At 61.7% G+C, this 112,814-nt stretch carries 105 protein-coding genes (1 of these 105 only partly in view); 57 read left to right on the top strand and 48 right to left on the bottom strand.

All coding sequences use genetic code 11. The features are described from left to right. Positions 1–11: 11 nt before the first annotated feature. Positions 12–656: an orotate phosphoribosyltransferase gene (gene pyrE, locus J3P96_RS00785; RefSeq protein ID WP_434654714.1), complete on the bottom strand. Its 645-nt coding sequence runs from the start codon at positions 654–656 to the stop codon at positions 12–14. 82 nt (positions 657–738) lie between these two features. Here pyrE and J3P96_RS00780 point away from each other — a divergent pair, with 82 nt between their 5' ends. After that, positions 739–1,518: an exodeoxyribonuclease III gene (locus tag J3P96_RS00780; protein WP_013694557.1), complete on the top strand. Its 780-nt coding sequence runs from the start codon at positions 739–741 to the stop codon at positions 1,516–1,518. A gap of 177 nt (positions 1,519–1,695) precedes the next feature. Here the strand turns inward: J3P96_RS00780 and J3P96_RS00775 are convergent, their stop codons facing one another. Both J3P96_RS00775 and rph read right to left on the bottom strand, forming a co-directional pair. After that, positions 1,696–2,064 (bottom strand): DUF4870 domain-containing protein, encoded by a 369-nt coding sequence (locus J3P96_RS00775; protein ID WP_434570906.1) that lies wholly within the window; start codon positions 2,062–2,064, stop codon positions 1,696–1,698. 30 nt (positions 2,065–2,094) lie between these two features. Then, complete coding sequence (rph, locus tag J3P96_RS00770; RefSeq protein WP_434570905.1) at positions 2,095–2,817, bottom strand: ribonuclease PH; 723 nt, start codon at positions 2,815–2,817, stop codon at positions 2,095–2,097. A gap of 264 nt (positions 2,818–3,081) precedes the next feature. Here rph and J3P96_RS00765 point away from each other — a divergent pair, with 264 nt between their 5' ends. The 6 genes from J3P96_RS00765 to J3P96_RS00740 all read left to right on the top strand — a co-directional run bounded on the left by J3P96_RS00765 (position 3,082) and on the right by J3P96_RS00740 (position 8,387). Then, a complete protein-coding gene (locus J3P96_RS00765; protein WP_434654712.1) occupies positions 3,082–3,945 on the top strand; it encodes a YicC/YloC family endoribonuclease in 864 nt (287 codons plus the stop codon). Positions 3,946–3,957: 12 nt separating this feature from the next. After that, the gene (gene gmk / locus J3P96_RS00760; protein ID WP_305497909.1) at positions 3,958–4,578 is read left to right on the top strand and encodes a guanylate kinase; all 621 of its coding nucleotides are present in this window, start codon (positions 3,958–3,960) and stop codon (positions 4,576–4,578) included. Positions 4,579–4,745: 167 nt separating this feature from the next. Further along, positions 4,746–5,009 carry a DNA-directed RNA polymerase subunit omega gene (rpoZ, locus tag J3P96_RS00755; RefSeq protein WP_003177259.1) on the top strand — a complete coding sequence of 88 codons (264 nt, stop codon included), beginning with the start codon at positions 4,746–4,748 and terminating at the stop codon, positions 5,007–5,009. 60 nt (positions 5,010–5,069) lie between these two features. Further along, positions 5,070–7,175 carry a bifunctional GTP diphosphokinase/guanosine-3',5'-bis pyrophosphate 3'-pyrophosphohydrolase gene (spoT, locus tag J3P96_RS00750; protein WP_407682909.1) on the top strand — a complete coding sequence of 702 codons (2,106 nt, stop codon included), beginning with the start codon at positions 5,070–5,072 and terminating at the stop codon, positions 7,173–7,175. A gap of 35 nt (positions 7,176–7,210) precedes the next feature. After that, complete coding sequence (locus tag J3P96_RS00745) at positions 7,211–7,591, top strand: RidA family protein (protein ID WP_030142177.1); 381 nt, start codon at positions 7,211–7,213, stop codon at positions 7,589–7,591. Positions 7,592–7,646: 55 nt separating this feature from the next. Then, on the top strand, positions 7,647–8,387 hold the full coding sequence (locus J3P96_RS00740; protein ID WP_434627090.1) for a hypothetical protein: 741 nt from the start codon (positions 7,647–7,649) through the stop codon (positions 8,385–8,387). Between the two features lie 129 nt (positions 8,388–8,516). Here J3P96_RS00740 and J3P96_RS00735 read toward each other — a convergent pair whose 3' ends face one another. Continuing rightward, entirely contained in the window at positions 8,517–9,374 is an 858-nt protein-coding gene (locus tag J3P96_RS00735; protein ID WP_434654709.1) for an SDR family oxidoreductase, read from the bottom strand. 189 nt (positions 9,375–9,563) lie between these two features. Here J3P96_RS00735 and exbB point away from each other — a divergent pair, with 189 nt between their 5' ends. The 6 genes from exbB to J3P96_RS00705 all read left to right on the top strand — a co-directional run bounded on the left by exbB (position 9,564) and on the right by J3P96_RS00705 (position 16,523). Beyond that, the gene (gene exbB, locus J3P96_RS00730) at positions 9,564–10,544 is read left to right on the top strand and encodes a tonB-system energizer ExbB (RefSeq protein ID WP_434654707.1); all 981 of its coding nucleotides are present in this window, start codon (positions 9,564–9,566) and stop codon (positions 10,542–10,544) included. 6 nt (positions 10,545–10,550) lie between these two features. After that, positions 10,551–10,979: a TonB system transport protein ExbD gene (gene exbD / locus J3P96_RS00725; protein WP_434602255.1), complete on the top strand. Its 429-nt coding sequence runs from the start codon at positions 10,551–10,553 to the stop codon at positions 10,977–10,979. Continuing rightward, positions 10,976–11,731: an energy transducer TonB family protein gene (locus J3P96_RS00720; RefSeq protein ID WP_305497900.1), complete on the top strand. Its 756-nt coding sequence runs from the start codon at positions 10,976–10,978 to the stop codon at positions 11,729–11,731. Before exbD ends, J3P96_RS00720 begins: the two co-directional genes overlap by 4 nt. Before the next feature lie 309 nt (positions 11,732–12,040). Then, the gene (locus tag J3P96_RS00715; RefSeq protein WP_030142183.1) at positions 12,041–12,961 is read left to right on the top strand and encodes a hydrogen peroxide-inducible genes activator; all 921 of its coding nucleotides are present in this window, start codon (positions 12,041–12,043) and stop codon (positions 12,959–12,961) included. Between the two features lie 9 nt (positions 12,962–12,970). Further along, entirely contained in the window at positions 12,971–15,046 is a 2,076-nt protein-coding gene (gene recG, locus J3P96_RS00710; protein WP_434654704.1) for an ATP-dependent DNA helicase RecG, read from the top strand. Between the two features lie 79 nt (positions 15,047–15,125). Next, positions 15,126–16,523, top strand: coding sequence for an HDOD domain-containing protein (locus J3P96_RS00705; protein WP_434570889.1), 1,398 nt, complete (start codon positions 15,126–15,128; stop codon positions 16,521–16,523). A gap of 167 nt (positions 16,524–16,690) precedes the next feature. Here the strand turns inward: J3P96_RS00705 and J3P96_RS00700 are convergent, their stop codons facing one another. The 13 genes from J3P96_RS00700 to tagH all read right to left on the bottom strand — a co-directional run bounded on the left by J3P96_RS00700 (position 16,691) and on the right by tagH (position 35,007). Further along, positions 16,691–17,071, bottom strand: coding sequence for a helicase (locus J3P96_RS00700; protein ID WP_434654701.1), 381 nt, complete (start codon positions 17,069–17,071; stop codon positions 16,691–16,693). Between the two features lie 636 nt (positions 17,072–17,707). Beyond that, positions 17,708–18,649 (bottom strand): type VI secretion system-associated lipoprotein TagQ, encoded by a 942-nt coding sequence (gene tagQ / locus J3P96_RS00695; protein ID WP_305497890.1) that lies wholly within the window; start codon positions 18,647–18,649, stop codon positions 17,708–17,710. Positions 18,650–18,734: 85 nt separating this feature from the next. Then, positions 18,735–20,462: a formylglycine-generating enzyme family protein gene (locus J3P96_RS00690; protein ID WP_434654700.1), complete on the bottom strand. Its 1,728-nt coding sequence runs from the start codon at positions 20,460–20,462 to the stop codon at positions 18,735–18,737. Beyond that, positions 20,455–21,651 carry an FtsX-like permease family protein gene (locus J3P96_RS00685; protein WP_434654697.1) on the bottom strand — a complete coding sequence of 399 codons (1,197 nt, stop codon included), beginning with the start codon at positions 21,649–21,651 and terminating at the stop codon, positions 20,455–20,457. The genes J3P96_RS00690 and J3P96_RS00685 overlap by 8 nt, the downstream gene beginning before the upstream one ends. After that, positions 21,651–22,367 (bottom strand): ABC transporter ATP-binding protein, encoded by a 717-nt coding sequence (locus J3P96_RS00680; protein ID WP_434654694.1) that lies wholly within the window; start codon positions 22,365–22,367, stop codon positions 21,651–21,653. Before J3P96_RS00680 ends, J3P96_RS00685 begins: the two co-directional genes overlap by 1 nt. Continuing rightward, positions 22,367–25,444 (bottom strand): protein kinase domain-containing protein, encoded by a 3,078-nt coding sequence (locus J3P96_RS00675; RefSeq protein WP_434654692.1) that lies wholly within the window; start codon positions 25,442–25,444, stop codon positions 22,367–22,369. Before J3P96_RS00675 ends, J3P96_RS00680 begins: the two co-directional genes overlap by 1 nt. Then, a complete protein-coding gene (locus J3P96_RS00670; protein WP_434570876.1) occupies positions 25,441–26,172 on the bottom strand; it encodes a PP2C family protein-serine/threonine phosphatase in 732 nt (243 codons plus the stop codon). Before J3P96_RS00670 ends, J3P96_RS00675 begins: the two co-directional genes overlap by 4 nt. Further along, a complete protein-coding gene (gene tagF / locus J3P96_RS00665; protein ID WP_434654690.1) occupies positions 26,173–26,829 on the bottom strand; it encodes a type VI secretion system-associated protein TagF in 657 nt (218 codons plus the stop codon). It abuts the gene before it with no gap. After that, positions 26,826–30,326: a type VI secretion system membrane subunit TssM gene (gene tssM, locus J3P96_RS00660; protein WP_434654687.1), complete on the bottom strand. Its 3,501-nt coding sequence runs from the start codon at positions 30,324–30,326 to the stop codon at positions 26,826–26,828. Before tssM ends, tagF begins: the two co-directional genes overlap by 4 nt. After that, entirely contained in the window at positions 30,323–31,633 is a 1,311-nt protein-coding gene (locus J3P96_RS00655) for a DotU family type VI secretion system protein (protein WP_434627072.1), read from the bottom strand. The genes tssM and J3P96_RS00655 overlap by 4 nt, the downstream gene beginning before the upstream one ends. Before the next feature lie 6 nt (positions 31,634–31,639). Beyond that, positions 31,640–32,974 carry a type VI secretion system baseplate subunit TssK gene (gene tssK, locus J3P96_RS00650; protein ID WP_434602265.1) on the bottom strand — a complete coding sequence of 445 codons (1,335 nt, stop codon included), beginning with the start codon at positions 32,972–32,974 and terminating at the stop codon, positions 31,640–31,642. Positions 32,975–32,989: 15 nt separating this feature from the next. Next, complete coding sequence (gene tssJ / locus J3P96_RS00645) at positions 32,990–33,496, bottom strand: type VI secretion system lipoprotein TssJ (protein WP_434627070.1); 507 nt, start codon at positions 33,494–33,496, stop codon at positions 32,990–32,992. Positions 33,497–33,564: 68 nt separating this feature from the next. Continuing rightward, positions 33,565–35,007, bottom strand: coding sequence for a type VI secretion system-associated FHA domain protein TagH (tagH, locus tag J3P96_RS00640; protein ID WP_434654685.1), 1,443 nt, complete (start codon positions 35,005–35,007; stop codon positions 33,565–33,567). 405 nt (positions 35,008–35,412) lie between these two features. On the opposite strand from tagH, the gene tssA reads away from it, so the two are divergent. The 11 genes from tssA (at position 35,413) to J3P96_RS00585 (ending at position 48,374) form a co-directional block, all read left to right on the top strand. Then, complete coding sequence (tssA, locus tag J3P96_RS00635) at positions 35,413–36,438, top strand: type VI secretion system protein TssA (protein WP_434654682.1); 1,026 nt, start codon at positions 35,413–35,415, stop codon at positions 36,436–36,438. A gap of 81 nt (positions 36,439–36,519) precedes the next feature. After that, a complete protein-coding gene (tssB, locus tag J3P96_RS00630; RefSeq protein ID WP_186633609.1) occupies positions 36,520–37,035 on the top strand; it encodes a type VI secretion system contractile sheath small subunit in 516 nt (171 codons plus the stop codon). Between the two features lie 12 nt (positions 37,036–37,047). Continuing rightward, positions 37,048–38,544 carry a type VI secretion system contractile sheath large subunit gene (tssC, locus tag J3P96_RS00625; RefSeq protein WP_305497874.1) on the top strand — a complete coding sequence of 499 codons (1,497 nt, stop codon included), beginning with the start codon at positions 37,048–37,050 and terminating at the stop codon, positions 38,542–38,544. A gap of 222 nt (positions 38,545–38,766) precedes the next feature. Further along, positions 38,767–39,255, top strand: a complete 489-nt coding sequence (locus J3P96_RS00620; protein WP_186615146.1) for an Hcp family type VI secretion system effector — start codon at positions 38,767–38,769, stop codon at positions 39,253–39,255. An 81-nt stretch (positions 39,256–39,336) separates the two neighbouring features. After that, positions 39,337–39,789, top strand: coding sequence for a type VI secretion system amidase effector protein Tae4 (locus J3P96_RS00615; RefSeq protein ID WP_434654680.1), 453 nt, complete (start codon positions 39,337–39,339; stop codon positions 39,787–39,789). Beyond that, positions 39,789–40,214, top strand: a complete 426-nt coding sequence (locus J3P96_RS00610; protein ID WP_434654678.1) for a hypothetical protein — start codon at positions 39,789–39,791, stop codon at positions 40,212–40,214. Before J3P96_RS00615 ends, J3P96_RS00610 begins: the two co-directional genes overlap by 1 nt. Next, positions 40,208–40,720, top strand: a complete 513-nt coding sequence (tssE, locus tag J3P96_RS00605; protein WP_305497870.1) for a type VI secretion system baseplate subunit TssE — start codon at positions 40,208–40,210, stop codon at positions 40,718–40,720. Before J3P96_RS00610 ends, tssE begins: the two co-directional genes overlap by 7 nt. Then, entirely contained in the window at positions 40,717–42,576 is a 1,860-nt protein-coding gene (gene tssF, locus J3P96_RS00600) for a type VI secretion system baseplate subunit TssF (protein ID WP_305497869.1), read from the top strand. The genes tssE and tssF overlap by 4 nt, the downstream gene beginning before the upstream one ends. Beyond that, complete coding sequence (gene tssG, locus J3P96_RS00595) at positions 42,540–43,592, top strand: type VI secretion system baseplate subunit TssG (RefSeq protein WP_434602271.1); 1,053 nt, start codon at positions 42,540–42,542, stop codon at positions 43,590–43,592. The genes tssF and tssG overlap by 37 nt, the downstream gene beginning before the upstream one ends. After that, on the top strand, positions 43,585–46,275 hold the full coding sequence (gene tssH / locus J3P96_RS00590) for a type VI secretion system ATPase TssH (RefSeq protein WP_434654675.1): 2,691 nt from the start codon (positions 43,585–43,587) through the stop codon (positions 46,273–46,275). The genes tssG and tssH overlap by 8 nt, the downstream gene beginning before the upstream one ends. A 158-nt stretch (positions 46,276–46,433) precedes the next feature. Continuing rightward, positions 46,434–48,374, top strand: a complete 1,941-nt coding sequence (locus tag J3P96_RS00585; protein ID WP_434654673.1) for a type VI secretion system tip protein VgrG — start codon at positions 46,434–46,436, stop codon at positions 48,372–48,374. A 110-nt stretch (positions 48,375–48,484) separates the two neighbouring features. On the opposite strand, the gene J3P96_RS00580 is transcribed toward J3P96_RS00585, so the two are convergent. From J3P96_RS00580 to J3P96_RS00570, 3 genes are read right to left on the bottom strand one after another with little or no spacing between them, the layout of a single operon-like run. Then, positions 48,485–48,748 carry a hypothetical protein gene (locus J3P96_RS00580; protein ID WP_434654671.1) on the bottom strand — a complete coding sequence of 88 codons (264 nt, stop codon included), beginning with the start codon at positions 48,746–48,748 and terminating at the stop codon, positions 48,485–48,487. 19 nt (positions 48,749–48,767) lie between these two features. After that, a complete protein-coding gene (locus J3P96_RS00575; RefSeq protein WP_434654668.1) occupies positions 48,768–50,033 on the bottom strand; it encodes a PAAR domain-containing protein in 1,266 nt (421 codons plus the stop codon). Positions 50,034–50,087: 54 nt separating this feature from the next. Further along, on the bottom strand, positions 50,088–50,522 hold the full coding sequence (locus J3P96_RS00570; protein WP_434654666.1) for a DUF1795 domain-containing protein: 435 nt from the start codon (positions 50,520–50,522) through the stop codon (positions 50,088–50,090). Between the two features lie 246 nt (positions 50,523–50,768). On the opposite strand from J3P96_RS00570, the gene J3P96_RS00565 reads away from it, so the two are divergent. Both J3P96_RS00565 and J3P96_RS00560 read left to right on the top strand, forming a co-directional pair. Next, complete coding sequence (locus J3P96_RS00565; RefSeq protein WP_434654663.1) at positions 50,769–52,700, top strand: type VI secretion system tip protein VgrG; 1,932 nt, start codon at positions 50,769–50,771, stop codon at positions 52,698–52,700. A 31-nt stretch (positions 52,701–52,731) separates the two neighbouring features. Continuing rightward, on the top strand, positions 52,732–53,166 hold the full coding sequence (locus J3P96_RS00560; RefSeq protein ID WP_434570841.1) for a DcrB-related protein: 435 nt from the start codon (positions 52,732–52,734) through the stop codon (positions 53,164–53,166). Positions 53,167–53,344: 178 nt separating this feature from the next. On the opposite strand, the gene J3P96_RS00555 is transcribed toward J3P96_RS00560, so the two are convergent. The 3 genes from J3P96_RS00555 to J3P96_RS00545 form a co-directional block, all read right to left on the bottom strand. Further along, a complete protein-coding gene (locus J3P96_RS00555) occupies positions 53,345–53,554 on the bottom strand; it encodes a hypothetical protein (RefSeq protein WP_305497851.1) in 210 nt (69 codons plus the stop codon). 114 nt (positions 53,555–53,668) lie between these two features. Next, the gene (locus J3P96_RS00550; protein ID WP_434654660.1) at positions 53,669–54,319 is read right to left on the bottom strand and encodes an HAD family hydrolase; all 651 of its coding nucleotides are present in this window, start codon (positions 54,317–54,319) and stop codon (positions 53,669–53,671) included. 212 nt (positions 54,320–54,531) lie between these two features. Continuing rightward, the gene (locus J3P96_RS00545; RefSeq protein ID WP_186643364.1) at positions 54,532–55,077 is read right to left on the bottom strand and encodes a gamma carbonic anhydrase family protein; all 546 of its coding nucleotides are present in this window, start codon (positions 55,075–55,077) and stop codon (positions 54,532–54,534) included. A gap of 99 nt (positions 55,078–55,176) precedes the next feature. On the opposite strand from J3P96_RS00545, the gene prlC reads away from it, so the two are divergent. The 3 genes from prlC (at position 55,177) to J3P96_RS00530 (ending at position 59,633) form a co-directional block, all read left to right on the top strand. Further along, the gene (gene prlC / locus J3P96_RS00540) at positions 55,177–57,228 is read left to right on the top strand and encodes an oligopeptidase A (protein WP_434654657.1); all 2,052 of its coding nucleotides are present in this window, start codon (positions 55,177–55,179) and stop codon (positions 57,226–57,228) included. Further along, positions 57,225–57,503, top strand: coding sequence for a YheV family putative zinc ribbon protein (locus J3P96_RS00535; RefSeq protein WP_018600854.1), 279 nt, complete (start codon positions 57,225–57,227; stop codon positions 57,501–57,503). Before prlC ends, J3P96_RS00535 begins: the two co-directional genes overlap by 4 nt. 117 nt (positions 57,504–57,620) lie before the next feature. Next, complete coding sequence (locus tag J3P96_RS00530; RefSeq protein ID WP_434654655.1) at positions 57,621–59,633, top strand: M3 family metallopeptidase; 2,013 nt, start codon at positions 57,621–57,623, stop codon at positions 59,631–59,633. Here the strand turns inward: J3P96_RS00530 and J3P96_RS00525 are convergent. Then, positions 59,609–60,289, bottom strand: a complete 681-nt coding sequence (locus J3P96_RS00525) for a phosphatase domain-containing protein (RefSeq protein WP_434654652.1) — start codon at positions 60,287–60,289, stop codon at positions 59,609–59,611. The two genes, J3P96_RS00530 and J3P96_RS00525, sit on opposite strands and share 25 nt — an antisense overlap. A gap of 183 nt (positions 60,290–60,472) precedes the next feature. Here J3P96_RS00525 and J3P96_RS00520 point away from each other — a divergent pair, with 183 nt between their 5' ends. From J3P96_RS00520 to J3P96_RS00510, 3 genes are all read left to right on the top strand, one after another. After that, on the top strand, positions 60,473–61,531 hold the full coding sequence (locus J3P96_RS00520) for a PA0069 family radical SAM protein (protein WP_434654650.1): 1,059 nt from the start codon (positions 60,473–60,475) through the stop codon (positions 61,529–61,531). A gap of 201 nt (positions 61,532–61,732) precedes the next feature. Beyond that, positions 61,733–62,464, top strand: a complete 732-nt coding sequence (locus tag J3P96_RS00515) for a carbonic anhydrase (RefSeq protein WP_305497838.1) — start codon at positions 61,733–61,735, stop codon at positions 62,462–62,464. Positions 62,465–62,554: 90 nt separating this feature from the next. Further along, positions 62,555–64,084, top strand: coding sequence for a SulP family inorganic anion transporter (locus J3P96_RS00510; RefSeq protein WP_434654647.1), 1,530 nt, complete (start codon positions 62,555–62,557; stop codon positions 64,082–64,084). 154 nt (positions 64,085–64,238) lie between these two features. Here J3P96_RS00510 and J3P96_RS00505 read toward each other — a convergent pair whose 3' ends face one another. Next, entirely contained in the window at positions 64,239–64,889 is a 651-nt protein-coding gene (locus J3P96_RS00505; protein ID WP_434570825.1) for a hypothetical protein, read from the bottom strand. A gap of 374 nt (positions 64,890–65,263) precedes the next feature. Here J3P96_RS00505 and coxB point away from each other — a divergent pair, with 374 nt between their 5' ends. From coxB to J3P96_RS00485, 4 genes are all read left to right on the top strand, one after another. Further along, positions 65,264–66,391: a cytochrome c oxidase subunit II gene (gene coxB / locus J3P96_RS00500; protein WP_434570823.1), complete on the top strand. Its 1,128-nt coding sequence runs from the start codon at positions 65,264–65,266 to the stop codon at positions 66,389–66,391. Positions 66,392–66,473: 82 nt separating this feature from the next. Further along, complete coding sequence (gene ctaD / locus J3P96_RS00495) at positions 66,474–68,066, top strand: cytochrome c oxidase subunit I (protein WP_305497829.1); 1,593 nt, start codon at positions 66,474–66,476, stop codon at positions 68,064–68,066. 114 nt (positions 68,067–68,180) lie between these two features. Further along, positions 68,181–68,732, top strand: a complete 552-nt coding sequence (locus tag J3P96_RS00490) for a cytochrome c oxidase assembly protein (RefSeq protein ID WP_434654645.1) — start codon at positions 68,181–68,183, stop codon at positions 68,730–68,732. A 24-nt stretch (positions 68,733–68,756) separates the two neighbouring features. Continuing rightward, positions 68,757–69,644 carry a cytochrome c oxidase subunit 3 gene (locus J3P96_RS00485; RefSeq protein ID WP_305497825.1) on the top strand — a complete coding sequence of 296 codons (888 nt, stop codon included), beginning with the start codon at positions 68,757–68,759 and terminating at the stop codon, positions 69,642–69,644. A 24-nt stretch (positions 69,645–69,668) separates the two neighbouring features. Here J3P96_RS00485 and J3P96_RS00480 read toward each other — a convergent pair whose 3' ends face one another. Next, the gene (locus J3P96_RS00480; RefSeq protein WP_305497823.1) at positions 69,669–69,872 is read right to left on the bottom strand and encodes a twin transmembrane helix small protein; all 204 of its coding nucleotides are present in this window, start codon (positions 69,870–69,872) and stop codon (positions 69,669–69,671) included. 70 nt (positions 69,873–69,942) lie between these two features. On the opposite strand from J3P96_RS00480, the gene J3P96_RS00475 reads away from it, so the two are divergent. The 5 genes from J3P96_RS00475 to J3P96_RS00455 are packed head-to-tail and all read left to right on the top strand — an operon-like array spanning position 69,943 to position 73,848. Then, positions 69,943–70,680 carry an SURF1 family protein gene (locus J3P96_RS00475; RefSeq protein WP_434654643.1) on the top strand — a complete coding sequence of 246 codons (738 nt, stop codon included), beginning with the start codon at positions 69,943–69,945 and terminating at the stop codon, positions 70,678–70,680. Next, positions 70,646–71,239 (top strand): hypothetical protein, encoded by a 594-nt coding sequence (locus J3P96_RS00470; protein WP_434654641.1) that lies wholly within the window; start codon positions 70,646–70,648, stop codon positions 71,237–71,239. Before J3P96_RS00475 ends, J3P96_RS00470 begins: the two co-directional genes overlap by 35 nt. A 10-nt stretch (positions 71,240–71,249) precedes the next feature. Further along, positions 71,250–72,329: a COX15/CtaA family protein gene (locus tag J3P96_RS00465; protein WP_434627022.1), complete on the top strand. Its 1,080-nt coding sequence runs from the start codon at positions 71,250–71,252 to the stop codon at positions 72,327–72,329. Further along, a complete protein-coding gene (cyoE, locus tag J3P96_RS00460; RefSeq protein ID WP_434654640.1) occupies positions 72,317–73,216 on the top strand; it encodes a heme o synthase in 900 nt (299 codons plus the stop codon). Before J3P96_RS00465 ends, cyoE begins: the two co-directional genes overlap by 13 nt. Continuing rightward, entirely contained in the window at positions 73,213–73,848 is a 636-nt protein-coding gene (locus J3P96_RS00455) for an SCO family protein (protein WP_434654637.1), read from the top strand. Before cyoE ends, J3P96_RS00455 begins: the two co-directional genes overlap by 4 nt. Positions 73,849–74,265: 417 nt before the next feature. Here the strand turns inward: J3P96_RS00455 and J3P96_RS00450 are convergent, their stop codons facing one another. Further along, on the bottom strand, positions 74,266–75,039 hold the full coding sequence (locus J3P96_RS00450; protein WP_434654635.1) for a helix-turn-helix domain-containing protein: 774 nt from the start codon (positions 75,037–75,039) through the stop codon (positions 74,266–74,268). Between the two features lie 88 nt (positions 75,040–75,127). Between J3P96_RS00450 and J3P96_RS00445 the strand changes: the two genes are divergently transcribed. Then, on the top strand, positions 75,128–76,012 hold the full coding sequence (locus J3P96_RS00445; protein ID WP_434654632.1) for an alpha/beta fold hydrolase: 885 nt from the start codon (positions 75,128–75,130) through the stop codon (positions 76,010–76,012). A 532-nt stretch (positions 76,013–76,544) separates the two neighbouring features. Here the strand turns inward: J3P96_RS00445 and J3P96_RS00440 are convergent. From J3P96_RS00440 to J3P96_RS00415, 6 genes are all read right to left on the bottom strand, one after another. After that, positions 76,545–77,357: an alpha/beta fold hydrolase gene (locus J3P96_RS00440; protein WP_434654630.1), complete on the bottom strand. Its 813-nt coding sequence runs from the start codon at positions 77,355–77,357 to the stop codon at positions 76,545–76,547. Positions 77,358–77,400: 43 nt separating this feature from the next. Beyond that, the gene (locus J3P96_RS00435) at positions 77,401–78,279 is read right to left on the bottom strand and encodes an alpha/beta fold hydrolase (protein WP_434654627.1); all 879 of its coding nucleotides are present in this window, start codon (positions 78,277–78,279) and stop codon (positions 77,401–77,403) included. A 212-nt stretch (positions 78,280–78,491) separates the two neighbouring features. Next, the gene (locus tag J3P96_RS00430; protein WP_434654624.1) at positions 78,492–79,805 is read right to left on the bottom strand and encodes an ATP-binding protein; all 1,314 of its coding nucleotides are present in this window, start codon (positions 79,803–79,805) and stop codon (positions 78,492–78,494) included. Then, positions 79,802–80,542, bottom strand: a complete 741-nt coding sequence (locus tag J3P96_RS00425) for a response regulator (RefSeq protein ID WP_186710633.1) — start codon at positions 80,540–80,542, stop codon at positions 79,802–79,804. The genes J3P96_RS00430 and J3P96_RS00425 overlap by 4 nt, the downstream gene beginning before the upstream one ends. Positions 80,543–80,883: 341 nt before the next feature. Next, positions 80,884–81,204 carry a hypothetical protein gene (locus J3P96_RS00420; RefSeq protein ID WP_434654621.1) on the bottom strand — a complete coding sequence of 107 codons (321 nt, stop codon included), beginning with the start codon at positions 81,202–81,204 and terminating at the stop codon, positions 80,884–80,886. Continuing rightward, the gene (locus J3P96_RS00415; protein WP_434654618.1) at positions 81,201–82,019 is read right to left on the bottom strand and encodes an NAD(P)H-dependent oxidoreductase; all 819 of its coding nucleotides are present in this window, start codon (positions 82,017–82,019) and stop codon (positions 81,201–81,203) included. Before J3P96_RS00415 ends, J3P96_RS00420 begins: the two co-directional genes overlap by 4 nt. Positions 82,020–82,108: 89 nt before the next feature. On the opposite strand from J3P96_RS00415, the gene J3P96_RS00410 reads away from it, so the two are divergent. Beyond that, positions 82,109–83,029, top strand: coding sequence for a LysR family transcriptional regulator (locus J3P96_RS00410; protein ID WP_434654615.1), 921 nt, complete (start codon positions 82,109–82,111; stop codon positions 83,027–83,029). Positions 83,030–83,053: 24 nt separating this feature from the next. Here the strand turns inward: J3P96_RS00410 and J3P96_RS00405 are convergent, their stop codons facing one another. Next, positions 83,054–83,317: a hypothetical protein gene (locus J3P96_RS00405; RefSeq protein ID WP_434654612.1), complete on the bottom strand. Its 264-nt coding sequence runs from the start codon at positions 83,315–83,317 to the stop codon at positions 83,054–83,056. A gap of 26 nt (positions 83,318–83,343) precedes the next feature. Beyond that, entirely contained in the window at positions 83,344–83,829 is a 486-nt protein-coding gene (locus J3P96_RS00400) for a hypothetical protein (protein ID WP_434654609.1), read from the bottom strand. A 454-nt stretch (positions 83,830–84,283) separates the two neighbouring features. Between J3P96_RS00400 and J3P96_RS00395 the strand changes: the two genes are divergently transcribed. After that, complete coding sequence (locus J3P96_RS00395; protein WP_434654607.1) at positions 84,284–84,622, top strand: DUF6124 family protein; 339 nt, start codon at positions 84,284–84,286, stop codon at positions 84,620–84,622. 124 nt (positions 84,623–84,746) lie between these two features. On the opposite strand, the gene J3P96_RS00390 is transcribed toward J3P96_RS00395, so the two are convergent. The 3 genes from J3P96_RS00390 to J3P96_RS00380 all read right to left on the bottom strand — a co-directional run bounded on the left by J3P96_RS00390 (position 84,747) and on the right by J3P96_RS00380 (position 88,023). After that, positions 84,747–85,910 carry an HNH endonuclease gene (locus tag J3P96_RS00390; protein ID WP_434654605.1) on the bottom strand — a complete coding sequence of 388 codons (1,164 nt, stop codon included), beginning with the start codon at positions 85,908–85,910 and terminating at the stop codon, positions 84,747–84,749. Between the two features lie 635 nt (positions 85,911–86,545). Further along, entirely contained in the window at positions 86,546–87,391 is an 846-nt protein-coding gene (locus J3P96_RS00385; protein WP_434654603.1) for a restriction endonuclease, read from the bottom strand. 26 nt (positions 87,392–87,417) lie between these two features. Continuing rightward, the gene (locus J3P96_RS00380) at positions 87,418–88,023 is read right to left on the bottom strand and encodes a hypothetical protein (RefSeq protein WP_434654601.1); all 606 of its coding nucleotides are present in this window, start codon (positions 88,021–88,023) and stop codon (positions 87,418–87,420) included. Between the two features lie 12 nt (positions 88,024–88,035). Between J3P96_RS00380 and J3P96_RS00375 the strand changes: the two genes are divergently transcribed. Beyond that, a complete protein-coding gene (locus J3P96_RS00375; protein WP_434654598.1) occupies positions 88,036–88,263 on the top strand; it encodes a hypothetical protein in 228 nt (75 codons plus the stop codon). Positions 88,264–88,388: 125 nt separating this feature from the next. On the opposite strand, the gene J3P96_RS00370 is transcribed toward J3P96_RS00375, so the two are convergent. The 5 genes from J3P96_RS00370 to def form a co-directional block, all read right to left on the bottom strand. After that, positions 88,389–88,700 carry a tetratricopeptide repeat protein gene (locus tag J3P96_RS00370; protein ID WP_434654597.1) on the bottom strand — a complete coding sequence of 104 codons (312 nt, stop codon included), beginning with the start codon at positions 88,698–88,700 and terminating at the stop codon, positions 88,389–88,391. Positions 88,701–88,876: 176 nt separating this feature from the next. Then, positions 88,877–90,250, bottom strand: a complete 1,374-nt coding sequence (trkA, locus tag J3P96_RS00365) for a Trk system potassium transporter TrkA (RefSeq protein ID WP_305497805.1) — start codon at positions 90,248–90,250, stop codon at positions 88,877–88,879. 23 nt (positions 90,251–90,273) lie between these two features. After that, complete coding sequence (gene rsmB / locus J3P96_RS00360) at positions 90,274–91,584, bottom strand: 16S rRNA (cytosine(967)-C(5))-methyltransferase RsmB (RefSeq protein ID WP_434626981.1); 1,311 nt, start codon at positions 91,582–91,584, stop codon at positions 90,274–90,276. Then, positions 91,581–92,540, bottom strand: a complete 960-nt coding sequence (gene fmt, locus J3P96_RS00355) for a methionyl-tRNA formyltransferase (protein WP_434654594.1) — start codon at positions 92,538–92,540, stop codon at positions 91,581–91,583. The genes rsmB and fmt overlap by 4 nt, the downstream gene beginning before the upstream one ends. 71 nt (positions 92,541–92,611) lie before the next feature. Continuing rightward, entirely contained in the window at positions 92,612–93,118 is a 507-nt protein-coding gene (def, locus tag J3P96_RS00350; RefSeq protein ID WP_305497802.1) for a peptide deformylase, read from the bottom strand. A 156-nt stretch (positions 93,119–93,274) separates the two neighbouring features. On the opposite strand from def, the gene J3P96_RS00345 reads away from it, so the two are divergent. The 3 genes from J3P96_RS00345 (at position 93,275) to J3P96_RS00335 (ending at position 96,094) form a co-directional block, all read left to right on the top strand. Then, on the top strand, positions 93,275–94,300 hold the full coding sequence (locus tag J3P96_RS00345; RefSeq protein WP_434654591.1) for a LysM peptidoglycan-binding domain-containing protein: 1,026 nt from the start codon (positions 93,275–93,277) through the stop codon (positions 94,298–94,300). An 81-nt stretch (positions 94,301–94,381) separates the two neighbouring features. Then, positions 94,382–95,476 (top strand): DNA-processing protein DprA, encoded by a 1,095-nt coding sequence (dprA, locus tag J3P96_RS00340; RefSeq protein WP_434654588.1) that lies wholly within the window; start codon positions 94,382–94,384, stop codon positions 95,474–95,476. Between the two features lie 60 nt (positions 95,477–95,536). Beyond that, positions 95,537–96,094: an L-threonylcarbamoyladenylate synthase gene (locus tag J3P96_RS00335; protein ID WP_305497800.1), complete on the top strand. Its 558-nt coding sequence runs from the start codon at positions 95,537–95,539 to the stop codon at positions 96,092–96,094. A 155-nt stretch (positions 96,095–96,249) separates the two neighbouring features. On the opposite strand, the gene J3P96_RS00330 is transcribed toward J3P96_RS00335, so the two are convergent. After that, positions 96,250–97,227, bottom strand: coding sequence for an NADPH:quinone reductase (locus J3P96_RS00330; RefSeq protein WP_434654586.1), 978 nt, complete (start codon positions 97,225–97,227; stop codon positions 96,250–96,252). Positions 97,228–97,390: 163 nt separating this feature from the next. On the opposite strand from J3P96_RS00330, the gene hemF reads away from it, so the two are divergent. Both hemF and aroE read left to right on the top strand, forming a co-directional pair. Further along, the gene (gene hemF / locus J3P96_RS00325) at positions 97,391–98,305 is read left to right on the top strand and encodes an oxygen-dependent coproporphyrinogen oxidase (protein WP_434570789.1); all 915 of its coding nucleotides are present in this window, start codon (positions 97,391–97,393) and stop codon (positions 98,303–98,305) included. Between the two features lie 14 nt (positions 98,306–98,319). After that, entirely contained in the window at positions 98,320–99,150 is an 831-nt protein-coding gene (gene aroE, locus J3P96_RS00320; protein WP_434654585.1) for a shikimate dehydrogenase, read from the top strand. Here the strand turns inward: aroE and J3P96_RS00315 are convergent. The 3 genes from J3P96_RS00315 to betC form a co-directional block, all read right to left on the bottom strand. Next, positions 99,140–100,708: a SulP family inorganic anion transporter gene (locus J3P96_RS00315; protein WP_434570785.1), complete on the bottom strand. Its 1,569-nt coding sequence runs from the start codon at positions 100,706–100,708 to the stop codon at positions 99,140–99,142. The two genes, aroE and J3P96_RS00315, sit on opposite strands and share 11 nt — an antisense overlap. Positions 100,709–100,871: 163 nt before the next feature. Next, positions 100,872–101,792, bottom strand: coding sequence for a choline ABC transporter substrate-binding protein (choX, locus tag J3P96_RS00310; RefSeq protein ID WP_434626967.1), 921 nt, complete (start codon positions 101,790–101,792; stop codon positions 100,872–100,874). A gap of 23 nt (positions 101,793–101,815) precedes the next feature. After that, a complete protein-coding gene (gene betC / locus J3P96_RS00305) occupies positions 101,816–103,324 on the bottom strand; it encodes a choline-sulfatase (RefSeq protein ID WP_434654584.1) in 1,509 nt (502 codons plus the stop codon). A gap of 114 nt (positions 103,325–103,438) precedes the next feature. Here betC and J3P96_RS00300 point away from each other — a divergent pair, with 114 nt between their 5' ends. Next, positions 103,439–104,389: a choline sulfate utilization transcriptional regulator gene (locus J3P96_RS00300; RefSeq protein ID WP_434570780.1), complete on the top strand. Its 951-nt coding sequence runs from the start codon at positions 103,439–103,441 to the stop codon at positions 104,387–104,389. 87 nt (positions 104,390–104,476) lie between these two features. On the opposite strand, the gene J3P96_RS00295 is transcribed toward J3P96_RS00300, so the two are convergent. After that, positions 104,477–105,136, bottom strand: coding sequence for an NAD(P)-dependent oxidoreductase (locus J3P96_RS00295; protein WP_434654582.1), 660 nt, complete (start codon positions 105,134–105,136; stop codon positions 104,477–104,479). A gap of 85 nt (positions 105,137–105,221) precedes the next feature. Between J3P96_RS00295 and J3P96_RS00290 the strand changes: the two genes are divergently transcribed. The 6 genes from J3P96_RS00290 to J3P96_RS00265 all read left to right on the top strand — a co-directional run. Continuing rightward, positions 105,222–105,560, top strand: a complete 339-nt coding sequence (locus tag J3P96_RS00290) for a DOPA 4,5-dioxygenase family protein (RefSeq protein WP_434654580.1) — start codon at positions 105,222–105,224, stop codon at positions 105,558–105,560. A 420-nt stretch (positions 105,561–105,980) separates the two neighbouring features. Then, complete coding sequence (locus J3P96_RS00285; RefSeq protein ID WP_305497791.1) at positions 105,981–107,288, top strand: CitMHS family transporter; 1,308 nt, start codon at positions 105,981–105,983, stop codon at positions 107,286–107,288. Between the two features lie 77 nt (positions 107,289–107,365). Next, positions 107,366–108,133, top strand: a complete 768-nt coding sequence (locus J3P96_RS00280) for a TerC family protein (RefSeq protein WP_305497790.1) — start codon at positions 107,366–107,368, stop codon at positions 108,131–108,133. Positions 108,134–108,468: 335 nt separating this feature from the next. Next, positions 108,469–110,127, top strand: coding sequence for a Na/Pi cotransporter family protein (locus tag J3P96_RS00275; protein WP_434626956.1), 1,659 nt, complete (start codon positions 108,469–108,471; stop codon positions 110,125–110,127). Between the two features lie 147 nt (positions 110,128–110,274). Further along, on the top strand, positions 110,275–111,663 hold the full coding sequence (locus J3P96_RS00270; protein ID WP_434654577.1) for a M16 family metallopeptidase: 1,389 nt from the start codon (positions 110,275–110,277) through the stop codon (positions 111,661–111,663). A 265-nt stretch (positions 111,664–111,928) separates the two neighbouring features. Further along, positions 111,929–112,814: the 5' portion of a DUF5924 family protein gene (locus J3P96_RS00265; protein ID WP_305497787.1), read on the top strand. It continues 122 nt past the right edge of the window; 886 of the gene's 1,008 nt are visible here — the first part of the coding sequence; the start codon lies at positions 111,929–111,931; the stop codon falls past the right edge of the window.

Here is a 112,814-nt window from a genome sequence, read left to right as displayed (position 1 = left end):
AGCGGGGCTTTTTAGATGCCGAACTGGGCGCGATAGGCCTCAACCGCCGGCAAATGCTGCTTGAGCTGCGGATCGTCAGCCAAGAACTCCAGCACCTGGTTCAGCGACACAATGCTGATCACCGGGATACCGAAGTCGCGCTCCACTTCCTGGATTGCCGACAGCTCACCATTGCCGCGCTCCTGGCGGTTCAGGGCGATCAGCACGCCGGCAGCCTTGGCGCCTTCCTGGGAAGCGATGATCTGCATCACCTCGCGAATGGCGGTACCGGCGGTGATGACGTCATCGATGATCAGCACTTCGCCGGTCAACGGCGCGCCGACCAGGCTTCCGCCTTCACCGTGAGCCTTGGCTTCCTTGCGGTTGAAGCACCAGGGCAGGTCACGGCCATGGTGCTCGGCCAGGGCGACGGCGGTAGTGGCGGCCAGCGGGATGCCTTTGTAGGCGGGGCCGAACAAGACGTCGAACGGAATGCCGCTTTCAACGATGGCGGCGGCATAGAACCGGCCCAACTGCGCCAGGGCGGTTCCGCTGTTGAACAGGCCGGCGTTGAAGAAGTACGGGCTGGTGCGCCCGGACTTGAGGGTGAATTCACCGAAGCGCAAAACGCCGCGATCGATGGCAAAGCGAATGAAATCGCGCTGATACGCCTGCATGAAAAAAGCCTCAAATACCGCGGATTTAGCTAAATAGGTAGACGGCGTGTATCATACACGCACGTGATTTTTGGGGCCATTTATGCGGATCATCAGTGTGAACGTCAATGGTATTCAGGCTGCAGTGGAGCGTGGTTTGCTCAGTTGGCTGCAAGCACAGAATGCCGACGTCATCTGCCTGCAGGACACCCGCGCCTCCGCCTTTGAACTGGACGATGCAGCCTTCCAACTGGACGGTTACTTCCTTTACGCCTGCGATGCCGAAGTCCCCGCCCAGGGTGGCGTGGCTTTGTACTCGCGGCTGCAACCGAAGGCTGTCATCAACGGTCTCGGTTTCGAGACGGCGGACCGCTACGGGCGCTACCTGCAAGCCGATTTCGACAAGGTCAGCATCGCGACCTTGCTGCTCCCTTCGGGGCAGAACGGCGATGAAGATTTGAATCAGAAATTCAAGTTGATGGACGACTTCGCCCGTTACCTTGATAAACAGCGGCGCAAACGTCGCGAGTACATTTATTGTGGCTCGCTGTACGTGGCGCAACAGAAGCTGGATATCAAGAACTGGCGCGACAGCCAGCAGTCGCCTGGCTTCCTGGCGCCGGAACGGGCCTGGATGGACGAGATCATCGGCAACATGGGTTATGTCGACGCCCTGCGCGAAGTCAGCCGCGAAGGCGACCAGTACAGCTGGTGGCCGGATAACGAGCAGGCCGAGATGCTCAACCTCGGCTGGCGCTTCGACTACCAGTTGCTGACGCCCGGGCTGCGCCGCTTCGTCCGCAGCGCCCGCCTGCCACGCCAGCCGCGCTTCTCGCAGCACGCGCCGCTGATCGTGGACTACGACTGGACGCTGACCATCTAGGTCCTTTTCGTACCCATAAAAAAACCGACAGCAATGTCGGTTTTTTTATGAGCGTTGAAGACCCATTGTGGGAGCGAGCTTGCTCGCGATGGCGGTGGATCATTCAACATCGATGCTGAATGAAAAATCGCTATCGCGAGCAAGCTCGCTCCCACAGGGACAGGCTTTTACTGATCGTTATTTAACCAGCCGCCAGGTAAATGGATACCGATACGGCTGCCCTTCATTGGCCTTCACGCCAGCAATGATGGTCAGCACCAGCGCACCGATCGCCACCAGGCCAAACAGGAAGAAACCAATCACCACGATCATCAGCAGCAAGCTGATCGCCGCGGCGATCGCCACAGTGATCTGGAAGTTCAGCGCTTCCTTGCCCTGGGCATCGATGAACGGGTCGGATTCACGCTTGAGCTGCCAGATGACCAGCGGCCCGATCAGCGAACCGAACGGAATGAAAATGCCCAATAGTGCAGACAGGTGACAAAACATTGCCCACTGCCGCGCTTCTCTGCTCGGCTGGGGCAACAGGACTTGCTCATCACTCATGACACTCTCCTTGTCTGAAGCGCAAAAAAATCAGTCGGCCAACGCGGCCTTTTGCAATTCGAAGATTTCGCCCATGCCTTTCTTCGCCAGCTCCAGCATAGCGGTCAATTCTTCCGGCTGGAACGGCGCGCCCTCGGCGGTGCCCTGGACTTCGATGAAACCGCCGGCGCTGGTCATGACCACGTTCAGGTCGGTCTCGGCAGCGGAGTCCTCCAGGTAATCCAGGTCCAGCACCGGCTCGCCCTGGTACATGCCCACCGACACCGCGGCGATCATTTGCTTGAGCGGATCGCCGCCCTTGAGGCCGCCACGCTTCTTGATCACTTTCAAGGCATCGGCCAGCGCAACCATGGCACCTGTGATGGAGGCGGTGCGGGTGCCGCCGTCAGCCTGGATCACGTCGCAATCAACATACAGCGTCACATCGCCGAGCTTGGACATGTCCAGCGCGGCGCGCAGCGAACGACCGATCAGACGCTGGATTTCCAGGGTCCGTCCGCCCTGCTTGCCACGACTGGCCTCGCGCTGGTTCCGCTCGCCGGTAGCCCGCGGCAGCATGCCGTATTCGGCAGTCAACCAACCCTGGCCCTGGCCCTTGAGGAAACGAGGCACGCCGTTTTCGACGCTGACGGTGCAGATGACCTTGGTATCACCGAACTCCACCAGTACAGATCCCTCGGCGTGTTTGGTGTAGTTGCGGGTAATGCGGATCGAGCGAAGCTGATCGGCAGCGCGACCACTTGGACGTTTCATAGGGAACACCTGTACAGAGGACGGAAAACTGCCGGCATTATAGAGCCGCGAATCGTCATAGGGCAGTTCTAATAAACTGACGCGACGGGTGAACGCACTCAAAGCCCCGCCCGACGGGCTGCAGCGCTTTGTAACCGCAGCTGTTTGGGCGCTTGCGTCCCACTGCGCTACAATCCTGCGCCTTTGCTGCCCTTCGGCATCCACCCACAGATCCCAGGCCCCACAATCAACGGTTGTGGCGAGCCTGCATTGCGAGGAACCCCCATGGTGCACAGCATGACCGCCTTCGCCCGCGTCGAAAAGGCCGGCGCCCAAGGCACGCTGAGCTGGGAGCTGCGCTCGGTCAACAGCCGTTACCTGGAGCCGCACCTGCGCTTGCCCGAGTCCTTCCGCGACCTCGAAGGCGGCGTGCGTGAAGCGCTGCGCCAGTGCCTGTCCCGGGGCAAACTGGAATGCACCCTGCGGTTTACCGAAGAGAGCAGCGGCAAAACCTTGCAAGTGGACCGCGAGCGCGCCGCGCAATTGGTCGCCGCCGCCGAAACCGTCGCCAGCCTGATCAACAATCCCGCCGCCCTGAACCCACTGGAAGTCCTGGCCTGGCCGGGCGTGCTGGTGGGTGACGCGAGCGACCCGCAGGCGCTGAACGCCGAGGCCCTGGCATTGTTCAATCAAGGGCTGAACGAGCTCAAGGCCGGCCGCGAGCGCGAAGGCGCGGAACTGGCCCGACTGATCAACGAGCGCCTGACCTCCATCGAAGAGGACGTCGCCACCCTGCGCGAACTCGTTCCGCAGATGCTCGCCACCCAGCGCCAGAAAGTCCTCGACCGCTTCGCCGACATGAAGGCCGAGCTGGACCCGCAGCGCCTGGAACAGGAAATGGTCATGCTCGCCCAGAAGAGCGACGTGGCCGAAGAACTGGATCGCCTGAGCACCCACATCATTGAAGTCCGCCGGGTGCTCAAGTCCGGTGGCGCGGCCGGCCGTCGCCTCGACTTCCTGATGCAGGAGCTCAACCGCGAAGCCAATACACTGGGCTCCAAAGCCTTCGACCCGCGCAGCACCCAGGCGGCGGTCAACCTCAAGGTGTTGATCGAACAAATGCGCGAACAAGTGCAGAACATTGAGTAAGGCTAACCCGACATGACCCACAGCACTGGCACCCTCTACATCATTTCCGCGCCCTCCGGCGCCGGCAAGACCAGCCTGGTCAAGGCGTTGATCGACGCCGAGCCGCAAATTCGCGTCTCGGTCTCTCACACCACCCGCGCCATGCGTCCTGGTGAAGTGAACGGCGTGAACTATCACTTCGTCGACCGCGAAGAGTTCGTGCGGATGGCCGAGCACGGCGACTTCCTGGAGCGCGCCGAAGTCTTTGGCAATCTCTACGGCACCTCGCAAAGCGTGCTTCAGCAGACCCTGGACGAAGGCCACGACCTGATCCTGGAAATCGACTGGCAAGGCGCCGAGCAGGTGCGCAAATTGATGCCCCAGGCCCGCTCGATCTTCATCCTGCCGCCGAGCCAGCAGGCCTTGCGCCAGCGCCTGACCAACCGTGGCCAGGACAGCGACGAGATCATCGAAGGGCGGATGCGTGAAGCGGTCAGCGAAATGAGCCACTACGTTGACTACGATTACCTGATCATCAACGACGATTTCTCCCACGCGCTGGACGATCTGAAGGCGATTTTCCGCGCCAGCCAGCTCCAGCAGAAACGCCAGCAGCAACGTTTCGGTAAATTACTGGCCGAACTGCTGGGCTGAACAGCCCTTCCCAAAACCGCTGCGACGGCTTTACATTGGTAGTCGCAGCGCGCCGAGGGGTTTGCTCAAAAAATCAGCGCTTCCCTAAACGCTGGTGTTTTTTTAAACTGTCGAGTCCGCTCGCCCAACCGGGCAGCGCGCATATTGCATTCGCTCCGAGGAATACCATGGCCCGCGTAACCGTTGAAGACTGCCTAGAACACGTGGAAAACCGCTTTGAGCTGGTCATGCTCTCTACCAAGCGTGCCCGTCAACTGGCCACCGGTGGCAAAGAGCCGTTGGTCCAGTGGGAAAACGACAAGCCTACCGTGGTAGCGCTGCGTGAAATCGCCGAAGGCCTGATGAGCTACGAGTTCATCGCCAACGCTGAAATCGTTGAAGACGAACCGCTGTTCGCAGCGTTCGAGGACGAGTCCAACGAGGCGGTCTAAGCCTATGCCTGGTCGACGTAGCACGGCGCGGGGTCACAGCAGACGGCAGGAGTCATCATCATGCCGAGCATAGACGCCCTCGCCGATCGCTTATCGGCCTACCTCGGCACGGACCAGGTCAACCTGGTCCGCCGAGCCTATTTCTACGCCGAACAAGCCCACGACGGCCAGCGCCGCCGCAGCGGCGAGGCGTACGTCACGCACCCGCTTGCGGTGGCGAATATTCTTGCCGACATGCACATGGACCATCAGAGCCTGATGGCGGCGATGCTGCATGACGTGATCGAAGACACCGGCATTGCCAAGGAAGCGCTGCAAGCGCAGTTCGGCGAAACCGTGGCCGAGCTGGTCGACGGGGTCAGCAAGCTGACCCAGATGAACTTCGAGACCAAGGCCGAGGCCCAGGCCGAGAACTTCCAGAAAATGGCCATGGCCATGGCGCGCGACATCCGGGTGATCCTGGTCAAGCTCGCCGACCGCTTGCACAACATGCGCACCCTGGAAGTGCTGTCCGGCGAAAAACGCCGGCGCATCGCCAAGGAAACCCTGGAAATCTATGCACCCATCGCCAACCGACTGGGTATGCACGCGATCCGCATCGAGTTCGAGGACCTGGGTTTCAAGGCCATGCACCCGATGCGTTCGGCGCGGATCAACCAGGCCGTGAAGCGCGCCAGGGGCAATCGCAAGGAAATCGTCAACAAGATCGAAGAGTCGCTGAGCCACTGCCTCGCAATCGACGGCATCGAAGGCGAAGTCAGCGGGCGGCAGAAACACCTCTACGGCATCTACAAGAAAATGCGCGGCAAGCGTCGGGCCTTCAACGAGATCATGGACGTCTATGCGTTCCGGATCATCGTCGACAAGGTCGATACCTGTTACCGCGTGCTCGGTGCTGTGCATAATCTGTACAAACCATTGCCGGGGCGCTTCAAGGACTACATCGCGATCCCCAAGGCCAACGGCTACCAGTCGCTGCATACCACGCTGTTCGGCATGCATGGCGTACCGATCGAAATCCAGATCCGCACCCGTGAAATGGAAGAGATGGCCAACAACGGCATCGCCGCCCACTGGCTGTACAAATCCAGCGGCGATGAACAGCCCAAGAGCACTCACGCCCGCGCCCGTCAGTGGGTCAAGGGCGTGCTGGAAATGCAGCAGCGCGCCGGCAATTCCCTGGAATTCATCGAGAGCGTCAAGATCGACCTGTTCCCGGACGAGGTCTACGTCTTCACGCCCAAGGGCCGGATCATGGAGCTGCCCAAAGGCTCCACCGCGGTGGATTTCGCCTACGCCGTGCACACCGACGTCGGCAACAGCTGCATCGCCTGTCGCATCAATCGCCGCCTGGCCCCGTTGTCCGAACCGCTGCAAAGCGGCTCCACCGTGGAGATCGTCAGCGCCCCCGGTGCGCGGCCGAACCCGGCGTGGCTCAATTTCGTGGTCACCGGCAAGGCCCGCACGCACATCCGTCACGCGCTCAAGCTGCAACGTCGCTCCGAATCCATCAGCCTTGGCGAGCGCCTGCTGAACAAAGTGCTGAACGGTTTCGACAGCTCGCTGGACAAGATCCCGGCCGAGCGCGTGCAGGTCATGCTCAACGAGTACCGCCTCGAATTGATCGAAGACCTGCTCGAAGACATCGGCCTGGGCAATCGCATGGCCTATGTCGTCGCCCGCCGCCTGCTCGGCGAAGGCGAACAGTTGCCAAGCCCAGAAGGCCCGCTGGCGATTCGCGGTACCGAGGGCCTGGTACTCAGCTACGCCAAGTGCTGCACGCCGATACCGGGCGACCCGATTGTCGGCCACCTGTCCGCCGGCAAGGGGATGGTGGTGCACCTGGACAACTGCCGCAACATCAGCGAAATCCGCCACAACCCGGAAAAATGCATCCAGCTTTCGTGGGCCAAGGATGTTACCGGCGAATTCAACGTCGAGCTGCGCGTCGAACTCGAACACCAGCGCGGCCTGATCGCCTTGCTGGCGAGCAGCGTCAACGCCGCCGACGGCAACATCGAGAAAATCAGCATGGACGAACGCGACGGCCGCATCAGCGTCGTCCAACTGGTGGTCAGCGTGCACGACCGTGTGCACCTGGCCCGCGTGATCAAGAAACTGCGCGCCCTGACCGGGGTCATTCGCATCACCCGCATGCGCGCATAGCGCTTTATAGCCGCCCTCATTACAAGGAGTCATGAATGACCAAGACCGTTATTTCCAGCGACAAGGCCCCGGCCGCCATCGGTACTTATTCCCAGGCGATCAAGGCGGGCAACACGGTGTACATGTCGGGCCAGATCCCGCTGGACCCGAAAACCATGGAGCTGGTCGAGGGCTTCGAAGCCCAGACCGTGCAGGTCTTCGAGAACCTGAAGGCCGTGGCCGAAGCTGCCGGCGGTTCGTTCAAGGACATCGTCAAGCTCAACATCTTCCTCACCGACCTGAGCCACTTCGCCAAGGTCAACGAGATCATGGGCAAGTATTTCGACCAGCCTTACCCTGCCCGCGCCGCCATTGGCGTGGCCGCCCTGCCGAAGGGTGCCCAGGTCGAGATGGACGCCATCCTGGTCATCGAGTAATAAACCCGGCGCAGCTTCCCCCGCTGCGCCGTTTTCGTTCTGAAAGGATTCCTCCATGCGCAACGCGCTTGCTTTCTCGCTGCTCGCCCTGATTCTCGGCGGTTGCGCCAGCGACCCTGCCGACCGTGACATCAGCGGCACCTGGATCAACCAGGCCGCCATCGACGCTGCCGCCAAGGGCGGCCCGCTGCGCGAAGCGCTGCAAGGCTACGGCCCGAACCTGGAATGGGACGTCAACACCCGGGCCGGTCAGGCGCGCTACACCAACGGTTTTGAAAACGTCGAAGGCAAGCTGCTCGGCGAAGAAGACGGTGCCTGGAAAGTCGATTTTTATGGCAGCTCGGCCAGCGAACTGAAGCGCGACGGCGACCAACTGAGCCAGGCTTCCACCGAAAACGAACCGCAGCAGGTATTCGAGCGCGCCAAGGTGCAGGTCCCGGACGGCGCGCCCATCGGCGCCAGCTTCGAGCGGGCGCTGTATGGCGCCTACCTGGGCGGCACCTGGAACATCGCCGAAGGCCCCGGCCAAGGCGCCACGGTGCAATTCCAGCCCGACGGCCAGGTCAGCGGCCTGCCGGGAGCTGATCGCTACGCCTTGTGTCTCGCCGGCGACTGCGCCTCGATGAGCGGCGGCAACGACAACATCTGGCTGCAGCAGAACGGCCAAGGCAACACCTGGATTTTCGCGCGTAATGGCAAGAAGCTGGAGATCTTCCAGACCGTGAATGCGGCGCTGGCCGATGAGATGCCTTCGTTCACGCCAGGTGACCGGCGCTGGGTACTGGAGAAACAGTAACTCAGTGTGCCATCCCTGTGGGAGCGAGCTTGCTCGCGATGAGGCCATAACGCTCGACATCGAGTTGACTGTTACGCCGCTATCGCGAGCAAGCTCGCTCCCACAGTTGCTTTTGCGGCGACAGGAAAGTCAGCAGCGCCCTTCCAGAATCGCCGCATACCCCTCGCGATAACTCGGATAACGGGGCACCCAGCCCAACGCCTTCGCCCGGGCATTGCTGCAACGCTTGCTACCCGTGCGACGCACGCTGGCGTCATCGGCCCACTCGGTCACGCCCAGATATTCGCGTAGCCAACCCACCACTTCGGCCAACGGCGCAGGTGCATCGTCGACACCGATGTAGAAATCCTCCAGCTGTACGCCCTGCCGATCCTTTTCCAACAGAAACGCCAGCAATCCAGCAGCATCGTCCGCATGAATCCGGTTGCCATAGAGCGGCGGCTCCGTCGCCACGCGATAACCCCGACGCACTTGCGTGAGCAGCCATTCGCGGCCCGGGCCATAAATGCCCGTCAGGCGAAGGACACTTGCGCGAATACCGCTCTTGAGTGCTACCTGCTCGGCCTCAAGCATCAGGCGTCCGGAATAGCCGGTAGCGACAGTCTCGGAGGTCTCATCGATCCATGCACCGTCCTGCTGGCCATACACGCTGCTGCTGGATACAAAAATCAGTCGATCGGGCACCTGTCCATAGTCACCCAACCAACTCAGCACGTTCTGCAGCCCCTGGACGTAAGCCTTCCGATAGCCATCCTCATCGTGGTCGGTGGCGGCGGCGCAATAAACCACATAATCGATAGCGCCCACCGGCCAAGTCATTGGGCAGTCTTCGTTGAACAGGTCGCCGGCAACGCCAGTCACACCCTCCGGCAACCGCGAGACATCACGGCGCAGGCCGTAAACATGCCAGCCAGCCGCCAGCAATTTCGTGGCCAGGCGACCGCCGATATCACCACAGCCGGCAATTAGAACAGAAGGCGCGGACATCAGAATCTCCTATGGCAAAGCCGCAGACTAGCTGCCAGAGAGGACGAGCGGCTAGCATTCTACGAAAAAAAGATACTGTATTACTTTTGTTAACAAGAATTACTTGCAATAATGCTCGCCACTTTTGTTCTCGGCCTCACGAGGCCTGGAAGAACATCAACCTTCTTTTTTCTCTCAGGTCCGGCCAGCATGACACGCTCTCTCTCCTCCGCTTCGCCAACCAATCGACCTCGCGCCTGGAGCGCTGTGGCAGCGTTGCTGTTCAGCCTGCTGCTGGCGCCTGCCGCCGCATTCGCCGATGCCCAGACGCCGACCAGCACGTCCACCACGGCACCCGCTGCCACCCAGGCGCCGGCCGATACGACAGCACCTGTAGCCGCTCCCGCAGCCAGCGACCCGGCCCAGGCCGTCGAAGCCAGCGCAGCCGACGCGCCTCCAGTGCTTGAAGCCGACAACACCCTGGGCATGGCCCACGACCTGTCGCCCTGGGGCATGTACAAGAACGCCGACGTGGTCGTCAAAGCCGTGATGATCGGCCTGGCCATCGCCTCGATCATCACCTGGACCATCTGGATCGCCAAAGGCTTCGAGCTGCTGGGTGCCAAGCGCCGCTTGCGTGGCGAGATCGCCGCCCTGAAAAAAGCCGCCACCCTCAAGGAAGCCAGCACCACCGCCGGCAAGGAAGGCACCCTCGCCAACCTGCTGGTGCACGATGCGCTCGAAGAGATGCGCCTGTCGGCCAACAGCCGCGAGAAGGAAGGCATCAAGGAACGCGTGAGCTTCCGTCTCGAGCGTCTGGTCGCGGCCTGCGGTCGCAACATGAGCAGCGGCACCGGCGTACTCGCCACCATCGGTTCCACCGCGCCCTTCGTCGGCCTGTTCGGCACCGTGTGGGGGATCATGAACAGCTTCATCGGCATCGCCAAGACCCAGACCACCAACCTCGCCGTCGTTGCTCCCGGCATCGCCGAAGCCTTGCTGGCGACCGCTTTGGGCCTGGTCGCAGCGATCCCGGCCGTGGTCATCTATAACGTCTTCGCCCGCTCCATCGCCGGCTACAAGGCCCAGGTCTCCGACGCTTCGGCCGAAGTCCTGCTGCTGGTCAGTCGCGACCTCGACCACCTGCCGCCCGAGCGCAGCTCGCAACCGCACATGGTGAAAGTGGGGTAATCGGCCATGGGCCTGCATTTGAAAGAAGGCGCAGACGACGATCTGGCCGAGAACCACGAAATCAACGTCACGCCATTCATTGACGTGATGCTGGTGCTGTTGATCATCTTCATGGTGGCCGCCCCGCTCGCCACCGTGGACATCAAGGTTGACCTCCCCGCATCGACGGCCAAGCCGTCGCCACGCCCGGAGAAACCGGTGTTCCTGAGCGTCAAGGCCGACCAGCGCCTGTTCCTCGGTGAAGAGGAAATCAAGGTCGACAGCCTCGGCGCGACCCTGGACGCCAGGACCCAGGGCAAGAAAGACACGACGATCTTCTTCCAGGCCGACAAAGGCGTGGACTACGGCGACCTGATGAGCGTGATGGACGCCCTTCGTGGCGCCGGCTACCTGAAGGTCGGTCTGGTCGGACTCGAGACGGCGCCGAAGAAATGATCACGACGCGCCAAAAGCTGACGCGTTACAGCGGTAGCCTGGCCGTGGTGCTGGGCGTGCATGCGCTTGCCATCGCACTGGCGCTGAACTGGACGACGCGTGCGCCCATCGAATTGCCTCCCCAGGCGATGATGGTCGAACTGGCGCCGGTTCCAGCACCGCCACCGCCTGCACCGCCAAAAGTCGTCACGCCGCCGCAACCGCCCGAGCCGGTCGAAGAGCTGCCGCTACCCAAACTGGCCGAGGCACCGAAGGCGGAAATCGCCGTGCCCAAACCGGTCAAGCCCAAGCCAAAACCACAGCCGCCCAAGCCAAAGCCAGTGGAGAAAAAGCCGGAGCCGCCGAAGGAAACGCCGTCGGAGCAAAAGCCCGCCGACACTCAGCCGACCCAAGCACCGACGGAGAAGTCCGCGCAACCGGCCCCTGGCCCATCGCCCGCGCAGATGGCCGCCAAGGCCAGTTGGCAAGGTACGTTGCTGGCGCACCTGGGCAAGTACAAGAAGTACCCGGCCAGCGCCCAGGCACGTGGCAAGGAAGGCATGAACCGCTTGCGGTTCGTGGTGGATGCCGAAGGCAACGTGGTGTCGTTCGAACTGGTGGGCAAGTCAGGCAACGCCGATCTGGACCGGGCCACCCTGGAAATGATCCGCCGCGCCCAACCGCTGCCCAAGCCACCGGCCGACCTGCTGAGCAACGGCACGGTCGAACTGACGGCACCGTTCCTGTACTCCATCGACAAGCGCCGGCGCTGACCCAAATACCCAATGACAGGGTGAACCTTGTGGCGAGGGAGCTTGCTCCCGCTGGGCCGCGCAGCGGCCCCAAACCGGTGAATGCAATACGTCAGACTGATCACCTCCACCGAACCGGGGCCTGCTGCGCAGGCCAGCGGGAGCAAGCTCCCTCGCCACCGTGAAACAAAGGCATCGAAAGATGCCTTTTTCATATCCGGCAACGGCCACACAGGCATTCGCCAGTGTCGCACCGCGCCTCCAGTCTGATAACGTGCGTCTATCGATTGCAGCCGGTATGCTTGGCTCGCAACTTCACGGACGCTCGCCATGACCCTCACAGAATTACGCTACATCGTGACCCTCGCCCAAGAGCAGCACTTCGGCCATGCGGCCGAGCGTTGCCATGTCAGCCAGCCGACGCTGTCGGTGGGCGTGAAAAAGCTTGAAGACGAACTCGGTGTGCTTATTTTCGAGCGCAGCAAAAGCGCGGTTCGCCTGACGCCGGTCGGTGAAGGCATCGTCGCCCAGGCGCAAAAAGTCCTGGAACAGGCCCAGGGCATTCGCGAGCTGGCCCAGGCCGGCAAGAACCAGCTGACCGCCCCGCTGAAAGTCGGCGCGATCTACACCGTCGGCCCGTACCTGTTCCCGCACTTGATCCCGCAGCTGCACCGGGTCGCCCCGCAGATGCCGTTGTACATCGAAGAAAACTTCACCCATGTGCTGCGCGACAAGCTGCGCAACGGTGAGCTGGACGCGATCATCATCGCCCTGCCGTTCAACGAAGCCGATGTCCTGACCCTGCCGCTCTACGACGAGCCGTTCTACGTCCTGATGCCGGCCCAACACCCGTGGACCCAGAAGAAAACCATCGACGCCGCCCTGCTCAATGACAAGAGCCTGCTGTTGCTCGGCGAAGGCCACTGCTTCCGCGACCAGGTGCTCGAAGCCTGCCCGACCCTGACCAAGGGCAGCGAAGGCGCCAAGCACACCACGGTGGAATCCAGCTCCCTGGAAACCATTCGCCACATGGTCGCCTCCGGCCTGGGCATTTCGATCCTGCCGCTGTCGGCGGTGGACAGCCATCATTATTCACCCGGCGTGATCGAAGTCCGTCCATTGACCGCGCCGGTGCCGTTCCGCACCGTTGCCATCGCCTGGCGCGCCAGCTTCCCGCGACCCAAGGCCATCGAGATCCTCGCCGATTCGATCCGCCTGTGTTCCGTGGCCAAGCCGCCCGCCGCCAAGTAAGCCGCTGCCATGACTGAGCTGTCGAAAGTGCCGGTCACGGCACTCAAGGGTGTCGGTGAAGCCATGGCCGAGAAACTCGCCAAGGTCGGCCTGGAAACCCTCCAGGACGTGCTGTTCCACCTGCCGCTGCGTTACCAGGATCGCACCCGCGTGGTGCCCATCGGCCATTTGCGACCCGGGCAGGATGCGGTGGTCGAAGGCACCGTCAGCGGCGCCGACGTGGTCATGGGCCGGCGGCGCAGCCTGGTGGTGCGCCTGCAGGACGGCACCGGTGGGCTCAGCCTGCGCTTCTACCATTTCAGCAACGCGCAAAAGGAAGGCCTCAAGCGGGGCACCCGCGTGCGCTGCTACGGCGAGGCGCGGCCCGGCGCGTCCGGGCTGGAAATCTACCACCCGGAATACCGCGCCATCACCGGCGATGAACCGCCGCCAGTGGCTGAAACCCTGACGCCGGTCTACCCCCTCACCGAAGGCCTGACCCAGCAGCGCTTGCGCCAGCTCTGCCAGCAGACCCTGACGATGCTCGGCCCCACCAGCCTGCCGGACTGGCTGCCCAAGGAACTGGCGCGGGACTATCAATTGGCGCCGTTGGCCGACGCGATTCGTTATCTGCACCACCCGCCCGCCGATGCCGACGTCGAAGAGCTCGCCCTTGGACATCACTGGGCCCAGCATCGCCTGGCGTTCGAAGAGCTCCTGACCCATCAACTGTCACAGCAACGCCTGCGCGAAAGCCTGCGCTCGCTGCGCGCCCCGGCCATGCCCAAGGCGACAGAACTGCCAGCCCGCTACCTGGCCAATCTCGGTTTCACCCCCACCGGCGCCCAGCAACGGGTCGGCAATGAAATTGCCTACGACCTGAGCCAGCCCGAGCCGATGCTGCGGTTGATCCAGGGCGACGTCGGCGCCGGCAAGACCGTGGTCGCCGCTCTCGCCGCGCTGCAAGCGCTGGAGGCGGGTTATCAGGTGGCGTTGATGGCGCCGACCGAGATTCTCGCCGAACAGCACTTCATCACTTTCCAGCGCTGGCTCGAACCGCTGGGCATCGAAGTCGCCTGGCTGGCCGGCAAGCTCAAGGGCAAGAACCGCGTCGCCGCCCTGGCGCAGATCGCCGAGGGCGCGCCGATGGTGGTCGGCACGCACGCGCTGTTCCAGAACGAAGTGCAGTTCAAGAACCTGGCCTTGGTCATCATCGACGAACAACACCGCTTCGGCGTCCAGCAGCGCCTGGCCCTGCGGCAGAAAGGTGTCGGTGGCCGAATGTGCCCGCACCAGTTGATCATGACCGCCACACCAATTCCGCGGACCCTGGCGATGAGCGCCTACGCCGACCTCGACACCTCGATCCTCGACGAACTGCCGCCGGGCCGCACGCCGGTCAACACCGTGCTGGTCACCGACACCCGGCGGGTCGAAGTGATCGAGCGCGTGCGCAGCGCCTGCGCCGAAGGCCGGCAAGCCTATTGGGTGTGCACCTTGATCGAGGAATCGGAAGAGCTGACCTGCCAGGCGGCTGAAACCACCTTCGAGGATCTCACCGCCGCCCTTGGCGAACTGAAGGTCGGGCTGATCCACGGTCGCATGAAGCCTGCCGAGAAAGCCGCGGTCATGGCCGAATTCAAGGCCGGCGCCTTGCAATTGCTGGTTGCCACCACGGTGATCGAGGTCGGCGTCGACGTGCCCAACGCCAGCCTGATGATCATCGAGAACCCCGAGCGCCTGGGCCTGGCGCAGTTGCACCAGTTGCGTGGCCGGGTCGGCCGGGGCAGCGCGGCCAGCCATTGCGTGTTGCTGTACCACCCGCCGCTGTCACAGATCGGCCGCCAGCGGCTGGGCATCATGCGTGAAACCAACGACGGTTTCGTCATCGCCGAAAAAGACCTCGAACTGCGCGGCCCGGGTGAAATGCTCGGCACGCGCCAGACCGGTCTGCTTCAATTCAAGGTAGCCGACCTGATGCGCGACGCCGACCTGCTCCCTGCGGTCCGCGACGCCGCCCAGGCGTTGCTGGAGCGCTGGCCGGACCACGTCAGCCCGCTGTTGGATCGCTGGTTGCGCCACGGGCAGCAATACGGCCAAGTGTGAGCACGCGCTCAGTTTTCTGGACGCGCCTGCCCGACAAGCTGGTTATACTGACCAACTTGTAGGAAAACGGATACAGACCATGACCGAAGCTGCCCTCGTCCCCGAAACCCCGCACGCTCCGTCTGTTATTCGGCAGTTGCTCGAGAAATTGGGCATCGCCTTTGACGAAGTCATCGAGCGACCGGGCTTGAACCCCGCTCGTAAAGTGCAGGCCGTGCTGCTGCACGACGCTGTCGGCGCGCTCATGGTCCTGTTTCCGCAAAACCAGTTGCTGGACCTCAACCGGCTGGCCGAGCTCACCGGCCGTAAGCTCACGGCTGTGCCGACCGAGCGCCTGGAACGCATGCTCGGCAAGCACAACCTGAGCCTGCTGCCCGGCCTGCCAGCGCTGACCAGCTCGCCGTGCCTGTATGAAGAAGGCCTGCTGCGCGAGCCGAAACTGCTGATCAATTCCGGCGAGCCGGGGCTGCTCCTGGAAGTCACCAGCGAAGCCTTCAAGACCATGCTCACCAAGGCCAGCGCCGCGACGTTCGGCGAGCCTTTGAGCAATATCACGCCAAACCTGGACCGCCCGGACGACGACCGCAAGGAAATCACCATGGCCGTGCAGGCCTTCACCGCGCGGCGTATCCAGCAACGCTTGGAAGAAACCATCGAGATTCCGCCGCTGGCCGAAACCGCGCAGAAGATCATCAAGTTGCGGGTCGATCCCGACGCGACCATTGATGACATCACTGGCGTGGTGGAAACCGACCCGGCCCTGGCCGCGCAAGTGGTGAGCTGGGCCGCGTCGCCGTACTACGCCTCGCCGGGCAAGATTCGCTCGGTGGAAGACGCGATTGTCCGGGTGCTGGGCTTCGACCTGGTGATCAACCTGGCATTGGGCCTGGCCCTGGGCAAGACCCTGAGCCTGCCCAAGGACCACCCGCAACACACCACGCCTTATTGGCAGCAGTCGATCTACACCGCCGCCGTCATCGAAGGCCTGACCCGCGCCATGCCGCGCGCCCAGCGCCCCGAAGGCGGCCTGACCTACCTTTCGGGGCTGCTGCACAACTTCGGTTATCTGCTACTGGCCCACGTGTTCCCGCCGCATTTCTCGCTGATCTGCCGGCACCTGGAGGTCAACCCGCACCTGTGCCACAGCTACGTGGAACAGCACCTGCTGGGCATCAGTCGCGAGCAGATTGGCGCCTGGCTGATGCGCTACTGGGACATGCCCGACGAACTGGCCACCGCCCTGCGCTTCCAGCACGACCCGCACTATGACGGCGAATACGCCGCCTACCCGAACCTGGTGTGCCTGGCCGTGCGCCTGCTGCGCTCGCGCAGCATCGGCTCGGGCCCGGACGAGGACATCCCGGACTCGCTGCTCGAACGCGTGGGGCTGACCCGGGAAAAGGCCAACGACGTGGTCAGCAAAGTGCTCGAAGCCGAAGTGTTGCTGCGGGAACTGGCTTCGCAGTTCAGCCATTGATTGCCGACGCAGGCAGCTGAGCTTTTGTGGCGAGGGAGCTTGCTCCCGCTCGGCTGCGCAGCAGTCGCAAAACCTGCCGACGCGATCCGTCAGGGGAAACGCATTAGCCTATTTGGGGCTGCTTCGCAGCCCAGCGGGAGCAAGCTCCCTCGCCACGGGGTTCTCGACTAGACTTTCTTGGCCTTCCTCGGCTTCAGATACTTCATCAACCCCTGAAACCAGATCACCAGCGCCGGGTTGCCTTTGATCTGGATCGATTTGTCCTGGATCCCGGTCATGAATGCCAACTGCTTGTTCTTCGCCTGGAGCGTGGCGAAGCCATAGGCTGCATCCTTGAAGGCGATGGCGAAGGCCGGTGTCGGGTACACACCGGAGTGGCTGGTGATGCGCTGGTTCTTCACGGTGTAATGCCTGGCGACCTTGCCGTCCAGGGTTTGCAGCTGGAACACCAGCTCCCGGTCGGCCAACTGTTGCTGGAACGCCGGATTGTTACGACTGGCCTTGCCCATCAACAACCCGAGCATCCACAGCAGCAAACGAAATTTCATGGGCACAGCCTCGTTAGAAAATGAACGGCCGGCGCAGTTTAGCGATTCTGTGCCGGAACGCCATCATCGAATCCGTTTTGCGGGAGATCGGCCTAGATTCCGGCATGATGACTGCCAAGTCACGTTTTTACATTGATGCCAACTGAAAGGACGCTTTCGCGAGCAGGCTCGCTCCCACAGCGGATTGGGTTTGTTGCGGATCTTTCAGCCACACACAAAAACTGTGGGAGCGAGCCTGCTCGCGAAAGCTATGCCTCAGTCGACATCAATGCCAACTGAACGGACGCTATCGCGAGCAAGCTCGCTCCCACAGGGATTTGGGTTTGATGCGGATCTTTCAGCCACACAAAAAACATTTGTGGGAGCGAGCCTGCTCGCGAAAGCGGTGCCTCAGTCGACATCAATGCCAACTGAACGGACGCCATCGCGAGCAAGCTCGCTCCCACAGGGGATTGGGTTTGATGCGGATCTTTCAGCCACACAAAAAACATTTGTGGGAGCGAGCCTGCTCGCGAAAGCGGTGCCTCAGTCGACATCAATGCCAACTGAACGGACGCTATCGCGAGCAAGCTCGCTCCCACGGGTTTTACGCGGTGATCACTCCCCCTGAGGGAGTGACCAACCGTCATCAATCAATCAGACATTCGGGCAAGGCACCGGTGCCCAATCGCCCAGGTCCGGGTTTTTGCACATGCTGTTGACCTGGGTGGTGCCGGCGCTGGCGACCTGCTTGCCTTCATCCTGCTTGGCCTTGGCGGTCTGCAGGGTTTTCTCGGTGGCGACCGCCTCTTTCGGCACGGTTGGCAGCTCTTTCTTCTTCGCCGGCGTCACTTTCTTTTTATTCTTGGTGCTGGTCTGTGCCGCCACAACTTGCGTGGTATCAGCAGTGGCCACGGTCACCACGTCGGTACGCTGCACACCCACTTGCTGCAGGTCTTTTTCATAGGCCTGGGTGTAGTTGTTCAGGTCTTCGGCGGCTTTGCCGTTCACGGCGACGATCAGGTCGTTGGACTCTTTCAGGCCGGCAACGATTTCCGCCAGGCGCTTGCGGCCTTCGGTGTCGTTGACGGTCTTGGCCTTGCGGTCGGCGACCAGTTTGCTGAACGCGTTCTGGTAGCACTGTTGCGAAGCCTTGGCGTACGCGGTGCTGCGGTCGATGTCCGAAGCGCTTTTGCTGACATCGGCGGCGTAGGAGGCGATGCGCATGTTGTCATCGGCGATCTGCTTCTGGCGCTCGGTGTAGTAACCGGCTGCGCCACCGGCCAGGGCGCCGCCCGCGGCACCGATGGCGGCGTTGCGGCCACGGTCTTCCTTGTCAGCGGTCAGCGCGCCCAGCAAGGCACCGCCGACGGCGCCGACGGCTGCGCCGGTGACCACGGACTTGGTCATGTTGCCTTCAGTGGAGCGCAGGTGCTGCACCGGCTCGTAGCAGTTCGGGTAGTACTCGACCTTGGTGCTCGAAGCGACCTTGGAGGTCGGCGACGTGGCGCAGCCGGTCAGCACGGTGCTGAAGCCAACAGCGACCATCAGCAAATGACGCTTGGAAACCGAAGCAAAAGGTTTACGGGAGAAAAGCATAGTTGTGTTCTCGTTTAAGTTTTGACCAGCTCAGCACAGCCCTATCGCCGCCTGAGTCCCTTCCAAGCTCGCTGACAACGAACACTCAAGACCGCTGAGCGCTCGATGCGAGCAATTCCTTCAATATCGCCGCCGGGTCGGCTCGTTTCTGCTGACGATAATCCCCGACATGACGAACGAATAACGTTGCACGCGCCACCAGGCTCTTGCCCAGTACCGGTTTGCGCTCCAGCTCTTCCTTGATGCGCTGGAACTGCGCCTGGATCACGGCATCGGTGTAGCGCGTGCCGGTTGCCAGGTTGTCGATGTAGATCGCCACCGCGCCGTCCAGCGCGCTGCGGCCGTTGTCGATGGCCGTGGCGAACAGCGTGGCACTGGCCTCGTCCTTGGCGTCCAGGGCCGCCTGCCGGCTGTTTTGCAGGTTGGTCAGGCGAATGTTGTAGTTGTTGATGGTCTCCGCCACCAAGGCCGAAGACTGGATCAGGTTGCCCGCCGCTTCCTCGCGCTGCTGGGCGATGAGCGAGACGTTGCGCTTGAGTTCTTCATTGACCAGTCCCAGCTCGGCTTGCAGGCGCGGGTCGGCGCTGGCGGCGATAATGCTGTCCAGGCGCTTGGTCGGGTCTTCAGCATCGTCGATGGCATCGGTGAGGGACGCGAGCCGGCCTTCCTTCTGCCATTGGGCGAACAATTCCTTGTAGCGCGAGCGCGGCGCCGACAACGCCCCGACGGCCACGCGAAAGCCGGTGGTTTCGTTGCTCTGTTCGGTGCCATCGGCGGCGAACAACGGGTACTCGCGGCGCATGCCGGTAAACAACGTGCCCTCGCCTTCCAGGTAGTTGCCACCCTTGACCACAAAACCGCCATAGGCGCCCTGACGGCGGCCGGCGTGCACAAGCTGGAAGGACTCCTGGACCATCTCGGCGGCGTTGCCCACCACATCGAACAACCCGATCGGGTTCGCCAGCTTGGTGCCGATGGGCATCAGTCGCGCCGCCTGGCCGGTGCCACCGACGACCTGGTTGAACACCGCCCAATCGGCCAATGGCCCGTCGCTTTCGCTGCCTTCCAGGCGGCGGGGAAACAATCGTCCTTCCAGGTCCTGGCGGCTCACGGCATGTCCACCACGGGCGGCGAATTCCCATTCGACCTCGGTGGGCAGGCGCACGAAGCCCAGCCCACCGTCTTCAGCGGAGGTACCGCGGCCGCTCACCGGCAACAGGTCCTTGTGGTATTTCATCAGCCAGGCGCTGTATACCGCCGAGAAGCGCTCGGCCTCGAACTTCGACAGCTTCACCTTGGGCAAGCGCCCGGCCATGCCTTGGGGCAACTCGGCCAGCAGCGCCTCGCAGGCCGGTGCCGGCTCGCCGCTGGCCAGCGATTGCGCCTGCGCCATGACCTGGGCGTACTGGCGGGCGGTAACCTCGTATTTGCCGATGAAGTACAGCATCGGCTTGAGCGGCGTCTTGGCGTCAGTCTTGGGCATCAACGGCGTGATGGTCTTGTTCCAGTCCTTGGGCAAATCCTTGAGGGTGAACTGGCCGTTGATGAAATCGCGCCGGTAGCCGGAAATGAACGACTGTTGATAGCCCGCCTCGCCTTCACTGAACGGGTAGCCGAGGCTGATCTCTCGGTCGTCCAGGGTGCCCTGGGCGAGGATGTAGACGTAGCGGAACACCATCTGCCCCTCGCACGGCAGCGGCAGGCTGACGTCGTCGGGCAATGGCTTGGGGTTGTCCAGTTTATCCGTGCCTTCATCAGCCCAGACCAGACCGGCCAGGCTCAGCGCCACGGCGGCGCCCAATAACTTATACATCGCGAATTCCTTCACACGCCTGGATGCGCGCCACCCGCCAGCCGCCACAGGCCGCCGCGACGGCACTGACGCCGAGCACGGCCACCAGGGCCAAGGTGTAATGGCGCACCAGCAGATGGCTGGCGTATTCGCCGGGCATCTGCGCAAATAAATGATTCAGGCCCGACTGCGCCAGGCCATACAGGCCAGCACTCAGCAGGGCGGCAAACGTGGCGCTGTAGAGCGCCTGCAAGACCACGAACAACAACAGCGCCGCCGTGGACACACCCAGCAGGCGCAACACCGACAGCTCCCGGCGCTTGCGCTCGACGGCCGCCAGGGCACCGGCAAAAATCGCCGCGAATGCACCGGCCAGCGCCAATCCGGCGATGATCCAGAACACGATCGACAGGTTGCGGCTCAACGATTGCACTTGTGCGATGGTCTGGGCCTGGGTCGACACCAGCAGGTTCTGTCCGGCGAAGTACTGACGCAGCGGCTCGACATCGCCGAGGCTGCGGGCATACAAACGAAACGCCGGATAAACCCGCTGCCCAGCGTCGCCCAGCGCATCGCCAGGCCAGCCGAACGCGGGCACGGCGCGGCCGTCGCGATAATCCTCCGCCGCCTCCAGCAATGCCAGCGGCGCGAACAAACCGTCCCGGGCGAAGGCTTCCAGCGGCAGCACCTGCAGCACCTGCACCCGTGTGCGCTGCGCCTCGCTGCGACCGGCCACCTGCCGGCCGAAACTGGCCTGCAACCAATCGCCAGCCCTGGCGCCGAGTTTTTCCGCGGCGGTCTGGCTGAGCACCACTTGCTCCAGGCCTTGCGGCACCGGCAGTTGGTCGAACAGCGGATCGCCCAGCGCCGTGGGAATCATTTCGACCGTGACCGCCGAAGCCTCGTTGCTCAGGTCCGCCGTGGCCGCGATCTGCCGGGTGCGCGGCAAGGCGAAAGCCACGTCGCTTCGCTGCCCCAGCTGTTCGACGAATCCTCCGCTGAAACGACCACCGCCCAAGGGGATGATTTCCCGGGTCGTGGGGTCACGTTCCAGGCGCTCGGTCAGACTGCTGACCAGACCGAACTTCAGGCCGAACAACACCAGCAATGGCGCCACCACCGCGACCAGCGCCAGCACCGAACAGGCCGACAGCCAGGCGTCGTTGCGATAATCCTGCCAGGCCAGGGAAGCCACCAGCGCGCCGCGCATCAGCAAGCCTTCCCAAGGGTGGCGGTGACGCCGCCGTCCGTGTCGCGACGGCAACTGATGCGCCGCACCTGCAAGCCGCTGGCGCGGGCCAGCGCCTCGTCATGGGTGGCAACGACGCAGCACACACCCTGCTCGCGGGCCTGGGTCACCAGCAACTGCATGACGCGCTCGGCGTTCAACGGGTCCAGCGCGGCGGTCGGCTCATCGGCCAATAGCAGGCGCGGGCCATGGGCCAAAGCGCGGGCGCAACTGACCCGCTGGCGCTGACCCACGGACAGGTCCGTCGGTTTCTTGTCCAGTTGATCGGCGATGTCCAGTTGTCCAGCCAGGCGCGTCACGCTGCCGTCATCCTTCAAGCCCAGCAATTTGCGCGACAACGCGATGTTGCCGCGCACGTCCAGGAAGCCCAGCAGGCCCCCGGTTTGCAGAACATAGCCCAGGTGACGGCTGCGCAGCTCGGCCAAGGTGTCCTGTTGCGACGCACGCCACAGTTTGGCGATGTCCAGCGGTGTATTGGCGGGCGTGAAATCGAATTGCCCGGCCTGATCCGGCGCCAGCACCAGGGCGAGCAAGTCCAGCAGGGTGCTCTTGCCGCAGCCGCTGGGGCCGACTACCGCCAGTTGTTCACCGCCACGCAGTTGCAGCCGTGGAATCACCAGGCTGTAGCGCTGGCCGCCGGTGCCCCGGCTTTTGTGCACGGCGTTCAGGTTCAGCATCACGGCAACGTCGACAACGGAACGCGGTACAAGGCATCGCCCGGCTCGGCATCGCCGAAACGCACCCAGTTGGCGAGATCGTTGTGGAAGGTTTCGTAGAGACGGATCTTCGACTCCAGCTCGTCGATGAAATCTTCCTGCTCGGCCACGCTCAAGGACAGCCACAGGTCCTGGGTCATGTTCAGCGATTTGCTGCGATACGGCAGCCCTTCCAGGTACTCGCCGAGGATGCCGCCGGTGGCGAGATTACCGCCCTTGCGCAGGGCCGACGGGTCGCGGCTCATGTAGGCGCTGGCACTGGCGATTTCCTGGAAGAAATCCTTGGGCGAACTTTGGGTCTTGCGGGCCGCGTCGACGATCAGCTTCAGCGATTGCTGCAGGTCGTTGAGCTGCAGCTTGGTCAGCATCACGCAGACCTGGAACGCCGGCAGGGCCGGGTTGGTCAGGTCGCGGTCGGCGGTCCAGGCGCTGACCAGTTGCGGCGCCTGGCTAGCGGTTTTGCGGCCGAGGAAATCCATGTGCATGGCGTAACCGACCGCCGCCGATTTGTCCGCCAGGCTTGGCGCGGCGCTGAGCAGCGGCACGCTTTGCGGCTTGTTGCTGCGCACTTGGTGCACGAGATCGGCAAACACCGAACCGATCTCGTCGACCCGCTCGCCGAACTTGCGCACGTCGGCGCCCGGCACCGGGATGTACAGGTCGCCGATCTGTGGATTGGCGTCGGCCGTCAGGGTGCGGTACTGGGTCTGGGCGCCGGCGTGGGTTTTCTTGCCGGCGTCGCTGAGCAGGTGCAAGGCGTAGATCTTGATCTGCTTGCCCAACGCGGCCTGGCGCACTTCGGCCTCGTTCATCTGCGTCGCGGCAAACGGGTCGTTCTTGCGCAGGGCACCGGCATCGGTCACCAGCAGGATCAGGCGCCCGCCGTAGCCGGACCAGTCCATGCCTTCCACGGCTTCCATGACCCCGGCAAACGCATCCTCGTTGAACGAATGGCTCGACACGGTAGACGCCTTGACCTGCCGCGCCATCTCCAGGAAGCGTTGCGGGTCGCGACCCTGCTCCAGCGTGATCAGAGTCTTGGCGGTGTACTCCAGGCCTGGGGTTTTCTTGATGCTGCTGCGGAAACCGACCATGCCGAAGCTGACGCTGTCCAACTCGCCACGTTCGCCGATGCGGGTCTGCAACTGATGCACCACGTCGCGGACCTGATCGATATAGGGCTGCATGGACACGGTGGTGTCCACCACCAGCACCACGGCGGTACGGAACGCGTCGGCATTGGCGGAGGTGATCGGCGTGTTGGTCGCGGCCTTTTGGGTGTTGCCGGGGTCGATGGAGGCAACGTTCAGCAACTGCACCGGCTGGCCGTTGTCGTCGAAGCTTTCACGCGAATCGAAGATCGGCAACAGGTAGAACTGGTTTTGCGGTACGGCGCTGGCGGCCGGTTCCAGGGCCAGCACTTGCTGGTTGTCCTGAGGGCTTTGCTGGGCCTTGAGCAACGCATTTTTCGCGGCCGAAGGGTTCGCCAGGAGCTTTTCCACTTCGCCGGGCTGGCGCAGGAACATTACCGGCGCACGGCCGGAGCGTTCGGTGAACTTGAGCACCAGGCTCTGTTTCCAGTCGCTGACCTGGGCGGCGGGCAACCAGCCGTCGCTGCGCCCGTCGGTGGCCGCGCCGACCCGCACCCAGGCGCTGCCCTCCACGTCTTTGCGCTGATACACATACAACACCGAGAACGCCGGCAGCGACTTGCCCGGTGCGGCACCCGGCGCGTCGGCGAGTTTCGCCCCCGGCTTGCTGAGCACACGCTGAAATAGGGTTTTCTTGCCGGCCATCAGCAATGGTCGCTGGCCGCCATCGGCCTCGGTCGCCACGGGCGGGTTTATTGGCGGCGTCACGGGTGGCTTGGCCGGTGGCGCTTCAGGTTGTTTCTGCGGAGTCTTGTTGACCGGCGGCGTGGACACCACCGGCGGCTTCGCGGCTTTGCCATCATCGCCGGACAGCCACCAATAACCTGCGCCGCCCAAGGCCAGCGCCACGGCGACCGCAACGGCGGCCAGGGCGAACACCGGCCGCTTGCGCTGCTCCGGCACCGTCGACTGAGGCGTCGGTTTTACCGGCGGCGGGATCGGCTTGGGCTGCGGTTGTGCGTAAGCCGGGCCACTGGGAATGTCGATGGAAATAGGCGTCAGGCCGGCCAAGTCATCCACCGGAGGCGGCGCGGCAGGCAGTTCAAACGACAACGGCCGGATCAGCGTCGCTTCCGACGATTCCTCTGGCAGGTTATCCAACGCGCGCAGCAACGCAGTCGCATCCGGGAAACGCTCCGCCGGATCCTTTGCCAGCAGTTTGCGCAGCACTTCCTGGTAACGACCGTGGTGCACCGGCAATTCCGGCAGCGGTTCGGTCAGGTGGGCCAGGGCCGTGGACAGCGCGTCGTTGCCGATATACGGCAGCTTGCCGACGAGGATCTCGTAGAGCACCACGCCCAGGGCGTACAGGTCGGCGCGGCCGTCGATGTCTTGCCCACGGGCTTGCTCAGGGCTCATGTAGCTGGGCGTGCCAACCGCGAAACCGGCCTGGGTGAATTGGGTGCGATCGTCCAGGGACTTGGCGATGCCGAAGTCCGACAGTACCGCCGTGCCATCGGCGCGAAACAGGATGTTGGCCGGCTTGACGTCACGGTGCACCAGGCCCAGCCCATGGGCGTAACCCAGGGCCGAAGCGATCTGGCGGATGTAGGTCAGGCCCTGCTCCGGCGTCAGGCCCGCGGCGATGCGTTCCTTGAGCGTGCCGTTGGGCAGGTATTCCATCGCCATGTAATACAGCTCACCGACATTGCCGATGTCATGGATGGTGACGGTATGCGGGTGCGACAGGCGCGCCAGGGTCTTGCCCTCGCGCAAGAAACGCTCGCAGAAAGTCGGGTCGGCCGCCAGCGCCGCGGCCATGACTTTCAACGCGACCTTGCGCTCAAGCGAACGCTGGGTCGCCAGGTACACGCTGGCCATCGCGCCTTCGCCGATCTCGCCATCGATGTCGTAGCCGGGGATGACAATATTCAGGGGCAAGCTCATGACGGCACCTTCACAACGACCACAGTGATATTGTCCGGCGCGCCGCGCATCAGACCCAGGGACACCAGGCTGCTGGCGATTTCGCCGGGCTCGTCGTGGCTCAATACTTCTCGGATTTCTTCGTCCTCGACGGTCTTGGTCAAGCCGTCGCTGCACAGCAGGTAGCTGTCGCCGGGCACCAGCAGCAGCTCGGTCATCGCCAGGTTCAATTGCGCCTCGACGCCGATGGCGCGGGTGACGATGTTGGCCCGCGGATGCACGCGGGCTTCGGCCTCGCTGAGCAGGCCGCTGTCCTGCAGATCCTGGACGTAGCTGTGGTCGCGCGAGATGCCTTCCAGCACGCCGTCGCGCAAGCGGTACAAGCGGCTGTCGCCGGCCCACAGGCACATGCCCCGCAGGTCGCGCGTGGCCAGCACCACCACGGTGCTGCCCATCATGGTCACGCCACGGTTGGCGGTTTCTTCGCGCACGGCGGCGTTGACCCGCAGCAGGTCGCTTTGCAGCGCCGCGATGTATTCGTCCAGCGAGCGGCCCACCGCAATGCTACGCAGGCTGTCGACAATCAGGCTGCTGACGTAGTCGCCCGCCGCGTGCCCGCCCATGCCGTCGGCGACTACCCACAAACCGTTTTCCGGGAGGTCCAGGCAGGCGTCCTCGTTGACCTGGCGGACCATGCCGACATGGCTTTTGCTTGCAGACTTGAAGGCTTTTCCAGCACTTGGACGCATCTACACAACACCTTCTTGGCCGAGCAAAAATTGCGCAAAATCAGCGGCGGCCGGCAGCCCCTGGCACCGCATCAAACCGGGCGCGATGCGCTCCGAACCCTGGCCCCACCACAGGCTGACGCCTTCGCAAGCCGACTCGGCGAGGGCGCTCATTCGCCGCTGCGAATCGGTGGCATCGAAGCGATGCAGGCTGGCGAAGCGACTGCTCGGGGTGCGCGGCAGGTACATCGGGCCATCCAGGGTTTCCAGCTCCGCGTTGAAAGCTTCGAAACTGGCCTCCAAGTTCAGAGTGCTCAACAGCAGGTTCTCGACCCGCTCGAACCAGTCGTCCGCGCCGCCGACCACCGAGGCCGGGTCGGCATCCGGGTCGAGCAACGCTGCAACGGTCAGCGGGAAATACCGCCCGACCCGGTCAATGCTTGGCATCACCACGCCAACCGCAGCGTCCGGCCCGCAAACGCCGGGCGCGACCATGAAGCGCCACAGCGGGCTGACCAGATAGGCATCCAGCCAGCGCTCGCCGAGGCTGGCCTGGCTGGCGAGCAAACCCGCCGCCAGCCATGAGTCCCAAGGGCCGATAAAACTCTGCGGCAAGCCACGGCTGACGAAGTCTCCACGGCTGGCCAACTTTCCATAGAAACCCGCTGTACTGCTCATAGGCGCTCCGGCAGGCTGAAGCCACTGAGTACCCGGCTCTTGAATGGGTTGAAGGCGCTGTTGGCCCGCAACTCGTAAGAGGCGCTGGCGCCATCGACCCGCAGCCGCAGGTTGAAGCGATCCGGCGAGTTGCCAGCGGTCAGGTCCGACTGCTCCAGCAATCGGAACCAGGCCCATGGCCCATCCAAGGTGATGCCGGAACGACCGCTGGACGACGGCGGCATGATCGAGATGCGCACCACACCGATGCTGCCCGGGTTCGGCCATTGCATGGCGGTCGGCCGGCTCGGGCCGTGGTCGTAGCTCAACTGCTGGCCGTCGAGGTCGAGCAGGAATTGGGTGATGGTCGAATCCATCGCCACCGGCTTGAGCTCGAAGCGCACCATCGGCTGCGTGCCGCCGGAACGGAAGAACGCATCGCGAATGGTCGCCGCGCGCTGGAAGGTTTGCAGCACACCCGGAGCGATGCCGAGCTTCTGCGCTGCGCCCGGCTGCCAACGCCAGGTCGGGGCCGAGGTATCGACGTAGGGTTGCAGGTACTTGCGGAAGTAGTTGTCCATCACCCCGCCGACGCCGAAGAACTGGCCGAAGTCATCGAGGGTCGCGTCCCGTGCGCTGCCCGGGGACATCGGATAACGCCCGGCCAGGGATTGGCGATAGATATTCACCACTTCGCTGGTCCAGGCAGCATTCAACTGATTGCGTACGCCGCCCATCATGGTGTTGGTGGTGGAGTTGACCACCGACTTGACCAGACCCTGCACCAGCGGCGGCTGGCGTTCGGCGTTGAGGCTGACGCGGGTGGCGGCGGCCGACGCCTGGTTCTTCGCTTCGCCGAGCAAGGCGTCGCCGCTGGCGCCGACCATGGCGCTGACCTGCACATACAGGGCGTTCATGTCGGACAGCAGGCCGTCGATGGCCGCCGGTTCGCCTTCGCTCTTGCTGACGATGCTGTTGAGCTCGGCGAAGTGCGCGGTGATCGGGTCATCGCTGGTTTGCGGCGCGTTTGGCGTTGCCTGCTCCTGGCCGAGCAGACTGCCGAGGCGCTCCTTGAGCTTGTCCACGCCGTCGCCCGCCGGTACGCCTTGGGCGGCGAGCAGGCGTTCGTCCTGTTGCAGGTCGGTCTCCTTCGCCACCGCCACCAGCAGCTTTTTCAGCGGCGAGGTCGGGCCGGAAAGCACCCGCAGCACATCGGCGGCCTGAGCCACGCTGGTGATCGGGACGAAGTCGATGTCGGCCAGCAAGGCGTCCCATTGGCGCATGTAGTCCTGGAAGTACAAGCGACGCACATCGGCGGCGAGGCTGGCGACGTTCTGCTGATCGGCCTGCTCAAAGCCCAGCACCCATTGCTCTTCAGCCAGGGTGCCGGTCTGGCTCAGGCTGCTGAGCAAGAAGCCCTGGCGGTAACCCTTGACCGTGAAGAAGCCACTCAACGGTTCACCCAACGGCTTGCCGCTCTTGCGGCTGAACACCAGCGCGGCGTCACGCCCGGCGGCTTCGTTGATGCGGAAGTCGGGGATGCCGTCGGGCAGCTTCTGCCGTTTGATGCGGTCGTAGACGCGCTGGGCCACCGGCAGTTGTTGCAGCTGGCGGCGCAGGTCTTCGATCAGGCGTGGGTCCAGGCGCGCGGTCGGTGGACGCCGCTCGAACAGCGCCTGCAAATGCCCGGTCAAGGCCAGGCGCTGCTCGGCCGGCAGGTCGCGCGGCAGGCTGCGGTCCCAATCGAGGGCGATCCAGGCCTTGATGAAGTCGGCGTCGTAATGCTCGTTGTCGGCGAGCATCAGGTAAGCCTTCAGCCCCTCGTAAAGGAAGTCCGAGTTGCCGCCGCCGTGCAGTTGCTCTTCGATGCGCGTCAGCAGGCGCGGTGCAAACACCGCGATCAACAGCTTGCGGTAGACGCTGCCGGACTCGGCTTCGAGCATGTCGCCCTGATACAGGCCCAGGCCTTCGGCCCAGTCCGGAGCATCGTCGGCCAGATGCTTCACGGCGTTGAGCAGCGGCAATACCGCGAGTACGTCGCGCTGGGCCGGGCTTAGGTTCTGCACGGTCTGGCCCAGCGGCGCGACTTTCTGGTCGACCTGGGCGATATAGGCCTGGTTGGCGCGGTAGCTGACCCACCACAACGTACCGACCACCAGCACCACCAGTACGGTAGACGCCAGCACGCCGCGGGCGATCCATTTGCGCCGGCGCTCGACTTTCGGGTCCACCCCCACCAGCCCACGCTCGGCGAAGGCCACGGCGCTGAAGAGTTTTTCGATGAAATAACTGCGCCCGGTACCGGTCTGGCGCGCCAGGTGCTGGCGGTCCAGGTTCATGCTTTGGGCCATGGAGCCGATCAGGCGATCGATCGGGCTGCCTTCCTGGGTGCCGCTGGTGAAATACACGCCACGCAGCAACACACGCTCTTCGAACGCATTGGGTTTGAACACCCCGTCGAGGAAACTTTGCAGGCAATCCTTCAATGCACCGAACTGCTGCGGGAAGCCGTAGATCAAATCGCGCCGCGCCGGGTCACGCTCCTGTTGCAGGCGCTCGACGAGGCGATCATTGAGGCGCTGCTCGAGCAGGGCGAATTCACTCTGCAGGTGCGCCAGCGGGCTGTCATTGCTCTTGCCATCGTCCAGGGTGAAAGTCATGCCCCAGACCTGGGCGCGCTCTTCCTTGCTCAGGTTGTCGAAGTACTCCATGAACCCCGGCACCAGGTCGAGCTTGGTGAGCATCAGGTACACCGGGAAACGCACGCCCAGCTGCGTGTACAACTCCTGGATCCGCAGGCGGATTGCCGCCGCGTGGGCGGCACGTTCGGCGTCGCTGCCCAACAGCAGGTCCGAAAGGCTGATGGCGATGAACGCGCCATCGATCGGGCGTCGTGCCCGCTGTTTTTTCAGCAGGCCGAGGAATCCAAGCCACGCGGCCTTGTCGACGGTCGCATCGCTGTCCTGGGTGGTGTAGCGACCGGCGGTGTCGAGCAACACCGCCTCGTCGGTAAACCACCAGTCGCAGTTGCGCGTGCCACCGACACCGCGCACCGCGCCGGCGCCCAATTGCGCCGCCAGCGGGAAATGCAGCCCTGAGTTGACCAGTGCGGTGGTCTTGCCCGAGCCCGGTGGGCCGATGATCACGTACCACGGCAACTCGTAGAGGTTACGGCGCTCGTCACCGCCCAGCTTGGCTTTCTTGAGCAAGGCCAGGGCCTCGTCCATGCGCTGGCGCAAGGTTTCGAGCTCTTCGGCGGTGGCAATGCTGGTCGGGTCCGGCGGAGTCTGCGCGGCCAGGCTGCGCATGACTTCGGCGGCCTGCCGGCGGGCCTGGATGATGCGGAACAGGCGATAGGCGATCCATACCGCAAACACCAGGATGATCAGCGCCCAACGGCGCCCTTCAGGCACCAGCCAATCGAGCAGCGGGCCGACGAACCAGATGATCAGGCTCAGGGCGATCAGCCCCAGCAACGGGATGACCCAACGGGTCATGAAACTGAAAAACGCCTTCACTCGACCCCCTCCGCCAATACTGTGATTTCAACCCGACGATTGCGCGCCCGCCCCTCGGTCGTGGCGTTGGACGCCAACGGCTCGGTGTCGCTGCGGCCTTCGGCGCTGAAGCGCTCGGGCTGGCCGGTCTTGGCCGAAAGAATGTCCAGCACCGACCTGGCCCGTGCTTCGGACAAGGCCCAGTTGGACGGAAACCGCAAGGTCGCGATCGGGCGATTGTCGCTGTGGCCGGTCACCAGCACCTGGCCCTTGACCTTGCGCACGGCATCGGCGATGCGCAGCATCAACGGCTGGAAATCATCCTTGATGCTGGCGCTGCCGGAGGCGAACAGTTCATCGCCACGGATGGTCACCACCGAGCGGTCGACGGCGTCTTCCACAGCAATCCGGCCGGCCCTGATTTCATCGGCGAGGAACCCGGCCAGGCGCGGACGTTCGATCACTTTCGGCTGGACCACTGGGCGGTCGATGGTCTGCACCGGGATTTCGCCGAGGAAATGAATATTCTTGAACACCGGCTCGGCATCAGCGGCCAGCTTCATGCGCAGGCCGAACAGCAACGCCAGCAACAGGGCAATGCCAATGGCCACGGCGATCCATGGCGGCATGAACTGCGCCAGGCGATCGCGGGCCACGGTGACCCCACGCCAGTGCGGCGACAGCTCGCGTTCGTAGTCGCCACGGGCGCTGCGGATGACCGCTGCGGTGCGTTCGCGCAGCGCTTCCAGTTGGCTGCGACCGTCGTTCATGACCCGGTAGCGCCCTTCGAAACCCAGGCACATGCACAGGTACAAAAGCTCCAGCAGGTACAGACGCTCGCGCGGGCTTTGCAGGCAGTGCTCCAGCAGCTGGAAGACTTTCTCGCCGCCCCAGGCTTCATTGTGCACGGTGATCAACAGGCTCTGCTTGCCCCAGTCGCTGGTACCGCCCCAAGGCGTGCTCAGCACCGCCTCATCCAGCGCGGTGCACAAGGCGTAGCGGGCCAGCAAGACATCGTTGCGCACCACGCCGGCGGCTTCGGCGCGCTCTTCGAACTGGCGCAGGTAGGCCAGCAATTGGGCGCGCAAGCTGGCCGGTGCCGGGTGGGCGATGGTGCTGCGCAAGCGCGTCAGCAGGGCCAGCAGCGGGCCGGCGGCGCTCTCCAGCGGGTTGAGGCCCTGGGCCTTGCCGGTCAACAGCGGCGCGGCCGGCATCGACAGCGGCGCCGTCGCGGGTGCCGGTTGCGGCCGCCCCGGGTCCGGGCGGAAAGGGTCCGCGCCACGGCCACCGGGGGTCGGCATGAACTGGGTACGATCGTCGTTGCTCATCGCGGTTTATCCTCGGATCGCCCAGAAAGCCAGGTTCAGCCCCGGGAACTGGCCGGCGATGTGGAACGCAAAGCCGCCGGAGTTGCTCAACTGTTGCCAGTGATCGCTGCCCCGGTCCAGCTCGTAATAGGTGGATCCGGCGTGGTACGGAAGTTGCCGTGGCGCCACCGGCAACGGCAGCAGGCCAATGCCCGGCAGTTGCAGGTTGACCAGGTCGCGAATGTGCTCCACCGAGCCGACTTTGCTCTGCTGGCCGAAGCGGCCGCGCAGTGTTTCGGCGGGAACGTCGGCGCGCACCACGAGAATGAAACTGGCGCTGTCGAGCAGGGTCTTGTCGGCCAGCATCGCCACATGGATGCCGTAGGCTTTCTCGACAATCGGAATCGGCGTGGCCTTGCTGTCGATGAGCATCGACAGCGCCTCGCGCAAGGCTTGCATCACCGGCGTGAAACTCAGCACCAGGTCATCGTGCTGGTACTGCGGATATTCCTGCGGGCGGCGGCCGGATGCGGTAAAGGTCGAGAACTCCCCGGCCAGGCTCACCAGCTCGCTGTAGAAACGCTCGGGGTGCAGCGGGCTCAGTTGGCTCAGGTGCTGGATCAGCGGCTGGGCGCGGTTGACCAGTTGCAGCAGCATGAAATCGGCAATCTCCGAGGCCCCACCCGCGCCGGAGGCCACGACCCGCCCGGCCAGGGCTTCGCCGCGCTGGTGCAGCAGGCCCAGCAGCTCACTGCGAAACGCTGCCAGTGACTTCGAAGCCGCTACGTCCAGCAGCGGCGGGATGTAATTTTCATCCAGCACCAGGGCGCGGTCGGCGCGTTTTTCCTTGATGCGCACCACGCCAATCGCGGCATAGTCGCCAATGCCATCCTGGGCGGTCAACAAACGCAGCGCCCGGGAACCCACGGCCACCGGTGCGCGGTTTTCGAACGGCGCATTGTCATCACGCACTTCGCAGACCTGGCTCACGTAGCGCGCGGCGCCCAAGGGTTCACCTTCGTCCACGGTGTCGCGGGCGCCGGCGCGCTTGAGCGGCAGGGCCAGGTACACCAGGCCGTCACGCAGGTTGTCGTCAATGTTCAGCGGCGTCGGCGCAACGTCGTCCTGAGGAATATTGAACGGCGTGCCGTCGGGCAGCAGGCCCTTGGCCGAGATGATCGCCAGCTTGCCCTGGGCCAGCAGGCCCTGATCGATCAGCAATTCGGAAAAACCCCAGGCGCCAGCCGACAGTGGACGGCTGCGGGAGTCGATAAGGTTTTCCAGGTAACGGTCATGCTGCTGGAAGTGCTGCGTTCCAATGAACATGCCTTCCGACCAGACCACGCGATTGTTCCAGGACATGGGGGCTCCGATTGCTTATTGGGCAGGGCTGGATGGGGGGACGACGACGGCGCTGCGCACGGCACGCACATCGAGGCTGATCTGGTATTCGGTGTATTGGCGCGCCGGGACATTCATCACCGTGCGCCACAGCGACTGGTCCAGCTCGCGATAGCCCACCAGGATTCCGATGTGCCGGGTGGCCGGGTCGAGATCGCGTTGCAGGCTCAGTTGCTGGTCCGGCTGGATCAGCACTTCGTCCTGGTCGATCAGGTCAGCCCCCAATGTCGCCTGCGCCCGTTCGGCCAGGGCGAAATAGTCGGCGCGGGCAAAAGTGGCGGCGTTCTTCAACTCGAAAATGCGCACCCGTACCGGCGCCGGCTGGCCGCTGGCGCCGGGGTTGAGCCCGGCGATGGCGTGGAAGTGCAACTCGACGGCGGCGGTGTCGGCTTCAGCCTCTTCGGGCTGGGGAGCGGCCGCATCCTTGGCGCACGCCGTCAGCAGAAGTGCTGTGGCGACTGCGAGTAAAAACCTGGGAATCATCCTGCGTCCTCAATGACGTTTGAGCTATCCGTTGTGTGCTTGAAAAGTGTTGTCTGGCCCGGTGCCGCTCAACGACGTCGCTGTCGCGTGCTGTGCTCTTCGTAGGCGCGGCTGAATTCCCGACCGAACAGGTCCTGGAAGTCTTCCTGGGCCTCCCGGGAAATGTTGCTGTAGAGCTCGGTGAATTGCTGCCAGTACTGGGCCTGGCGCGACCCGCTGAAAATCCCCGACAACCCGCCGGGCTTGCCCATGCGCTCTTCCAGCTGGGCCGGCTCGAAACGCGCCAGCAGATGCTTGATGGCCGCTTCCACACCGGCCATCACCGCCAGTTGATGGGCGCGCAAATCGTCAAAGCTGTCGCGCACCGCCATGTCCGGCGCCATGAAGGCCTGGTTGCCGTGGCGCAACAGCAACAGCAGGGCTTCGTCGACGTTCGGGGCAAATTTGAGCGGGTTGTTTTCCACCGGCTGGATCATTGTCTGCTGGATGCGGAATTCACCCTTGAGGCTGCTGCGGGCGCGCAGCACATCGATCAGGCCCTCGACCATCAATCGATAGCTGCGCCCGATGCTTTCCATCTGCGCCTCAGCCTGGGCTTTGTCCAGGCGCAACTGATCCAGCCCGGCGCCGCGCAGGAACGCTTGCAGCAGGTCAGGGCCAGAGGTGTCGGTTGGGGTAGCCGTCGGCTCGACGCGGCTGACCGGCGCTTCGCGCGGTGGCGCGGGCTCGATCGGCGCAACGACTTGCGGGATCGGCGGCGCGGGAACGGGCTCGATCACCGGCAATGGCGGCACGGAAACCGGCTCCGGCAGCGGCGCGACGGGAATCGGCGCAACCGGCGCAGGCGTGTCGCTGAACAGGTCCCAATCATCCGGGATAACCGGAGCAGGCGTCATCGGCAGCGGTTGGACCACTGGCAGCGGACTCGGGCGCGGAATCGGCGTGGGCGGGCGGAAATCATGTTGCTCGGCCGGAACGTGATCGGGCTGGGTGGCTGGGGGGACGCTGCTCGGAGCAAGGAAGTCGAACAGGTCCGGCAGCGTGTCCATGGACGACACACCCTGGAAATGCGCAGGCGTGGCCACGGGTATCGGCGCCGGCGTATTCGCGGCGGCACCCTGGCGCCCCATCAAGGCTTCGAAGCTGCTGGGCGCTTCGGCGAACGGATTGCTGTCGGTGACCGGCAGGCTGAAATCCACGCGCGCCTGGATCTCGTAATCACCGATGCGAATGACTTCGCCATCCTGCAGCGGCTCGCTGTTGCCTTTGCGCAGGCGAATGCCGGCCTTGACCAACTCCACGCCATTGGTGCTGTTATCGGTCAGATAATAGCGCCCGTCCTTGTATTGGATAACGCAATGTTGCCCAGAAACCAGGCGCTCCGGGTCGGGCAATACCCAGTCATTATCGGAATTACGGCCAATTGCCATCGCCCCTTGGTTCAGGGTCTTTTCAGAACACTGTCCAGGGGTAATCTTGTGATAACTAGTGATAGTCAAACACAGCGGCATCTTGCCTCCTTGCTGATTACTTCTTTTTGCCGACGGAACAATGGACCTGAGCCCCCCGGCTGCGCGCTAAAAACCTTGCAAACAACCCGGAACGGCGTTTTGCCAGCATGATTGCTGATCTTAACCGGCCTGCGTGACAAAAAAACCTGCATCGGTGCCTGCTTCGACCTACCAGTCGCGCGGGTTGTTAAGCACCTCACAACTGTCACATCGGCGAAATAGCTTACCTTGACAAGGGATAAGTACTACACCAAAAATGCACAACTTCTTGAATATACATGATGGCACTTTAAGATCATCTCGCACTTATAGCGCCATTACGGTCAAGGAACATGTGAAGTTTCATCCGAAACTTTCATGTGCACTGCCCGACTTCTTCAGCGGGTGATAGGGAGATCGATCCAAGTGGATGTGCCTTTGCTGCTCGCCGCCGTTTCCGCGAATTCGCCTTGCGGTGAAGACCTGGAATATGACGCGGATTTCTTGCGCCTGGAACGCGATTCCCGAGGCCAGCCCGAGCGCAGCATGGGCGACTCGATTCTGCCTGCAGAACCCCCTGAATGGCGCAGCATCCAGCAGCAAAGCCTGGACCTGCTCGCGCGCAGCAAAGACCTGCGCATCACCCATTTCCTGCTGCAAAGCTCCCTGGCCCTGGAAGGCATTCCCGGCCTGGCCCGTGTATTGACGCTGATCAACGAGCTGCTCAAGCAATACTGGGCCGACCTGCACCCGCGCCTGGATGCCGATGATGACAACGACCCCACCGTGCGCATCAATGCCCTTGCCGGCCTGACGTCGGACGTCACCATCCGCCTGCTGCGCGAAAGCATCCTGGCTCGCTCGCGCACGTTCGGCAACGTCAGCCTGCGCGCCGCCGCCAACGCCAGCGGCTTGCAAAGTTTCCCCGATGAAAGCCTCGGCGCCGAACAACTCGCCGGCGCCCTGCTCGACAGCGATCCCGAGCAGCTGGAAGTCATTCGTGCCGCCCTGCTGGAAGCCCGCAGCGCCGCCGAATCCATCGAACAGCAAGTCAGCGACCAGGTCGGTTCCGCCCAGGGCGTGGACCTCGGCCCGCTGAAACAACCGCTGAAGATGGCCCTGCAGATTCTCGGTCAGTTCGCCCCGCAGAGCGGCGACAGTGCCCTTGTCGATCCCGTCGAAACCGACAACGCCGCGCCGGTTGAATACGCCAGCGCACCCAGCACGCCGCGCAGTACCGTCGCCGGAGAAATCAACAACCGCGACGATGTCCTGCGCAGCCTGGACCGGATCCTGGCGTACTACACCCGTCATGAGCCCTCCAGCCCGCTGCCGGTGCTGTTGAACCGGGCGAAGAATCTGGTGCACGCCGATTTCGCGGCGATCGTACGCAACCTGATTCCCGACGGCATGAGTCAATTTGAAAACCTGCGCGGCCCGGAAAGCGAATAAAAAGCGAGCGGATCACGCAGTCACGTCATAGGTACCCCCGATGACGCCAACACCGTCGCTCAAGCGACCAGGAGCAGCAACGTGGCGAAGCAAAGTTCTCAGAAATTCATCGCGCGCAACCGCGCGCCTCGAGTGCAGATCGAGTACGACGTCGAGCTCTACGGCGCCGAGAAAAAGGTCCAGTTGCCCTTCGTCATGGGGGTAATGGCGGACCTGGCCGGCAAGCCCGCGGAGCCTCTGGCGCCGGTGGCCGATCGCAAGTTCCTCGAGATCGACGTCGACAACTTCGACTCGCGTCTCAAGGCCATGCAGCCTCGCGTGGCGTTCCATGTGCCTAACGAACTGACCGGCGAAGGCAACCTGAGCCTGGACCTGACATTCGAAAGCATGGACGACTTCAGCCCTGCGGCCGTGGCCCGCAAGATCGATTCGCTGAACAAGCTGCTCGAAGCGCGCACTCAACTGGCCAACCTGCTGACCTACATGGACGGCAAGACCGGCGCCGAGGAAATCATCATGAAGGCGATCAAGGACCCAGCGCTGCTGCAGGCCCTTGCCAGCGCGCCAAAGCCCGCCGATGCAGAGCCCAAGGCTTAAGGACAAACGATCATGAACGATTTGGTACGCGACAATCAGCCCCAGAACCTGGGCGCCACCGAAGAAACCAGCGAGTTCGCCTCGCTGCTGCTGCAAGAGTTCAAGCCCAAGACCGAACGCGCCCGCGAAGCCGTCGAGACCGCCGTGCGCACGCTGGCCGAACAGGCCCTGGCGCAGACCGACCTGGTGTCCAACGACGCCATCAAGTCGATCGAGTCGATCATCGCCGCGATCGACGCCAAGCTCACCGCCCAGGTCAATCAGGTCATCCACCACCCGGACTTCCAGCAACTGGAAAGCGCCTGGCGTGGCCTGCATTACCTGGTCAACAACACCGAGACCGATGAGCAGCTCAAGATCCGCGTGCTCAACATCTCCAAGACCGACCTGCACAAGACCCTGAAGAAATTCAAGGGCACCGCGTGGGACCAGAGCCCGCTCTTCAAGAAGATGTATGAAGAAGAATACGGCCAGTTCGGCGGCGAGCCTTACGGCTGCCTGGTCGGCGACTACTACTTCGACCAGTCGCCACCGGACGTGGAACTGCTGGGCGAGCTGTCGAAAGTCTGCGCCGCCATGCACGCGCCATTCATTGCCGCCGCCTCGCCGACGGTAATGGGCATGGGCTCGTGGCAGGAACTGTCGAACCCGCGCGACCTGACCAAGATCTTCACCACTCCGGAATACGCCGGCTGGCGTTCGCTGCGTGAATCGGAAGACTCGCGCTACATCGGCCTGACCATGCCGCGCTTCCTGGCGCGCCTGCCGTATGGCGCCAAGACCGATCCGGTGGAAGCCTTCGCCTTCGAAGAAAGCACCGACGGCGCCGATAGCTCCAAGTACACCTGGGCCAACGCCGCCTATGCGATGGCCGTGAACATCAACCGCTCGTTCAAACATTTCGGCTGGTGCTCGCGCATCCGCGGCGTGGAATCGGGCGGTGAAGTGGAAAACCTGCCGGCTCATACGTTCCCTACCGATGACGGTGGCGTGGACATGAAGTGCCCGACCGAAATCGCCATTTCGGACCGCCGTGAAGCGGAACTGGCGAAGAACGGTTTCATGCCGCTGCTGCACAAGAAAAACACCGACTTTGCCGCCTTCATCGGCGCCCAGTCGTTGCAGAAACCGGCCGAATACGACGACCCGGACGCCACCGCCAACGCCAACCTGGCCGCGCGCCTGCCGTACCTGTTCGCCACCTGCCGTTTCGCCCATTACCTGAAGTGCATCGTGCGCGACAAGATCGGCTCCTTCAAAGAGAAGGACGAGATGCAGCGCTGGTTGCAGGACTGGATCCTCAACTACGTCGATGGCGATCCGGCGCACTCCACCGAGACCACCAAGGCCCAGCATCCACTGGCTGCCGCCGAAGTGATCGTCGAAGAAGTCGAAGGCAACCCGGGGTACTACAACTCCAAGTTCTACCTGCGCCCGCACTATCAGCTCGAAGGGCTGACCGTGTCGTTGCGCCTGGTATCGAAACTGCCGTCGGCCAAGGGCGCGTAAGGATTTACTGAACAGTACAGGGCAAATGTGGGAGCGAGCTTGCTCGCGATGGCGGTGGATCAGTTGTCATGTCTGCATCTGACACTCCGCTATCGCGAGCAAGCTCGCTCCCACAAGGGATCTTCCGTGGGTTGGAGATCGCCTTCGTAGCGTTCAATAGCAGTAATTTCGCAAGGTCAGCGTCAACCAAACAATGTGGTAAAGACCACACAGGGAGAAAACATGGCTGTTGATATTTTCATCAAGATCGGCGACATCAAGGGCGAGTCCATGGACAAGGTCCACAAGGATGAGATCGACGTCCTGAACTGGAGCTGGGGCATGTCCCAGACCGGTAACATGCACGTCGGCAGTGGCGGTGGCGCGGGCAAGGTGAGCATCCAGGACCTGTCGCTGACCAAGTACGTCGACAAGGCTTCGCCGAACCTGATGATGCACTGCGCCAGCGGCAAGCACGTCGACAAGGTCAAGCTGACCGTGCGCAAGGCCGGCGGCGAAAGCCAGGTCGAGTACATGATCATCAACCTGGAAGAAGTGCTGATCACGTCCCTGAGCACCGGCGGCTCGGGCGGCGATGATCGCCTGACCGAAAACGTCACCCTGAACTTCGCCAAGGTGCTGGTGGACTACCAGCCACAGAAAGCCGACGGCACCAAGGAAGGCGGTCCGGTCAAGTTCGGCTGGAACATCCGTCAGAACGTCAAGGTGTAATCGAACACGCCCCCGGCGCCACGCGCCGGGGGTGTTTGGTGCTTGCTCGCAACCCATCCTTTCCCTTCCGGTGTCTGAGTCATGGCCAAGCCTGCGTTTATCAATTTGTGGAAAGCCTATTCCGATTTGCTGGCCACCCATCCCGACGCGAAACCTTGCGACGGCCCTTGGGCAAACCAGTGCGCGATTCGCATGAGCCTGACGCTCAATGCGGAGAAGACCATCAAGGTCAACAAATCCACCTACACCGAACCCAAGTGTGCCCATGAACACGCCAGGGGCGCCGAATCGCTGGCGAACTGGTTGTGGAAGCACCATTTGGGACGTCCGACCATCCTCAGCAATAGCGCCGCCGACCGGCAGAAATTGATGGGCAAGACCGGGTTGATTTTCTTCAAGGATTGTTTCCAACAGTCAGGAGAGACCCCGGAAGGTCGTAGCGGCGACCATATCGATCTATGGAACCGTGGCCTGACCCAAACCAGCGACCTGTTCTACCGCTCCAAGAAAGTCTGGTTCTGGGAGCTCATTTAATGAACAAGCCTCTGCTCGCCCTATGCCTGGCGACAAGCCTGATCAGCCTGAGCGCATGCGCCGAGCATGCCGATACGCTGACCACGCAAGCCGATTTTGTTGGTCAGCAGCTCAAGCTAGTCGACGAGCAAGGCCAGTGCACACTGGTAAAACCTGACCAGAGTCGCATGAAACTGGACATGGAATGGCCTTGCGGCTTTAGTCTGGATAAACAACAGAAACTGCGCGTGGAAATGTTCAACGACATCCCTATATTCGCGGTTTGGCGCAGCGAACACATGCCAGCCCCCAGCCGCGACTGCCTGAGCAAAATGCAGGCTATTCGTCAGACAGCAAAAGGTTTTGAGGCGGGAATGGTCAGCCTTTATGCGTCTTGCGGCTCCGGCGGAGACCAAAAAATGTATGTGGCACCCTTTACGTGGTAACCGAAATCGCCACCCGCGATCGTCTGCAACCGTCCCTGCTGGACCGGCTGACCGACGACGATCCGAGCAACCCGAAGGAAAGCGCCGACAAGCGCGTGCTGTCCCTTACCCAATTAAAAGCCTCGGTGCTGCGTGACCTGGCGTGGCTGCTCAACACCACGTCGTTGCTCGACGCCGATGCAACGCTGCACACCCCGGCGGGCACCTCGGTGGTGAATTTCGGGCTGCCGGCGCTGGCCGGCAACAGTGCCTCGAACATCGATGTGCCCGCGCTGGAAACCTTGATCCACCAGGCCATCGCCACCTTCGAGCCGCGTATCTTGCGCCACACCCTGCGCGTGCGCGCCCGGGCAACCGCCGAGATGAACCATAACGCCCTGAGCTTTGAGATCGAAGGCGATCTCTGGGCGCAGCCGGTGCCGCTGCGCCTGATGCTGCAAACCGACCTGGATCTGGAGACCGGCCACGTGCGCGTAGTCAACGCCGACCAGCGGAGACGCCCATGAACCCGCGCCTGCTGGAGCTGTACAACCAGGAGCTGCACCACGTGCGCGAAAGCGCGGCGGAGTTCGCCCAGGAATACCCGAAGATTGCCAGCCGGTTGTCACTGGCCGGCATGGACTGCGCCGACCCGTACGTCGAGCGCCTGCTGGAAGGCTTCGCTTATCTGACCGCACGGGTGCAGCTCAAGCTCGACGCCGAATACCCGACGTTCACCCACAACCTGTTGGAAATCGCCTATCCGCATTACCTGGCACCGACGCCGTCGATGACCGTGGTGCAGATGCAGGCCGACCCGGACGAAGGTTCACTGAGCAGCGGTTTCCCGCTGCCCCGTGACACCGTCCTGCGCGCCGCCCTGGGTCGCGAATCCCAGACCTGCTGCGAGTACCGTACCGCCCACGCGGTGACGTTGTGGCCGTTGCAGGTCAGCCAGGCCGAGTACTTCGGCAACCCGTCCGCCGTGCTCGGGCGCCTGGCCGCCAGCGAACCGAAAGCCAAGGCCGGCCTGCGCCTGACCCTGCGCACCGGCGCCGAACTACCGTTCAACAGCCTGGCCCTGGATAACCTGCCGCTGTACTTGAGCGGCGCCGACGAACAGCCCTTCCGCCTCTACGAACAACTGCTGGGCAATGCCTGCGCGGTGTTCGCCCGCCAGCCCGGCGGCAACTGGGTCGAACGGTTGCCGCAGGATGCGTTGCGCGCGCAAGGCTTCGATGACGCCGAGGCCGCGCTGCCGGTGGTGTCGCGGGCGTTCCAGGGTTATCGCCTGTTGCAGGAATATTTCGCCCTGCCGCACCGCTTCCTGTTCGTCGATTTCACCCAGCTCGGCCGCGCGGTCAAGCGCTGCGATGGCCAGGAGCTTGAGCTGATCGTGCTGTTCGACCGCCACGATCCGAGCCTGGAAGGCAGCGTCGGCGCTGCGCAGTTCCTGCCGTTCTGCACCCCGGCGATCAACCTGTTCCCCAAGCGCCTGGACCGCATCCACTTGTCGGACCGGGTCAACGAACATCATGTGATTGCCGACCGCACCCGGCCGATGGATTTCGAAGTGCATTCGCTGACCGGGCTGGCCGGCCACGGCACCGGCCCGGAGCAGCCGTTCCTGCCCTTCTACGCCGTGCGCGATCCGTCCCGCTATGGCCGCGACAAGGCCTATTACACGGTGCGCCGCGAACCGCGCGTGCTGTCCAGCGATCAACGCCGCAACGGCCCGCGCTCGACCTATATCGGCAGCGAGACCTTCGTCAGCCTGGTGGACAGCCAGCAAACGCCTTATCGCCACGACCTGCGTCAATTGGGCGTAACCGCGCTGTGCACCAACCGCGACCTGCCGCTGTTCATGAGCGTGGGCAACGGCAAGACCGACTTCACCCTGGCCGACAGCGCGCCGGTTGGCGCGGTGCGCTGCGTCGCCGGGCCGAGTCGCCCGAGGGCCAGCCATGCCCACGACGCCAAGGCCTGGCGGCTGATCAGCCAGCTGTCGCTGAACTACCTGTCCTTGAGCGAACAAGGCCAGGGCGCGGCCGCCCTGCGCGAACTGCTGCGCCTGTATGGCGACAGCAACGATGCGGCGCTGCAATTGCAGATCGAAGGCCTGCGCGAAGTCAGCAGCAAGGCCTGCACCAGGCGCCTGCCGATGCCCGGCCCGATCGTATTTGGTCGCGGCCTGGAGATCACCCTGGAATTCGATGAAAACGCGTTTCGCGGCACCGGGGTGTTCCTGCTCGGCGCGGTGTTCGAACGCTTCCTGGCACGCTACGTGTCGATCAACAGTTTTACCGAGACGGTGATCCGTACCACCGAACGCGGCGAGATCATGCGATGGAAAGCCAAGCCCGGACGTCGTCCGACCCTGTGAGTACCCTGGAAGCGATGCACCAGGAACCCTGGGAATACGACTTCTTCCAGGCGTTGCGGCGCATCGAGTGCGAATCCCCCGAACTGCCGCGCCTGGGCCATTCCCTGCGCCTGGCCGATGATCCGCTGCGCCTCGGACAACAGGCCGAATGCACCTTCGCCCCGGCGACCCTGGCCTCGGTGCAACCGGGCGTCGACGGTGCGCCGGCGCGTCTGGAGCAGTTCTTCTTCGGCCTCGGCGGCCCCAATGGCCCGATGCCGCTGCACATCACCGAATACGTGCGCGAACGCCAGCGCAACAATGGCGACAGCACCAGCAAACGCTTTCTCGACGTCTTCCATCATCGCCTGCTCAGCCTGTTCTACCGGGCCTGGGCCGAAGCACGGCCGACGGTCAGCCACGATCGCCCGGACGATGATTACTGGTCGGCGCGCCTGGCGGCACTCAGCGGCCGGGGCATGCCGAGCCTGCTCAACCAGGGGCTGATTCCCGATACGGCGAAGCTGCACTACAGCGGTCACCTGTCGGCGCAAACGCGCTACCCGGACGGTTTGAAAGCGATCCTCAGCGAGTACTTCGGCCTGCCGGTGGAAATCGAAGAATACGTCGGCCAATGGCTGGAACTGCCGGAGCGCAGCCGCGTTGGTGTCAGCGCCCATCAACTGGGCGTGGACTTCTGCCTGGGCCGCTACGTTTGGGATCGCCAGCATAAATTCCGCATTCGCCTGGGGCCGCTCAAGCTCGTCGACTACATGGGCATGCTGCCCGGCAGCCAACCGTTCAATGAGCTGGTGGCCTGGGTCGCCGAATACCTGGGGCACGAACTGGACTGGGACCTGAACCTGGTCCTGGAGCAGCCCGAAGTGCCCGCACTACAACTCAATGGCCGTTTCCGCCTGGGTTTCAACACCTGGCTGGGGCGCCCCGAAAAAGATGCCAACGATCTAATACTGGCCCGGCATTACGCCGAACAGGCCAACACCTCACAGACCTCAAGGAGCCATGAGCATGGGTGAAATCAGTCGCGCCGCGTTGTTCGGCAAACTCAACAGCGTGGCCTACAAAGCCATCGAAGCCGCCACCGTGTTCTGCAAGTTGCGCGGTAACCCTTATGTGGAACTGGCCCACTGGTTTCATCAATTGCTGCAACTGCAGGACTCGGACCTGCACCGCATCATCCGCCAGTTCAACATCGAGCCGGCGCGCCTGGCCCGCGACCTGACCGAGGCGCTGGATCGCCTGCCACGGGGATCGACCTCCATCACCGACCTGTCTTCCCACGTGGAAGAAGCCGTGGAACGCGGCTGGGTCTACGGCAGCCTGATGTTCGGTGAAAGCCAGGTGCGCACCGGTTACCTGGTGCTGGGCATCCTCAAGACCCCGAGCCTGCGTCATGCGCTGCTGGGCCTGTCGTCTGAGTTCGACAAGGTCAAGGTCGAAGCCCTGAGCGAACGGTTTGACGAATACGTCGGCGACTCGCCGGAAAACGCCCTGACCGCCAGCGACGGCTTCAACGCCGGCGCCGTGCCCGGCGAAGCCAGCGGCGCGATGGCCCCCAGCGCCATGGGCAAGCAGGAAGCGCTCAAGCGCTTCACCGTCGACCTCACCGAGCAGGCCCGCAGCGGCAAGCTCGACCCGATCGTCGGCCGTGACGAGGAGATCCGCCAACTGGTGGATATTCTCATGCGCCGTCGGCAGAACAACCCGATCCTCACCGGTGAAGCTGGCGTCGGCAAGACCGCGGTGGTCGAAGGTTTTGCCCTGCGCATCGTCGCCGGTGACGTGCCGCCTTCGCTCAAGGACGTGGAGCTGCGCAGCCTCGACGTTGGCCTGTTGCAGGCCGGCGCGAGCATGAAAGGTGAATTCGAACAGCGCCTGCGTCAGGTCATCGAAGACGTCCAGGCCTCGCCGAAACCGATCATCCTGTTCATCGACGAAGCCCATACCCTGGTGGGTGCCGGTGGCGCCGCCGGCACGGGCGACGCAGCCAACCTGCTGAAACCAGCGCTGGCGCGCGGCACCTTGCGCACCGTCGCCGCCACGACCTGGGCCGAGTACAAGAAGCACATCGAAAAGGACCCGGCGCTGACCCGGCGTTTCCAAGTGGTGCAAGTCGCTGAGCCGTCGGAAGACAAAGCTCTGCTGATGATGCGCGGCGTGGCCTCGACCATGGAAAAACACCATCAGGTGCAAATCCTCGACGAGGCCCTGGAGGCCTCGGTCAAGCTGTCCCACCGTTACATTCCCGCGCGCCAGTTGCCGGACAAGTCCGTGAGCCTGCTGGACACCGCTTGCGCCCGCGTCGCCATCAGCCTGCATGCCGTGCCGGCCGAAGTGGACGACAGCCGCCGGCGCATCGAAGCGCTGGAAACCGAGCTGCAGATCATCGCCCGTGAACATGCGATCGGCATCGCCATCGGCACCCGCCAGACCCAGACCGAAAGCCTGCTCGCCGCCGAGCGCGAGCGCCTGGCCGAACTGGAAAGCCGTTGGGCCGAAGAGAAAACCCTGGTCGACGAATTGCTGGAAACCCGCGCTACCCTGCGCGAGCGCGTCGGCGTGGTGGACAGCGAGAGCGGCAGCGAAGCTTCCGACAACGACAGCCATGCCCTGCGCGAGAAACTGGTGGACCTACAGCAACGCCTGACCGCCCTGCAAGGCGAGACCCCGCTGATCCTGCCTACCGTGGATTACCAGGCCGTGGCCTCGGTGGTCGCTGACTGGACCGGAATCCCGGTGGGCCGCATGGCCCGCAACGAACTGGAGACCGTGCTCAACCTCGACCAGCACCTGAAAAAACGCATCATCGGCCAGGACCATGCCTTGCAGATGATCGCCAAGCGCATCCAGACCTCGCGCGCCGGCCTCGACAATCCGAGCAAGCCGATCGGCGTGTTCATGCTCGCCGGCACCTCCGGCGTGGGCAAGACCGAAACCGCCCTGGCCCTGGCCGAAGCCATGTACGGCGGCGAACAGAACGTCATCACCATCAACATGAGCGAGTTCCAGGAAGCCCACACCGTGTCCACCCTCAAGGGTGCGCCACCGGGCTACATCGGTTATGGCGAAGGCGGCGTGCTGACCGAAGCCGTGCGGCGCAAACCGTACAGTGTGGTGCTGCTGGACGAGGTGGAGAAAGCCCACCCGGACGTGCACGAGATTTTCTTCCAGGTGTTCGACAAAGGCGTGATGGAGGACGGCGAAGGCCGGGTGATCGACTTCAAGAACACCTTGATCCTGCTGACCACCAACGCCGGTACCGAGCTGATCGCCCAGGTCTGCAAGGACCCGCAGAACGTGCCCGAGCCGGAAGAAATCGCCAAGGCCCTGCGCCAGCCGCTGCTGGAAATCTTCCCGCCGGCGCTGCTCGGCCGCCTGGTGACGATCCCCTACTATCCGCTCAGCGACGAGATGCTCAAGGCCATCACCCGCCTGCAACTCAACCGCATCAAGAAGCGCGTGGAGAGCACCCACAAAGTGGCCTTCGATTACGACGACGCGGTGATCGACCTGATCGTCTCGCGCTGCACCGAAACCGAAAGCGGCGGGCGCATGATCGACACCATCCTGACCAACAGCCTGCTGCCGGACATGAGCCGCGAGTTCCTGACTCGCATGCTCGAAGGCAAGGCCATGGCCGGCGTGCGGATCAGCGCCGTGGATAACGAACTGAAGTACGATTTCAGCGACGCGGCCTGACTTCAGGAAACACCGCACAACCCCTGTGGGAGCGAGCTTGCTCGCGATAGCGCAGTCACATTCAACATCCACGTTGACTGACATACCGCTATCGCGAGCAAGCTCGCTCCCACAGTTGATTGCGTTACTCCAATTACACAACTTGCACGAGACATCCGATGCTATTCAACCAAGCCTCCCGCCTGGCGAAAATCACCAGCCCCCTCGGGCCCGAGGTGCTGCTGCTCAAGGACATGGGCGGCGGTGAAGAGTTGGGGCGGCTGTTCAACTATGAGTTGCAGCTGCACTCGCTGGACAACGCCATCGACCTCAATCAGGTGCTTGGCAAACCCATGTGCGTGAGCGTTCAGCTGGATGGCGGTGGCGAGCGGCACTTCCACGGCATCGTCGCGCGCTTCAGCCAGAACATCGACCAAGGCCAGTTTGCCAGTTACCAGGCCACGCTAAGGCCCTGGCTGTGGCTGCTGACGCGCACGTCAGACTGCCGGATTTTCCAGAACCTGACGGTTCCGCAGATCATCAAGCAAGTGTTCCGCGACCTGGGTTTCTCCGACTTCGAAGACGCCCTCAGCCGCCCTTATCGCGAGTGGGAGTACTGCGTCCAGTACCGTGAGACCAGCTTCGATTTCGTCAGCCGGCTGATGGAACAGGAAGGCATCTACTACTACTTCCGCCATGAACAGGGTCGCCACGTGCTGGTGCTGGCCGACGCCTACGGCGCCCATACCCAAGCGCCCGGCTACGCCTCGGTGCCGTACTATCCGAAGAACGAGCAGCAGCGTGAACGCGATCATATCCATGATTGGCACTTGGCTCAGGAAGTCCAGCCGGGTTCGCTTGAGCTCAACGACTACGACTTCCAGCGCCCGAGTGCACACATTGACGTGCGCGCAGCCATGCCGCGCCCGCACACCGCTGGCGACTATCCGCTGTATGACTATCCCGGCACCTACGTGCAAAGCGAAGACGGCGAGCACTACGCCCGCACCCGCATCGAAGCCTTGCAGACCCTGCACGAGCAGGTCGAGCTGGCCGGCAATGCCCGAGGCTTGGGCTCGGGGCATTTGTTCAGCCTGACCGGCTTCAGCCGCCAGGACCAGAACCGCGAATACCTGATCGTCGGCGCGCGTTATTACCTTTCCCAGGAAAGTGGCGAGAGCGGCGTCGGCGCGCCCTCGGCGCAGTTCGAAAGCAGCCTGACCTGCATCGACGCCCAGCAAAGCTTTCGTCCGATGGCGATTACCCACCGTCCGATCGTCAAAGGGCCGCAGACCGCATTGGTGGTCGGGCCCAAGGGCGAGGAAATCTGGACCGACCAGTTCGGCCGGGTGAAGGTGCACTTCTATTGGGATCGCCACGATCAATCCAACGAAAACAGTTCGTGCTGGATTCGCGTGTCGCAGGCTTGGGCCGGAAAGAATTGGGGCTCGGTGCAGATCCCGCGCATCGGCCAGGAAGTCATCGTCAGTTTCCTTGAAGGGGATCCTGACAGGCCCATCGTCACCGGTCGTGTGTATAACGCCGAACAGACCGTCCCCTATGCGTTGCCCGCCAATGCCACCCAGAGCGGTACCAAGAGTCGTTCGAGCAAGGGCGGCACGCCGACGAATTTCAACGAAATCCGCATGGAAGATAAAAAGGGCGCCGAGCAACTTTACATCCACGCCGAGCGCAACCAGGACATCGCCGTGGAAGTGGATGAAAGCCACTGGGTGGGTCGCGATCGTCGCAAGAATATCGACCGCAACGAAACCGTACGCATTGGCGAAGACCGGCTGCGGGCCGTACAGCGCAACGACACGTTGCTCGTCGGCGGGGCCAAGAGCGACAGTATCGCGACCCAATACCTCATCGAGGCGGGTTCGCAGATACGGCTGGTGTGTGGCAAAAGCGTGCTGGAGTTCAACGCCAGTGGCGAGATCAATATCTCCGGCACCGCGTTCAACCTCTACGCCAGTGGCAATGGCAACATCGACACCGGCGGCCGCCTTGACCTCAACTCCGGTGGCGCCAGCGCCGTGGACCCCAAGGGCAAGGGCATCAAGGGCGTGATCGAGGCGGCGGTGAAAGCTTTGTTTCCGGCGAAGGCCAAGCAGTGAGGTTCACCGCAGAACAACCCCAGCCTGACTCACTCAAGAAACCGCTGATCCCTCGCCACGGGGTAGCTACGGACCTAGTGAAAACTGCGACCCACCGGCCCTTTCGGCGGTCAGATGGCTGTGCCGCGCTTCGTTCCCGGTTGAATGATCAACAGCTCGTCCAACTCACGTTTTCTACAACGCGACACAAAAGGAAGCGCGGCTTCCGGGTCACGCTTGAACAGCTCAAAGGTCGCCTGATTAATTTCGTAATATTCCTCGTAGTCAGCCATGCCATTGCTGACCGGGATGGAGACATAAAACCGACCCGAATCCTGTTCTATGCCCACGGAAAACATGTGTTCGCGACTGACTAGGACATCTTGAAACTTCATGGTTTGACTACCTCTACGGTCATAATGCCGTCCAACTGAAATCTTTGGGTGAGATGCCCCCGGCGTCGATGACCGCCTCGCTGGCACCGGTCGGCAGCTTGCCGCCTGGAATCCAGAATTCGTTAGCGCCGGCCTCATTGCCCGACGGAACCCGCAGGTTCATGTCTTTAGGTGCAGGAATATCGACCCGGACAAGGGTACTACTTTCCAAGGTATTTTCTGGAAGCCCAAGCGCCTTCTCCAATGCCCTCTTATCGCCCTTGGCATTGGCAACCAATTGATCGGCTTCAGCTTTGGGCATGAGGAACGTCGTGCCGTCGCGCTGGGCGATGCCGTACTTGTCCAGGTTGTTCTTCGTGGTGAAGCGCGAGGCACCGTTCTCGAACTGGGCCAGATGTTCTTTCACATACTGCGGTGACAAATACTTGTGGGCTTCGGGTCGAGACCCCTTCGGCATGGCCAGGATATCGGCCTCGGTCACGCCAGGCTTGTACTTGGGCGGCGGCAGTTCGACAGGCTTGGCCGCCTTCGCCATTTTCGGGCTCAGTCCCAGCATCGCCATTCCGGCGACGCCTTGCAGCAGGTCACGATAGCCTGGCCCCAGACGGTCGCCTAAATCGCCGAGAAGCTCCATGCTCCCCACGATCAGACCGCCCACCACGACGAATTCGACGAGAACGGCGATACCCGCCATTGCGGCCATCACCAATGCGGCGCCCGCAGCCAGCAACCCCAACACTTCCAGCCCGGAATGCATCCAGCCTTCGAGGTCGAGCACAAACGCCACCGACACCGTCGGTCCGCCGATGAAGGTGTTCGGGCTGCCGCTCTTGATGTGAGCACCGCAGACCATTTTGCTGTGCAGGCGCGCCGCTGGTTTGCCGTTGATGAACACCGTGGCGCTGCCTTCGGCGATCAGCACCGGGAAGGGCCAGATCGGATGGTTCATCGGCAGCCCGGTGCAGGAGGAGGCGATGTCTTCGCCCGCCCGCATGGCATTGCGGTCGTTGATATAGACGTTGAAGCTGCCCATGATCAACGCCCCCGTCGTGGGCTCGGGCAGGTTGAATATGGTGGACAGGCCCTTGACGATCTGGAACATCGACAAGCCGCCAGCCGCGATCGAGCCGGCCATGATCGCCAGCGCCACGCCGCCCGTGGCGACCGTTGCGGCGACGACCGCAGCGCCGATCAAGGCCCCGGCCACGGCGCCGGCGACCATCGCGGCCAACCCGAACCCGTGGGCTATTTCGTCACCCAGACGGGCTGCTGCCTGTGCATCCATTGCGGGAATCTACCTTACTGTTTGGTCTGACTGCGCAGTGGCACGTATCGAATCTCAGGCAATCGGAGGCTGTGGCTTGAGCGAATGCATCGCCAGCTTCCAGGCCGGCTCGTGATAGGCGAAGTCGTTGGGTGTGGTGGTCAAGGTGGTGATCAGCACGGACGGCTTACGCTCGATGAACACCTGGCGCAGCATCAGGTCGCGTCCTTCGCGCTGCCAGGTGTAATCCAGCAAGGTGGTGGTGTGTCCATGCAGCACCGTATCCCAACGCTGAACCAGCTTGAAGCCCGGCAATTGCTGCTCCGCGCTTTTGAGTTGGCGGTCCACGTACTCGGCAAAGGGAGCCTCACCCTGGGTGGCATCGCGGCTGATGACGAAACTGGCCTCTTTGGCGGGTCCCACTGCAGGCAGCTTGAAAATGTTGATGCTCTGGTCCTGCCAGGTATCGGGGATTTCGAGATCGGCTTCTTGAATGCGGTATGAGGTCACGGTAATCGCTTTCCATGGACATGAGGTGACGCGTGGAAGGAGCAGATATTCGGGTAATGCCTGGCAACAATCAAGAACCGGGTTCCTCTCCTCCAGGTAACCCTCTACATTATGCGATCAGCGTCACCACTCTGGCGATTCACGCCTCTGCAGAAGCCGTCGAAGGGCATATTCTGTTGATTTTTTGAATCAGACGATTGCAGTATTCGCCAGCATAAGGGACTGCGGCAGCGATAAGGACAACCGATGCTATTCAACCAAGCCTCCCGCCTGGCGAAAATCACCAGCCCCCTCGGGCCCGAGGTGCTGCTGCTCAAGGACATGGGCGGCGGCGAAGAGTTGGGGCGGCTGTTCAACTATGAGTTGCAGCTGCACTCGCTGGACAACGCCATCGACCTCAACCAGGTGCTGAGTAAACCCATGTGCGTGAGCGTTCAGCTGGATGGCGGTGGCGAGCGGCACTTCCACGGCATCGTCGCGCGCTTCAGCCAGAACATCGACCAGGGCCAGTTTGCCAGCTACCAGGCCACCTTGCGGCCCTGGCTGTGGCTGCTGACCCGCACCTCCGATTGCCGGATTTTCCAGAACCTGACGGTTCCGCAGATCATCAAGCAAGTGTTCCGCGACCTGGGTTTCTCCGACTTCGAAGACGCCCTCAGCCGGCCGTACCGCGAGTGGGAATATTGCGTCCAGTACCGTGAGACCAGCTTCGATTTCGTCAGCCGGCTGATGGAGCAGGAAGGCATCTACTACTTCTTCCGCCATGAACAGGGTCGCCATGTGCTGGTGCTGGCCGACGCCTACGGCGCCCATACCCAAGCGCCAGGCTACGCCTCGGTGCCGTACTATCCGAAGAACGAGCAGCAGCGTGAACGCGATCATATTCATGATTGGCACCTGGCCCAGGAAGTCCAACCGGGTTCGCTGGAGCTCAACGACTACGACTTCCAGCGTCCCAGCGCGCGCATCGATGTACGTTCGGCCATGCCGCGCCCGCACACCGCTGGCGACTATCCGCTCTATGACTACCCCGGCACCTACGTGCAAAGCGAAGACGGCGAGCACTACGCCCGCACCCGCATCGAAGCCTTGCAGACCCTGCACGAGCAGGTCGAGCTGGCCGGCAATGCCCGAGGCATGGGCTCGGGCCACCTGTTCAGCCTGACCGGCTTCAGCCGCCAGGACCAGAACCGCGAATACCTGATCGTCGGCGCGCGTTATTACCTCTCTCAGGAAAGCGGCGAGAGCGGCGTCGGCGCGCCTTCGGCACAGTTCGAAAGCAGCCTGACCTGCATCGACGCCCAGCAAAGCTTCCGCCCGATGGCAATCACCCACCGCCCCATCGTCAAGGGGCCGCAGACAGCTTTGGTGGTCGGACCCAAGGGCGAGGAAATCTGGACCGACCAGTTCGGTCGGGTGAAGGTGCATTTTTATTGGGACCGTCACGATCAATCCAACGAAAACAGCTCGTGCTGGATTCGCGTGTCGCAAAGCTGGGCCGGGAAAAACTGGGGCTCGATGCAGATTCCGCGTATCGGCCAGGAAGTCATCGTCAGCTTCCTTGAAGGCGACCCGGATCGACCGATCATCACCGGACGTGTCTACAACGCCGAGCAGACCGTGCCTTACGACCTGCCTGAGAATGCCACCCAGAGCGGCATGAAAAGCCGTTCGAGCAAGGGTGGCACGCCGGCAAATTTCAATGAAATCCGCATGGAAGACAAAAAAGGCGCCGAGCAGCTTTACATCCATGCCGAGCGCAACCAGGACGTCGTGGTCGAGGTGGATGAGAGCCATTCGGTCGGCCACGACCGCACCAAGAGCATCGGCCACGACGAAACGGTGATCATCGGCAACAACCGCCTGCGCATCGTCAAGCAGGAAGACATCCTGTCGGTGGGCCAGCGCAAGACCGACAGCATCAGCCAGAGCTACGTCATTGAAGTGGGCGAGAACCTGCGCCTGGTATGCGGCGAGAGCATCCTGGAGCTCAACGCCAGCGGTCAGATCAACCTGACCGGCGTGCAGATCAGCTTCTACGCCAGCGGCGATGCCGAGTTCAACACCGGCGGTGTGCTGCACCTGAACAACGGCGGCGGCCCCGGTGCCACGCCGGACGGCCAGGGCGTCAAGGCCAGCATCGATGCCAACGTCGCTGCCGCCTTTCCCAAAGGCTAACCCAAAGGCTAACTTCGAGACCTGATGCGCCATGACTTACCGTTTGAATGAATTTCAGCTCCAGCTGCCGCCCAGCGAGTTGCTCGACGCTTCGATCAACATCCTCAAGTTCCCCGAACTAGGCACGTCCCTGATCGTCAGCCGCAGCCTGCTCGCCGAAGGAGAAACCCTGCAAAGCAACCTCGACGACCAGCTCAAGCGCCTGGAAAAGCAGGTCCAGGACCTGCGCTGCCAACCCGGCGCCACGTTGCGCGTGGGGGCTCGGCAGGAAGTCGAAGCCATCGAGTTACGCAGCCAGTTCAACAAAGGCAACGAAAAGGTCTTTCAGTATCAGCTCGCCCTGGTACTGCCGGGCACGCGCAAGATGCTTGCCCTGAGCTACGTCAAGGCCGAGAAGCTGGGCGACGCCGAAGCGGCGCATTGGGCGACGATCAAGGGATCGCTGGTGTTTGACGCGCCGGCGTGAACAACGCCGGGCTCGCGTGGCGAGGGAGCTTGCTCCCGCTGGGTTGCGAAGCGGCCCCAAAACCTGCCAAACGCGGAGCATCAGACACACCGCACCCGCTGGTTTTACGACTGCTTCGCAGCCGAGCGGGAGCAAGCTCCCTCGCCACAGGGGTCCACCATGTCCCGGATTTATTTTTTCATTTTATCGTTGCGTCCCTGACCGGCAGAGTCCTTTGTGCCACCGGGCGACGCTCGCGGCGCTCCACCAGCATTTCATCGGCGACTTCGGCCGCGCTCTCCGCAATCAACTCGGGACGGCGGCCCGGTAACTGCTGCATCACCTGCGGCAAGGCGCTGACAAAATACATATCCCAGATCACCTGCTCCGTTTGCGACAGCTGAATCATGCTGTTCTCCTTGCTCGATGGATAAACTGTCTGCAGAGAACCTATGCCCGGTGGCAGGTGGTGAAAATCAGACAATTCCTTAGAGCATGTCGGACGTTTCCGATAGTTGTGTCTTCAGCCCCGCAAAAATGCCTGGTGCAACTCCTCCAGCGTCTGGAAATGATGTACCGGGTTCTGCGCACTCAACTCCTCGAAACTGCCGAATCCGTACCCCACCGCCGCCGCGTCCAGACCATTGCTGCGCGCGCCGATCAAGTCATGTTCGCGGTCGCCGATCATCAGGGTGCTGGCCGGGTCGAGGCTTTCTTCGGCCATCAGGTGGGCGATGAGCTCGACCTTGTTGGTACGGGTACCGTCCAGTTCGCTGCCGTAGATCACCTTGAAGTGCCGGGCGAAATCGAAATGACGGGCGATTTCCCGGGCGAAAACCCAGGGCTTGGACGTGGCGATGTAAAGCTGTCGGCCTTGGCCACCGAGCGTTTCCAGCAGCGGCACGACACCGTCGAAGACACGGTTTTCGTAGAGGCCGGTGACCTTGAAGCGCTCGCGATAGAAATTCACCGCGTCCCAGGCTTTCGCTTCGTCGAAGGCATAGAACTGCATGAAGGCTTGCAATAGCGGTGGGCCGATGAAATGTTCGAGACGGGTCAGGTCGGGTTCGTCGATGCCCAGTTTGCCCAGGGCGAACTGGATCGAACGGGTGATGCCCTCGCGCGGGTCGGTAAGCGTGCCGTCGAGGTCAAAAAGTATGGTCTGGTAGTGCATGGCTGGTCCTGGGTGGTCATGCAGCTCACTCAAAAGGCTTGAATGAAACTGTGGCGAGGGGATTTATCCCCGCTGGGCTGCGCAGCAGCCCCAAAAAGACTGAATGTAACAAACCTGGCACACTTCGGTGGCAGGCTTCGGGGCTGCTGTGCAGCCCAGCGGGGATAAATCCCCTCACCACATTGGTTTATTCAACATCTCAGGTGGGCGATTCAAGGCTGGTCGTAGCCTTCAGCCAGATGCAAATCCTTGAGCTTCACGTAATTCGCCGCGCTGTAGGTGAAAAACGCCCGCTCCTTGTCGGTCAGCGGCCGGACCTGCTTCACCGGGCTGCCCACATACAAAAAGCCGCTCTCCAGGCGCTTGCCCGGCGGTACGAGGCTACCGGCGCCGATGATCACGTCGTCCTCGACCACCGCGCCATCCATGACAATGCTGCCCATGCCGATCAGGATCCGACTGCCCACCGAGCAGCCATGGAGCATCACTTTATGGGCGATGGTCACGTCGTCGCCGATCAGCAACGGGAAGCCATCGGGGTTGAACGGCCCGGCGTGGGTGATGTGCAGCACGCAGCCGTCCTGGACGCTGGTACGGGCGCCGATGCGGATGCGGTGCATGTCGCCGCGAATGACTGTCAGCGGCCAGACGGAGCTGTCCTCGCCGATTTCGACGTCGCCGATCACCACCGCGGTGCTGTCGACAAAAGCGCCCCGGGCAAGCCGCGGGCTGTGGTTCTGGTACGTTCGAAGGGTCACGATAGGCTCTCTCTTGTCCGATGATAGGCGCTGCTAGCTGCGGTGAACGTCGATTGTAATTAAGATGGGCCCATGTTTCTTCCAGCCAAGGTGCCAACCGTGAGCGTGAACAACCCTCTTTTGCAGCCCTACGACCTGCCGCCATTCTCGGCGATCCGTGCCGAGCACGTGCAACCGGCCATCGAGCAGATCCTGGCTGACAACCGCGCCGCCATCGCCGAGATCCTCAAGACGCAAGTCGAACAGCCCACCTGGGCCGGCCTGGTATTGGCGATGGACGAGCTCAATGATCGCCTGGGCGCAGCCTGGAGCCCGGTCAGCCATCTGAACGCGGTGCGCAACAGCCCCGAGCTGCGCGAAGCCTACGAGGCTTGCCTGCCGGCGCTGAGTGCCTATTCCACCGAACTGGGCCAGAACCGCGAACTGTTCCAGGCGTTCGAAGCCCTGGCGAACAGCCCCGAGGCCGCCGGTTTCGACGTGGCGCAGAAAACCATCCTGGAACATTCGCTGCGCGATTTCCGCCTGTCGGGCATCGACTTGCCGCCCGAGCAGCAAAAGCGCTACGCCGAAGTGCAAAGCAAGCTGTCCGAACTGGGCAGCCGCTTTTCCAACCAGTTGCTCGACGCGACCCAGGCCTGGACCAAGCATGTCACCTCTGAGGCCGCCCTCGCCGGCCTGACCGACTCGGCCAAGGCGCAGATGGCCGCCGCGGCCCAGGCCAAAGGCCTCGACGGTTGGCTGATCAACCTGGAGTTTCCGAGCTACTACGCGGTGATGACCTACGCCGAAGACCGCGCCCTGCGCGAAGAAGTCTACGCCGCCTACTGCACCCGCGCCTCGGACCAAGGCCCGAACGCCGGTCAGAACGATAACGGCCCGGTGATGGAGCAGATCCTCGACCTGCGCCAGGAACTGGCCCAGTTGCTGGGTTTCGCCAACTTCGCCGAATTGAGCCTGGCAACCAAGATGGCTGAATCCAGCGATCAGGTGCTCAGCTTCCTGCGCGACCTGGCCAAGCGCAGCAAACCGTTCGCCGCCCAGGACCTGGAACAATTGAAAGCCTTCGCCGCCGAACAGGGCTGCCCCGACCTGCAAAGCTGGGACAGCGGCTTTTATGGCGAAAAACTCCGCCAGCAACGTTACAGCGTCGCCCAGGAAGCCCTGCGCGCCTACTTCCCGATCGACAAGGTATTGAGCGGCCTGTTCGCCATCGTGCAACGCCTCTATGGCATCGAGATCGCTGAACTGAAGGGTTTCGACGCCTGGCATCCGGACGTGCGCCTGTTCGAGATCAAGGAACACGGCCAGCACGTCGGGCGCTTCTTCTTCGATCTGTACGCCCGCCCCAACAAGCGTGGCGGCGCCTGGATGGATGGCGCCCGCGATCGTCGCCGCACCCTTGATGGCGCGCTGCAAAGCCCGGTCGCCAACCTGGTGTGCAACTTCACCCCGGCCGACAGTGGCAAGCCAGCGCTGCTGACCCACGATGAAGTGACCACGCTGTTCCACGAGTTCGGCCACGGCCTGCATCACCTGCTGACCCGCGTCGACCATGCCGGCGTGTCGGGCATCAACGGCGTGGCCTGGGACGCCGTGGAGCTGCCGAGCCAGTTCATGGAAAACTGGTGCTGGGAGCCTGAAGGCCTGGCGCTGATTTCCGGTCACTACGAAACCGGTGAGCCATTGCCCCAGGACCTGCTGGAAAAAATGCTCGCCGCAAAGAACTTCCAGTCCGGCCTGATGATGGTCCGCCAGTTGGAATTCTCGCTGTTCGACTTCGAACTGCACGCCACCCATGGCGATGGTCGTAGCGTACTGCAAGTGCTCGAAGGCGTACGTGACGAGGTGTCGGTGATGCGTCCGCCTGCCTATAACCGCTTCCCCAACAGCTTTGCGCATATTTTTGCCGGCGGTTACGCGGCGGGTTACTACAGCTACAAATGGGCGGAAGTGCTGTCGGCCGATGCGTTCTCCAGATTCGAAGAAGACGGCGTGCTCAACGCCGAAACCGGTCGCGCCTTCCGCGAGGCGATCCTGGCGCGTGGCGGCTCCCAGGAGCCAATGGTGCTGTTCGTCGACTTCCGTGGCCGTGAGCCATCGATTGACGCACTCTTGCGCCATAGCGGCCTGAGCGAGGACGCGGCAGCATGAGTGAGGGGCCTGTGATTACCAAACGACGCTTCATCGCCGGGGCAGTCTGCCCGGCGTGCAGTGAACCGGACAAGTTGATGATGTGGAACGAAGACGGCGTGCCCCATCGCGAGTGCGTGGCTTGTGGTTATTCCGACACGCTCAACGAACAAGGCCTGTCGGTGCCCAAGGAATTGGGCACCCGGGTCAATACGTCCGCCTTGAAAGCACCGGACGCCAAGGTCCAGGCGGTGCAGTTCTTCCCCAACCCCAAGTTGAAGAAAAAAACCGACTGAAATCTCCGGCATCACCTTCCGGGCCGCCCGGCCCGGAAGCGATACATATATACCGCAGGGTGCCCTGCCTTCCTCTTCAGACTGGTCCGACACATCCAGACTGAAAGGAAGCTTTCCATGCCAAACGCTGATAACCCGCTACTGCAGGACTACGACCTGCCGCCCTTTTCGCGCGTCCAGGCCGAACACTTTTCCCCGGCCCTCGACCAGATAATCGCCGAAAGCCGCATCAAAGTTGCCGCGATCATTGCCAGCCAGACACCCTTCCCAACCTGGGACGACCTCGTCTTGGCAATGGATGAAATTCACACGCGGCTTGAGGGTTTCGGCTACTTGCTAAACCGCCTGACCTCGACCCGGACAGGTGACGCCTGGAAGCAGGCCTCGCTCGATTGCGAAGCACGGCTGCAAGAATTTAAGGTCGGACTGGAACAAAACACCGAACTGTTTCAGCTCTACGAGCGCCTGGCGAACAGCGAAATAGCCGGAAATTTCGAACCGGCACGCAAGAGGGTCCTGGAAAAAAACCTGCGACAGTTTCGTGAAAACATGCCGATGACCACGGCGAGCGACCTGAGCCTGGTGCAAGTCCGTATTCGAAACGCCGAAGGTCTGTTTCTGGACCAGCTGGAGTCGGCCAACAAAGCCTGGGACATCCTCATTGACGATGAGGCCCTGCTCAGCGGCTTGCCGGTGGCGTTCAAACAGCACATGGCCCATCTGGCCCGCAAGGTCGACCGCACGGGATGGCTGCTGACCCTTGATGAAGAGTCGCATCGCATCGTCACCCACTATGCCGACAATCGCTCGTTACGCCAGCAGATCCACGTTGCCTATAACACCCGTGCGTCCGATCAAGGCCCGCAAGCCGGGCAATTCGACAATGGCAACGTCCTCAAGCAACTGCTGGACGACCGGCACGAGTATGCCAAGTTACTGGGCTACACGGATTACGCTCAATACGCGATCGCGTCGGAGCAGGCCGAGTCCACCGCAGAGGTCCTGGCTTTTCTGGACAATCAACTCCAGTCGCAGCAAAGCACCTTCCGCCTGGAGACCGATGAGCTCAAGGCCTTCGCCAGTGAACGAGGTCTCAGCGAGCCCGAACCTTGGGATTACTGGTACCTGGCGGAAAAAATTCGCCAGCGGGAGGCGGGCATCTCACAGCAGGCATTGAGTGTCTGGTTTCCATTGGAAGCGGTTTTTTCCAAGCTGCTGGTGATCGCGTCGAATCTATTCGCCGTGAACTTCATCGAACGCAAGGATGTGGCCAGCTGGGATCCTGACGTACGTCTTTTTGAGGTCACGGAGAGCGGAACGAGCATTGGTTATATCTATTTCGATCCGTTCAAATCTGATGATCGAGAAGGTTTCTCCTACACCACGACCATTCGCGACCGTCAGATTACCGCCGAAGGCGTGCTCCGACGCCCGATCGCCGCGCTGCATGGCTGGCTGCCACGGGGCACAGCGGCGAACCCGACCTTGCTCGACCATCTGCAGCTACGCATCCTTGTCCATGAATTCGGCCATTGCCTGCATCAGGTCTTGAGCCAGGCAGCCTATCGCGACCTATCGGCGATCAATAAGTCACCCCGCGATACGGTGGAATTCGCCGGATGTCTGCTGGAAAAATGGTGCTTCGCCAAGGAGTTTCTGATCCGCGTATCGGCGCATCATCAAACCGGAGCAGCCTTGCCTGACGAGATGGCCGATCAGTTCATGAGGCTCATCAGCACTCAGGCCAGTTGGGAAACCGCCAACGAGTTGCGCAAGGCGCTGCTGGATTTCGAGTTGCACCGTACCCACGCCGATGGACGCAGCGTCCAGCAAGTCTTCCAGCAGGTCAGCGAAAAGACCCGCCACTTGCCGGTAATTGCAAACGCACGCCTGGCCAACGGGCTGGACCATATGGTGACGGGCTACGGCGCAAGAGTGTACGCCTACTCGTGGTCCAAGGCCCTGGCCGAGTCGGTTTTCCAGAGGTTCCAGCGCGACGGAATCTTTAAAGCGACGACCGGCAGGGCGCTTCGCGAACACATATTCGGGCCGGGCGACTCGCGGCCGTTATCCGAATCCATAAGCGCCTTCCTCAGCGCGACCAATCAGCGTGAAGGAGCCAATGACTGAGGATCGAGGTGACGCGCCGTGGTCGTTGAATTGACCCAGCCTTTCAACGAGCACAGCGCAAAGACGCTGGTACTGCAATCGCCGTCTCTCAAGGCAACACGGAGCTTCTCGACATCGGCTTGCATCATGTAGCGAACCCCGTCCTTGAAGTGATGGCTGTCGCCGAAACCGCCTTCGGTCATTTCCTCCAGGGCGTCTTCCTTGCTCCAGCCCTGCACAACCACCCGGTACATGGCGGCCATCAAGCCGGTACGGTCCGAGCCGTGCTTGCAATGCATGAGCACCGGCCCCCTGGCTTGCCCGTCCTGGATGGCGCGCAGGGCCTTGAGAACGTCACTGTCGTCGACGTGATTGGTGCGATAGGGCAACTGCACTTGCTTGATGTCAGGCGCGGACAACCAGTTCGCGTCCGAATCAGGCAGAAAATTGATGACTGTGCCGATATCGAGTTTCGCCAACAGGGGCAAGGCACCGCCGTCCGGCAAGGAACTGCGATAGAGAGCAGGCGACATCTGGTAGAGGTCGTAGCGTTTTTCCACGGGCTGGGCCCATTCGCCGGGCCTGGCCTCGGCGCCGGTGGCGGCCTGGGCGGCGGAGTCGACCAGCGCGACGAGCAACGCCAGGCAAAGCAGGGAACGCAAACAGAGCTTGAGCATGAGGAGCAACCGCCGACCAAGGATTTTGAAGTCGTCAGTTTCGGTTCGCCTCGGTTAAAAGCCTGTGAGCAAGACGTCAAAGCGCCGTGAACCAGGGCCTGCTTTTCCTGAACCGCCAAACGGCACTGGCTTGAATCGACGGCAGCGAATACTGTATGCGCATACAGCTTTCGGAGTATTCCCATGTCCCTCTCACTTCCGCCCCGTGGCCGCGGCACCGCCACCAACCCGCACAACCGCTTCGCGCCGAGCCGTTCGGTGGCCGAGGACGATGGCTGGTATCAGGAAGTGCCGCCGACCCAGGGCACCGAGGTACGCATCGAAACGGCCAAGACCATCATCACTCGAAACACCTCCACGGATATTCCTTTCGATCGTTCGATCAATCCTTATCGAGGCTGCGAACACGGCTGCGTCTACTGCTATGCGCGACCCAGCCATGCCTACTGGGACATGTCGCCCGGGCTGGATTTCGAAACCAGGCTGATCGCCAAGACCAACGCCGCCGATGTGCTGGAAGAGCAGCTGTCGCGGCGCGGCTATCAATGCGCGCCGATTGCCCTGGGTTCCAATACCGATCCCTACCAGCCGATCGAACGCGAACAGCGCATCACCCGCCGGATTCTCGAAGTGCTGCTGCGATACCGGCACCCGGTGACGATTGTTACCAAGGGCTCGCTGATCCTGCGCGACCTCGACCTGCTGACCGAACTGGCAGAGCAACGCCTGGTACATGTGATGATCAGCCTCACCACGCTGGACGACGAACTCAAGCGCATCCTCGAACCCCGCGCGGCGGCGCCGAAGGCCCGGTTGCGGGCGATAAAGGTCATGCGCGAGGCGGGCATCAACGTCGGCGTGCTGTGCGCGCCGATGATCCCGATGATCAATGACAGCGAGATTGAAAGCCTGCTGGCCGAAGCCCACGCTGCCGGTGCACAGAATGCCGCCTACGTCATGTTGCGCCTGCCGCTGGAAGTGGCGCCGCTGTTCGAGGAGTGGTTGCAGGCGCACTATCCGCAGCGCGCCGCCCATGTGCTGAGCCTGGTGCGCCAGAGCCGCGGCGGCGAACTGTATGACAGCCGGTTTGGCGTGCGGATGCGCGGCGAAGGCCCGTTCGCCGACCTGCTGGCCCAGCGCTTCGCCAAGACGCTCAAGCGTTTGGGCCTGAACCGACGAGATGGTTACAATCTTGACTGCGATGCCTTCTGTCCGCCCGGCCGACAGATGTCGTTGATTTGATTAAAGTTGACCTTGGAACGGGCACTGGACATGAGCTGCGCCAGTGTTTCGCCACCCCTGGAATCGTTGTCCTAGAGCCTTCGATTCAGTTTGAGTTAAGTTTCGGCCGCTACCTTGTTCAGCGAGTGACTGACGGGTCGAGCTTCGATCCGGATGTTTTTTAACCAGCCACTGGCGTCGTAACCGTCAAGAGGATGAATCATGAGTGACAAGGATAAACAGCCGTTGGCTGCGTCGGCTTCAGCCCAACCCGAGGCGGAAACCGCCGATGCAGCGCTGCAGCACATTGTTGACGGCTTTTTGCATTTCCATCACGAGATCTTTCCCCAACAGGAAGAACTCTTCAAGAAACTCGCCACCGCCCAGAAACCCCGGGCGATGTTCATCACCTGCGCCGATTCGCGCATCGTGCCTGAGCTGATCACCCATAGCTCCCCAGGCGACCTGTTCGTGACCCGTAACGTCGGCAACGTCGTTCCACCGTACGGACAAATGAACGGCGGCGTTTCCACCGCCATTGAATACGCCGTGCTGGCCCTGGGTGTGCAACATATTATCGTTTGCGGCCATTCCGATTGCGGCGCCATGCGTGCGGTGCTCAACCCCGACACCCTGGAAAAAATGCCGACAGTCAAGGCCTGGCTGCGCCACGCCGAAGTCGCCAAGACCATGGTCCACGACAACTGCCCGTGCGGTGACGAAAAGCAGACCATGCCCGTCCTCACCGAAGAGAACGTGATCGCCCAGTTGCAGCATTTGCGAACGCACCCTTCGGTGGCCTCTCGCATGGCCAGCGGCCAGTTGTTCATCCATGGCTGGGTGTACAACATCGAGACCAGCGAGATCAAAGCCTTTGATGCGGACCAGGGTTGTTTCCTGCCGCTCGATGGCAGCCATCCGATACCGGTGGCGACGCCCAAAGCGCGCTTCTAACCGCTCCTAAACATCCTTGTGTGGTCGAGCCTCCCGCCATTTGCGCGGGCGGGCCTCGCCATGCCTGAAGAAAATTTCGGGAGAGTCGCCATGCGTGCTGCTCAATTAAAAGCTGTTCTGCCACGGGAGCTCCTGGCTTCGGTGGTTGTATTCCTGGTGGCGCTGCCCTTGTGCATGGGCATTGCCATTGCATCGGGCCTGCCACCGGCGAAGGGGCTGATCACTGGTATCGTCGGTGGTCTGATCGTGGGCTTCCTGGCTGGCTCCAAGCTGCAAGTCAGCGGCCCGGCGGCCGGTTTGGCGGTGCTGGTCTTCGAACTGGTGCGCCAGCATGGCGTGGCAATGCTCGGGCCGATCCTTTTGTTGGCCGGGCTGCTGCAACTGCTGGCCGGGCGTTTTCGCCTCGGTTGCTGGTTCAGGGTCACCGCGCCTGCCGTGGTGTACGGCATGCTGGCCGGTATCGGTGTGCTGATCATCTTGTCCCAAGTCCATGTGATGCTTGACGCGGCGCCCAAGCCTTCCGGGCTGGATAACCTGGCGGCGTTCCCGGCGGCAGTGGCCCAGGCTTTACCTTCGTTCGGCTGGCAGGCCGGTTTGCTCGGCCTGTCGACGATCGCAGTGATGTGGCTGTGGGAAAAGTTTCGCCCCCATAGCCTGCGCTTCGTTCCTGGCGCCCTGCTCGGCGTGGGCCTGGCAACGGTTGCCAGCCTGCTGCTGGCGTTGCAGGTCAAGCGCGTGGAGGTCCCGGAAAACATGGCCGAAGCCATCGACTGGCTGCGCCCGGCGGATTTGCTGAACCTGGCCGACCCCACCGTGTTGATCGCCGCGTTCGCGGTCGCTTTCATCGCCAGTGCGGAAACCTTGCTCTCGGCGGCTGCCGTCGATCGCATGCACAGCGGCGAGCGGGCGGATTTCGATCGGGAACTGTCCGCCCAAGGTGTCGGTAACATGCTTTGTGGCCTGCTCGGCGCCTTGCCAATGACCGGCGTGATCGTACGCAGTTCGGCCAACGTCCAGGCCGGCGCGACCACACGAATGTCAACGATCTTCCACGGCCTGTGGTTGTTGCTCTTCGTGCTGCTGCTGTCCAGCGTGCTGCAAAGCATCCCGGTGGCGAGCCTGGCGGGTGTGCTGGTCTACACCGGTTTCAAACTGGTGGATATCAAGGCGTTCCGTGGCCTGGGCCGTTATGGCCGGATGCCGATGTTCACCTACGCCGCGACGGCGCTGGCGATCATCTTCACCGACCTGCTGACCGGCGTGCTGATCGGTTTTGGCCTGACCCTGGTGAAACTGGCGTGGAAAGCCTCGCGCCTGAAGATCAGCCTGATCGACCTGCCCCAGGACGGCGAGATGGAATTGCGTTTGGTGGGCGCGGCGACCTTCCTCAAGGTTCCAGCCCTGACCCAGGTGCTGAACACCATTCCCGAAGGCGCAACGGTGCATGTGCCGCTCAACAACCTGAGCTATATCGACCATTCCTGCCTGGAATTGCTCGAAGAATGGAGCCGGGCGAATGCCAGCAAGGGTTCGAAGTTGTTGATCGAGTCGCGCGGGCTCAAGCGCCGGTTGGAAGGACGCTTGCGCACGACCGTGGGGGTTGGCGCAACAGCTGGCTGATCCTGTTTCGACGGGGCTCTTGATGAGCAACACAAACCCCATGTGGGAGCGAGCCTGCTCGCGAAAGCGGTGTTTCAGTCGACATGATGTTGAATGATCAACCGCTTCGCGAGCAGGCTCGCTCCCACAAGGGTTTTGTGTTTTTCCCGAGGGATCAAGCCGCCGGCTGATCCAGCTCCAGGCCCACGCCCAAGCGGCGGGACATGCAGGGCCAGCGCTTCCAGGCCGCGCCGGTTTCCGGGCTGCTGAGCTTCTCGCGGTAGGTTTCCACCGACTCCAGTGCAAACGTCTCGTCGTTGAGCATCTCGTCGAACGCGTGGTGCACCACCTCATCGAGTTGGTTGGCAAATTCCTCACCGATCAACTGATGGGCAATCAGATTGGCAACCGTCATGTCCAGGGGGATCAGCGGCTGGCCGAAATGCTTGATGTACAGGTCGTTGACCTCCTCGACAAACCGGTGCGCCAGATAGGCTTCGTCGAGCAGGCTGTTGAGCCCGACATGCCCGGCCATGATCGTCGGAGGCTGGAGGAAATACTGCTCGGCAATTTTCAGTACGGGCTTGATCTGCGACTCGATACCCGCCTCCCTGGCGACGTCATTGGCTGCATCCAGCAGGTCAGGCACTTCGTTGATATAGGCTGCGACAAACCGCGCCAGAACGTCGTTGGCGTTCGCGTCCGGGAGCTGAATGGCGGGGTGCAGCGTCGGTAACTGGGCCGTCAACTGACGACTCAGCAGGCCGGTCTCGGCCTCGTGCTGTTGGGCTTTTTGGATCTGCTCGCGCAATGCGGCGGTGTTCATGACAACTCCAGGAAACAACAGGCAATGAAATAGGAATGACATAACTTAGCTGGCGCATAAAAACTCCTAAGACCTATTTTTCATAACTGCCTCATCCTTGATACGTCACCGTTATATCGGTTTGCCATCACTCTGCTGCGCATCCTTCTCCATTCGTGGGCTCTGGCGCAAGTCCCAGCTGTTTCAAACGATTTACGCCGTCGCGTTGCGAGGTTGCGGGTGCTGTCTATACTCGGTTTGGAATGGAGTTAGCCGATGACACCCGATTGCATGTGCAGCAAGGCGCGGCGAGTCAAGTAAGCAGTCTGGAATGCCGATCCCTTGCCGCAGGCGTTACGCCTACGGGATAACAAGAACGATAAGGGGAACCCGCAATGACGCGACATCCACACGTATGGATGGGCCTCCTGTTGTGGTCGATTTTCAGCCAGGCGCAAGCGGCCTGGACTGTGAATATGGCGCCTGGAGCGACACAGATCAGCAACGCAGTGTTCGACCTGCACATGACCATCTTCTGGATCTGTGTGGTCATTGGCATCATCGTCTTCGGCGCCATGTTCTGGTCGATGATGATGCACCGCCGCTCAACCGGGCAGAACGCCGCCCACTTCCACGAAAACACCCGCGTGGAAATCCTCTGGACCATCGTGCCCTTCCTGATCCTGGTGGCCATGGCGGTTCCCGCCACCGCCACGCTGATCAAGATGTACGACTCCAGCGAATCGGAGATCGATGTCCAGGTCACCGGCTACCAATGGAAGTGGCACTACAAATACCTGGGCCAGGACGTCGAGTTCTTCAGCAACCTGGCCACGCCTGCCGAACAGATCCACAACCAGAGCACCAAGGGCGAGCACTACCTGCTTGAAGTCGACAAGCCGCTGGTGCTGCCAGTTGACGCCAAGGTGCGCTTCCTGGTGACCTCCGCCGACGTGATCCACTCGTGGTGGGTGCCGGCCTTCGCCGTCAAGCGCGACGCCATTCCGGGGTTCGTCAACGAAGCCTGGACCCGCGTCGACAAGCCCGGCATTTATCGCGGCCAGTGCGCCGAGCTGTGCGGCAAGGACCATGGTTTCATGCCGATCGTGGTCGAGGTCAAGAGCAAGCCCGACTACGAAAAATGGCTGGGCGAACGCAAGGCCGAAGCCGCGCAGCTCAAAGAGCTGACCAGCAAGGAATGGACCCTGGAAGAACTCAAGGAACGCGGCGACAAGGTCTACCACACCACTTGCGTGGCCTGTCACCAGGCCGAAGGCCAGGGCCTGCCGCCGATGTTCCCGGCGCTCAAGGGCTCGAAAATCGCCACCGGGCCAATCAAGGATCACTTGAACATTGTCTTCCACGGCAAGCCCGGCACCTCTATGGCCGCGTTCGGCAAACAGCTGTCGGAAGTCGATATCGCCGCGGTCGTGACCTATGAGCGTAACGCCTGGGGCAACAACAAGGGCGACATGGTTACGCCTAAAGAAGTGCTGGAACTCAAACAGGCAGATAGCCAATGAGCCGGCCTGACGTCTGTTCCCGCAACCGGTCGGGGCTCGTTGCCCCGCGCCGACCAGCCCATTCGCTCGAAGGAGACAGGACATGAGTGCTGTGATCGATGACCACGGTCATGCCGGCGCCGACCACGCCCACGGCCCCGCCAAGGGCCTGATGCGCTGGGTACTGACCACCAACCACAAGGACATCGGCACGCTGTACCTGTGGTTCGCGTTCTCCATGTTCCTGCTGGGCGGCTCGTTCGCCATGGTGATCCGCGCCGAGCTGTTCCAGCCCGGCCTGCAGATCGTGCAGCCGGAATTCTTCAACCAGATGACCACCATGCATGGCCTGGTGATGGTCTTCGGCGCGGTGATGCCGGCCTTCGTCGGCCTCGCCAACTGGATGGTCCCGCTGATGATCGGCGCGCCGGACATGGCCCTGCCGCGGATGAACAACTTCAGTTTCTGGCTGTTGCCGGCGGCGTTCCTGATGCTGGTCTCCACCCTGTTCACACCGGGCGGCGGGCCGAACTTCGGCTGGACCTTCTACGCGCCGCTGTCCACCACCTACGCGCCGGAAAGCGTGACGTTCTTCATCTTTGCCATCCACCTGATGGGCATCAGCTCGATCATGGGCGCGATCAACGTGGTCGCCACCATCCTCAACCTACGCGCCCCCGGCATGACACTGATGAAGATGCCGCTGTTCGTCTGGACCTGGCTGATCACCGCTTTCCTGCTGATCGCGGTGATGCCGGTGCTGGCCGGCTGCGTGACGATGATGCTGATGGACATCCACTTCGGCACCAGCTTCTTCAACGCCGCCGGTGGCGGTGACCCCGTGCTGTTCCAGCATGTGTTCTGGTTCTTCGGCCACCCTGAGGTGTACATCATGATCCTGCCGGCCTTCGGTGCCGTCAGCTCGATCATCCCGGCATTCTCGCGCAAGCCGCTGTTCGGCTACACCTCGATGGTCTACGCCACGGCGGCCATTGCCTTCCTCTCGTTCATCGTCTGGGCGCACCACATGTTCGTGGTCGGCATCCCGCTGGTGGGCGAGCTGTTCTTCATGTACGCCACCCTGCTGATCGCCGTGCCCACCGGGGTGAAGGTGTTCAACTGGGCGAGCACCATGTGGCAAGGCTCGCTGACCTTCGAGACACCGATGCTGTTTGCCGTGGCGTTCGTGATCCTGTTTTCCATCGGCGGTTTCTCCGGGCTGATGCTGGCCATCGCGCCGGCGGACTTCCAGTACCAGGACACCTACTTCGTGGTCGCGCATTTCCACTACGTGCTGGTGCCGGGTGCGATCTTCGGGATCTTCGCCTCGGCCTACTACTGGCTGCCGAAATGGACCGGCCACATGTACGACGAAACCCTCGGCAAACTGCACTTCTGGCTCTCGTTCATCGGCATGAACATGGCGTTCTTCCCGATGCACTTCGTCGGCCTGGCGGGCATGCCCCGGCGGATTCCCGACTACAACCTGCAGTTCGCCGATTTCAACATGGTCTCGTCCATCGGCGCGTTCATGTTCGGCACCACGCAGATCTTCTTCCTGTTCATCGTGATCAAGACCATCCGTGGCGGTGAGCCGGCACCGGCCAAGCCGTGGGATGGCGCCGAAGGGCTGGAATGGAGCGTACCGTCGCCGGCGCCATATCACACCTTCACCACGCCGCCGGAAGTGAAATGAATGTGGGAGCGGGCTTGCTCGCGAAGAACGATGACACGGTGTTCCTGTTAGACCGTAGCGCCTGCTTCGCGAGCAAGCCCGCTCCCACAGAGTTATCTGTAGGGGTCCAGAATCATGGCTGACTCGATCTCGCTGAAAAAACTGGTCACCCGCCTGTTGCTGGTGGTGGTGGCCATGTTTGCCTTCGGGTTTGCCCTGGTGCCGATCTACGACGTGATGTGCAAGGCGTTCGGTATCAACGGCAAAACCGGGGGGCAGTACACGGGCGAGCAAACCGTTGATGAATCGCGGCAGGTCCGGGTGCAGTTCTTGTCCACGAATTCGGTGGACATGGTCTGGGACTTCTACCCAAGGGGCGACCAGTTGGTGGTCAAGCCGGGAGCGGTCAACGAGATGGTGTTCATCGCCCATAACCCCACCGATCGGCCGATGAGCGCCCAAGCGGTGCCGAGCATTTCGCCGAGCAACGCCGCTGCATATTTCCATAAGACCGAATGTTTCTGTTTTACCCAGCAAGTGCTGCAACCCGGCGAACGCATCGAAATGCCCATGCGCTTCATCGTCGACCGGGACATGCCCAAGGAAGTGAAGCACCTGACGCTGTCCTACACGCTGTTCGATATCACCGCTCGTCATCCACCGGTGGCTGTAAACACTGACCGATAGCGTGCCCGATAAGGAGAACAATAAATGGCAACTCATGAGCACTATTACGTTCCGGCCCAGAGCAAATGGCCGATCATCGCCACGGTCGGGATGTTCGTCACGGTGTATGGCCTGGCGACCTGGTTCAACGACCTGAAAGCGGCGCGTCCGGATTCCCACGGCCCGCTGATCTTTTTCGTCGGCGGCCTGCTGCTGGCCTACATGCTGTTCGGCTGGTTTGGCGCGGTCATCAAGGAAAGCCGCGCCGGGCTGTACAGCGCGCAGCTCGATCGCTCGTTCCGCTGGGGCATGAGCTGGTTCATTTTTTCCGAGGTGATGTTCTTCGTCGCCTTCTTCGGCGCGCTGTTCTATGTGCGCGTGGTGTCGGCGCCCGGCCTCGCCGGCGAAGGCAGCAAGGGCCTGTCGGAAATGCTCTGGCCAAATTTCGAATACGTCTGGCCATTGCTGAACAACCCCGATCCGAAACTCTTTCCGGCGCCCAAGGACGTCATCAGCCCGTGGGGCTTGCCGCTGCTCAACACCATCCTGCTGGTCAGCTCCAGCGTCACCGTCACCATCGCCCACCATGCCCTGAAGAAAGGTCATCGCGGCGCGCTGAAAATCTGGCTGGCGATCACCGTGCTGCTGGGTTGCGCCTTCCTGGGTTTCCAGGCCGAGGAATACATCCACGCCTACAAGGAACTGGGCCTGACCCTGGGCTCGGGGATCTATGGCGCGACGTTCTTCATGCTCACCGGCTTCCACGGCGCCCACGTCACCATCGGCACGATCATCCTGTTCGTGATGCTGATGCGCATCATGCGCGGGCATTTCGACAACGAGCATCAGTTCGGCTTCGAGGCCGCGAGCTGGTATTGGCACTTCGTCGATGTGGTGTGGATCGGCTTGTTCTTCTTCGTCTACATACTCTGAGGCAACCGTTATCAGGGCGGCTTTTTACCAAGGAGCATGGGACACCAACTGGCCGCTGAAAAAGCCCCAGGCGATCAAGCCGACGGTGACGACGGCCAGGCTGACACGAATCGCCAGGGCGATGACCAGGCGATTGGAATTGCTGTCGTCCTTGACCAGAAAAAACAAGCCGCTGAACAGGCTGGCAATCGTGGCGATCAGCATCAGGACGATGGCTGCTTTTAGCATCAGAAACACTCCGGGGGAACGCGATGCACGTGAGTATAGCTATCCCGTTCTACAGCTTTCGGCCGGCGCCATGAAAGGCTTCCGGCCGGGCCTCGTGCCGTCGCTGGTGGTGGCCGTGCTGGTGCCGGTGATGGTGTGCCTGGGGTTCTGGCAATTGAGCCGGGGCGAGCAGAAACGCCTGCTCATGGACACCTACGCCGAGCGTCGCGTGGCCAAGCCGATGGACAGCGTGGAGCTTTCGCAAACAACGGATCCGGCCTTTCGTCTCGTCAGCCTGCACGGCCAGTTCGACGCCGAACACAGCCTGCTGCTGGATAACCGCCAGCACGACGGCAAGGTCGGCGTCGAACTGCTGCAACCGTTCCTCGACCACGCCAGTGGGCTGTGGTTGCTGGTCAATCGCGGCTGGCTGCCCTGGCCTGATCGCCGTACGCCGCCAGTCTTCAGCACGCCGGAGCAACCCATCGGCCTGCAAGCCTGGGTCTACGTCGCGCCCGGCGCCACGTTCCAACTGCACGCCGACCCGGCCAGCGCCCCGTGGCCGCGGCTGGTCACCGCTATCGAACCGCAGAAGCTCTGGGCCGAACTGGGCCGCGGCGGCTTCGCCTACGAATTGAGGCAACAAAGCGGCCCTGGCGCCTACCGGACCGATTGGCCGGTGGTTGCCATGGGCCCGGAAAAACACCTTGGTTATGCCGTGCAGTGGTTCGCCATGGCGGCGGCGCTGTTCGGCCTTTTCCTTTATCTCGGATGGCACAACGCAGGGAGACACCATGGGAAGCACCATGAATCCAACCAACATGTCTGACGCGCCCGACGCACGCCGCCGGCGCAAGGGGCGCGTGCAATTGCTGTTGATTGTGCTGGGCGTGGTCGGCCCGATGATCCTCGCCACCGGCATGTACAAGTTCCAGTTCTGGGTCCCGGACAGTCGCAGCTATCACGGCGAGTTGATCGGCAACGGCCAGTCCCGCGCGGACATCGGCGTGCAGGCCGACGAGCAGCGCTGGCAGATTCTGGTAACAGCGCCGCAGGAGTGCTCGGTGGATTGCCGGCAACTGGTGTACCTGGCCCGGCAGGTGCAGATCGGCCTGGGCCGCGAGGCCGGCCGCGCCAGCCATGCCCTGGCGATAGCGCAACCGCTGGAGGCGGAATACGACGCCCAACTGCAGCGCGAATATCCGCAACTACAACGTTATCCGCTGGACCTGCCGGCCTATCAGAAAGGCGCCCAGGGCTCCGGCGGCGCCCAGCTGTGGATCATCGACCCCCACAGCAACCTGGTGCTGCGCTACGACGCCCGGGTCAAGGGCAAAGACCTGCTCAACGACCTGCGCCACCTGCTGAAATTGTCCAACATCGGATAAGGGCATCGACATGGCCAAGCCTGGATTTCGCCTCGCGCTGTTTGCCACGTTGCTGGCATTGATTGTCGTACTGTTGGGCGCCTACACCCGCCTGACTCACGCCGGCCTCGGTTGCCCCGATTGGCCCGGTTGCTACGGTTTCATCAGCGTGCCCAAGGGCGAAGCCCAACTGGCCCATGCCGAGTTGCATTTTCCCGACACCCCGGTGGAAGCCCATAAAGGCTGGAACGAAATGGTCCATCGCTATTTCGCCGGTGCGTTGGCACTGATGATTGCCGCGCTGGCCGCCCGCGCCTGGACGAACCGCCGGCACCCCGGCCTGCCATTAAAACTGCCACTGTTCCTGCTGGCGGTGGTGTTCGCCCAAGCGGCGTTCGGCATGTGGACCGTCACGCTCAAGCTCTGGCCGCAAGTCGTCACCGGGCATTTGCTGGGCGGGTTCGCGACGTTGAGCCTGCTGTTTCTGCTCACGTTGAGATTGTCCGGTGTGTTGCCGGCGTTGACCGTGCCCAAGCGCCTGCAACACTGGGCCACGGCTGGGCTGTTGCTGGTGATCGGCCAGATCGCCCTGGGCGGTTGGGTCAGCTCCAATTACGCCGCGGTGGCCTGTATCGACTTTCCTACCTGCCACGGCCAATGGATGCCGCCCGCCGATTTCGCCAATGGCTTCCACCTGACCCAGCACATCGGCCCGAATTACCTCGGTGGGCAACTGGACAGCGACGCCCGCACCGCCATCCATGTAACCCACCGCATCGGCGCCTTGCTGGTGACGGTGGTGCTGCTGGGGCTGGCCTGGCAGCTCAAGACTGTGGGCATGACCCGACTGGCGGGACTGGTCCTCGCCGCACTCGCAGCGCAAATTACCCTGGGTATAAGCAACGTCGTGTTTCATCTGCCGCTGCCGGTGGCGGTGGCCCATAACGCTGGGGGCGCCGCGCTGTTGCTGAGCCTGGTGCTGGTCAACTATCACGCCCGGACCAGCCTGGTCCGGGTACGGCATCAGGTCCCGCTGCGCTGGCGCTTCAATCCGCCTGAACACGGCGTCGGCCCCATCACGATCAAAGGAGAGATGCCATGGCAACCCTGACCGGTACACGCCACAGCCAGGCGATCTGGCGCGATTACCTGGAGCTGACCAAACCCAAAGTGGTGGTGTTGATGCTGATCACCTCGCTGGTCGGCATGTTCCTCGCGACCCGTGCCGGAGTGCCCTGGACAGTGCTGGTGTTCGGCAATCTGGGAATTGCGCTGTGCGCTGGTGGCGCGGCGGCGGTCAACCATGTGGTGGATCGGCGTATCGACGCGGTGATGGCGCGCACTCACAAGCGGCCATTGGCCGAGGGCCGGGTCTCGCCGGCCGCCGCGCTGACGTTCGCCCTGGCACTGGCGCTGGCCGGTCAGGCACTGCTGCTGGTGTTCACCAATCCGCTGACCGCCTGGCTGACCCTGGCCTCGCTGCTCGGCTACGCGGTGATCTACACCGGGTTTCTCAAGCGCGCCACACCTCAGAATATCGTCATTGGCGGCCTCGCCGGCGCAGCGCCACCGTTGCTGGGCTGGGTCGCGGCCACCGGTCACGTCAGCGCCGAACCGTTGCTGCTGGTATTGATCATCTTCGCCTGGACCCCACCGCATTTCTGGGCCCTGGCGATCCATCGCAAGGAGGAATACGCCAAGGCAGACATCCCGATGCTGCCGGTGACCCACGGCGAGCACTACACCAAGATCCATATCTTGCTGTACACCCTGGTGCTGCTGGCGGTCAGCCTGATGCCGTTCGTGATCCAGATGAGCGGGTTGCTGTACCTGGCGTGCGCGCTGGTACTGGGCGCCAGGTTCCTGCAATGGGCCGTGGTGCTGTACCGTGGCAGTCGGCCGCACGCGGCGATCAACACGTTCAAGTACTCTATCTGGTACTTGTTCCTGCTGTTCATCGCCCTGCTTGTAGATCACTACTTACTGTTGAGCCTATGACCCGAACCCAGAAAACCGTCTTCATCCTCGTGGCCGTGATCGCACTGATTCTCGGCCTGACCATCAATAAAGTGCTGTCCGGCAAAGGCCAGGGCGACCCGACCGCACTGATTGACGCCGGCATCATCCTGCTGCCGCAAAGCCGCACCCTGCCGGACGTGAAAATGACCGACCAGGACGGCCAGCCAGTGACGATGAACGAGCTGAAAGACAAATGGAGCCTGCTGTTCTTCGGCTACACCTTCTGCCCGGACATTTGCCCGACCACCCTCGCCCAGCTGCGCCAGATCAAGAGCGAGCTGCCGCCCGAGGCGGTGGCCAAGTTGCAGATCGTGCTGGTGAGCGTCGACCCGAACCGCGACACGCCCAAGCAACTCAAGCAGTACCTGGGTTACTTCGACCCGCAGTTCATCGGCCTGACCGCCGCCTCGGTGCAAGACCTGCAAAAACTCGCCAACGCGGTAAGCATCCCGTTCATCCCGGCGGACACCAGCAAGCCCAACTACACCGTCGACCACAGCGGCAACCTCGCCGTCATCGGCCCGGACGGCACCCAACGCGGGTTTATCCGTGCGCCGTTGAATAATCAGAAGTTGGTGGCGCAGTTGCCGGAGATGCTCAAGCGTAAGTAAGGCCGAGGCGCGCATTGAGGCTCACAAATACTGCATCTCTGTCGAAACACAATCTCTGCAACACCCCGATCCCGTGGCGAGGGAGCTTGCTCCCGCTCGGCTGCGCAGCAGCCGCAAAACCGGACAATGCAGTTTGCCTGAAAAAACGTAGGGGCCTGCTGCGCAGGCCAGCGGGAGCAAGCTCCCTCGCCACAGGGGATTGGGTGCCCCCTCTTCAGTCGATCGTTCCCGCGCTCTGCGTGGGAATGCCTCCACGGACGCTCTGCGTTCGGCTCTGGGAGGACGCAGGGGACAAAGGGGACAGATTTATTTGCCGCAAATAAATCTGTCCCCTTTTCACTCTTTTCACTTTTCACTTTTTAGATGATTGGCACCTTTGAGATCGACGCAATGTGTAGCAAGGATCATAAAGGCTGTTCACAGGCGATTGGAAAAGAGGATGCGTAGATCATCGCCAGCAAGCACGTCAGTCGGCTTGACCCCCAGTAGCTTGCGGCAACTGTTGCTGAAGTGGGCTGAGTCGCTGAACCCCGCCATCTGCGCGGCTTCGGTGAGCGATAGCCCCTGGCTGACAAAACTGACCAGCGCGCGCAGACGCAGCCACACCCGGTAGCGCCTCAGCGGCAGCCCCATGGCCTGGTTGAACAGTGCAGAAAGGCGGCTTGGCGACAGACAAACGAGGGCCGACAGTTCCCGGGTGGTGAAATTGCGCTGGGGCTGCGCCTGCATCGCATCCAGCACCTTGAGTACCCGTGGGTCTGCGTGGTTCGACTCGCCCGTATCGGGCAGCAAGCGCATGGCGATTTGCCCGAGAAGGGCTTCGCCTTCCTGCACATCGCGGCCCGTCAACCCTTTGAGTTCCGTCAGCCAGTTGCCAGCGCTCGGCCCGGGATCGCTCAAGTGCTCGGTAGATAGGTTGTAACGCAGCAGCAACTGCTGGTAGAGGCGGCTCTGTTTCTCAAAGAACAACACCGCCACAGGTTGCCCGGAAAACGCCAAAGCATGCGCGACACCTGCTGGCACGAATAACTGATCGTAACGCTGCCATGGGCTTGCGTCGGTGCCCCGTGCCTGAATCGGCGCCTGTAACCCCAGGCATAGAGCGCTGGCGCTATGTCGATGGAGGCTGATGTCGGGTAGCGGCCCGACATACAGGGTGAGCTGATTGCCCAGGATCAAAAAATTCTGCACGGCGTCCTCAAGTCAGTTGGTTCTTACAAGTCGCTCGCCCTGTCTGCCACTACATTGGCCGAAACTCCACAGCACTTGAGGCAGCACAATGAATGCATACGCCAGCGGCTTTCTTGCCGCGCCGCATCAATTCATCAGTATCGAAGGGCTGCGTTTTGGTTATCGCGACTATGGAACAGGTCCGGTACTGCTGATGCTGCACGGCTGGCCACTTAATGGCGATACCTTTGCGCCGTTGGTCGATGCGCTTGCCTCAGGCTTTCGTTGCATTGTGCCGGATCTCCCTGGCGCAGGCATGACAGCCTGGTCAACAGAACATGATCTGAGCCCCGCCGGCCAAGCGCGTTTGCTCCAGGGTTTACTTGCGGCCTTGGGCATTGCGCAGGGCTATAGCCTGCTGGGTAATGACAGCGGCGGTATCACCGCCCGCTACCTTGCACTTTGGGACGCCAGCCGCGTGGCCAAGTTGATTCTGCTCAATAGCGAAATACCTGGGCATCGCGCACCCAACCAGCGTCTGTACAAACAACTGGCGCGTTGGTTACCGGGATACGGCGCGCTTGCTCGCATCCAGCTAAGAAGTTCTGCCTATCTGTGTTCGAAGCGGGGGTTTGGCGGAACGCTCTACGATCACCAGCACTTGCTCGGCAGCTTTCATCGGCGCTTTATCGCGCCGCTGATCCAGTCCGCGCAGAGCATGGAGCAAGCCCGGTGCGCCTTTATCGCAGTGCTCGATTGGCCGCAGCTCGATGTCTTGAGCCGTCTTCATGGCCAGATCGCGGCGCAGACCTTGCTGATCTGGGGGCGGCAGGACGATACCTTTCCTGAGCCGTATGCCATTGAGATGAGCCGAAGCTTTGCCAACCTTGGCGGCTTTATCAGCATCGACAAGGCCAAGTTGTATGTTCATGAAGACCAACCAGAGCAGGTGATTCAACACCTCAAGGTCTTTCTGCTGGCAAAGCAGGAGTAGGGGGAAGCGATATCGGAGCTGGGCTCCTGGTTCGCCGACTTTGGCTTAAGCACACCCAGAGTGAAGCGCAGAGCGGTGACTGCCGGTCAGTTAAGCCACAAACCTGTGGGAGCAAAGCTTGCTCGCGATGACGCCAGCCCAGACACCGCCCGTGGCGAGGGAGCTTGCTCCCGCTCGGCTGCGCAGCAGTCGCAAAACCGGGCGATGCGGTTTGCCTGGAGGAATGCAGGGACCTGCTGCGCAGGCCAGCGGGAGCAAGCTCCCTCGCCACAGGGGGGGGTTGTGTCGAACCGAATACCGAGCCCAAGGCTGCACACTGTGCGCCGCCATGGTGAGTGACCTGACATTTGGTCTGGATGGATCGAGGCGTCATGTGGCGCAGGGTACTAGCCGCTGATTGAGCTGAGGTCGTGGAACCGCGGCAATAGTATTTATGCCCCAACGAAAAAACCCGGCCACCTGTGCCGGGTTTTTGGTTCTTCTCGAAGACAAACGGATGAGGCTTTTAGGTCAGTCGCCCCACTTTACGCGGTCATCCTTTGGAACTGGCCTGCGCCGCCTCAACAATCAGCTCCGCAACTTTCCCCGGATTCGACGTCATCACCACATGGGAAGCTCCTTGAACGGTGACGGTCTTTTTCGAGCCCGCGCGTTCGGCCATGAACTTCAGGGCGGCCTCGGGGATGTTCTTGTCCGCCGAGCCGTAGATGAACCAGGACGGCAGTTTTTTCCAGGCCGGGTCGCCAGACGCTTCCTTCAATGCAGCCTCGCTGATGGGGCGTTGTGTCGCGGCCATCAGGGCGGAATCAGCCGCTGCGACGTCGGCGGCAAACTGCTGGCCGAATTTGTCCTGCTGGATGTAGAGATCCTTATTGCCGTCGTCCAACTGCACCGGAGCAGCCAAGGTCGGGCCAAGGGTGCCGCCAGGGTAGCGACCGGACAGTTCGATGGCGGTTTCGCCTTTGTCCGGCGCGAAGGCTGCGACGTAGACCAGTCCCTTGACCTTGGGGTTGTCGTGCACGGCGTTGGTGATCACGGCGCCGCCGTAGGAATGACCCACCAGGATCACCGGGCCGGCGGTTTGCTCGACGATATCAGCGACGTAATCGGCGTCCTGCTTCACGCCCCGCAGCGGGTTGGCCGCGGCAACGACCGGATAACCCTGGGTCAGCAACTGGGTGGCAACGCCATTCCAGCTGGACGACTCGGCGAATGCGCCATGCACCAGCACGATGGTGGGCTTGGCGGCATCGGGTTGCGCGGCGGTTGCGCTTTGGACGGATGTGAGTGCCAGCGCAGCGGTGATGGTGACGGCCAACAGCGATTTGATAGTGAGCATGATCATTCCTTTTTTCATTGATTGGAGGGGTGACGCTGCAGCGATGGGTTCACTTGGCCAGGAAGTCCAACAGATCCTGGTTGAGTCGGTCCTTGTGGGTGTCGGTCAGGCCGTGCGGGGCGCCCGGATAGACGATCAACTCGGCGTTCTGCACCAGCTCGGCGGCGGCATGGGCGGAGGCGTCAATCGGGACGATCTGGTCGTCGTCGCCATGCACGATCAGTGTCGGCACGTCGAACCTGGCCAGGTCGGCGCGGAAGTCTGTTGCCGAGAACGCTGCGATGCAGTCATAGGTGTTTTTGTGGCCCGCTTGCATGCCCTGCACCCAGAACGAATCGATCAGCCCTTGGGAGACTTTTGCCCCGTCGCGGTTGAAGCCGAAGAATGGGCCAGAGGCGATGTCGCGGTACAGCTGCGAGCGGTTGTCCAGCGAGGCCTTGCGCAGGCCGTCGAACACCTCGATCGGCAGGCCGCCTGGGTAGTCTTCGGTCTGGAGCATCATCGGCGGAACGGCGCTGATCAGTGCGGCCTTCTTCACCCGGTCGGTGCCGTGGCGGCCGATGTAGCGGGTGATTTCGCCACCACCGGTCGAGAAACCCACCAGGGTCACGTCGTTAAGGTCCAGGGTGTTGATCACAGCGGCCAGGTCATCGGCATAGTGATCCATGTCGTTGCCTTCCCACGGCTGGCTGGAACGGCCATGGCCGCGGCGGTCGTGGGCGATTACCCGATAGCCTTGGTCAGCCAGAAACAACATCTGCGATTCCCAGCTATCCGAATTCAGCGGCCAGCCATGGCTGAAGGTGACGACTGGCCCATCTTTCGGACCCCAGTCCTTGTAATACAGCTGTACGCCGTCCTGAGTGGTGATATAGCTGCCGGCCTGGGCTTGGTTGGCTGCTTGAGCGCGTTGGGACTGGGTATTCATCGCAAGATCTCCTTAGGTCAGGGCTCGCCATTCGGGGGATCCGATGGCGAGTTGATGGGGAGAATTCTTGCAGCGGCATGTATACCGGAAATGTTCGACACCCGGCCGTTATGCGTTTTTTTGCGTATGTAGATGCGCTGGATACAGTGGCTTACAAATGCATGCCGATGATCCGGCAATAGCGGCTGCACGTGACGTGCAGCCAGCTCGGCCTACTGATCGACGCCGAAGTCGAGGGTCACGCAAAGACCGCCGCCGTCGCGGTTGCGCAGGCTCAGTGAGCCACCAATCGCGACGGTCAACTGTTGAGCGATGGCAAGCCCCAGGCCGGTGCCGCCAGAGCTGCGGTTGCGAGAGCTTTCCACCCGATAGAACGGCTTCACCACCTCTGCCAGGATTTCCTCAGGAATGCCCGGCCCTCGGTCAAGCACACTGATCGAAACGCCGGTGCTCGCATTGCCACCGATTTCCACCTCGGCGGTGCCGGCGTACTTCAGCGCGTTATCCACCAGATTCACCAGAATACGTCGCAGGGCATGGGGCCTTGTTTCGATGATCGCGCCGTTCTGGCCGCGCAGGCTGACCTCCCGGCCAGTGTCCTGGTAGTCGCACACCAGGCTGTCTAGAAAAGAATCCAGGCTGATGCGGCAACTGGTCTCAGTCGCACCGTGGACACTGCGCGCATACGCGACACCCTCGCGCACCAAGTGCTCGATTTCGTTCAGGTCGTTGCCCAGTTTGTCTTTCTCTATCGAGTCGTCCATGAACTCGGCGCGCAGCTTCATGCGCGTGATGGGCGTCTGCAAGTCGTGGGAAATGGCCGCCAACAACTGCATGCGCTCTTTCAGGTAAGCGGCAATGCGCGCCTGCATGCTGTTGAAGGCCCGGGCGGCGTAGGCCACTTCCCGTGGACCGGTTTCGTCCAACGGCACGGGATGGGCGTTCGGGTCGAGGTTCTCGACCGCCTCGGCCAGTCGACTGAGCGGGCGTATCGCGATCCGCACGGCAAGCCAGGTGCAGCCGATCATCAACAGCAACTGACCGACCAGGGCAAAGGGCAACCAGGGCGACAACGGCCTGACCGAGGGACGCACATCGATGGTCACCGGGCTGCCGTCAGCCAATCGCACCTGAGCTTGGAAATGCTGGCGTGGACCAGGGATCTCGACAATGGTCAGGTCATAGTTGCGGCCCAGCGAGACTTGAAGGGATTGCGCCGCTGTCGCCGCGAGATCGTTGGAAGTGAGCGGAATGCCGGGATCATGTTCGCGCAGCAAATAGTCATAGTTGCGACGCTGCAGACGTTTGGTCCATTCCAGGCGTTCGGCGGCCGGCAGACGGTCGAGGATGGCGATGGAGGTCGCCGTGTCGTGCTCGAAATTGCCCAACATGGCCGTCTTGGTGCTTTCGTAACGTTCGTAGTACTGGGCTGCGAATGTCAGGGCCTGGGCCAGTATCAAGCCGACAAGGAACACCAGCCACAGCCGCGAGGCCAGCGTGCGGGGCCATTGCAACGCGAGTTTCATGCCTGCTCCTCAAGCATTTCCACCGCAAAGGTAAAGACGTACCCTTCGTTGCGCACCGTCTTCAAGTAGAGCGGCTCGCGAGCGTCATCCAACAAGCGCTGGCGCACGCGGCTGACCAGCAGGTCAATGGAACGGTCGAAAATGTCGGCGTCACGGCCCTGCGTCAGGTTGAGCAACTGGTCGCGGCTCAGTACCCGCTGAGGATGATCGAGAAAGACCCGCAGCAGCCGGTACTCGGCGCCGCTCAGCGAGACCAGCGTGTCGTCTTCATCGAGCAGATGGCGAGCGGTGGTGTCGAGGCGCCAGCGGCCGAACTTGAGCATCCGACCGCTTTCGGTCACGACAAAGTTGGGCGGCAGCATGCGGGTGCGCCGCAGCACCGCGTTGATGCGCGCGAGCAGCTCACGGGCCGCGAAGGGTTTGGCCAGGTAATCATCGGCGCCCATTTCCAGACCAATGATGCGGTCGGTCTCGTCGCTGCGAGCCGTGAGCATCAGCACCGGCGTCGCCTTATGCTTGCCGGCGCGCAATTCGCGGCACAGCAGCAGCCCATCATCCCCCGGCATCATGATGTCGAGCACGATCAGGTCGACCTGATTGGCTTCGAGAAAGGCCCGCATCTGGCGGCCATCGGCGACCACGGTGGTGCGCAGGCCATTCTTTACCAGGTAGTTGCCGACCAGCTCCCTGATTTCCCGATCATCATCCACGATCAATACGTGATCGACATGTTCCATGCCCTGCTCTCCGAAATGCGCGCATCGATTGCGCAGTGTGACGATGCCGTGTTGCCGGTTGGCGACGCACCGTGCGTTCAGCTTATCCAGCCTTGAATCAAGCCAGAGCCAAGCAAAAACAGTGGCGATTGTATCGATAATTCGGTGTTGGATAACGTGGAGCTGCGGCAGTAGGTAAAGGCATGCTCATAAAAAACCCGGCGTCATACGCCGGGTTTTGGTTTTTCTTTGTCCGTGAATAGCGGACAAATAAGCTCGACCTATTTTCAAGCTTTCACGCTGCGTAACCCACGGCTGTCCTTCCTGGCGGCAGGCTGCAAACGGCCAAAAGCGGCCACTGCTTATTGGATGTGCTGGGTGGGCAGTTGGTCAAGCTCACCGCCGAGTCTCTCGTAGTCAGAGAATGGCTTGAGCGCACAGTACTGCACATGTAGCAGATCCTCTTTCACGTAAGGCAGCGCTTCAATGTATTCACGCGCCTCTTCAAAGGTGGCGGACTCCAGCTCAAACGCTGCTCCGGGACCGGCGGCCAGTCCATGTACTGCGCGGACAACACCCTGTGCGAAGCCCTGCCAAACGTGTAATACCTCCGGTTTCGCTAGTCGCTTGAAGTCCTCTGCCTTGCCATCAGCGCGGCGAGTCAGAATCACCAAAGTTTTCATAACACCCCCTGCGTTTCAAGCGGCTGCGGCTGTGCTGTTTCGCTACAAGCAATGTGCGCCATTATGCCGGTCTGGCCGACGGCCACATGCCGTTTAAGCTCGTGTTGGGGTGTGTAGTTCCCACCGTTTTGAGGCCGGAAAGGTATTGGCGCGTCTGTGAACAAACCCTCAAGACGGGTGCGCCAAGCCTCTTTGGCTGCGGTTGCATCCGCGGCGGTCAAGTTGCCAGTGCCGTATATGGCGAACGTAGGCAGCACATCGAACCCGGGAAAGTAGAGCGAGCCGTGCGTGATCGGGAACAGCAATTGCTCAAGTGGTCCGTTGATACCGCGTGGCGAGTAGTCTTCTGCGGGTCCGCCGACAGCGACTGACAACATGGCCCGCTTTCCCTTGAAGGCCCCGTCACCATAGCGGTAGGCATTGCCAGCGTCCTTGTAGCCGTGGGCGAGTCCGGCTGCCCATACGCGATCTATCCATCCCTTCATGATGGCGGGCATGCCGTACCACCAAAGTGGGAACTGGAAGATGACAGTATCTGCCGCCAAAACCTTGTCTTGCTCAGCCGCCACGTCAGGGCTTTGGCTGCGATTACGATAGGCGTGAGCGGACTCTGCGCCGAACGACAGCCGCTGAAGGTTGGCCCGATCAGGAAAGTCGTGCTCGTCGAACGTTGCTTTCCAGCCCATGGCGTATAGATCGGATTGCAGGACCTCGTGCCCTTGCGCAGTCAAGCATTCAACAGACACATCCACCAGCTGCCGCGTTAGCGACGAAGGCTCGGGATGGGCATAGATGATCAGTATTTTTTTTGACATGAATGGCGGCTCGGCTGTGATGTCGATGAAGTGTCGCGGCGCCCGGACAATATGTGAAATCGCAAAATTTTCCTGCTAGCATAAGTTCGATGGATACCAGACGCCTTGATCTCAATCTGCTGGTGACATTGGAGGCCCTTCTCATCGAGCAGAACGTGACTAGGGCAGCCGCCCGTCTGCATTTGAGCCAGCCAGCGGTCAGTGCACAATTGGGCCGCCTGCGCGATGTCTTCAACGACCCTCTTCTAATCCCCGCGCAGCGTGGAATGACCCCCACTGTCAAAGCTTTGGAGCTGCTGGTCCCGCTTCGCCAGGCACTTGACCAGGTAAGAGCCACCGTCACTACCCACCTGAACTTCGAGCCCGCGACGGCGAGCTTAACGGTATCCATCGCCTGCACGGATTACGTGCAAGCGGCCTTGATCAAACATCTCGTTGTCGCCATGCGACGCAAAGCGCCGGGTGTCCGTATCGCACTGCGCATCCTGGACGTACCACAACTGGAGCAGCAGATGACCCGCGGCGATGTGGACCTGGCCGTGATAAACATGAACGGCGCGCCGCCCACACTGCTCTCCCAACACCTCTATGACGAGAGTTACGTGCTGATCGGGCGCCGTGGGCATCCAAGCCTGCACGCCGACCTGACTGTGGATGAGTTCGCGCAACTGGAACATGTCGTGGTGTCACTACGCGGCGGAGGATTCTCTACCTCGGTGGATAACGCCTTGGTAGCGCGGGGGCAGCGGCGTAACGTAGTTTTGTCAGCATCGTCTTTCCTTCCAGTACCGGAGTTGGTCGCGGAGTCGGATTGTGTGGCCCTGGTTCCACGTCGTCTCGTAGAAGGTCGTGGCGAGCAACTGCTGTGCGTAGCCCCCCCATTGCCGGTGGAAGGTTTTGCGATTGGCATGTTCTGGCATGAGCGGTCTGACGGGCACGCCGGCTTCAGATGGGTGCGGGAGTTCATCGCTCTCGTAGCCGATTCTCGGGCATCTATGCTGACAGGATAGAACCCGGCTCACTGAATTGCGGATTCAATCAGCCCCTTTCTTTCCTACACCAACCTCCTCAAACCGCCGCCGCTTCATGAACAACCCCATCCCTATCACCACGGCAAAAACCGACAGCAACCCCAGATCAAACCCCAACAAGCGGTTCTGACCTGCCACAAAGCAGCCAACCACACCCGCCGCCATCAACACCACGCCTAGCCACTTACGTAGCAGATAGGGCTTGAGGAATCGATCAAGAAGAAAGGACACCACCAAGGCAATGACCAACTGAGTAATTTCGGACATGTACGTCTCCGGTCAGGCCTTGATGATCAATGTCGAGAGGGTGCGTTGCGGGCCGATGCCGCCGTTGACCTGCGCCTCGATGCTGACCAGTACGTCGCCCGCATGGTAGGTAGGTAGGTAGGTAGGTAGGTAGGTAGAATTTGATTGGTATACGTGCGCACAGCCACCCCTACAGATGCCGCCATGTAAGGGGGGGCCACGGCCTTGGCGGCGGAAGCGAATGCCGCAGCTGCAAGGGTAGCGATCGTGGTGCGCTGGGCGTTGAGGGCATCGCCCTGTTGTCGGGTCAGCGGCCTGGAGATGCCGATCATCATCACGCAAGGCAGGCCCCTGGCCTGCATCTTGTCGTATACCTCGACGACCTTGCTGTTGACTACATAGTGAGCGTGTTTTGCCTCGCCAAAATGCAGCTCGCGCAAGCGTCCACGTTCGCTGTCGGTGAGGGTGATCTGCGAGACGTTGAAGACGATCCCGCGATTACCCATGTATTGGAAAGTCCCTTCGAACTTCATCACCCGTATCCTTTTTGGGTAAAGGGGGCAATTCTCTGCAACGGGGGGATTGGACTCAAATCATTTCGTGCTGCTGGATTGAGCAAAACAACCCAACTGCATCGTCAAAACACTCGTCTCCTACAGCCCCCGCCTACAACGTCCATCCAGCTACGCATCCTTGCGCCTTTGCCTACAACTACGCCAGAATCCGCCGGCTTGTGCGCCTTGTTCCCGGGTTCTATTGTCGTCCTGCCACTGCCCATCAGTGGTCGGGTTTAGTAGCCCGGTTAAGGATACGGTCGCATGAGTCTCATCAGTCGGGCATTGCCTGCACTCGATGGTGGCTGTGCGCATGGCGCCTTCGGGCGCGCCGGGTTTTGCGTTTTCCTACCGGTCTACTAACTTGCGCACAGCTGCCTCCCTTTCGTTTAGTAGCGAGACGGTAGCGGCTACTAACAAAGGAAACGTGAACATGTTCAAAGAAACTCCGAACCAGCCAGAGGCAGGTTCCACCTCTACCTCCGCAAAATCCAAAGCCAAGCAACAAGACGAAACCACCGAACCGAAACCGGAAGAATCCCAAGAGGACCTCAAACCGGGGCAGCTATTCACCGTCGTGAAAGGCCTCGATAACGAATGCCTGCTCGCCAACCTCAGTGAGACGCTGGCTTCGGCTGACGCGATGGTGAGTGATCTGGCGTTTGATCTGGATGGGACACGGCGTCATGTGGCGCTGGGGATTCAGCAGTTGATTGAGTTGAGTTCGTTGTTGGCGAATCGGGTGTTGGATAATGTGGAGCCGCGGCAGTAGGTAAAGGTTTGCCAATGAAAAAACCCGGCGTTCTGCGCCGGGTTTCTTTTTGCCTCTGCCCTTCGAGAATGACCGAAAACGGCCAGAGGCAGACATTCGATATGTCTGAGAAATTAGGAGCGATTCACTTATCGTCTTCGGTGTGCATCAATCGGATTGCGCTTGGGCTCATTCGATAGAGGTTGTGGGTTTTTCTTTGTTCTTTATGTATGACGTTATGGCAATTATGACAGAGCGAAATTAAATCATAATCGTTTTCAGCTCCTAGCCTGTCATAGAGGATGTGATGTACGCACTCCGCAGAGCATTTACACGCCTGACACTGATAGTCATCTCTGCGAATAATCCGGGCGCGCGTTCTTTCCCACTCTGGTGAGTCGTAATAAGTACCGAACCTGGAATTATCTCTCCATGTCAGCTCACCTTGTTGGAGCCTCTGGCGGACGCTATTTTTATAATTTTTATGGTCAATTTTTGAGCTTTCAAACCGATGCTGCAACCATGCATTGTATTCCTCCGTTGATCTTTTAACCAAATCTTGATCGAAAGGTGTAAGCGTCGCCCAACCGGGATATTTGCTTTTGCTAGATGTACTAACGTGGTGCCCGCAGGTTATACATTGCAGAGCTATAGCGTTTCCTCCTGTGGAGTAAGTTCGAAGGCGGGCGTCCAAATGCTCATGTGCGCAGTTTTCCCGGCATGGCGCCGGATTTAGCTTCCGGAACGTTTCATCAAATGAAGTGTAATCATAATCAGGTATATCATTTCCGCTCTGCATCTCCGCTTTGTAAACTGCCCATCGAGCCTCTTCCCATAGACTGCGTTCTGCTGTGAGGCGGTGGTAAAGCCCTTCATCGAAATCAGGTAGTGTTTTTAGATCATAATCGCTCTTGGGAAGCGATCGTGGTTGTGTGCCACAGTCCCGGCATTGAAGAACTACATGCATTGCGCCATTTCTGAACACGCGTTTAGTCGGAGTGGCATTGACGTGTTGACAATTGAAGACATTAAGCTTCGGTGGTTCTGGATGCTCCCGCTCGAATCGTTCAGCTGCGAGCTCCGCGGGGCTTCTAAAGCGGTCAAACGTTCTTTCAGGTAATTCATGCTCCCATTTGAGAGCCCGGATCTCTTCATACAGTGCTGTGGTAGATTCTCCTGCAGCTTTCTTCGCCTCTAACGTGCTCGCTTTATCTAGCTTGATACAGTTTGCTTCAAACTCTCGGACTTGAAGATCGAAAAGTTTGAATAGATATTCATCGAGAGGGTTGTCATAAAAAGGATATCCCATATTTGTTCATGCCTCCTTGCTGGTTAGGGCTTCACGACGAATTTTAAAAGCGTAGGCACTCTCTGCTGACTTATCTGCTTCTACGAGTGGCGAATGGGGGCATTTGCCACTGGATCTAAAGAGTTAAGCCACGGGGTTCAATGTTATCTAAAGCTCGGTTGAACGCCAATCCCCCAAGTATCATCACCTATGCAAAAGAGAAATTAATCACTCCAGCTTTCTGGGTTATCGAATATCAGATTTTGGCCGACTCTGACCTGTCGCGACCGGCAGAAGTCGGCCGATTCTGTTGAAAAAGTCGATTTGCCTGAGCTACCCGCATATTGATTGGTGAGGACGCCTTTTCTGCACGCCGCTACGTGAAATTTGAACCCGGAAGCCTCTGCCGAAAATAAAGAATTCAATCTCAGACGCGTACTTTTCTGTCGTGAAAAGCACGTCCGACTTTTTCACCAGAATCCGCCAGATGCGGACATTCACCTCTACAAGCACTTAGCTAAGAGGAATCACGTTCACGATACCGGTGGTGGTCGCACTAACCGAAGGGTTTCGGCATCGTCGGCCTTGTCAGCCAATGGCCAGCGGGAGCGTTTGCGTAGCCGACCACACGTGCTGGAGATGCAGCAATACAAAACCTAAGCCCCTAGAGCAACCATGGGCTCTTTAGGAAGGCCGCAGTCGCTGCAGTAGCAACGAATTAGCTCATCCCGGGCAATCTCCGAAAATGCGATACCTCGCTGTGGGTCAGGTTGCAGATGGGATGGAAAAGCTAAATTGTATTTCCCTCTCAGAGAGTCGACGGTCAGGATAAGCGTTGCAAGATTCTTGATCGTCAGCCCCCGAACACACCAATCGTCGGGCACTCTGTGGCGAGCCATAAACTCCTTCGCCTGGCTCCTGGAATAGAAAAGCACGGCACATCTTCGCTGAGCCAACGTCTGTGAATATGGCGCGAAAGTCTCTTCGTGGTAAATCGACCAGAACGGAGACCCAACAGCTTCCTCGGACGGCATCATCACCGATTCAAGCCTCCTGCCCAGCAAATTGCTCAGAGTTGGAAGCTCATCGAGAGTGATCGCACGAATGCCGTTCTTTACCGCAAAATCCTGTGCTCCCTGTTGGAAGCCGTTTACCGCCACCATCACTCCCTGCATGCCAAGGCAGTCATCCATGGTTGCTTTGAAGGCCAGCACATCTTTTCGCTCTACGGGCCGCTTAGTATTTTTACACTCGATGGCAACGCGATGCCTGATGTCAGCCCGCTCGAATTCATAGTAAACATCAATTTGATAGGCAGCCCCGTCCCGCCCTTGAATTAGTGCGTTTCTAGCCACAACCGCCCGTTCATCCTGCAGCTGCAATAACGATTGATATACCTTTTGGACATGCTCCTCGAGATCTTTCCAGTGTTTAGGGTCTGGCTTTTTCGGGGCAGATTTGAGTATCTCAATAAGGGCGCCAAAGGACGGAGGCTTAGTCATATTTCACCAAAATTAGTTGTGTATTACTATTTGGACTGGCCTTCTTCACCAAATCTCGGGTCGTTTGCGTATTTGCTTGCCACTACAAGAACTGAATTCGACCAAGGGCGAATTGAGATTGGATACATGGTCATGAGAAATGCGAAAAACCAAAACCAGCTTGGTTGTGCCTTGGTACTGCTTACGTAAATTAATCCGGTCAACCCTACGATCGCTGAGAACAAGGACGCAAGGGCGAGAACTTTGATCATTGATTTAATATTGCTTACTTTTTCAAGCCGTATAAAATTGGCTGATGCTCTTTTTGCTGCCTCAATCTCAAGCCAGGATTTTCTCGCATTCCATAACGACAGTAACCCCCCAAAAAAACAAATGGACAAAAAGGCTAGCGTTATAGCTCCAGTTAAATTATTAGACTTAAATCCATTATAAGCTGCTAGAAATATGGGGAGCAAGAAAATTGCTGTTTGGACATAAGTGTCAGCGGCATGTTTTCGATAAATTGGTGCCAAGGTAGCTGGAAGTGTTCGCTCGACACTCTTCATAATAAAAGGCATTGCCAACACCAACAGGGCAATAATCGCCAGTGTGAAAAATTTTACCATATCCCAAGAAAAAAAAAGATCTGCCACGAATACTCCGACATGAATAAAATTGGTTTTACAAAAAATATGGCATTTTTACCATTCACCTATATCGGCACGTTTGGCGAGAACCTGAGCTTTTATGTTAACGACCTTGGATTTTTTCCGATAGTGCATTTATGCTCAGTTGGCATGGCACCTTTCGTCGATGGCAATGGGGGTTTTCAAGTGGGCGAACGTCGGCTCTTGGCCGAAAGCAGTCATCTATTAAAAAGAAGCATCTGTTAGTTCCCTATATATCAGTCAGACCGTGTTGGCTGTTTGGCGGGCTGGTAGTAAGAACGCGGTGGTCTTTTTTGTGAGTGCTTCGCACTCAAGCGGGAGCAAGCTCCCTCGCCACAGGTGCGTGGCGTTCAGGCGTGGCGATCCAGCTTTTTGAGGAACACGGTCATTTCCTTCTCCGCCTGCTTGTCACCATGAGCCCGGGCGGCTTCCAGGCCTCGTTCCCAGGCTTGGCGGGCCGCAGCGGCATCGCCTTGGCCTTGATGGGCCTTGCCCAGCAGTTTCCAGGCAGCCGAATACTTGGGATCGAATTCGACGCAGCGTTGGAGGTGTTCGGCGGCGCGGGGGAATTCGCCTAGGTCGAGGTAGCCTTTGCCGAGGCCGAAGCGGAGTAGGGAGTTGTCCATGCCCTTGGCGAGCATTTTTTCGAGGGAGTCGAGCATGGGGGCGTCCTTATCGGTTGGGTCAGGGGTTGAGCGGTTGGCTGCTGGATGGCTTTCGCGAGCAGGCTCGCTCCCACAGAGGGTCTCCGTCGTCCACAGACGTTGTGAACAACACGGCCCTTGGTGGGAGCGAGCCTGCTCGCGATGAGGCCAGTAGCCTCACCGCAAACGCTGGATCAGAAAAAGCTCAACCCCACATGGAACAGCTTCTCGACATCACGAATGTGCTTCTTGTCCACGAGGAACAGGATTACATGGTCGCCGGTCTGGATGGTGGTGACGTCGTGGGCGATCAGCACCTGTTCGTCGCGGATGATTGCGCCGATGGTGGTGCCGGGCGGCAGGCCGATGTCGCGGATGGCTTTGCCGATCACTTTGCTCGACTTGGCATCGCCATGGGCGATCGCCTCGATGGCCTCTGCCGCGCCGCGGCGCAGGGAGTGCACGCTGACGATGTCGCCGCGGCGCACGTGGGCGAGCAAGGTGCCGATGGTTGCCAGTTGCGGGCTGATGGCGATGTCGATGTCGCCGCCCTGGATCAGGTCGACGTAGGCCGGGTTGTTGATGATGGTCATGACCTTCTTCGCACCCAGGCGTTTGGCGAGCAACGAGGACATGATGTTGGCTTCGTCGTCGTTGGTCAGGGCGAGGAAGATGTCGGCATCGGCGATGTTTTCTTCCAGCAGCAGGTCGCGGTCCGAGGCGCTGCCCTGTAGCACCACGGTGCTGTCGAGGGTGTCCGAGAGGTAGCGGCAGCGCGCCGGGTTCATCTCGATGATCTTGACCTGGTAACGGCTTTCGATGGCTTCGGCCAGGCGCTCGCCGATCTGCCCGCCGCCGGCGATGACGATGCGCTTGTAGTTCTCGTCGAGACGGCGCATTTCGCTCATGACTGCGCGAATATTCGCCTTGGCGGCGATGAAAAATACCTCATCGTCCGCTTCGATCACCGTGTCGCCCTGGGGCAGGATCGGTCGGTCACGGCGGAAAATCGCCGCGACTCGGGTTTCGACATTGGGCATGTGTTCGCGCAACTGACGCAGTTGCTGGCCCACCAGCGGCCCGCCGTAGTAGGCCTTGACCGCCACCAGCTGGGCCTTGCCCTCGGCGAAGTCGATCACCTGCAACGCGCCGGGATGCTCGATCAGGCGCTTGATGTAGTTGGTCACCACCTGCTCGGGGCTGATCAGCACGTCCACCGGAATCGCTTCGTTGTCGAACAGGTCGGCGCGAGTCAGGTAGGCCGCTTCACGCACCCGGGCGATTTTGGTCGGGGTGTGGAACAGCGTGTGGGCGACCTGGCAGGCGACCATGTTGGTTTCGTCGCTGTTGGTCACGGCGACCAGCATGTCGGCGTCGTCGGCGCCGGCCTGGCGCAGCACGGTGGGCAAGGAGCCACGCCCTTGCACGGTGCGGATGTCGAGACGGTCGCCGAGGTCGCGCAGGCGCTCGCCGTCGGTGTCGACCACAGTGATGTCGTTGGCCTCGCTGGCCAGATGTTCTGCCAGCGAACCGCCGACTTGCCCTGCACCGAGGATGATGATTTTCATCCAGCCACTCCTATCGAATCGGTTTAACCGCGTGCGGCGGCAATCTTGATCAACTTGGCGTAATAGAACCCGTCATGCCCGCCCTCCTGGGCCAGCAACTGGCGGCCATGGGGCTGCTTGATGCCGGCCTGGGTGGCGATGTCCAACTCCCGTGCACCCGGCGTGCGGGCGAGGAATGCTTCGATCACCTCGGTGTTCTCGGTCGGCAAGGTCGAGCATGTGGCGTACAGCAGCATGCCGCCGACTTCGAGGGTCAGCCACAGGGCGTCGAGCAGTTCCCCTTGCAGTTGCGCCAACGGGGCGATGTCGTCCGCCTGACGGGTGAGCTTGATGTCCGGATGTCGGCGGATGACGCCAGTGGCCGAGCAAGGCGCGTCCAGCAGGATGCGCTGGAATGGCTTGCCGTCCCACCAGGCGGCGGTGTCGCGGCCATCGGCGGCGAACAGCTCGGCATCCAGGCCCAGGCGCGCGAGGTTTTCCTTCACCCGCACCAGGCGCTTGGCTTCCAGGTCCACCGCCACCACACCGGCCAGTTTTGGCTCGGCCTCAAGGATGTGGCAAGTCTTGCCGCCCGGGGCGCAACAGGCGTCCAGCACCCGTTGGCCCGGCGCAAGTTCCAGCAAGTCGGCGGCCAGCTGCGCGGCTTCGTCCTGGACGCTGATCCAGCCGTCGGCGAAACCTGGCAGGGCACGGACGTCGCCCGGGGTTTCCAGGACGATGCCGTCGCGGCTGTATTGGCACGGGATGGCCGGGATGCCGGCTTCGCCCAGCAAGGCCAGATACGCATCACGGGTGTGATGACGGCGGTTGACCCGCAGGATCATCGGCGGATGGGCATTGTTGGCCGCGCAGATGGCTTCCCACTGGTCAGGCCAGAAGGCTTTCAGGGATTTCTGCAGCCAGCGCGGGTGGGCAGTGCGCACCACCGGGTCATGTTCCAGTTCCGCCAGCAGGGTTTCGCTTTCCCGCTGTGCGCGGCGCAGCACGGCATTGAGCAGCGCCTTCGCCCACGGTTTTTTCAGTTTGTCGGCGCAACCCACGGTTTCGCCGATAGCGGCGTGGGCCGGAACGCGGGTGTAGAGCAATTGGTAGAGCCCCACCAGCAGCAGCGCCTCGACGTCGGCATCGGCCGCCTTGAAAGGCTTCTGCAGCAGCTTGGCCGCCAGGGCCGACAACCGTGGTTGCCAGCGGGCGGTGCCGAACGCCAGGTCCTGGGTGAAACCGCGATCACGGTCTTCGACCTTGTCCAGTTGGGTCGGCAGGGAACTGTTGAGCGAAGCCTTGCCGCCGAGGACGGCGGCCAGTGCCTTGGCGGCGGCCAGACGCGGATTCATGAAGCGTCCGCCGCTTGGCCGAGGAAGGTGCCGACGGCGAATTTTTCACGGCGGCTGTTGAACAGATCGCTGAAGCCCAGTGCCTTGCCGCCGGGCAATTGCAGGCGCGTCAGGCACAGCGCCTGATCGCCACAGGCGACGATGAGGCCGTCCTTGCTGGCGCCGAGGATTTCTCCCGGCGCGCCCTTCCCCTCGGCGCAGCTGGCGGCCAGGACTTTCACGGCTTCGCCGTTCAACGTGCTGTGGCAGACCGGCCAAGGGTTGAAGGCGCGCACCAGGCGCTCCAGTTCGACGGCCGGGCGGCTCCAGTCGATGCGGGCTTCGTCCTTGTTCAATTTGTGCGCGTAGGTGGCGAGGCTGTCATCCTGCACTTCGCCTTGCAGCGTGCCGGCAGCCAGGCCCGCGATGGCCTCGACCACGGCCGGCGGGCCAATCAGCGCGAGGCGATCATGCAGGCTGCCACCCGTGTCTTCAGCGCTGATAGGCGTGCTCACTTTGAGCAGCATCGGCCCCGTGTCCAGGCCGGCCTCCATGCGCATCACGGTCACGCCGCTCTCGGCATCGCCGGCCTGCACGGCGCGCTGGATCGGCGCCGCACCGCGCCAGCGCGGCAACAGCGAAGCGTGGCTGTTGATGCAGCCCAGGCGCGGGATATCCAGCACCACTTGCGGCAGGATCAAGCCGTAGGCGACCACCACCATCAAGTCTGGCTTCAGCGCGGCCAGTTCGGCCTGGGCTTGCGCATCGCGCAGCGTCGGCGGCTGCAACACTTGCAGGCCATTCTCCAGAGCCAGTTGCTTGACCGGGCTGGGCATCAGTTTCTGTCCACGACCGGCAGGGCGATCCGGCTGGGTATAGACCGCGACGATTTCATGAGGGCTGGCCAGCAGGGCCTTGAGGTGTTCAGCGGCAAATTCGGGGGTGCCGGCAAAGACGATGCGCAGTGGCTCAGTCATGGGAAGCTCTCAATTACAAAGCAATCGCAAAAAGAAAAAGGCTTGCCGCGGCAAGCCTTTGAAGAAGGGCATCAAGCGTTCTGGCGATGAATCTTTTCCAGTTTTTTCTTGATCCGGTCACGCTTGAGATTAGACAGGTAATCGACGAACAGCTTGCCGTTGAGGTGGTCGCATTCGTGCTGGATACACACCGCCAACAGGCCTTCGGCGATCAGCTCGTAAGGCTTGCCGTCACGGTCCAGGGCCTTGATCCTGACCTTCTGCGGACGGTCGACGTTTTCATAGAAGCCCGGCACCGAAAGGCAGCCTTCCTGGTACTGCTCCATCTCGTCGGTCAGGGTTTCGAATTCGGGGTTGATGAACACCCGCGGCTCGCTGCGGTCTTCGGAGAGGTCCATTACAACGATGCGCTTGTGCACGTTGACCTGGGTCGCGGCGAGGCCGATGCCGGGCGCCTCATACATTGTTTCAAACATGTCATCGACCAACTGGCGCACTTCGTCGTCCACTACGGCCACCGGTTTGGCGATGGTGCGCAGGCGCGGGTCCGGAAATTCGAGAATGTTCAAAATGGCCATAAGCTTGATAAATGCACGTGTGAAGTAAGGTCGGGTGGCTGGCCTGGCGTGTCTTGGAATGCAGGCTACCGTTGTAAAACGTTGCTCCTTGAATCGGAGCGAGCCACGGGGGCTCTGGCGTTTTACGCGAACGCACATAATAAAGGGATTCACCGCATGAGGAAATCACTACTCGCCCTGCTGCTCCTGGCCTCGGCCGGTATCGCGCACGGGCAAGTGCAACTTCGGGAAGGTTTTCCGCAGCAATACACAGTGGTTCCAGGGGATACGCTGTGGGACATTTCCGGTAAATACCTGCGCGAACCCTGGAAATGGCCGGAGCTGTGGCAGGCCAACCCGCAGATCGAAAACCCGCACCTGATCTACCCCGGCGACACCCTGTCGCTGATCTACGTCAACGGCCAGCCACGGCTGACCCTCAATCGCGGGGCCTCGCGCGGCACCATCAAGCTGTCGCCGCGAGTCCGCAGCTCACCGGTGGCAGACGCCATTCCGAGCATCCCGCTCCAGGCGATCAACAGCTTCCTGCTGAGCAACCGCATCGTCGACACGGCGGAGGATTTCAACAACGCGCCCTACGTCGTCGCAGGCGATGCCGAACGAGTGCTCAGCGGCACCGGCGACCGGATCTTCGCCCGCGGCACCTTCGATGCGAGCCAGTCGGCCTACGGCATCTTCCGCCAAGGCAAGGTCTACACCGACCCCGAAACCAAGGAATTTCTCGGGATCAACGCTGACGACATCGGCAGCGGCGAGATCGTCGCCACCGAAGGCGACGTCACCACCCTGGCCCTGCAGCGCACCACGCAGGAGGTGCGCCTCGGCGATCGGCTGTTCAGCGGCGAAGAACGCTCGATCAACTCGACCTTCATGCCCAGCGCGCCAAAATCGGACATCAACGGGTTGATCCTCGATGTGCCTCGGGGCGTGACCCAGATCGGCGCGATGGACGTGGTCACCCTGAACAAGGGGCGCCGTGACGGATTGGCCGAAGGCAACGTTCTGGCGGTCATGAAGACCGGTGAAACAGTGCGCGACCGCATCACCGGCGCCCCTGTGAAGATCCCCGACGAACGTGCCGGCCTGCTGATGGTGTTCCGCACCTACGACAAGCTCAGTTATGGCCTGGTGCTGTACGCCTCGCGCTCGCTGGCAATCCTCGACAAGGTGCGCAATCCGTAACGGGTCTCACAAGTTACCAACAGAGTTATCCACAACTTGTTCCCGTTTGTACGGGGCTTATGACGATCAAGGATTGATCACATGCCATTGCCTGAATCCGCTTCGGTTCCGCCCGCGGAACTGGAGGCCCGTCTGCGCTTGCATCGCTTGCCGGAACTGGGACCCAAACGTTTCATGACCCTCATGGAAGCCTTCGGCTCGGCCTCCAAAGCCATCAGCGCCCCGCCTAGCGCATGGCGAGCGCTGGGGTTGCCCGCGCAGTGCGCCGAGGCCCGACGCGCGCCGGAAATTCGTGACGGCGCGGCCCGCGCGCTGGCCTGGCTAGAGGGTTCGGCCCACTGTCTATTGATGTGGGACCAGCCCGACTACCCGGCGTTGCTGGCGCAGATCTGCGACGCGCCGCCGCTTCTGTTCGTTGCTGGCGACACCTCGATTCTGGAGAAACCGCAACTGGCGATGGTCGGCAGTCGTCGCGCCTCGCGTCCCGGCATGGACACCGCGGCGGCATTTTCCCGGAGCCTGGCCGGAGCTGGATTTGTCATCACCAGCGGTCTGGCCTTGGGTATCGACGCGGCCGCGCATCAAGCAGCGCTGGATGTCGGCGGGCAGACAATCGGTGTGCTGGGCACGGGCCTGGAAAATTTTTATCCACAGCGCAATCGTCGGCTGGCAGAAGCGATGATCGCCCAGGGCAGCGCGGTGCTGTCGGAGTTCCCCCTGGACGCGCCACCCCACGCCAGCAACTTCCCGCGCCGCAATCGGATTATCAGCGGTTTGTCCCTTGGCGTGCTGGTGGTCGAGGCCAGCGTCGCCAGTGGCTCGCTGATCACCGCACGCCTGGCGGCGGAACAGGGTCGTGAGGTGTATGCCATTCCGGGGTCGATTCACCATCCCGGCGCCCGGGGCTGCCATCAACTGATCCGTGACGGCGCGGCGCTGGTGGAAACCGTGGAGCACATCCTCGAAGCGCTACGCGGTTGGCAACGCTTACCCTTCAGCGCCGAGCCTGTCGCCGTGACGCATCCGCTGTTGCGCCTGCTGCACGCCGCGCCGCAGACCAGCGAAGCACTGGCCGATGCCAGCGGCTGGGGCTTGTCCAAGGTCCTGGCGGCACTGACCGACCTGGAAATGGACGGAAGGGCGGCGTGCGAGCATGGACGCTGGTTTGCTCGCTAGGTTTTATGAGGAAGATCGGTAAACTGCGCACAGCCTTATTTGCGTTGCGGAGAATCTTTCATGGTCAACAGCTGGCGTGTGCAACAAGCCGCGCGAGAAATTCGCGCCGGGGCGGTGATTGCCTATCCAACCGAAGCGGTCTGGGGCCTGGGTTGCGACCCGTGGAACGAAGATGCGGTGGAGCGTCTGTTGGCGATCAAGTCCCGACTGCCCGACAAGGGACTGATACTGGTGGCCGATAACATCCACCAGTTCGATTTCCTGTTCGAGGATTTCCCCGAGACCTGGATGGATCGCATGGCCAGCACTTGGCCTGGGCCGAACACCTGGCTGGTCCCGCACCAGAACCTGTTGCCGGAATGGATCACCGGCGTGCACGACACCGTCGCGCTACGGGTCAGCGATCATCCGATCGTGCGCGACCTGTGTTCGCTGGTCGGCCCGCTTGTCTCCACCTCGGCCAACCCCCAGGGGCGCCCGGCGGCGCGGACGCGGATCCGCGTGGAGCAGTATTTCCGCGGACAGATCGACCTGGTGCTGGGCGGCAACCTGGGCGGGCGTCGAAACCCGAGCGTGATCCGTGACCTGGCGACCGGCAAGGTGGTGCGGCCGGACTGATTCCGCCCACACATTCTGAATCTTGCATAAAACCACTGTGGGAGCGAGCTTGCTCGCGATGGCGTCAGGTCAGCTGGCGTTGATGTTGGCTGGTCCACCGCTATCGCGAGCAAGCTCGCTCCCACAGGTTTTGCGCAAACCTTTGGGTATCAATCTCAGGGCAGGAGGATGGTCGACCCCGTCGTGCGCCGCGCCGACAACTCGGTATGGGCCTTGGCCGCTTCCGCCAGCGGATAACGCTGGTTGATATCCACGATAAGCTTGCCGTTGGCGATCATGGCGAAGAGCTCATCGGCCATGTGCTGGAGATTTTCGGCGTTGTTGGCGTAGGTCGCCAGTGTCGGGCGGGTGACGTACAGCGAGCCCTTGGCCGAGAGGATCCCCAGGTTCACGCCCTCCACCGCGCCGGAGGCATTGCCAAAGCTCACCACCAGGCCACGGGCCGCCGTGCAATCCAGGGAGGTCAGCCAGGTGTCCTTGCCGACGCCGTCGTACACCACCGGGACCTTCTTGCCGTCAGTCAATTCCAGTACACGCTGTACGACGTTTTCCTTGCTGTAGTCGATGACTTCCCAGGCGCCGTGAGATTTTGCGATAGCGGCTTTTTCCGCCGAGCTGACGGTGCCGATCAGCTTCACGCCCAGGGCCTTGGCCCATTGGCAGGCCAGCGAGCCCACGCCACCGGCGGCGGCATGGAACAGGATGGTTTCGCCGCCCTTGAGCTCGTAGGTCTGGCGCAGCAGGTATTGCACGGTCAGGCCCTTGAGCATCACCCCGGCGGCCTGTTCGAAACTGATGGATTCGGGCAAGTGGACCAGATTGGCCTCGGGCAACACATGCACATCGCTGTAGGCCCCCAGCGGACCGCTGCCATAGGCCACGCGGTCACCGACCTTGAAGCGCGTGACGTCCGCGCCGACGGCCTCGACCACGCCGGCACCCTCGGCACCGAGTCCCGATGGCAGCGCCGGTGGCGGGTAAAGCCCGCTGCGATAATAGGTGTCGATGAAGTTCAGGCCGATCGCCTTGTTGCTGACGCGAACCTGCTGCGGACCGGGCTCGGCCGGCTGGTATTCGACGTACTCAAGCACGTCCGGGCCGCCGTGGGCGCTGAACTGGATACGTTTGGCCATCTTCGCTCTCTCCTTATCGTGGGACTTTTTACCAAGCCTGCTATCGGACTCCTAAGCTTGATCTCCGTCAACTGTGGCGTGGGCGGATGCGGTGTTATCCTGTGCGCCCATTTGCCGGCGGCCCTTGTACGCCGCGCAGCGTAGCCCTGATCAAGGTGATGTCATGACTACTCGCACCGAGGCCGTGAAAGCCTATCTGCTCGACCTGCAAGACCGCATCTGCGCCGCCCTGGAAACCGAGGACGGTGGCACTCGCTTCGTCGAGGACGCCTGGACCCGACCTGCCGGCGGTGGCGGGCGCACCCGAGTGATTGAAAACGGTACGGTCATCGAGAAGGGCGGCGTCAACTTTTCCCACGTCTTTGGCAGCGGTCTCCCACCCTCGGCCAGCGCCCACCGGCCGGAGCTGGCCGGGCGCGGTTTCGAGGCACTGGGCGTGTCGCTGGTGATCCACCCGCACAATCCCCACGTGCCTACGTCCCACGCCAACGTACGCTTTTTCATCGCCGAAAAAGAAGGCGAAGAGCCGGTCTGGTGGTTTGGCGGCGGTTTCGACCTGACCCCTTACTACGGCGTGGAAGAAGATTGCGTGCATTGGCACCGCGTCGCCCAGCAAGCCTGCGAGCCGTTCGGCCCGGAGGTCTATTCGCGCTACAAGGCCTGGTGCGACAGCTATTTCCACATCAAGCATCGCAACGAACCGCGCGGCATCGGCGGTCTGTTTTTTGATGACCTGAACGAGTGGGACTTCGATACCAGCTTCGCCTTCATGCGCGCCATCGGCGACGCCTACATCGATGCCTATCTGCCTATCGTGCGGCGTCGCAAACACGACCCGTTCACCGCCGCGCAACGACAATTCCAGGAGTTCCGCCGTGGGCGCTACGTGGAATTCAACCTGGTCTATGACCGTGGCACCCTGTTCGGCCTGCAATCGGGCGGGCGTACCGAGTCGATCCTGATGTCGCTGCCACCGCAGGTCCGCTGGAGCTACGACTGGAAAGCCGAGCCGGGCAGCGAAGAGGCGCGGCTGACCGATTATTTCCTGCAGGATCGCGATTGGCTGGCTACGGCCTGAACGGGGAAAGGTCCATGGATCGCTACGTTGTAATGGGTAACCCGATCGGCCACAGCAAGTCGCCGTTGATCCATCGCCTGTTTGCCGAGCAGACCGGGCAAGCGTTGGACTACACCACGCTGCTGGCGCCGCTGGAGGAGTTCGCCGCTTGCGCCCGGGAATTTTTCCGTGAGGGGCGTGGGGCAAATGTCACCGTGCCGTTCAAGGAGGACGCCTTTCGCCTGGCTGACAGCCTGACCGAACGGGCGCAACGGGCCGGGGCGGTCAACACCTTGAGCAAACAGGCCGACGGCCGCCTGCTGGGTGACAACACCGACGGCGCCGGGCTCGTTCGGGACCTGACCGTCAACGCCGGGTTCAGCCTCAAGGGCAAGCGCATCCTGCTGCTGGGCGCCGGCGGCGCGGTACGGGGCGCCTTGGAACCCTTGTTGGCTGAGGCGCCGTCATCGCTGATCATTGCCAATCGCACGGTGGAAAAAGCTGAATTGCTGGCTGAGCTGTTCGCCGACCTGGGTCCGGTCTCGGCCAGCGGTTTCGATTGGTTGCGCGAGCCAGTGGACCTGATCATCAATGCCACATCCGCCAGCCTGTCAGGCGATGTACCACCGATCGCCGGAAGTCTGATCGAGCCAGGCAAGACGTTTTGCTACGACATGATGTATGGCAAGGAGCCGACGTCGTTCTGCCGCTGGGCCGAAGAACACGGCGCGGCGGTGGTGATGGATGGCCTGGGCATGCTCGCCGAACAGGCGGGCGAAGCGTTTTTCCTGTGGCGTGGCGTACGTCCGGACACCGCCCCGGTGCTGGCGGAGTTGCGCCGTCAACTCGCTGCGGTCAATCCCTGAAGAGGATCGGGCATTTCTCCGGTCCTTCCAGCTTCAACAATTCCTCCACCACCGGTGGCCTTGCCCCACGCAAAGTCAGGCTGCGCCCCTGGCTGCGCAGGCGCCGGGCTTCCTGGTGGAGCATTTCGACGCCGGAGTAATCGATGAAGTTGATCTGCTGGGCGTCGATGATCACCTGCTGGGCGGGCATGCGTTGCAGGCGCACTTGCAAATAATGGCTGGCGCCGAAAAAGATCGAGCCGCCCACCCGCAAGACGTCCGCCTCACCTTCCCGGAAATGCTGCACCCGCGGTTGCGAAGTGCGCTTGAGATAGAAAAACAGCGAAGCCAACACGCCAGCGTAGATAGCCGTTTGCAGTTCAAGCAGCAGCGTGGCCAGGCAGGTTAGACCCATGACCAGGAATTCGGAACGACTCACACGGTACAGCGCCCGGATACCCCGATGGTCCACCAGGCCCCAGGCGATCAGCAGAATACTGCCGGCCATGGCGGGAATGGGAATGTGCGCGATCAGTGTCGCGCCGGCAACCGCGAACAGCGCCACCCACAACGCCGAAAAAACTCCGGCCAGGGGCGAACAGGCACCCGCTTCATAGCTGAGACCGGAACGGGTAAAGGAGCCGGCTGACAGCGATCCGGCGAAAAATCCTCCGACGATATTGGAAAGCCCCTGCGCCCGGACCTCCTGATTCGCATCGAGCAGTTGCCCGGAACGGACCGACAACGAGCGGGCGATGGACAGGCTGGTCACCAGCCCGAGCATGCCCACCGCAACGGCACCGGGCAGCAGACGCAAGATCAGCTCCAGGTCCAACGGCAGCGGCGTAAGCGGCGGCAAGCGTCCGACGAAGGCGCTGACCAATGCCACATGCCCGAACATCCCGGGCCATGCCCAGACCACCAGGCTGGCGATCACCAGGGTGATCAGCAGACTCGGCCAGCGCGGCAGCAACCGCTTGAGCACGATCCCGACCACCAGCGTCGCCAATCCCAACAGCAGCGATGGCTTATCCACAGCGCCGATGTGACTGACCAGCACCAGCACGCCTTTCAGGGCCGTGGCTTCGTTGGGCAGATCCAGGCCCAGCAGGTTCGGCAACTGCCCCAGCGCAATCACCACCGCCGCGCCCAGGGTGAAGCCGAGTACGACCGAGTGTGAGACAAAATTGACCAGCGCACCGAAACGCAGCAATCCCAGCAGCCATTGGAAAATACCCGCCAGCACCGTCAGCAGCAGGATCAAAGTGATGTAGTCCTGAGTCGCCGGCACGGCCAGAGGACTGACAGTGGCGTAGAGGACAATGGAGATTGCCGCCGTAGGACCACAGATCAAATGCCAGGACGACCCCCATAGGCAGGCGATCAGCACCGGCACGATTGCCGCGTACAAGCCGTATTCCGGCGGCAGGCCGGCAATCAATGCGTAGGCAATGGACTGCGGTAACGCGAGAATCGCGCCGCTGAGGCCGACGATCAGGTCACGGCCGACGCTGGCGCGGGTCTGCCGGGGCAGCCAGCTGAGGAATGGAAAGAGTGAATGGCGCGTGGGGATTGCCATGGAGCCTCAAAGATGGGGTTTGGCACAAGAATATCAGGTGAACCAACGTGGCGAGGGAGCTTGCTCCCGCTCGGTCGCGCAGCGGCCGCAAAAAACCGGGACCGCTGCGCCCGAAGCGTCGGACCGGCCCAGCGGGAGCAAGCTCCCTCGCCACAAGAGCTCGTCAGAGCTTGGCTTTGACCGCCGCCAGCGCGTCCTTGCCATCCACCGTCTTCACGCCGTCCAGCCATTTGTCCAGCACCGCCGGGTTGGCCTTGATCCAGGCCTTGGCCGCTTCGGCGTTGCTGACCTTCTTGTTCACCACTTCGGCCATGATGCTGTTTTCCATTTCCTGGGTGAAACTCAGGTTGGTCAGCAGCTTCCCGACGTTCGGACAGGCCTGTGCATAACCCTTGCGCGTCAGCGTATAAACGCTGCCAGTATCGCCAAAGTACTTCTCGCCGCCCTTGAGGTAATGCATTTTCAGTTGCACGTTCATCGGGTGTGGGGTCCAGCCGAGGAACGTCACGAATTTCTGCTTCTTCACGGCCCGGGAGACTTCCGCCAGCATTGCCTGCTCGCTGGACTCCACCAGTTTCCATTCGCCCATGCCGAAATCGTTGGTCTTGATGATTTCTTTCAGCGAAAGGTTGGCCGGGGCGCCGGAACCGATACCGTAGATCTTCTTGTCGAACTTGTCGGCGAACTTGTTCAGGTCGGCGAAGTTATGCACACCGGCGTCCCAGACATAGTCCGGCACCGCCAGGGTGAATTCGGTGCCGTCCAGGTTCTTCGCCAACTGCGTGACATCGCCATTGGCGACGAACTTGTCATAGAACCCCTGCTGCGCCGGCATCCAGTTACCCAGGAAAACATCAACCTGGCCATCCTTCAGGCCACCGAACGTGATCGGTACCGCCAAGGTGTCGACCTTGGCCTTGTAACCCATGCCCTCAAGCAGGAAACCGGCGACGGCGTTGGTCGCGGCGATATCGCTCCAGCCCGGATCGGCCATCTTCACGGTCTCGCAACTCTGCTCGGCCCACGCCGAAACACTGCTCAACGCCAACAGCCCGGCGGTCAGTACTGTGGATAACTTTTGCATGCGCTTCCCCTTACGTTATTGGTCTATTGGCAGGGTTGTGGATAACGGGCCTTGCGCTCCAGATCGTCGAGGTCGATGTGGTTGCGCATGTATTGCTGGCTGGCATCGACCAGCGGCTGGTGATCCCAGCTCTTGAGTTTGCCCAGGGTCAACGCCTGGGCAACGAAACGACGGCGTCGCTGGCTGGCGAGCACCTGTTGGTGAATGGCTGGAATATCCCATTTGGCCCGCGCTTCGGCGAGAAAATCGTTGAACAGCGCCTGATGCTCAGGCGACTGACTGAGATCCGCCACCTCCTGAGGATCATTGCGCAGGTCGAACAACAGGCACGGGTCATCTTCGCTGTAGATGAATTTCCACGGGCCGCGACGGATCATCATCAACGGGCTGACGGTGCCTTCGGCCATGTATTCACCGAAGACCTCATCGTGCCCGCCCTGCCCTTGCAGATGCGGAACCAGCGAACGTCCATCCAGCGGCAAGCCGGCCTCCAGCGTGCCGCCGGCCAGCTCGACCAGGGTCGGCAGCAGGTCGGCGGTGGACACCGCCGCGCTGACGCGGCCGCTGGCAAACTGGCCCGGAGCGCTGATTAACAGCGGCACGCGGGCGGCCATTTCAAACCAGTGCATTTTGTACCAGAGGCCTTTTTCGCCGAGCATGTCTCCATGATCGCCAGAGAACACGATGATGGTGTCGTCGAGCAACCCGGTGTCTTCCAACGTCTGCAGCAACTTGCCGACATTGCTGTCGATGTAGCTGCAGGCGCCGAAGTAGGCGCGGCGAGCATCGCGGATTTTATCCACAGGCAGCGGCTTGCCCCACAGATCATAGACTTTCAACAGGCGTTGGGAATGTGGATCAAGCTCTGTCTGGTCCGGGGTGTAGGGCAGCGGGATGTCCTTGTCGTCATACAGATCCCAGAATGCCTTGGGAATCGTGTACGGATCGTGTGGGTGGGTCATGGATACGGTGAGGCAAAACGGCTGGTCGCCGTCCTCGCGGATGTGGTCGAACAGGTACTGCTGGGCCTTGAACACCACCTCTTCATCAAAATCCAGCTGATTGGTGCGCACGCACGGTCCGGCCTGCAGCACCGACGACATGTTGTGATACCAGCTCGGCCGCACATCCGGCTCGTCCCAGTTCACGGCCCAGCCGTAGTCCGCTGGATAAATGTCGCTGGTCAGGCGCTCTTCGTAACCGTGCAATTGGTCCGGCCCGCAAAAATGCATCTTGCCGGACAGCGCCGTGCGATAGCCGAGACGGCGCAGGTAATGGGCATAAGTTGGAACGTCCGCCGGAAAATCCGCCGCGTTGTCATAGGCGCCGATCTTGCTCGGCAACTGACCGCTCACCAGGGTAAAGCGTGACGGCGCACAGAGCGGGCTGTTGCAGTAGGCGGCATCGAATACCACGCTCTGGTCGGCCAGGCGAGACAGATTGGGCAGCTTGATGGGCGACGGACCGTAGATCGGCAACATTGGCGCGGCCATCTGATCGGCCATGATGAAAAGAATGTTCTTGCGCTTCATGTATTCGCGGCATTCCATAGTGAACGGTTATGCGATATTGCTGCGAACGAGCATGTAGCCCATGCTAGTTGGGGTAAAGCCCATGCAAGATAATGACTAGGATAAGCTGAGCTTATGTATGACGCCTTGGGTGACCTGTCCCTGGATCTCTTCCGCGCCTTCGAATCAGCGGCTCGCCAGCAAAGTTTTACTGCGGCAGCGATTGAACTGGGCACGACCCAACCCGCCATCAGCCAGCAGATCAAACGGCTGGAAGAGCAGCTCGGTACGCGCCTGTTTGATCGCATTTATCGGGGCATCGAACTGACCGAGGCCGGCGCGATCCTGTTCGAGCAGGTCCAGGCCGGCTTGCAGAGCATCGATGCGGGGCTCAACGCGATCACGGCCCAGCACCAGCATGAAGTGCTGCAGGTCGCGACGGATTTCGCTTTCGCCGCCTATTGGCTGATGCCGCGACTGCATCGGTTCCACGCGGCAAATCCGCAGGTAGATGTGAGCCTGGTAACCAGCGAGCGCAACCACAACATGCTGCGTACCGATATCGATGTTGCGGTTCTATTCGGCGACGGTCGCTTCAAACAGGGCGAAAGTCGTTGGCTTTTCAGCGAAGAAGTCTTTCCTGTATGCAGCCCTCTCCTGCTCAAGGACCGTCCCCAACCCCTGCCCGCCCACGCCCTCGCGGAATTCCCGCTGCTGCATTTGCGCGGCGGCAACAGCAGCGCCTGGTTCGACTGGAGCGGCGTATTTCGTGAACTGGGCATCACCTCGCCACCGGCGCCGGGTCAGTTGCGCTTCGACAACTACACACTGCTCATCCAGGCGGCGATTGGCGGCCAAGGTGTCGCTATCGGTTGGCGGCACCTTGTGGATAACTTGCTGGCGCAAGGGTTGCTATGTCGCCCGATCGCCGAAACGGTGCTTTCCCGGTTGGGGTATTACGTGGTCTTGCCCCAGCGCAAGCGCCGGGGTGTGCTGATCAAGCTTTTCGTGGATTGGCTGATGGAAGAACAGGCCAATAGTGCGGAGTCGCTTACAGGGTTGCCGTTGCCTTCGATTGCGGTTTGAGGCGCGTGCTCCATCAACCAGGCAATTCCGGGGACCGCTACGCGGCCCAGCGGGAGCAAGCTCCCTCGCCACGGGATGAGTACGCCTTTAGAGGGCGGGCACGAAACTCACATGCTCGCCCACATGCAGGTTCGAGCGCAGCTCATCGACAATGCCCACGGCCACCCGATTGAGGCGCTCCAGGGACTCGGCCATTCCGGACTCCAGGCTGGTGCTGACCTGGCTGAAATGCTCGATGCTCAAGCCCGGCGCGGCGTAGGGCGCGTTGACCAGGGTCCATTGCAAGGCGCTGTTTTTCAGGGCGTCGAGGATTTCCTCGGCGGCGTGGCGTTGCAAGTCATCTTCGGCTTCCTGCTCATCAAGGGCAGCGAAATCGCCTACCAGGAATAGCCGGGGAATACTGACAGCCTGCATGCCCGCAATCAGCGCATCCACGGCCAGGACCTGCTCCACCGGGCCGGGAATGAGTGTGCGCTCCACTTGCTCGCTGTTCATTGGTAGCCCCGGCGCGTTCAACAGGCACACCACGGCAGTGGCGCCGGCAACGCTCTGCTTGACCCGTTCGGGGTCGAACAGGTCGCCGGTCTTGGTCCGCAGGCCCGGGCGTGGCGCCAGGGCCGTAAGATCATCGAGGATGGCGATGACTTCGTGCTGGCGTCGCAACAGCTCAGCCATCAACGCACTTCCGAGGCTGCTCATGGCACCATAGAGCACCACTTTGATGACCGGGGTTTCGGCGTTTCTCATGGCTGGTATTCCTTTTATCCCGCGTGTAAAGGCTCTGACCCGTGGTTAACCGCGAGGGTTCGGCTGGTCTTTCGAGGAGTGACAGATGCAACGGATCAAGGGCTATCACGCCCATGTTTATTTCGACGCCGGCACCATCGATCAGGCGCGGGCCTTGTGTGAGCAAGCGGCGCAGCTGTTCCCGCTGCAGATGGGCCGGGTTCACCAACGGCCGGTCGGCCCGCACCCGGACTGGAGCTGCCAGCTGGCATTCGATCCGCAGTACATCGGCGTGGTCCTGCCGTGGTTGGCGCTCAATCGCAACGGGCTGGTGATATTTCTTCATCCGGATACAGGTGATGATCTGGCCGATCACACCGATCATGCGATCTGGATGGGCGCGGTACGACCGTTGAATCTTTCGGCGTTCGAATCAACAAGCTGATTGCCTTTTGTGGCGAGGGAGCTTGCTCCCGCTGGGCCGGTCCGACGCTTCGGGCGCAGCGGCCCCCAGGATTTTGCGGTCGCTGCGCGACCGAGCGGGAGCAAGCTCCCTCGCCACGAAAGCAGGCTGGTCATCAGCCATTGCTACAGCGAAAGCGGGCCGGTCATCAGCCATTGCTACAGCGAAAGGCTGCTGAAAGCTTGCGCGATTAGGATCGCCTCACCTACCGGCAAAAGACCGGCGGCCAGAAACGAGCTATCGAATGCTCGTGCGGCCTTTTTAACAACAACAATGGTGATTCTGATGTCCGCTGCTACCCGTCCCGTTGCATCCCCTCCATCCGTCCGTCCCGAGCCCTGCATCCTGCGCTGACCGTTCCGGTTCGCCTTTGCCCGCCGCGCCACGCCTGGAGTATTTCCCATGCTGACTTTCCTTGGCTTCGCCATGGTCATCACGTTCATGTTCCTGATCATGACCAAGCGCCTGTCCGCGCTGATCGCCCTGATCATCATTCCGATCCTGTTCGCGCTGTTCGGTGGCTTTGCGCCGAAGATCGGCCCGATGATGCTCGAAGGCATCACCAAGCTTGCCCCGACCGGGGTGATGCTGATGTTTGCGATTCTCTATTTCGCCCTGATGATCGACTCCGGCCTGTTCGACCCGGCCGTGCGCAAGATCCTCAAGATGGTCAAGGGCGACCCCCTGAAAGTTTCGGTCGGCACCGCCGTTCTGGCGCTCGTCGTTTCCCTCGATGGTGACGGCGCGACCACTTATATGATCTGCGTAGCCGCCATGCTGCCGCTCTACAGCCGTATCGGCATGAGCCCGCAGATCATGGCGGGCCTGATCATCCTCGCCGGCGGCGTGATGAACATGACCCCTTGGGGCGGGCCAACCGCTCGGGCGGCCAGTGCGCTGCATGTGGATCCGTCGGACATCTTCGTCCCGATGATCCCGGCGATGCTGGCCGGCGTCGTGGCGATCCTGGCGATTGCCTACATGTACGGCAAACGCGAGCGTGCACGTCTGGGTGAGCTGCACCTGGCCGGTGACGACATGGACCACAGCGAAATCAGCGTCTCGCAATTTCCGGACGCCCGCCGTCCGAAGCTGATCTGGTTCAACGGCGCGCTGACCCTGGCCCTGATGTGCACGCTGATTGCTGGCCTGTTGCCGCTGCCGGTGCTGTTCATGGTGGCGTTCAGTATCGCGATGATCGTCAACTATCCATGCCTGCAACAACAGAAAGACCGCGTCGCGGCTCACGCCGGCAGCGTGCTGGCGGTGGTCGGGCTGATCTTCGCGGCGGGTATCTTCACTGGCATCCTGTCGGGCACCGGCATGGTCGATGCCATGTCCAAGAGCCTGCTGGCAGTGATCCCGGACTTCCTCGGTCCTTACCTCGCGGTCATCACCGCCCTGGTGAGCATGCCGTTCACTTTCTTCATGTCGAACGATGCATTTTATTACGGGGTGTTACCAGTTTTGGCCGAAGCAGCCAGCCATTACGGCATCACTGGCGTCGAAATGGCCCGTGCCTCGATCGTCGGCCAGCCCGTTCACCTGCTGAGCCCGCTGGTTCCGTCGACTTATCTGCTGGTGGCCCTGGCCGGGATCGAATTCGGCGATCACCAACGCTTCACCTTGAAGTGGGCAGTACTGGTTTGCCTGTGCATAATGTTCGCCGCCTTGCTGATGGGGATTTTTCCGCTGTTCAGCACTCTATAAAAGCAACGCCCGCCGCGTCGCCCCTGTCGGTTAACCGAAGGCGCGGCGCGGCCTAACACTCGCTCAAAGGAACTCACATGGAATGGCTGACCAACCCGGAAATATGGGTTGCCTTCTTTACCCTGACCGCCCTGGAAATCGTCCTGGGTATCGATAACATCATCATGATCTCGATCCTGGTCAGCCGCATGCCCAAGCACATGCAGGCACGCACCCGGATCTTCGGCCTGGCGCTGGCGATGATCACGCGGATCCTGTTGTTGCTGTCCATCACCTGGGTGATGCGCCTGACCGCCGATCTGTTCGAAGTATTCGGCCAGGGCATCTCCGGCCGCGACCTGATCCTGTTCTTCGGTGGCCTGTTCCTGCTGTGGAAAAGCTCTCAGGAGATGTACCACGCGCTGGAAGGCGAAGAGGAAAACAGCGACGAGCCTTCGGTCAAGGGCGGCAACTTCATCTACACCATCATCCAGATCGCGATCATCGACATCGTGTTCTCCCTGGACTCGGTCATCACCGCGGTCGGCATGGTCTCCCATGTACCGGTCATGGTTGCCGCGATCATCGTCGCCGTACTGGTGATGATGCTGGCTTCGGGCACCATCAGCACGTTCATCGACAAGCACCCGTCGCTGAAGATGCTGGCGCTGTCGTTCCTGCTGGTGGTCGGTACCGTACTGATCGCCGAATCGTTCGATGTGCATGTGCCTAAAGGCTACGTCTATTTCGCCATGGCGTTCTCGCTGGCGGTGGAAGCGATCAATATCAAGATGCGTACCGCGATGGCACGCAAGCGCAAGCAGCAGGATCCGGTGAAACTGCGCAAGGATGTTCCGGGTCAGTAAAGATGCAGGGCAATGAACGAAGGGGCTCTTGAGAGCCCCTTTTTTCATGTCTGCAGGAAGCGGCCGGATGCAATACCTGTGGGAGCGAGCTTGCTCGCGAAAGCGGTCTGCCTGCGCCAGCGATATTGGATGGGCTGCCGCCTTCGCGAGCAGGCTCGCTCCCACAGGGGTTCGGGGTGTTCCAGATGAAGTATTTTCATGACAGTTTTGTTTCAAAGCCATCTTCAGCTATGCAATGCTGGCGTCCGAACCATTCGCCAACTACAGCTTAAGTACCAGTAGAACGATGTGGCATCGTCAATTTGTTCCTTTGGGACGCTAACAGGGGGCTTCTCATGCTGACCCTGCTGAATCTGCTCTCCGCCGTGGCCTTGCTGATCTGGGGCACGCACATCGTCCGTACCGGCATTCTGCGGGTCTATGGCTCGAACCTGCGTCACGTCATCAGCCAGAACATGTCCCGGCGCTGGTTGGCTTTCATCGCCGGGATCATGGTCACCGCCATGGTCCAGAGCAGCAACGCCACGGCCATGCTCGTCACCTCTTTTGTCGGCCAGGGCCTGATGTCGCTGACGCCCGCCCTGGCGACCATGCTTGGCGCCGACGTCGGCACCGCGCTGATGGCACGGGTGCTGACCCTCGACCTGTCGTGGCTGTCACCGTTGCTGATTTTCCTCGGGGTGATTTTTTTCCTGTCGCGCAAACAGACGCGCGTCGGGCAGATGGGCCGGGTCGCCATCGGCCTGGGCCTGATCATCCTGGCCCTGCAACTGATCGTCGAAGCCGCTGCGCCCATCACCCAGGCCCAGGGCGTGAAGGTGATTTTCGCCTCACTGACCGGCGATATCCTGCTCGATGCGCTGGTCGGCGCGCTGTTCGCCATGATTTCCTATTCCAGCCTCGCCGCCGTGCTGCTGACCGCGACACTGGCCGGCGCGGCGGTGATCAGTTTGCCAGTGGCTATCGGCCTGGTGATCGGCGCCAATATCGGCAGCGGCATCCTGGCGTTTCTCAGCACCAGCATGCAGAACGCCGCCGGACGCCAGGTGGCACTCGGCAGCCTGCTGTACAAGCTGATTGGCCTGTTGCTGATCATTCCGGTACTCGATCCGCTGGTGGGCTGGCTGGACAGCCTGGATTTCAGCCACCAGGAAACCGTCATCGGTTTTCATCTGCTCTACAACACCGTGCGTTGCCTGGTATTGCTGCCTAGCGTCGGGCCGATGGGCCGGCTCTGCGCGTGGCTGCTGCCGGAGCGCCCGGACACCAACGGCACGGCCAAGCCCCGGCACCTCGACCCAACCGCCCTGGCGACCCCGAGCCTGGCCCTGGCGAACGCGGCCCGGGAAACCTTGCGCATAGGCGATCTGATCGAAAACATGCTCGAAGCCATGCTCGGCGTACTGCGCGGCGAGCAGACGGCGATTACTCAGCAAGTGCGCGCCATGAGCGACGATGTCGAAGCACTGTGCAGCGCCATCAAGCTGTATATGGCGCAAATGCCCCGCGAGGACCTCAGCGAACAGGACAGCCGCCGCTGGGCGGAAATCATCGAGCTGGCGATCAATCTCAAGCTGGCCAGCGACCTCATCGAACGTATGCTGCGCAAGGTCCAGCAGCAGAAGACCTCGCAACGCCGGTCGTTTTCCGATGTGGGCCTGGAAGAACTGGCGGGGCTGCACAGTCATCTGCTGGCCAACCTGCGGCTGGGGTTGACGGTGTTCCTGAGTGCCGATCGGGAAAGCGCACGGCAGTTGCTGCGTGAGAAACGTCGCTTTCGCGCGCAGGAACGGCGGATGGCCCATGCCCATGTCAGCCGTCTGCAACGCAAGGTCGTGCAGAGCCTGGAGACCAGTTCCCTGCACCTTGAGCTGATCGCTGACATGCGGCGCCTGAATTCGCTGTTCTGCGGCAGCGCCTATGTGGTGCTGGAAACCTCGGAGATCGGCGCCCTTTCCGTCGATGAAATTTCCGACATCACCCATTCGCCGTGAACGACTGGCGTCCCGGTCAGTCATTAAAAGGGGCCGGGGCTCAAGCCCATCGCCAGCCAGACAACTCCGCGAAGTGGGAGCGAGCCTGCTCGCGATGAAGGCTGACCCGGCACCATGGATCTTCACTCAGCCGCCAGGAAGCCCGTTATGCGTTGTCTGCTGCTCGCCTTGCTTTTGTTCGGCTCACTCCCCGCCATTGCCCAGGATCGCTTTCAGGTCGAAGGCTATACGTTGCCCAACGGCCTGCAATTGTTGCTCAAACCCGGCACCGAACGCGGGCACGTGGCGATTCGGCTGGTGGTCGGCGTGGGGCTCGACGATTTCAGCTGCGCCGACAAGGAGCTGCCGCATCTGCTCGAACATCTTCTGTTCAGTGGGGTAGACGACAGCGGCGAAGGTGGCCTGGAGGAACGCATGCAGGCCCTGGGCGGCGAGTGGAACGCCTTTACCAGCAATGCCGATACAACGTTTGTCATCGAGGCACCGGCGCGCAATCAGCGCAAGGTCCTCGACCTGTTGCTGGCGCTGCTGACCCGCACCCGCATCGACGAAAAAGCCCTGGACGCGGCCAAACGGGTGGTCGAGCGCGAGGACGGCGGTCACTACACCCATCTGCAACGCTGGCTCGACCGACAGGACCTGGGCCATAAAGCCAGCAATCAATTGGCCGTGGAACTGGGCTTGCGGTGCGCGGAACGGGCCGAGGTCGGTCACCTCACGCTGGCCCGGGTCGAGCAGGTGCGCAAGGCCTGGTATGCCTCCAACAATATGACGCTGATTGTCGTCGGCGATCTCGACCGGTTATTGCCGGCCTACCTGGAGCGTAGTTTCGGCGAGCTCGAACCGGTCGAGCCCAGCGTCCACGAGCCGCTGCCGCAGATCCGCTACAGCGCGGTCACCAAACGCAACCTGATTCACGGCCTGGCCGGCGATGGCGCCAAGCTTCATTGGCTGTTCCCGGAACCGGTGCTGGAACAGCAGCACGACGAAACCTTCGACCTGCTCAAGGATTATCTGGACTGGGCGCTTTATCGCCAGTTGCGCCTGGCCAACGGCCTGTCCTACGGCCCCTGGGTAGAGCGGGAAGTCTTTGGCGGTGTCGGTTTTCTCAGCCTGAACGCCGACCTGGCGCGCGAAGACCTGCCGAAAGCCGAGCAGGTGCTGGAACAATTGCGCGGCACGCTGCTCAAGGACGGCCTGGACCCCGAGAGCTTCGTGCGGATCAAACGCGCCGCTATCGCCCATCAGTCCTGGGCGGTGCAAGGCAACAGCGCGCTGGCCGATTATTACTGGGGCGCCCTGGGCGATTATGAGGATGGCCGCTTCGCCAACCCGGCCGCCCGCTTGCAGGCCGTCAGCCTGGAGCAGGCCAACCAGGCCCTGCGCGAACTTCTCAAGGATCCGGGTTACCTGCGGATCGAGAAGCCGTTGCTCGGTGATGACGAACTCGTTTGGGTGTTGGCTGGGTTGGTGGTGTTACTGCTGGTGGGTATTGGCTGGCGATGGAGGCGCAGGGCGCGACCGCAGCCAGACTGATACACCTCGCGCGCGATGGGCAAACTCAAATCCCGTGGCGAGGGAGCTTGCTCCCGCTCGGCCGGTCCGACGTCTCGGGCGCAGCAGCCGCAAACCGGGCGATGCGGTTTACCGGGGGAAAATGCCGGGCCCGCTGCGCAGGCCAGCGGGAGCAAGCTCCCTCGCCACGAAAGATCACCGCGGCAGGCGTCGCGATCCTCGCCATGTCACCGTCCTGGCGATACTCTGTCAGGGATATTTCCCAAGACTTACTGTGAAACCGCCGATGCCGAACCTGACTCATTTAATCCAGCGCATCCTCGAACTGATGAAGCGCTATCCGGGGGTCATCGCGCTCGGCGGTTTCATTTCCGGGGTCGGCAGTTTCATGCTGGTGGATCGCCAGCAGGGTCTGGCGACCTGGATCGCCATCATGATGCTGGTGAGCTGGCTCTGGCTGATGTTGGAGAACAGCCTGACGCGGCTGTTCACGCGGATTTTCAAACGGGAAATACCCCAGCCGCTGCTGCGTTACGCCACGCAGATGATCCACCAGGAAAGCCTGTTCTTCGTCTTGCCGTTTTTTTTCATCACGACAACGTGGAACAGCAGCCAGCTGCTCTTTACCGGCCTGCTGGCGGCGTCGGCGCTGGTCTCGATCATCGATCCGCTGTACTACAAATGGCTGGCGCCCCGGCGTTGGGCGTTCCTGGCGTTGCACACGCTGACGCTGTTCGCCGCGCTGCTCACCGCGCTGCCGGTGATCCTGCACCTGACCACTGACCAGAGTTTCAAGCTGGCACTGGGCATCGCCATGCTGCTGTCGTTCCCGAGCCTGGCCTCGATCTTCCCGATCCGCACCGTGCGCAACGCGCTGGCGATTCTGTGCATCACCCTGGGCATCGGCGCCGCCGGCTGGGTGCTGCGCTCCTGGGTGCCACCGGCCACGCTCTGGATGACCGAAGTGGCAATCAGTACCCAGCTGGAAGACCGCACGCCTGGCGCCAGCCTCAAGGAAGTCAGCGCGGCCCAGATCCGTGGTAACGGCCTGTACGCCTACACCGCCATCAACGCACCGCGCGGACTCGATGAGCGGATCTACCACGTCTGGCAGTTCAACGGCAAAGAGGTGGATCGCATCGCTCTGGACATCCATGGCGGACGCAAGGAAG

This window comes from Pseudomonas sp. R3-56 (assembly GCF_051132075.1).
Taxonomy (GTDB): domain Bacteria; phylum Pseudomonadota; class Gammaproteobacteria; order Pseudomonadales; family Pseudomonadaceae; genus Aquipseudomonas.
This window is presented reverse-complemented; position numbering and strand designations above follow the sequence as displayed.

Excerpts from the sequence above, each read along its gene's own strand:
- J3P96_RS00510 (WP_434654647.1), top strand. The coding sequence starts at position 62,555 with ATGCGTGCTGCTCAATTAAAAGCTGTTCTGCCACGGGAGCTCCTGGCT.
- J3P96_RS00400 (WP_434654609.1), bottom strand. The coding sequence starts at position 83,829 with ATGAAGTTCGAAGGGACTTTCCAATACATGGGTAATCGCGGGATCGTC.
- pyrE (WP_434654714.1), bottom strand. The coding sequence starts at position 656 with ATGCAGGCGTATCAGCGCGATTTCATTCGCTTTGCCATCGATCGCGGC.
- J3P96_RS00420 (WP_434654621.1), bottom strand. The coding sequence starts at position 81,204 with ATGAAAACTTTGGTGATTCTGACTCGCCGCGCTGATGGCAAGGCAGAG.
- J3P96_RS00535 (WP_018600854.1), top strand. The coding sequence starts at position 57,225 with ATGAGTGAGGGGCCTGTGATTACCAAACGACGCTTCATCGCCGGGGCA.
- J3P96_RS00475 (WP_434654643.1), top strand. The coding sequence starts at position 69,943 with ATGAAAGGCTTCCGGCCGGGCCTCGTGCCGTCGCTGGTGGTGGCCGTG.
- tssJ (WP_434627070.1), bottom strand. The coding sequence starts at position 33,496 with ATGATTCCCAGGTTTTTACTCGCAGTCGCCACAGCACTTCTGCTGACG.
- aroE (WP_434654585.1), top strand. The coding sequence starts at position 98,320 with ATGGATCGCTACGTTGTAATGGGTAACCCGATCGGCCACAGCAAGTCG.
- rph (WP_434570905.1), bottom strand. The coding sequence starts at position 2,817 with ATGAAACGTCCAAGTGGTCGCGCTGCCGATCAGCTTCGCTCGATCCGC.
- J3P96_RS00610 (WP_434654678.1), top strand. The coding sequence starts at position 39,789 with ATGAACAAGCCTCTGCTCGCCCTATGCCTGGCGACAAGCCTGATCAGC.
- J3P96_RS00680 (WP_434654694.1), bottom strand. The coding sequence starts at position 22,367 with ATGCTGAACCTGAACGCCGTGCACAAAAGCCGGGGCACCGGCGGCCAG.
- J3P96_RS00440 (WP_434654630.1), bottom strand. The coding sequence starts at position 77,357 with ATGATCATGCTCACTATCAAATCGCTGTTGGCCGTCACCATCACCGCT.
- gmk (WP_305497909.1), top strand. The coding sequence starts at position 3,958 with ATGACCCACAGCACTGGCACCCTCTACATCATTTCCGCGCCCTCCGGC.
- J3P96_RS00520 (WP_434654650.1), top strand. The coding sequence starts at position 60,473 with ATGTCCCTCTCACTTCCGCCCCGTGGCCGCGGCACCGCCACCAACCCG.
- J3P96_RS00505 (WP_434570825.1), bottom strand. The coding sequence starts at position 64,889 with ATGAACACCGCCGCATTGCGCGAGCAGATCCAAAAAGCCCAACAGCAC.
- J3P96_RS00655 (WP_434627072.1), bottom strand. The coding sequence starts at position 31,633 with ATGAGCAACGACGATCGTACCCAGTTCATGCCGACCCCCGGTGGCCGT.
- J3P96_RS00685 (WP_434654697.1), bottom strand. The coding sequence starts at position 21,651 with ATGCGCGGCGCGCTGGTGGCTTCCCTGGCCTGGCAGGATTATCGCAAC.
- J3P96_RS00285 (WP_305497791.1), top strand. The coding sequence starts at position 105,981 with ATGCTGACTTTCCTTGGCTTCGCCATGGTCATCACGTTCATGTTCCTG.
- betC (WP_434654584.1), bottom strand. The coding sequence starts at position 103,324 with ATGAAGCGCAAGAACATTCTTTTCATCATGGCCGATCAGATGGCCGCG.
- J3P96_RS00735 (WP_434654709.1), bottom strand. The coding sequence starts at position 9,374 with ATGTCCGCGCCTTCTGTTCTAATTGCCGGCTGTGGTGATATCGGCGGT.
- J3P96_RS00465 (WP_434627022.1), top strand. The coding sequence starts at position 71,250 with ATGGCCAAGCCTGGATTTCGCCTCGCGCTGTTTGCCACGTTGCTGGCA.
- J3P96_RS00740 (WP_434627090.1), top strand. The coding sequence starts at position 7,647 with ATGCGCAACGCGCTTGCTTTCTCGCTGCTCGCCCTGATTCTCGGCGGT.
- tssH (WP_434654675.1), top strand. The coding sequence starts at position 43,585 with ATGGGTGAAATCAGTCGCGCCGCGTTGTTCGGCAAACTCAACAGCGTG.
- J3P96_RS00700 (WP_434654701.1), bottom strand. The coding sequence starts at position 17,071 with ATGAAATTTCGTTTGCTGCTGTGGATGCTCGGGTTGTTGATGGGCAAG.
- J3P96_RS00620 (WP_186615146.1), top strand. The coding sequence starts at position 38,767 with ATGGCTGTTGATATTTTCATCAAGATCGGCGACATCAAGGGCGAGTCC.
- J3P96_RS00775 (WP_434570906.1), bottom strand. The coding sequence starts at position 2,064 with ATGAGTGATGAGCAAGTCCTGTTGCCCCAGCCGAGCAGAGAAGCGCGG.
- rpoZ (WP_003177259.1), top strand. The coding sequence starts at position 4,746 with ATGGCCCGCGTAACCGTTGAAGACTGCCTAGAACACGTGGAAAACCGC.
- J3P96_RS00585 (WP_434654673.1), top strand. The coding sequence starts at position 46,434 with ATGCTATTCAACCAAGCCTCCCGCCTGGCGAAAATCACCAGCCCCCTC.
- J3P96_RS00485 (WP_305497825.1), top strand. The coding sequence starts at position 68,757 with ATGGCAACTCATGAGCACTATTACGTTCCGGCCCAGAGCAAATGGCCG.
- J3P96_RS00480 (WP_305497823.1), bottom strand. The coding sequence starts at position 69,872 with ATGCTAAAAGCAGCCATCGTCCTGATGCTGATCGCCACGATTGCCAGC.
- J3P96_RS00565 (WP_434654663.1), top strand. The coding sequence starts at position 50,769 with ATGCTATTCAACCAAGCCTCCCGCCTGGCGAAAATCACCAGCCCCCTC.
- J3P96_RS00375 (WP_434654598.1), top strand. The coding sequence starts at position 88,036 with ATGAATAAAATTGGTTTTACAAAAAATATGGCATTTTTACCATTCACC.
- choX (WP_434626967.1), bottom strand. The coding sequence starts at position 101,792 with ATGCAAAAGTTATCCACAGTACTGACCGCCGGGCTGTTGGCGTTGAGC.
- J3P96_RS00560 (WP_434570841.1), top strand. The coding sequence starts at position 52,732 with ATGACTTACCGTTTGAATGAATTTCAGCTCCAGCTGCCGCCCAGCGAG.
- J3P96_RS00295 (WP_434654582.1), bottom strand. The coding sequence starts at position 105,136 with ATGAGAAACGCCGAAACCCCGGTCATCAAAGTGGTGCTCTATGGTGCC.
- J3P96_RS00715 (WP_030142183.1), top strand. The coding sequence starts at position 12,041 with ATGACCCTCACAGAATTACGCTACATCGTGACCCTCGCCCAAGAGCAG.
- J3P96_RS00470 (WP_434654641.1), top strand. The coding sequence starts at position 70,646 with ATGGGAAGCACCATGAATCCAACCAACATGTCTGACGCGCCCGACGCA.
- dprA (WP_434654588.1), top strand. The coding sequence starts at position 94,382 with ATGCCATTGCCTGAATCCGCTTCGGTTCCGCCCGCGGAACTGGAGGCC.
- J3P96_RS00345 (WP_434654591.1), top strand. The coding sequence starts at position 93,275 with ATGAGGAAATCACTACTCGCCCTGCTGCTCCTGGCCTCGGCCGGTATC.
- exbB (WP_434654707.1), top strand. The coding sequence starts at position 9,564 with ATGACACGCTCTCTCTCCTCCGCTTCGCCAACCAATCGACCTCGCGCC.
- J3P96_RS00430 (WP_434654624.1), bottom strand. The coding sequence starts at position 79,805 with ATGAAACTCGCGTTGCAATGGCCCCGCACGCTGGCCTCGCGGCTGTGG.
- ctaD (WP_305497829.1), top strand. The coding sequence starts at position 66,474 with ATGAGTGCTGTGATCGATGACCACGGTCATGCCGGCGCCGACCACGCC.
- spoT (WP_407682909.1), top strand. The coding sequence starts at position 5,070 with ATGCCGAGCATAGACGCCCTCGCCGATCGCTTATCGGCCTACCTCGGC.
- recG (WP_434654704.1), top strand. The coding sequence starts at position 12,971 with ATGACTGAGCTGTCGAAAGTGCCGGTCACGGCACTCAAGGGTGTCGGT.
- J3P96_RS00415 (WP_434654618.1), bottom strand. The coding sequence starts at position 82,019 with ATGTCAAAAAAAATACTGATCATCTATGCCCATCCCGAGCCTTCGTCG.
- J3P96_RS00270 (WP_434654577.1), top strand. The coding sequence starts at position 110,275 with ATGCGTTGTCTGCTGCTCGCCTTGCTTTTGTTCGGCTCACTCCCCGCC.
- J3P96_RS00705 (WP_434570889.1), top strand. The coding sequence starts at position 15,126 with ATGACCGAAGCTGCCCTCGTCCCCGAAACCCCGCACGCTCCGTCTGTT.
- J3P96_RS00445 (WP_434654632.1), top strand. The coding sequence starts at position 75,128 with ATGAATGCATACGCCAGCGGCTTTCTTGCCGCGCCGCATCAATTCATC.
- J3P96_RS00490 (WP_434654645.1), top strand. The coding sequence starts at position 68,181 with ATGGCTGACTCGATCTCGCTGAAAAAACTGGTCACCCGCCTGTTGCTG.
- J3P96_RS00275 (WP_434626956.1), top strand. The coding sequence starts at position 108,469 with ATGCTGACCCTGCTGAATCTGCTCTCCGCCGTGGCCTTGCTGATCTGG.
- J3P96_RS00335 (WP_305497800.1), top strand. The coding sequence starts at position 95,537 with ATGGTCAACAGCTGGCGTGTGCAACAAGCCGCGCGAGAAATTCGCGCC.
- J3P96_RS00390 (WP_434654605.1), bottom strand. The coding sequence starts at position 85,910 with ATGGGATATCCTTTTTATGACAACCCTCTCGATGAATATCTATTCAAA.
- J3P96_RS00670 (WP_434570876.1), bottom strand. The coding sequence starts at position 26,172 with ATGCGTCCAAGTGCTGGAAAAGCCTTCAAGTCTGCAAGCAAAAGCCAT.
- tagQ (WP_305497890.1), bottom strand. The coding sequence starts at position 18,649 with ATGCTTTTCTCCCGTAAACCTTTTGCTTCGGTTTCCAAGCGTCATTTG.
- J3P96_RS00550 (WP_434654660.1), bottom strand. The coding sequence starts at position 54,319 with ATGCACTACCAGACCATACTTTTTGACCTCGACGGCACGCTTACCGAC.
- tagF (WP_434654690.1), bottom strand. The coding sequence starts at position 26,829 with ATGAGCAGTACAGCGGGTTTCTATGGAAAGTTGGCCAGCCGTGGAGAC.
- rsmB (WP_434626981.1), bottom strand. The coding sequence starts at position 91,584 with ATGAATCCGCGTCTGGCCGCCGCCAAGGCACTGGCCGCCGTCCTCGGC.
- J3P96_RS00280 (WP_305497790.1), top strand. The coding sequence starts at position 107,366 with ATGGAATGGCTGACCAACCCGGAAATATGGGTTGCCTTCTTTACCCTG.
- J3P96_RS00765 (WP_434654712.1), top strand. The coding sequence starts at position 3,082 with ATGGTGCACAGCATGACCGCCTTCGCCCGCGTCGAAAAGGCCGGCGCC.
- J3P96_RS00525 (WP_434654652.1), bottom strand. The coding sequence starts at position 60,289 with ATGCTCAAGCTCTGTTTGCGTTCCCTGCTTTGCCTGGCGTTGCTCGTC.
- J3P96_RS00690 (WP_434654700.1), bottom strand. The coding sequence starts at position 20,462 with ATGTATAAGTTATTGGGCGCCGCCGTGGCGCTGAGCCTGGCCGGTCTG.
- J3P96_RS00615 (WP_434654680.1), top strand. The coding sequence starts at position 39,337 with ATGGCCAAGCCTGCGTTTATCAATTTGTGGAAAGCCTATTCCGATTTG.
- J3P96_RS00435 (WP_434654627.1), bottom strand. The coding sequence starts at position 78,279 with ATGAATACCCAGTCCCAACGCGCTCAAGCAGCCAACCAAGCCCAGGCC.
- tssC (WP_305497874.1), top strand. The coding sequence starts at position 37,048 with ATGAACGATTTGGTACGCGACAATCAGCCCCAGAACCTGGGCGCCACC.
- J3P96_RS00425 (WP_186710633.1), bottom strand. The coding sequence starts at position 80,542 with ATGGAACATGTCGATCACGTATTGATCGTGGATGATGATCGGGAAATC.
- J3P96_RS00315 (WP_434570785.1), bottom strand. The coding sequence starts at position 100,708 with ATGGCAATCCCCACGCGCCATTCACTCTTTCCATTCCTCAGCTGGCTG.
- trkA (WP_305497805.1), bottom strand. The coding sequence starts at position 90,250 with ATGAAAATCATCATCCTCGGTGCAGGGCAAGTCGGCGGTTCGCTGGCA.
- J3P96_RS00290 (WP_434654580.1), top strand. The coding sequence starts at position 105,222 with ATGCAACGGATCAAGGGCTATCACGCCCATGTTTATTTCGACGCCGGC.
- def (WP_305497802.1), bottom strand. The coding sequence starts at position 93,118 with ATGGCCATTTTGAACATTCTCGAATTTCCGGACCCGCGCCTGCGCACC.
- hemF (WP_434570789.1), top strand. The coding sequence starts at position 97,391 with ATGACTACTCGCACCGAGGCCGTGAAAGCCTATCTGCTCGACCTGCAA.
- J3P96_RS00370 (WP_434654597.1), bottom strand. The coding sequence starts at position 88,700 with ATGCTCGACTCCCTCGAAAAAATGCTCGCCAAGGGCATGGACAACTCC.
- J3P96_RS00575 (WP_434654668.1), bottom strand. The coding sequence starts at position 50,033 with ATGGATGCACAGGCAGCAGCCCGTCTGGGTGACGAAATAGCCCACGGG.
- tssK (WP_434602265.1), bottom strand. The coding sequence starts at position 32,974 with ATGTCCTGGAACAATCGCGTGGTCTGGTCGGAAGGCATGTTCATTGGA.
- J3P96_RS00330 (WP_434654586.1), bottom strand. The coding sequence starts at position 97,227 with ATGGCCAAACGTATCCAGTTCAGCGCCCACGGCGGCCCGGACGTGCTT.
- tagH (WP_434654685.1), bottom strand. The coding sequence starts at position 35,007 with ATGCCGCTGTGTTTGACTATCACTAGTTATCACAAGATTACCCCTGGA.
- J3P96_RS00555 (WP_305497851.1), bottom strand. The coding sequence starts at position 53,554 with ATGATTCAGCTGTCGCAAACGGAGCAGGTGATCTGGGATATGTATTTT.
- J3P96_RS00530 (WP_434654655.1), top strand. The coding sequence starts at position 57,621 with ATGCCAAACGCTGATAACCCGCTACTGCAGGACTACGACCTGCCGCCC.
- tssF (WP_305497869.1), top strand. The coding sequence starts at position 40,717 with ATGAACCCGCGCCTGCTGGAGCTGTACAACCAGGAGCTGCACCACGTG.
- J3P96_RS00385 (WP_434654603.1), bottom strand. The coding sequence starts at position 87,391 with ATGACTAAGCCTCCGTCCTTTGGCGCCCTTATTGAGATACTCAAATCT.
- tssG (WP_434602271.1), top strand. The coding sequence starts at position 42,540 with ATGGAAAGCCAAGCCCGGACGTCGTCCGACCCTGTGAGTACCCTGGAA.
- J3P96_RS00780 (WP_013694557.1), top strand. The coding sequence starts at position 739 with ATGCGGATCATCAGTGTGAACGTCAATGGTATTCAGGCTGCAGTGGAG.
- cyoE (WP_434654640.1), top strand. The coding sequence starts at position 72,317 with ATGGCAACCCTGACCGGTACACGCCACAGCCAGGCGATCTGGCGCGAT.
- J3P96_RS00455 (WP_434654637.1), top strand. The coding sequence starts at position 73,213 with ATGACCCGAACCCAGAAAACCGTCTTCATCCTCGTGGCCGTGATCGCA.
- J3P96_RS00405 (WP_434654612.1), bottom strand. The coding sequence starts at position 83,317 with ATGTCCGAAATTACTCAGTTGGTCATTGCCTTGGTGGTGTCCTTTCTT.
- J3P96_RS00515 (WP_305497838.1), top strand. The coding sequence starts at position 61,733 with ATGAGTGACAAGGATAAACAGCCGTTGGCTGCGTCGGCTTCAGCCCAA.
- exbD (WP_434602255.1), top strand. The coding sequence starts at position 10,551 with ATGGGCCTGCATTTGAAAGAAGGCGCAGACGACGATCTGGCCGAGAAC.
- J3P96_RS00395 (WP_434654607.1), top strand. The coding sequence starts at position 84,284 with ATGTTCAAAGAAACTCCGAACCAGCCAGAGGCAGGTTCCACCTCTACC.
- coxB (WP_434570823.1), top strand. The coding sequence starts at position 65,264 with ATGACGCGACATCCACACGTATGGATGGGCCTCCTGTTGTGGTCGATT.
- fmt (WP_434654594.1), bottom strand. The coding sequence starts at position 92,540 with ATGACTGAGCCACTGCGCATCGTCTTTGCCGGCACCCCCGAATTTGCC.
- J3P96_RS00580 (WP_434654671.1), bottom strand. The coding sequence starts at position 48,748 with ATGAAGTTTCAAGATGTCCTAGTCAGTCGCGAACACATGTTTTCCGTG.
- J3P96_RS00300 (WP_434570780.1), top strand. The coding sequence starts at position 103,439 with ATGTATGACGCCTTGGGTGACCTGTCCCTGGATCTCTTCCGCGCCTTC.
- J3P96_RS00720 (WP_305497900.1), top strand. The coding sequence starts at position 10,976 with ATGATCACGACGCGCCAAAAGCTGACGCGTTACAGCGGTAGCCTGGCC.
- J3P96_RS00745 (WP_030142177.1), top strand. The coding sequence starts at position 7,211 with ATGACCAAGACCGTTATTTCCAGCGACAAGGCCCCGGCCGCCATCGGT.
- J3P96_RS00675 (WP_434654692.1), bottom strand. The coding sequence starts at position 25,444 with ATGAGCTTGCCCCTGAATATTGTCATCCCCGGCTACGACATCGATGGC.
- J3P96_RS00410 (WP_434654615.1), top strand. The coding sequence starts at position 82,109 with ATGGATACCAGACGCCTTGATCTCAATCTGCTGGTGACATTGGAGGCC.